The sequence below is a fragment of the Mitsuokella multacida DSM 20544 genome (assembly GCF_000155955.1).
Lineage (GTDB): Bacteria > Bacillota > Negativicutes > Selenomonadales > Selenomonadaceae > Mitsuokella > Mitsuokella multacida.
This window is the reverse complement of sequence record NZ_GG697141.2, coordinates 1,334,086-1,448,210: the sequence shown is the minus strand read 5'-3', so window position 1 is coordinate 1,448,210 and position 114,125 is coordinate 1,334,086. Positions and strand designations below refer to the sequence as shown.

Sequence of the window (114,125 nt, the reverse complement as noted above, 5' to 3'; positions counted from 1 at the left end):
TCGTAATGAGCAGGTCGTAGGTTCAAGTCCTATAATCAGCTCCATCTGGAACATCAGGCTTTCGAGAAATCGAAAGCCTTTTTTGTTGCCCATCTCTCTCCGACATCTGCTATAATGAAGGAAACAATGGCATCGAAACGATGAACAGGAGGAATTACCATGAAGATTGCAATGGCAAATGACCATGCGGGCACGAAGCTCAAGAACGAGATCAAGGCATACCTCGAGAGCGAGGGCCATGAGATCAAGGATTTCGGCACGTACGACGAGGAGTCGTGCGACCTCTCGGACTTCGTCTACCCGGCTGCCCTCGCCGTCGCCAAGGGCGAATGCGACCGCGGCATCTTCGTCGACGGCGTCGGCTACGGTAGCGCAATGATCGCCAACAAACTGCGCGGCATCTTCGCCGTCGTCTGCCAGGACCCGTTCTGCGCGGCCCTCGCCCGCCAGCACAATGACAGCAATGTGCTCTGCCTCGGCGGCAAGATCATCGGACCGGCAATCGCTATGGAAATCGTCAAGACCTGGATGCACACGGACCCGCTGACGGCCGAGAAGTACCGCCGCCGCGTCAAGAAAGTCCAGGAAATCGATGCCAAGCACTGCGTGGCCGTCAAATAATCACGAAACCATCATACCGAAACGGTAAAAGAGAAGTCCCGGGTAAAACTCGGGGCTTCTCTTTTTTTACATAATGATGTTATATATCGTCGCCCTTGTCGCGACAGTAATTGACGAGCGAGTCAATAAAGGCGCGCGCAGCATGCGACAGATACGATTTCTTGCGCCAGGCGACGAGCGCATGGCGGCGCGGGCGCGTCGGCAGTGCCGCATAGCACGGCCGCGTCTTCGGCTGGAAGGCGCGCAGGAGCGTCATCGGCAGCAGAGTCGCGCCAAGGCCCGCTGCTGCGAGCGTTAGCGCCGTCTCCATGCTGCGCGTCTGCAGATAGATCTTCGGCGTGAAGCCGGCCTCCTCGCAGAGCGAGAGCAGCTGCTGGTGGAGTTTCTGCTCGCTGTGCATCTGGATGAACGGCGTATCCTTCAGGAGGCCAATCGGCAGCAGAGGCAGTGTCCCGCGGCAGTCCTGCGGCAGGTGGTACTGTTTCGAGAGCTCATGCCCTGCCGGCAGGACAAGGACCATCTCTTCAGAGTAGAGCTCGGCAAACGAGAAGGCGTTGGCATCGACGGGCTGCGTCGCGATGATGAGGTCAGCGTCCCCCGAGAGCACGGCCTCTTCGAGCCGCTTCGACGTGTGCTCCGCGAGCTGCAAGCGGATACCCGGGTACTTCTCCTGGAACTCGGGCAGGAACGAGGCGAGGAAGTACGTGCTGCGGAACGGCGAGCTGCCGACGACGAGGTTGCCCTGCGCACAGCCGAGCTCATCCTCAACGTAGCGGTGGAACTCCGTGTCGAGTTCCATGATGCGCTGCGCCGTCTCGAGGTACTTCTGCCCGATCGTCGTTGGGCGCAGCGGCTGCGAACCGCGGTCGAAGAGCGGCGCGCCGACTTTCTTCTCGACGCTCTTCAGGAGCTGCGAGAGCGACGGCTGCGAGATGTAGAGCTTCTCCGCCGCGCGCGAGATGGAGCCCGTCTCATAGATGGTGCGGATGTAATGGAAGTGACGGATTTCCAAGTAAATTCCTCCCCCAACAAGAGTAATATAGGATTAATCCTATTGAATCTATAAGTTCTTATGTAAATCATGATAATTGTGATTTTCATAACATGATCACAGACACAGCAAGAATCCTTGATTTTCAATATTTTAATGCATAATATTCATGATTCTTTTTTATTTTACCATATAGTTATTATTATGTATTTAATAAAATATCTAGTATTATACTTATAGTAAATTCTGTACTATAATAAAGACATCAAAACGAGATAAAACAAAAGATAACAAGATGCAGAGTCCTGCAAGGAGGTCTTTACCATGTCGTTAACGTATTATTTCCTGCCAACCCGCAATGTCTTTGGTGAAGGTGCTGTCAACGAAGCCGGCAAGCTCATGAAGAGCCTCGACGGCACACATCCGATGATCGTCACAGATGCCTTCCTCGCAAAATCCGGCATGGCCGACCAAGTCAAGAAGATCCTCGAGGATGAGGGCCTGCCGACTTACATCTTCGGCGGTGCTGAGCCGAACCCGACGGACAAGAACGTCGTAGCTGGTGTCAAGGCCTTCAAGGAACAGGGCTGCGACAGCATCATCTCCCTCGGCGGTGGTTCCTCGCACGACTGCGCCAAGGCCATCGGCCTGATTGCGGCCAATGGCGGCGAAATCTACGACTACGAGGGCATCGACATCTCCAAGAACAAGATGGTCCCGCTGATGTCCATCAACACGACGGCCGGCACGGCTTCTGAGATCACGCGTTTCTGCATCATCACGGATACGCGCCGCAAGGTCAAGATGGCCATCCTCGACTGGCGCGTCACGCCGCAGATCGCAATCAACGACCCGGTCCTCATGAAGGGCATGCCGCCGCGCCTCACGGCCGCAACGGGCATGGATGCTCTGACGCATGCCATCGAGGCTTATGTCTCCTCCGCTGCGAACCCGCTGACGGATGCCGCTGCCCTGCAGGCCATCAACATGATCCAGAAGTACCTGCCGAAAGCCGTCGCCAATGGCGATTACCTCTACGCCCGCGACAAGATGGCCTATGGCCAGTACCTCGCCGGCATCGCGTTCAACAATGCTTCCCTCGGCTATGTCCATGCCATGGCCCATCAGCTCGGCGGTTTCTACAACCTGCCGCACGGCGTCTGCAACGCCATCCTGCTACCGTACGTCTGCGAGTTCAACCTCATCAGCAACCTCAACCGCTTCCGCGACATCGCTCGTGCGATGGGCGAAGTAATTGACGGCCTCAGCACGAATGAGGCCGCCGACAAAGGCATCAATGCCATCCGCCGCCTGAGCCGCGAGGTCGGCATCCCACAGACACTCAAGGAACTCGGCGTCCAGCCGGAAGACTTCGAGCTCATGGCTGGCAATGCGCTAAAGGATGCCTGCGCTCTGACGAGCCCTCGCAAGTACACGAAGGACGAGGTCGTCGAGCTCTACCGCCGCGCCTACGAAGGCGACTGGGTCGACTCCACGCTCTGATCCTTCATCGACCCCTAAAACTCACCCCCCACTGCACCAAAAGAGGCTGCCGTTCCGGCAGCCTCTTTTGGCATACAACTGTGTTTCTATTCAAAGCGCTTTTCGGTAGAGGGCCAGGACATCCGCTTTCGTGGTCGTCCGCGGATTGACGGCGATGTTGCCGCTCTTCATGGCATCATCAGCCATGGCTTCAAAGGACTCTGCCGTAACGCCGGCATCGTGTAGGGTGGCTGGAATGCCGAGTACGACATTGAGCTCGCGAAGGAGTGCCACTAGATCGATTGGCTCAAAGTCCTCTGGTACCTCGCAGTTGGCGATGTACGCATAGATCTTCCTGTACTTGCCCTGGTCGGCAAGCGCGTTGAATTCCATGATGGTCGGCAGCAGGATGGCATTGGCCACGCCGTGCGGCACGTTGAAGTAGGCGCTGACGGGATGGCTCATCGCGTGGACGTTGCCGAGGCGCGCCCACGAGAAGGCAATGCCAGCGAAGAGCGAGCCCGTCAGCATCGCCTCGGCCGCCTCGACGTCCGCGCGGTTGGCGACGTAGCGGCGGATGTTGCCGCCGATGAGCTCGAGCGCCTTCTCCGCCATCGCATCGGAGAACGGCGAGGCCGCGCGCGAGATGTAGGCTTCGATGGCGTGGACCATCGCGTCGATGCCGCATGCGGCGGCAACGCGGGCCGGCGCCGTCGTGAGGAAATCGGCATCGAGGATGGCGTATTTCGGAATGAGCTTGTAGCTGAAGACCGTCAGCTTGTAGTTGCGCGCATGGTCGGTGATGACCGAGAAGGCCGTGGCCTCCGAGCCCGTGCCGGCCGTCGTCGGGATGGCGATCAGCGGGATGATGTCGCCCGGCACCTTTCCTCCCCCCTCATAGTCCGTGATGCTGCCGCCGTACTTGGCGACGACAGCCACGGCCTTGGCTACGTCCATCGGCGAGCCGCCGCCAAAGGCGACGATGAAGTCGGCGCCGCTCTCCCTGTAGGCAGCGGCGGCCTTCGCGACCGTCTCGACAGATGGATTGCCCTCCGTCCCGCTGAAGATGTCTGCGGGGATGCCCGCAGCAGCCAAGAGGTCCGCGCAGTGCTTGACATGGCCCATCTTCGTCAGATGTGGCCCTGATATGATGAAGGCATGCGTGCCGCCAATCTTCTTGGCTGCCTCAGCAAGGCGCTCGGCCGTGCCGCGGCCGACGAGGATATCCTGTGGGATGGAAAACGCGAATTCATTCATGGACGTAACTCCCCTTCTATCTTGTTCCATTCAATTATAAGGCTTATGATGCTGGCGTCAGGTTGCGCTCGGCAAGGATCTTGTCGATGGCATCGTCGATGGCGCGGTCGAGTGCGACCGAGATCTCCTCGTCGCTCGACTGCAAGGCCACTGCATCCTCGTTCGAGATGATGTCGACGAGCAGGCCGAAGCGCTCTCTGTACTTGCGCTTGCAGGCGACGCCGAAGATGACGCCGAGCACAGCCCAGCCGCCGGCCATGAGCCACTCCTGCCAGACGAGCGTCGCGCCGGAATTCGGGATGACGTAGAGCGCGACGATGAAGCCCGACATGAGGACGGCGAGGCCGCCGACGATCTTGTAGTGCGCGACCTTGAACGGGCGCTCGAGGTCCGGTTCCTTCTTGCGCAGGATGAGGAAGGAGACGGCGACCATGCAGTAGGCCACGCAGCAGGCAAAGTTGCCGGCATCGACGATCCAGACGAGCATCTTGCGGCCGGCGAACGGCGCGAGGATGGAGAGGAAGCCGATGAGGTAGAGCGCGTTGACCGGCGTCTTGTACTGCGGGTGAAGCTTCGCAAAGAACTTCGGCACCATGTAAGACTCCGCCATGGAGTAGAGCGCACGGCTGCCGCCCATGAGGAAGGAGTTCCAGCTCGTGATGATGCCGCACATGCCGCCGATGATGATGACCTTCGCCATCGTCGCGGAGTTCATCGCCTTGGCCATGGCATCGGCCGTGACGAGTCCCGTGCCGTTCTCAGAGGCGAGGATCTCCGGTCCGGTCAGCACGAGGCCGACGGCGACGATGACGAGCGCGTAGAAGAGCACGGCGCAGACGACAGAGAGAATGAGGATGCTGCCGATCTTCTTGAGCGGCACCTTGATCTCTTCCGCGGCCTGCGGGATGACATCGAAACCGATGAAGTAGAATGGCGTCATGACGGCGACGGCGAGCACGGCCTTGATCGTCGTGCCCGTATCCTCACCGACGAAGGCCTGCGGCGCGAGCGTCGAGACGCTGCCCGTGATGGCCGAAGCGACGATGAGCAGGATACCGGCCGCGCCGATGATGACGGTCAGGATGGTCTGGAGTTTCGCCGCTGCCTTGACGCCGCGGATGTTGATCCAGGTCATGAGCAGGCTCATGCCGACGGCGACGGCAAGCCACGAGGCGTAGATCTTGAAGCCGGCAACCGTGTAGAGGTAGCCCTGCAGGAAGCCCGGGAAGATATAGGTAATGATGGTCGGCAGCGCGCAGGCCTCGAAGCAGACGACACTGGCGTAGCCGAGGACGATGGCCCAAGTGCAGATGAAGGAACCAATCGGCCCCATCGCGCGGTGGCTGAAGACATGCTCGCCGCCGCACTGTGGCATGGCGCTCGTGAGCTCGGCATACGTGAGACCGACAAAGAAAATCATGATACCGCCGATGAGGAAACCGATGGCTGCGCCCAGGATGCCGCCATCCTGGATCCACGTGCCGGTCGAGACGACCCAGCCCCAGCCGATCATCGCGCCAAAGGCGATGACGAGAATATCCCAGGCGCCGAGCACCCGGTCAAAGGATGATGTCTTCTGTTCCATGACGTTCACACTCCCATCTCAGCAGTAGCTACAGGCGGCTTGTCCGGCGCGGTGTCCGTCTCACCGATCGATGAAGCAGCGGCGGTCACCGCGTCCTTTGTGCCCTTGCGCACGAGAGCCCCTTCGATGTCCTGGCATCCCTCGATGCCAAACACCTCAGACGCGACTTCTTCAATGAGCTTCGCCGTGCGGTCGATTCCCAGAAGCGAGGAATCGATGAGCAGGTGGCGGTTGTGGCGGTCGCCGCGGTACGTGCCCGTCACCTGCTTGTAGCGCGCGTGCAGGTCTTCATCGCTCTTCTTGATGAGAAGCTTGGCATCCGTCTTATTGAGGCTGTGAGCCTTCATGACATTCTCGAGGCGCACGGCGCTCGGCGCGTAGATGAAGACGTTGAGGCACTTCTCCTGATGGCGCAGGATGTGGTCGGCACAGCGGCCAACGAAGACGCACGAGCCGCGCGCGGCGAGGCGCTTGACCGTCTCGCGCTGCAGGAAGACGACGCGGTCCGTCAGGTTGTGGTACTTGATCGCGCCGAGCTTGGCTGGATTGATGGTGACATCGCGGCCGCGGATTTCCTGCGCCTTCTCTGCCTTATCCAAGAGGTCCTTCGAGAAGCCCGCTTCCTCGATGATCGCATCGATGAGGTCGCGGTCGTAGCACGGGATGCCGTAGTCCGCGGCGATTTTCCGGGCAAGTGCCGGGCCGCCGCAGCCGTATTCGCAGCCCACCGTGATGATGACTTTCTTTTTCTCCTTCGTTTTCGGTGCATGCTCCATAGAGATTCATCTCCCTTTCCTGGAGGTATATCGAATTGGTATCCATGGATACAAGCAAGCAAGAGAGCTGTTGCAGAAGACTTGCTCCTGCAACAGCTCCCTTGCTGTACTTGCTGTATGATGGAATAATGGAATGGCTCTTTACTTGCTCAGACTCTCCACCGTCTCCTTGATGATGGCCACAGCCTTGTCGCAGTCGGCCTCCGTGATGATGAGAGGCGGGATCAGGCGGATGATGTGCTTGCCGATGGCCGTGATGAGCAGATGGCGGTCGAAGCAGCCGTGCTTGACCTCGACGCCGGAGATCGTATCGTCGAACTCGCAGCCGACGAGCAGGCCCTGGCCGCGGACTTCTTTGACATGCGGCAGTTCGGCGAGCTTCGCGCGCAGGTAAGCGCCGACTTTCTCAGCATTGCCGGCGAGGTCGCGGTCGAGGAGTTCATTGACCTCGGCGAGCGCCGCGGCGCAGCAGACCGGATGGCCGCCGAACGTCGTGCCGTGCGAGCCCATCGTGAAGGCCTTCGCGACTTCCTCACGCGCGCAGATGGCGCCAATTGGCATGCCGCCGCCGAGTGCCTTTGCCATCGAGACGATATCCGGCTTGATGCCGTAATGCATGTAGCTCATGACCTTACCCGTGCGGCACCAGCCCGTCTGGACCTCATCGATCAGCAGCAGCATGCCCTTCTCGTCGCAGAACTTGCGCAGGCCGACCATGAACTCCTTCGTGGCCGGATGGACACCGCCCTCGCCCTGGACCGGCTCGATCATGATGGCGATGGTGTTCTCCGTGCAGGCTGCCTTGAACGCCTCGAGATCATTGTACGGCGCGTAGGAAAAGCCGTACGCCATCGGGCCGAAGCCGACCTGGCAGGCATTGCCCGGCTGGCCCGTCGCCGACATCGCGCCGAACGTGCGTCCGTGGAAGCCCATCTTCGCCGTGACGATGTGGTAGCGGTTCGGGCCGTAGTGCTCGATGCCGTACTTGCGGGCCATCTTGATCATGGCCTCGTTGGCCTCGGTGCCCGTGCTCTGGAAGAAGATCTTGTCCATGCCAATCGTCGTGCAGACCTTCTCAGCCAGGAGAGCCTGTGGGATCGTGTACGGATAGTTGAACGTCTGCATGATCTCAGCGGCCTGTTCCTGGACAGCCTTGACGACCTTCTCATTGCAGTTGCCGGCACTGTTGACCGCAATGCCTGCGTAGAAGTCGAGATACGGCGTGCCGTTCTCATCGTACATGTACTGGTCCTTCGCCGTCTCGGCGAGGAAATCAAAACGCTCATACGTCTCAATCATGTATTTCTTCACTTTTGCCTTGATGTCTGCTGCCGTAAGACCCGTATCCTTGAGTTTCATGATGGATTCCTCCCTGTCAAGCTCCCATAGATTCTCTACGCGATAAGATTAGATGATAACAGTCAAGATAGATGCGTGAAATAAAAAAGGCGCCAGACATCATCCTCGCGGATATCTGTCTGGCGTCCTTGCCATCTGCATCTTTATCTTTAGCATGGGTACAATATATCACACAAAAATCGATACGTCAAGCATTATTTTGCAAAAAACGCTAATTTTGTCCATTATATTGCACTATGTATGCACTCGGCAGCTCAGCTGACTACAAAGAACGAAGCAAAGCTTATCTTCTCTTTGCCGTGATTGCGGTAGATGTGCTCCTCTTCCGACGAGAAGCGGAAGGACTGCCCCGCTTCGATCGTGTAGACCTTTTGGTTGGCGAGCTCAAGCGAGAGCTCCCCCTCCAATACGAACACGTACTCCTTCGTCCGCTCGCCATGCCCGCCACTGCGGTAAGTGCCGCCCGGCTCGACGTCGATGCGGTAGATCTCGACCACATGGTTGTCCGCGATTGGGAAACAGGTCCAGACGCGGTACTCGCCCGCGACGTCCTTCGTCGGCGTCAGCTTCTCGACGTCGACGAGGTAGGCATCCTGACGCGGCGACTGCGTGAGGTCCGTCAGCTCGATGCGCAGGCCGCTCATGATCTTACCGAGCACGCCGATGGACGGATTGGCCGCCCCCTTCTCGATGGCCGCAAGCATGCTCTTGCTCACGCCCGTCTGCTCCGCCACCACATCGAGGCTCATGCCCTTGGCCTTGCGGATGTGGTTGAGGTTGATGGCGATATTGTGTACGAGATAATCCATATCCTCACCCTCTCTCGTGTTTCTCGTCATTTGATTTTCCTTCAATATACTGCAAAACAAGCTCATGGTCAAAATATCTTCTTCCCCTACAGTGATTGCTATCAATCTCTATCGTTCTGCATCAGTTGCCATCATGACAGCAAGATTTTATAGTATCGTCTCCGCCATGCCCTGCCCCGCCCACAGGATTCCTGTATTTTTCAAAAAATTACACCAAAAAATTGAAGACGATACGGTAACTTCCATGCTATAATAAACATAAAGTTAATCAAGAAGAACAATATAGATGACAAAAAATTGTTCATTAGTAGTCAAGGGAAAGGCGGTTATCACAATGATTAAAGTTGGTATTATCGGCGCAGGCCGCATCGGCCATGTACATGGCGAGAGCATCTCGAAGTTCGTCAAGAACGCAACGGTCAAGACGATTGCCGATCCGTTCATGAACGAGAAGACGGAAGCTTGGGCTAAGTCCATCGGCATCGAGAACACGACGAAGGACTACCATGACATCTTCAACGACCCGGAAATCGAGGCTGTTCTCATCTGCGCTTCGACGGACCAGCATTCCCCGCTTTCGATCGAGGCACTGCGCGCCGGCAAACACGTCTTCTGCGAGAAGCCGATTGACCACGATGTCAACAAGATCAAGGAAGTCCTCGATGTCGTCAAAGAGACGGGCAAGAAATACCAGGTCGGCTTCAACCGCCGCTTCGACCACAACTTCAAGGCCATCCGCGATGCTGTCGTCGCTGGCAAAGTCGGCAAGCAGCAGATCATCAAGATCACGTCGCGTGACCCGGAGCCGCCTTCCATCGACTACGTAAAAATCTCCGGCGGTATCTTCCTCGACATGACGATTCATGATTTCGATATGGTCCGTTACCTCTCCGGCGCAGAAGTCGAAGAAGTCTATGCAGAGGGCTCTGTCACGGTCGATCCGGAAATCGGCAAGGCTGGCGACATCGATACGGCCATCATCACGCTGAAGCTCGACAACGGCGCTACGGCTGTCATCGATAACTGCCGCGCAGCTTGCTACGGCTACGACCAGCGCGCTGAAGTCTTCGGCACGAAGGGCTGCGTCGCCATCTCCAACGATTCTGACTCCAATGCTGTTTACAGCTGCAAGGATGGCGTCATCGCTGAGAAGCCGATGTTCTTCTTCCTCGAGCGCTACATGATGGCTTATGCAAACGAAGTCGATCAGTTCATCGAAGCCATCGTCAACGACACGCCGACGCCGGTCAATGCAAATGATGGTCTGCAGCCGGTCCTCATCGGCCTCGCTGCTAAGAAGTCCGTCGACGAGCATCGTCCGGTCAAGATCGCTGAGATCCGCGCTCAGTATGGTCTTTGATCTGGGGCTCTCCCAATCCATCTAATCTGTTTATTTCTTTGTTCCTTCGTTCCTCTCCATGCGGCACCCCCTGCCGCATGGTTCCATACCAGAAGAAAGGACCCTTCCCCGAGGGTCCTTTTTCGTGTACAGAACCGTTGTCGTAAAGCCAGCTGATATATGTTATCTATTGGTCTATTTATGATAATTTTTTGATAAATTGTTTGCACTCAACTGCACAATCTGTTAAAATAGAGACAGTATACGATACGGAACGATAATCTTATAATGTAATGCATTGTATGCATCCGATCTATCAGGAGGGAGTATTTTGCTGCAATATTTTCCAGATCATCGCTACCGCTCCACCTTCTGCAAGAATTCCTCGCCGCGCCTCGAATACGTCTGCCACGTCGGCACAGACGCCTCGCACATGCCCCGCAGCATGCATGAGCACGACCATCTCTGCGAGCTTCTGCTCGTCTCACAGGGAGCAGGAATCTACATGATCGATGGGCGGCGCTACACTGCACAGAAGGGCAACCTGATCATCTACAACAGCCGCACGGTCCACGATGAGTTCGGCGGCAGCGGCAGCAACCTCGTCACCTACTGCATCGCGATTGGCGGACTGCGCATCGACGGCCTGCCCGCTGACCACCTGCTGCCTGATGGTTACTGCCCGGTCCAGCCGCTGCGCCAGCACTTCGCGGAGGTCCAGAGCCTCTTTGACGCCATCGAGAAGGAGGCGAAGTCTCATGCTGAAATCGCCAACTATCTCACGATGGCACTCATCACCAAGCTCGCGGCCTTCCTGCGCGAGGAAGGCCTGCAAGAAGAGCAGCAGACACCGACACTCGCAGCCAGGGCCCGCGCCTTCATCGACAAAAACTACAAAGAGGCTATACGCCTTGGTGACATTGCGACTGCCACGCACACGAATGCCTACTACCTCTCCCACCTCTTCAAGGCAGAGATTGGTCTCTCGCCGATGAAATACGTCATCCTGCGCCGCATCGGCGAGGCACAGAACCTCCTGATCAACACCGATATGACGATCACGCAGATCGCTGCCCAGGTCGGCTACAACAACTCGAATTACTTCCAGAATGTCTTCAAGGGCGCGCTCGACATGACGCCGGGCGAATACCGCCGCAAATGGACCGTCTGACCGTCCTGACCATCGTTAGATAGCAAAAAAATCCCCACAGGCTTGGGATGCCTGCGGGGCAAAATTGGGATGGGTTGGATGCGCGTGCCATTCACACATGCATCCAGATTTATCTTAATCAGAGTTCGCCCTTCGCCTCACGTGCGACGAGGTCGCGCATGATCTGCGGATACTGCTTATCGAGCTTATAAGCCCAGAGAATCAGCAGCAGGACAACCCAGACAAAGATCGGACCGAATTCATAAAGATCAATGATCATCTGGATGGCGCTGTCCGGCTGAACAGCGGCAGCCGTCGTCGAGGAGACATAGCCTGCGTAGGAGAGCAGGCCCGTCAGGACTGCACTCGTGAGGCCAGAGCCGACTTTCGTGCCGACAGAGCCGCCCGAGAAGATCAGGCCTTCCTGACGGATGTGGAATTTCCACTGGCCGTACTCGACGACATCGCCGAGGAAGCCGAAGATAACGGAGTTCAGCGGGGCAAAGCCGATGCCGCGGATGACGCAGCTGAAGACAACCCAGTTGAAATCGAGCGGATTGAGCAGATAAATCAGATGACCGACAAAGCAGACACTGATGCCAATGAGGCTCATGTTGCGCTTGCCGAACTTGCGCAGCAGTGCTGGGCAGAAAACAATCGTAAAACCGATCGTCAGGCCAGTCTCCAGCAGGTACAGGATGGAATAGAGCGAGCTGTCCATGAAAATGTACTTGCAGTAATACGGCAGGACCGTGCCCGTGATGTAGAAGATGACGTTCTGCATCATCCAGATGGTCATCGCCATCCAGAAATACTTGTTGAGTGCCAGGCATTTGAGGGATTTGCCGACCGGGATCTTTGCGACTTTCTTGCGCGCTTCGATGACGACGGTCTCCTTGCACTGCGAGAAGCAGAAGAGCAACAACAGGAGTCCGAGGACAGCCCACATGCCCATGACTTCGACCCAGGCCATCTGGTTATCACCGAACATCTTGACGAGCGGCAACGTAGCCGATACCGAGAGAATCTTGCCGAGTGGCGAAAGCGTCATACGCGTGATGGAAAGCATGTCGCGCTCTTTCGAGATGCGCGTCATCATCGCAGACAGTGATCCATATGGCAGGTTAAGTGCCGTATAGCAGACGGTTGTGCAGAAGTTGTAGGTGACGAACAAATACGCGAACTGAAGGGCCGAGGAGCCTTGCGGTACAGTATAGATGAGGACGATTGATAATGCAAACGGTACGCTCGTCCAGAGGATCCAAGGTCTCGACTTACCCCATTTGGAATTCGTGCGCTCGACGATAAATCCCATGATGACATCTGAGAAGCCATCGAAGCAACGCGAGATCAAGAATACGAGACCGACCATAGCCGGATCAATGCCCGCATAATCGGTGTAGAAGAACGTCAGGATGCTCATGGCACCCCAGACGATGTTCTGTGCCGTATCGCCAAGGCCGTAGGCGATGCGTGTGAGCCATGACAATTTGCCGCTGTTTTCTGCGGCAGCATTTGCCGGATTACCCATTAATACCCCTCCTGAATCTGTAATCGCATGCGGATTTTTCCACAAGATAATAATATTCCGACTTCTTCTAGTGTACAGATAAGTACGGATTCACCAGCTGCAACACAAATCGCCGCAGCTGGAATCCATTTCTATTTAATTCAGATGACGATGGCAATCAGTAGTCAATGACCACTGGCTTCCCTTCCTTGTACGACTGCGTCGTTGCAAAGGCAATCTGTGTTGATTTCGTGCCATCGTAAACCTTGACTTCCGGCTTGCGGCCCGTCTGGACACAATCGATGAATTCCTGCATCTCGAGCAGGTAGGCCTGCGCGAAGCGCTCCGGGAAGCCGCTGACGCATTCCTTGACGGCGCCGTTCTTATCGTAGATCATGCAGAGATTCTTCTCCGGGACCGGGCTGATGCGCAACGTGCCCTCCGTGCCGACGATCTCTGTCTCAACGTGATAGCCATACGGTGCTGTGCGCCCGACATGGACAAAGCCAATCTTGCCGCTCTTGCACTTGTACATGGCCACGCCCGTCTCATCATCGCCAGCCGCCTTGAATTCTGGATGCTTGAATGTCGCACCTGATGCATAGACCTCGACCGGATCCTCGCCGAGGAACCAGCGCATGAGGTCGATATCGTGGATAGCCATGTCGATGAAGATGCCGCCCGACGTCGGTGCGAAGCGGATGGCGCCCTGCACGAGTGCTTCCGGGTCGATGCCCGTCGCCTTGACCATGTACGGCTCGCCAATCAAGCCAGCCTTGATCTTCTCCATCGCATAGGCGTAGGACGGGTCGAAGCGGCGCATGAAGCCGAGGAAGAACGAAAGCTCCGGATGGCGCTCTACTGCGACTTCCGCCTGCTTGCACTCCTCGACGTTAACGCCGAGCGGCTTCTCCGAGAAAACGTGCTTGCCCGCATCGAGCGCCTTTGCGATCTGGCTGCAGTGCAGGCCGCTCGTCGTGACGATGGCTACCGCATCGATATCGGCTTTCGCAAGCATCTCGTCAAAATCCGTGTAGACGTCCTTCACACCGAGTTCATTCTGCGCGTACTCCAGCTCTGCTGGCATGATGGAGCAGGCTGCCGTGAGCTCTGCATTCGGGATCTTATAGGCAATATTATTGGCATGGACTTTGCCGAGACGACCGAGACCAGCGATACCGACTTTAACCTTTTCCATGATAATCTCTCCTCATAAAAATATCACATTATGATTATTTCTTATGATTCGCGCGCGTTTCTTTCTGAACTGCTATTATAATATCATGGTCAGGTCTTGGTGTCATTATCACCACCTGCCGAAAAATGTTCATTTTTTGCTCTCATGGAGTCCCGATTTGTCAGACACCTGTCTGTCAGACCCCCCCTCTTGCTCGAACTTATAGCGGTTATGCGTGCCCGCCGCTGAGAAATACTGCCGGAAGGCCTTGGGCGTCATGTTCATCTCCCGATGGAACGCCCGGACAAAGTACGAGCTGCTCTGAAAGCCTGTCGCCTCCGCGATCGTGTCGATCTTGTCCCGCGTGTAGACAAGCATCTTCTTGGCCTCGGCCAGCCGATGATTCAACAGGTAGAGGTGCGGGGACGTCATCATGATGCGCTTGAAGAGCCGCGTGAAGTAATACGGACTCAGGCTCACGGATTCCGCGATATCCTGCACGGAGAGCGGTTCTGCATAGTGGCGGCGGATGTAGGCAACGGCCCGCCGGACGGATTCCTCGGCTGGTGCCTCCTTCTCCAACGACTGCTCTGCCAGCTGGCAGAGAATGCTGTAGAGATCGCGCGAGAACTGGAACTCGCTGCAATTCCCCGACTTGAGCCCCTGCAGGATATCATCGATCAACGGCTCGACACGAGCGCCGAAGAACGTGCTCATATGGCCCGAGCCATTCGTCTCGTAGATGCGTTCCAGCAAGGGGCCTACCTCGCGTCCGTTGAAGTGGAACCACTTGACCCGCGCAGTCCCCTCTGACCAGTAGTCATTCTTCTCCCTGCAGGCGAGCAGCACGAGCTCACCTTCTTTGGCCACAAAGTGATGACCGCGCAACTTGAAGTGAAGTGCACCGCGCGCGACGTACTGGATCATATAGGCATCCATGTAGTCGCGCCGGATGCGGTACGGGGAATCGAGCTCGTATGTCGCTCCCCACATCGGGTAAAAGAGATGCTGCTTGGCAAAATTGCTGGCGGCATAGAAATACACACCGTCACGCCAGAGCACCCCTGGTTCTTCAATCGCCATGAAATTTCCCTCCTCTTACAGACAACTACACTCTATTATGCCATGTCCTGCCGAGAAGGGAAGGTTTTCTCAGAAATTGCGTGCGATCACGGCTTCGCTCTTTGCCTTGCCGATGCGGTAGACGTCATCTGCCGGCATCGCGTAGTACTCCGGACGGAAGAGCTCGAGCGACAGGACGTCCTGTGCCCAACCGATCTTCCTGAGCGTCTGCAGGATGCCGTCGAGGTCGATGCAGCCATCGCCCGGCCAGACGCGGTCGTCATCGCGCAGAGCGCCGAACTGGAAGTCCTCCGTATCGTTGAGGTGGACGATGAAGATCTTCTTGCCGTCCGCCTGCGCAAGGTCCGCAAGGCTCGAATGCATGCCATGGAAGTGGAAGCAGTCGAGCGTCAGGCCGACATTCTCCATGTCGAGCTCGTGGATGATGTCGTACGCCTCGCCGAAGTCGTTGATGGACGCCTCCGGATGGCCGAGGAATTCAACTGAAAGGCGCATGCCGGCTTCACCACAGATCTCGCCCATCTCCTTGAGACAGGCCAGCGTTGACTTGCGGATGGCCTGGCGCGTGACTTTCTTGAGTCCGACAGTCGGCACCGTGATGACGGTCTTGCAGCCAATTTTCTTGCCCCACTCGCACATCTCGCGGAGCTTGCGCAGCGTCTCCTTGTAGTCGGCCTCTGGCAGATTGTTGAAGTACTCGAGCGTATTGAAAGCCCAGGGCTTGACCGGATGCGATTCAAAATACGCGGCCAGCTCGTCAATCGAATGCTTTGCCAGATAATCCTTGAGACAGTCCATCGTGCGGATCTCGATCATGTCATAGCCGTACTTCTCGCAGAGAGCCAGGTCCTGCTCGAGTGACGTGCCCTTGCATTTGAGTGCCGTCGCTTCATTCATGCTGAGTTTCATTGCAATTCCCCTTTTCTGATGCTTTGCCCCGTCTGCCCCAGATGGTCATCTCATGGTATAATAGAGATGACCTCTCGGCTGTATCGAGGTTTGTTCTTGTTTCTGTATATTATTATATCTTGATTCGACGTGTTATTCCTTTCGATTGTTGCCGTTTTCAGACAGCTGCGTTGCTCACGCCGATGCCCGACAGTGGGGACTTTCCCGTCCAGAAGGCCCTCCCCTGCCTGAAACCACTCTATTATCTTGCGCTTTTGAGAAGGTGATCCCTTGCTACAATACTTCATCCCGCGCAGGCAAGAAAAAACGGAGCCTGTCCCCACAGGGGGGAAGCTCCGCAGTGTCTGCGAAATCGATGCGCGCCATGGCAAACTGCCACGCACCATGCACCAACACGAGGACCGCGCTGAGATCATCCTCGTGACCGGCGGTCGCGGCAGCTTCAACATTGACACGGGCCATTACCTCGCTTCGCCGGGCGATGTGCTGTTCTTCGACAGCGGCATCCTGCACGACGAGACGACGATTGACGGAGACCTCGCCACCTCGTGCCTGGGCGTTTCCGATTTCCAGCTGCCGGGTCGGCGGGCAAATGAGATGGTAGGGCGGCTTTACGCCCCACAGCTCTCTCTCGACGCGCAGTTTGACGCTGTCCGCACGCTCTTTCACACCGCTGTGCAGTTGGCACTGGCCGGTGACGCTCCATGCGTACTCGACCAGCTCACCTGCGCCATCCTCTGCAAGCTCGACGAGGAACTCGCACGCCACGGCCAGCCGCCGCGCCCGCAGCAGGAATCCCTCGGGCTCACGGTCAAGGCCTATATCGACGCCCATTATCGCGAGAGCATCACCTTGCAGTCCATCGCTGCAGAACTGAACTTCAACCCCTACTACCTCGCCCATGCGTTCCGCGAGCACATCGGCTACTCGCCGATGCAGTATATCATCCGCCGCCGCATCGGCGAGGCCCAGAACCTCTTGATTGGCACGGACCGCAGCATAACGGAGATTGCCTTCTCCTGCGGCTACAACAATTCCAATTACTTCCAGAGCGTCTTCAAGCGCCTTGTCGGCATGACCCCCGGCCAATACCGACGCGATTGGGTCCAGAACGCCTTGCCGCAGACATGAAAAGAGCCCGCTCAAGAGCGGGCTCTTTTCATGCAGGCTGTCTCTTATGCGTGACAACGATGTAGATGCCGGCCATGATCATGATCATGCCGAAGAAGATGTGCAGCGTCATGGGCTCACCGAGGCAGAGGATGCCGCCGACGACGCCGACGACCGGCACAGCCAGCACGGCGACAGACGCCTTGCTGACCTCGATGTGCTGCAAGATCCAGCTCCAGAGGAAGAAGGCAAGTGCCGACGCCAGGACGCCGTTGTAGATCAGGCAGAGGACGGATTCCGCATTCCAGACGACCTCCCCCTGCGGCACGATGGCCGTGTAGACGAGCAGCGAGAGCGAGGCGCAGACCATTTGCCACGTCGTCAGAGAGATCGGGTTGACATCCGATAGCTTGAGTTTGACGAAGATACTCGCGAGGCCCCAGAAGACGGCACTCAGGAGGCCGATACAGATGGCCGTGGCATCGCCGCCCGCATGCACATCCATGAGGACAGCCATGCCGGCGATGGCCAGCACGATGCCCGCGCCCTTGCGCCAGGTCAGCCGCTCCCCGAGCAGGAAATGCGCCATGACCGCCGCAAAGACCGGCATGCTGTAGTTGAGCACCGAGACCATGCCAGCACCAAGCGTCAGCATGCTCGTCTGCGCCGCAATGTTGTTGAGCCCCATCTGCAGGATGCCCGTCAAGAAAATCCACGGCCAGTATTTCTTCTTCGGCAGCGGCAAGTGCAGCCAGAACCAGACCGACAGTAGCACGAGCGCACCGAACAGGAATCGGTATGCCACGAATGTGATTGGCGGAAAGAACGTGTTGGCCGTCTTCATGACGACCCAGTTCATGCCCCAGATCAGGTAAATCAAGCAAAGCGCCTTCGCCAAGGAAATCGCCTCCTATAGTCATGCCAAGATAATCAATATTTACTCCTTATGTTACCACGTCGCTCTAAAAATAAAATAACATTCTTGCTTTTTTCTACAACTATCCTGTCTTATCCAAAACTTGACAGCCCTCTATCGTCGTCGTATACTGAATTCATCAGATTGATGCGTATCAATATATCAAAACAAGGAGGTGTTCACAGATGGCTGCCAGTGAACCCGTCAAAGTCCTCAAAGCATTGGCCGATGCCAACCGGCTGCACATCCTCGAGCTCCTGGGGCGCGGGGAGCAGTGCGCCTGCGTGCTGCTCGAGGATCTGGCACTCTCCCAACCGACGCTCTCGCATCACATGAAGATTCTCTGCGATGCAGGGCTCGTCGCGAGCCGCAAGGAAGGCAAGTGGATCTACTACACGCGCCAGGCCAAAGCGCTCGATGAGATTGCCTCCTATCTCCAAGCACTCGGCCAGGATATCCCGACGAACAGTCCGACTGATGACTGCCGCTGCCGTTAATGACGGCAGTATTTTTTCGGTCTATATATTTACGAATTTCTATCTGTCTATTCATCCAGAGGTGTTTTCTATGCAACATGGACAAATGAGTGGCATCAACTTCTTTCAGCGCTATCTGACCGTCTGGGTGCTGCTCTGCATGGTCGTCGGCGTCGCCATCGGCCATTTCCTGCCCGCCGTACCTGCCTTTCTCGCGACATTGCAGGTCGACGGCATCTCCATCCCGATTGCCATCCTGATCTGGCTCATGATCTACCCGATGATGATGAAGGTCGACTTCGAGAGCGTCAAGGCCGTCGGCAAGGCGCCCAAAGGGCTCTTTGTGACCTGGATCGCCAACTGGCTCATCAAGCCGTTCACGATGTACGCACTCGCCTACGCTTTCTTCTTCATTGTCTTCCGCGCCCTGCTTCCCGATGACCTCGCAACCTCCTATCTCGCCGGTACTGTGCTTCTAGGCGCAGCGCCCTGCACGGCCATGGTCTTTGTCTGGAGCACGCTGACGCACGGCAATCCGGCCTACACAGTCATCCAGGTCGCGACGAACGACCTGATCATCCTCGTGGCCTTCGTGCCGATCGTCAAGTTCCTTCTCGGCGTCTCCCATGTCACCGTACCCTACGACGTGCTGTTTCTCAGCATCTTCCTCTTCGTCGTCATCCCGCTGATTGGCGGCATCCTCACGCGGCTCTCCGTCATCCGCCGCAAGGGGCAGGCGTACTTCGACCAGGTCTTCGTCCACCGCTTCGATGGCGTGACGACCTGGGGCCTGCTGCTGACGCTCGTCATCATCTTCAGCTCACAGGCACAGGTCATCCTCGAGAATCCACTGCACATCGTGCTGATTGCCGTGCCGCTGATCCTGCAGACCTTCCTGATCTTCGGCCTGGCCTACGGCACCTGCTATCTCTTGCACTTGCCATTTGCCATCGCCGCACCAGCCGGCTTCATCGGCGCCTCGAACTTCTTCGAACTCGCCGTCGCCGTGGCCATCGCGCTGTTCGGCGTGACGAGTCCGGCAGCACTTGCGACGACCGTCGGCGTGCTGACCGAAGTTCCCGTCATGCTGACTCTCGTACGCATCGCCAATGCGAGTCAGCAGTACTTCCGCAACTAAACATGGCAAAAAAATAAACCATCCGTATGGATGGTTTATTTTTTTGCAAGCGAATTGTCAAGCTAAGTGCAACACCTTTGAGAAATAGACCTCATATGGTGTTTTGTAGCCCAGGCACTTTCTGGGGCGCAAGTTCAGCTCATGGTACTTCCGTTGGATGTAATCCTCCGGCGTATCCGTGATGTCCTTGCCTTTCGGGAAGAACTCCCGTAGAAGCCCATTGGTGTTTTCATTGCTCCCGCGCTCCCACGGATGGTGTGGAGCAGGAAAGTAGAACGTCACACGTTTCAGCTCCTTTCTGAGCTGAGCATGTTTCGAGAATTCCTTTCCTCGATCCGGCGTGACCGACAAATGCGGCTGCCCCGAGAGCACCTCACACATCACCTTGTTGACTGCAGCAGCGGTCTTGCCCATGGCTTTTCCACCAAGCAAGTACCGGCTCTTCCGGTCCACCAATGTGACGAGGCATGCCTTTCCCTGCCTGCCCACTACGGTATCCGCTTCCCAGTGGCCTCGGACGGAACGGTTCGCCGCGCTGGCAGGACGATCTTCGATGGGGTGTGATATGACGAACTTACCACGACGCTCTTCCCTGCCTTTCTTGCGACGCCGTTTCCCGTGATGCCGTAGCTTCCGAAGTACAAACTTCGCTGAAGCCCCTGGCGGGTTCAGCAGGCCCGCGTGAATAGCACGGTAGATGGTTGGAACGCTGACAAGCCGACAGCCATGCTCCAGTTGGATTCGTCCAACAATCTCTTCTGGCGACCAGTGGTACTCCAAGATGCAGATCTGGATGTAGGAGTGTAGTGGTGCATGTTCAAGGCGCTTATGCGGACGACAGGCTTCCCTGCGCTGCTTGTAGAGTGCATGTGCAGTCAACGGGCAGTACGACATAGGTTGGCCAGCTGGAGCCGCATTGCGGCGAAGCTCACGCGAGATAGTCGACTTGCTCCGGTTCAGCAGATGGGCGATCTCCGTGATGGATCTGCCCTCAGCAAGAAAAAAGAGTATCTTTTCTCGCTCAAATGGTGTAAGATGTGTGTAGTGGCACATAGGCTCTCCTTTTGTTATAGGTAGTTCTTTTCAAACACCATTATAGCAAAGAAGTCTATGTGTCATTTTAATTTGGTTGTCTAGGAGCTGTTGCACTTAGATTGTAAATCCATCCATGAAAAACGTCATGCCTTGGCTGCGTTCTTCTGGCGCAGCTCGATGTAGGAGATAATCAGGTCAGCAGCGGCCTCGAGCGAGATCTTGCTCGTGTTGATCATAAGGTCGTAGTTCTGCGGGTCGCCCCAGGTGCGGCCCGTGTAATAGGCATAGTACTGCTCGCGATGCTTGTCCTCGGCGTCGAGGTCCTTGATCGTATGGCCGGCATAATGCGTCTTGGCGCGGGTCAGGCGGAACTCATCGTCGGCGTAGATGAAGAAGGAATACGTATTCGGATGATCCTTGAGGATGTAGTCGGCGCAGCGTCCGAGGAAGACAGCGCTGCCGTCCTCTTTCGCGACCTGAAGGATGACCTTGGCCTGCTCGATGTACATGCGGTTGTGCTGCGGCACGCGCTCGTAGGCGTAGTCGCCGAGGTTGCCGAGGCAGTTGTCCGGTGCATTGTAGGAGCGCTCGATGAGGTCGTGGAAGTTCGCCTCATCGCCGAGCTTCTCCGCTGCCATCGCCACGACCTTGCGGTCATAGCGGCGCACGCCCATTTTCTTCGCCACGAGATCAGCGACCTCGCGGCCGCCGCTGCCATACTGACGCGTGATCGTGACAAGAGTGTTCTTTTCCATAGTTCCCTCTCCTTCCAAATTTCAAAAACAAAGCCGGCCCATCCTTAGAACAAGCCGGCTGTACATATAGCAAATATCAGAGTTCGCCTTTTGCTTCACGAGCGACGAGGTCACGCATGATCTGCGGATAGACCTTGTCAAGCTTGTAGAAGAACAGGACGAGAAGCAGAACGGCCCAGACGAAGATCGGACCCCATTCGTAGATGGAGACGATCATGTTGATGACGTCCTGAGACTGAGCGACTGCACCCGAAGAAGAGGCAACATAGCCGACGTAGGAGAGCAGACCCGTGAGGGCTGCGCTCGTGAGGCCGGAACCGACCTTCGTGCCGACGGAGCCGCCGGAGAAGATCAGGCCTTCCTGGCGGATATGGGTCTTCCACTGGCCATATTCAACCGCATCGCCGAGGAAGCCGAAGATGACGGACTGGACTGGCGCAAAGCCGATACCACGGATCACGCAGCTGAAGACGACCCAATTGAAGTCTGTCGGATTCAGCAAGAAGATCACATGGCCGACGAAGCAGATGATGACACCATAAAGGCTCATGTTGCGCTTACCGAAACGCTTGAGGAGTCTCGGGCTGAAGACGGCCATGACGAAGATTGTGATGAGCGTCTCCAAGAGGTACAGGCCACTGTACAGAGAATCATCCATGAAGATGTATTTGCAATAATACGGCAGGATCGTACCGGTGATCGTGAAGATGACGTTCTGCATCATCCAGATGATCATGCCGGCCCAGAAGTATTTATTGACCGCAAGGCATTTGAGTGCTTTGCCGACCGGTACTTTCGCGACCTTCTTGCGCGCCTCGATGACGACGGTCTCTTTGCACTTCGAGAAGCAGAAGAGCAGGAGGAGCAGCGCGACGACAGCCCATACGCTCATGACCTCGACCCAGGCCATCTGGTTATCACCGAATACCTTGACGAGCGGCAGCGTGGCCGATACGGAAAGGATACGGCCCCAAGGGGACAGGCACATACGCGTGATGGAAAGCATGTCGCGTTCCTTCGAGGAGCGCGTCATCATCGCAGACAGCGAGCCGTACGGCAGATTGAGTGCCGTGTAGCAGACCGTCGTGCAGAGGTTGTAGGTTACGAACAGATATGCAAACTGCATCGCTGACGAACCTTGCGGTACCGTATAGATGAGGACGATAGAAATAGCGAATGGCACGCTCATCCAGAGAATCCACGGTCTTGATTTGCCCCACTTTGAATTCGTGCGCTCGACGATGAATCCCATGATGACATCAGAGAAACCATCGAAGCAACGGGAAATCAACATGACCAGACCGACCATAGCCGGATCGATGCCGGCGTAGTCGGTGTAGAAGAATGTCAGGATGCCCATTGCACCCCAGACAACGTTCTGTGCCGTATCGCCGAGGCCGTACGCAACACGCGTCAGCCAAGACAGATGCGCACCGGATTCAGCCGAAGCTGCTCCTGGATTACTCATTGTAAACCCCTCCCAATTGATTGAATGATACATGAACATATTCTTGTGGATGAGGTCGTGCCTCATCTCTATCTTTATCTATATACTATATTAATATTTTTCGAACTATTTAATCTATATTTTCTTGTTTTTATTGAGTATGTTATGATTTTCTTTTGCCTTATTCCTTAGTATTTTCAATACTTTCATGGCACTATTACCCCAACAGATAATTATCTTGCTATAAAATATTGTCTTTCCCTCTGCAAACAATAAAAAAGCGGTCAAAATCCTTCCATTTTGACCGCTTTTCTAGTAAATCTAAGCTCTCACCGCCAGTCAGCGAAGGCCGCTATGTGTCGTCAGATAGACGCCGGCGAATATAGCCGCTGCTCCGAGGAGCTCCTCGATGCCTATGATCTCGCCAAAGCAGAGGACTCCGCCAATCATGCCGACGACCGGCGTGATGTTCTGGAAGATTGAAGTAACGCTGGCCCCGGCGTTGTGCACACCGATGTTCCAGAACAACATGGCCATGATGCCGCCAAAGATGACAGTATAGAGAAAAGCAACCCAGAGCGAGGGCGTCAGCATGATGGGCGCAAACTGCCCCGTCGCCAATCCATAGCCCGTCACGATGAAGGCGCCGAAGAGCCCGGCCCAGCCCGTCGTCTGCAGCGCAGACATGCGCCGCATAATTTTCAGGGCAATCAGGGAATACGTCGTCCAAGCCACCTGCGCGAGCAAGAAGAGAATATCGCCCTCATTGAACGACGTCGTCTCGATGACGGCGAGTGAGCCGTGGCTGATGACGAGCAGAGCGCCGAGAAAAGACAGGACAATGCCACCCCAGGCCAGCAAGCTCAGCCGCTCGCGCACGAAGATGACCGCCATGAATGCCGTGATAGCTGGACTGGCCGCCGCAATCAGCGTGCAGTTCGTCACCGTCGAGATGGCCAGCCCCGTGAACTGCATGACATTGTTGAGGCCGATGCCTGTAGCCCCCATGAGGATGAGCCCGAGGACACAATCGCGCGGCGGCAGCAGATGCTCGCCGCGATAGACGGACAGTGCCAGGAGCGTCGTACCGATCAGGTAGTAGCGCATGGCCGTGATCGTCACAGGCGACCACACCCCCACGAGCCATTTGATGCAGAGCGGCTGGATGCCCCAGATGATGGTCGTCGCCGCCAACAGGAAATACGTCTTTCGTCTTGTCGCTTCATCCATTGAGACTCCCTCCTTCTGATATCTTCCGCCGATGGTTATTCAATGCCGGTCATTTATTCAATGCCGGTCATCAGGTAGACACCGAGGCAAGCAAAGACCACGAGCGTCTTCAAGAGCGTCAGGATCACGACGTCGTAATACGACTCGCGATGCGTCAGGCCGCAGACGGCCAGCAATGTGACGAGTGCGCCCGACTGCGGCACGGTATCGATGCATTCCGAGGCCATGCAGATGATGCGGTGCAGGACATCTGCGCTCATGCCAATCTGCTGCGCCCATGCCAGCCATTCCTGCCCGAGCATGCCGAGGGCAATCGTCATGCCGCCTGAAGAGGAACCTGTGACGCCCGTCATGATGCCCGTCGTCACGATGGCAGACATGAGCGGGCCATTGCCGAGGTGCAAGCTAAGCAGCGCGTCCTTGATGATTGCGAAGGCCGGCAGTGCCGCGATAACACAGCCATAGGCATAGCCTGAAGCCACGTTGAGGATGGCCGTCGTCGAGCCAATGGCACCCGTGTTGATGGGCTTCGCGAGACCGCCCTTGAGCTTCAAGCGTCTGCGGCCAATGACGGCTGCGGCGATGGAACTCACGATCAAGGCCGCATTGATGGACCAGATGGCCTGTACTTTATCGACACCGCCGGCGAGCAGGGACAGGTGCAGTGGGATGAAACTATCAAGGCTCTCAGGATCCCAGTGATACGCCCATTCCCAGTGGAATGGATTGCTGATCAGAAGATTCAGCACGATGACCAAGAGAAGTGGCAACGAGGACAGGCGCCAGTCCGGCAGGGCCTCCCGCGATTCCTCCGGCTCATTGAGCACGTGATGACCATAGCCTTCGCCCTTTTCCTTGAGTTTCTTGTGGCGATAACTGATCCAGCCCCAGGCCAGTCCGAAATAGAGCACGGCACCGATGAGGCCGAGCACCGGAGCCGACCAGGTCGATGTACCGAAGAACGACGTCGGGATGATGTTCTGGATCTGCGGCGTACCGGGGATGGCCACCATGCTGTAGGTGAAGATGCCCATCCACAAGAGGCCCGGCAGCAGCCGCTTCGGGATATCCGCCTGCTTGAAGAGGATGGCCGCGAACGGGTACATGACAAAGGCGACGACGAAGACAGACAGGCCGCCGTACGTCAAGACACCGCAGCCGAGCAGCACGGCCAGGATGGCCTTGTCGCGTCCCAGAGCGGAGACAATCTTGTCGGCCACAGCTGCCGCAAGTCCGCCCTGCTCCATGATCTTGGCAAAGACAGCGCCGAGCAGGAAGACGGGATAATACGTCTTGATGTACTCCGCGGCTTTCGTCATATAGATCTCACTGTAGACCGGCATGGAAGCGTGGCCGCTGCCGATGGCGGCGACGACGGCAAAAATCGGTGCGATGAAGATGATGGAATAGCCACGATACGCGAAGAACATCAAAAGTATCAGGCTGAAGACGATCATACTGATGCCCATAGGGATAATTCCTTTCTAGATGAATCCAAGGGAAGAGGTGAACCGGCAGAAAAAAAGGGCTCTCCTGCCCATGATGGACAGAAGAGCAGCTTTTTGAAAATCCAACGCCTTTTGGCAATCAGATATGTGCTTTTTCCTTGATGTACTTGCGAGCCTTGATCGCGTACTCGAGCGGGTTGGCTTTTGCCGGATCCTGCTCAGCTTCAACGATGAACCAGCCGTCATAGTCGCTGTCGTTGATGATGTCGAAGACCGGACCGAAGTCGAAGTCACCATCGCCCGGAACCGTGAACATGCCAGCGCGGACGCCTGCGAGGAAGCTCATGTTCTCTTCCTTGACCTTGTTGCGGATGTCCATGCGGATATCCTTGAGGTGCACGTGGCGGATGCGCGGCAGATACTTCTTGAGGATGTAGATCGGATCCTCACCGGAGCAGACGAGATGGCCCGTATCGTAGAGCAGGAAGACGAGATCCGGATCCGTCATCTCCATGAGGCGGTCGATCTCTTCCGTCGTCTGGACGCAGGTACCCATGTGATGATGGTACGTCATCGTCAGGCCGATCTTCTTGGCAACAGCGCCGAGCTTGTTGAGGCCTTCAGCGAGCGTCTTCCACTGCTCTTCCGTGTTATGCGGCTTATCGCGGAAAACAGCCTTGTCGAGCTTGCCCTGAACGCTCGTGCCCTGCTCTGCGACGTTGCAGAACTTCGCGCCCATGGCCTTGAGGAATTCGCAGTGCTTGATGAAATCCTTCTCCACCTGCTCATACGGCTGCGTGAGGAGGTAGGAGCTGAACCATGCGCTGGCGATCTGGAGTCCGCGCAGGTCGAGTGCCTTCTTGAGGACAGCTGGATCTTTCGGGTACTTGTTGCCGATCTCACAGCCCGTGAAGCCAGCCAGTGCCATCTCACTGACGCACTGTTCAAACGTGTTCTCTTTGCCGAGATCCGGCATGTCGTCGTTCGTCCAAGCAATCGGAGCGATACCAAGTTTGATATTAGCCATTTGATAAACCCCCAAAAATTATATTTATACAATAGGGCTGCCCTGCCGCCGAAGCGGCAGCTGCCCCTCATACACCAGGAAAAATCAATACTTACGAGCTGCGTCGTAATGCGGCTTCATGAGATTCTCGTAGCAGTCGTGGATTTTCTTGCTCTTCGAGACCTGTGCGATGCCGACACGCCACCAGTCACCGTAGCCATGAACCATCGTCTTCGGCATGACCTTGCAGTCGATGAGCGTCGAGACCTTCTGCTTCTTGGCATCCTCGATGGCGGCGATGAGCTCTTCCTCGGTATGTGCCGTGTAGCTCTTGCAGCCGTACGAAGCGGCATTCATCGCGAAGTCAACCGGTACATAGGCGCCGTCGAGCTGGCCCGTCTTCTCGTTGCGGAAGCGGAACTCCGTGCCGTAGCTGCCCTGGCCATGGCCGATCTCGAGGTTGTTGATGCAGCCGCCCTGCATGTTATCGAACACGATGACGTTGATCTTCTTGCCCTCAGCGATGGACGTCGGCAGTTCCGAATGGAGCATCATGTAAGCGTAGTCGCCGACGAGTGCATAGACCTCGCGCTCTGGCTCAGCGAGCTTGACGCCGAGTGCCGCATTGACTTCATAGCCCATGCAGGAGAAGCCGTACTCGACATGGTAGCTGCCGACCGTCTTCGGACGCCATACGCGCTGCAGATCGCCCGGCAGGGAGCCCGATGCACCGACGATGATGCCGTTCGGGTCCATGTGCTCTTCGAGCAGGCCGAGGACGCGCGTCTGCGGCAGCGTCTCGCCGACTGCTTCTTTGTATGCCTTTTCAGCTGCTTTGTAATCGAAGTCATCGTTGACTTCCGGCACGAAGTTGTCGCCGAACTGGATGTGGAAGACACGCTCGACTTCCTTCGTGTAAGCTGCCTTCGCTGCCTTGATGTCAGCGGCATACGCATCCGAGACATGGTAGCCCGTCTTGCCGAGCGCTTCGTCGAGCATCTCGAGAGCAGCACCAGCATCGCCGACGACCTGGATGCCATCGAGCTTGTAGGCATGGAAGCGGGAGACGTTGATGTTGACGTACTGGACGTTCGGGTTCTGGAAGATCCACTTGGAGGACGTCGTGAAGTCCGTGTAGCGCGTGCCGACGCCGATGACGACATCTGCATCTTTGGCGAGCGTGTTGGCTGCAAGGCCGCCCGTCTCACCGACGCCACCCATGTTGAGCTCATGCTCCCACGTGATCGTGCCCTTGCCGGCCTGCGTCTCGCCGAACGGGATGCCGTACTTCTCAGCGAACTTCTGGAAGACAGCCTCTGCCTCGGAGTACTTGACGCCGCCGCCGAAGATCATCAGCGGGCGCTCTGCCTTCGCGATGGCCTTGACGGCCTCTTCGATAGCGCGCTCGGACGGCTTGATGCGGTCGATGTGATGGACGCGCTTCTGGAAGAAGTAATCCGGATAATCCCAGGCCTCACCTTCGACATCCTGCGGCAGAGCGATGCAGACAGCACCCGTCTCGGCCGGGTCCGTCAGGACGCGCATCGCGTTGATGCAGGCCGTCATGAGGACTTCTGGACGCGTGACGCGATCCCAGTACTTGCAGACTGCGCGGAAGGCGTCGTTCGTCGTCGTCGTCAGGCTTACCGTCTGCTCCATCTGCTGGAGTACCGGGTCCGGCTGGCGGTCAGCGTACGTGTCGCCCGGCAGGAACAGGACAGGGATGCAGTTTGCCGTAGCCGTAGCAGCTGCCGTGACCATGTTGGCAGCGCCTGGGCCGACAGAGGACGTGCAAGCGTACATCTGCTTGCGGCGCTTCTGCTTCGCAAAGCCCATTGCTGCATGTGCCATGCCCTGCTCATTGCGGCCCATGCGCATGATCAGGTGGCCCGGGTCCTCTTCGAGGGCCTGGCCGATGCCGATGACATTGCCATGGCCGAAGATGCCGAAGATGCCTTCGAACATCGGCACTTCTTTGCCGTCAAACTCTACATACTGATTATTGAGGAACTTCACGAGAGCCTGTGCTACCGTGAGTCTGATTGTCTTAGCCATTGGAATACCCTCCACTATGCCACGTTTATGCACGTTGCGGATCTATCATTTCTTGTGCGGCTGCCAGATCTTCGAGTCAGCATCCGGCTCAAGCAGCCAGGTGTGCTCCGGCAGGTCGTTGCGCGTCTTCTTCCACGGATCACCGTCGAGATGGCGGATCATCCAGCTGTACCAGATGGCATAGCCCGGTGCAGCGCACTGCGGATGCATGTAGCCACCCGAGATCTCCGACCAGGTGTTGTCCTCGATCTTGAAGACGTTATCGCCGATGAAAGCACAGCCGAAGCCCTGCGGGCGATCGACTTTATAGGTGTAGACTTCCGGCTGCGGGTGATTGTGCGGCGTGTAGCCCGTCCAGCAACCCGGCGTCATGATGACTTCACCGTTGACCATGTTGGAGTACGGCGCATTGTCGTAGTCGAAGATCGTGCGGACCGTGCGCTCCGCCGTACCCTGCCAGACACCGCCGCCAAAGACATCCGCCTGGACATCCTTCGGGCGATAGAAGACCGGTGCGAAGTCGCGGTCGTTGATGGTCTTCTGGATCAGGAGCTCCGATTTCTTCAGCGCCTTGACGACGACCTTGACGCCGTGCGGCACGTGCAGGCAGTACGGGTTCTCATCGAGCAGCGACTCGCGGTGCATGATCTCTTTCTGACCATTCCACGCGATCTCTACATCGCCCGTCGTGATGACGAATGCCGTCTCCTGGAGCGGGTCTTCGAACTCGACGATCTCGTTCTCGTCCATCTCCTGATAACCGATATCCATGAGCATATCGCTCTCGCGCGTCGTCATTGCATTGTAGCCGTGCTTGAGCTGACCTAAGCGACCGAATCTCATAATGCTGCCTCCCAATCCAATTCCGTGATGACTTTCTCGTCTTTATGCTCCTGCATGAATGCATCAATCTGCTCGACCGTCTGCATTGCATCCGAGCAGCTGTGGCTGGCAACGACCATAGCGGCGTGTGCCGTGCCGTGCTGCAGGGCCTGCGGGACCGTCCAGCCTGCGAGCAGGCCATAGACGAAGGCGCTGCCGTAAGCATCGCCGCCGCCGAACGACTTCAGGAGCTTGATGTGGTACGACTCGACCTTGTAAGCCTTCTTGTCAGCCGTGTAAGCGATCGAGCCCTTCTTGCCGTGCTTGATGATGACGATCTTAGCGCCATGCTCGATGTACTTCTCAGCGATGACGTGATCGGCCGGCTCCGTTGCCTCCTCGTCGAGGCCTTCCGTGAGGTTGACCTCATCGCGGGAGCCGATGATGACATCCGCCATGCTCGCGAGCAGCGAGTAGTAGATCTGGATGTCTTTCTTGCTGCGCCAGCTGTACGGACGGTAGTCGATATCGAAGATGACGCGCGTGTTGTGCTTCTTTGCATACTGGACGGCCAGCAGGCAGGCCTCGCGCGACGGGCTCTTCGAGAGTGCCGTGCCAGAGACGATCAAGATCTTGCTGTCGGCGATGTACTGCTCATCGACATCTTCCGGCGCGATCTCGAGGTCAGCGACCTGGTCGCGGTACATCAGGATGCTCGACTCCGTCGGGCTCTTAATCTCCGTGAACGTCAGGCCCATGCGCTCGCCGTTCTTGGCGCGCGTCATCTGGGACGTGTCGATGCCGCGCTCATTGAAGTAATTGAGGACAAAGTCGCCGAACTGGTCGTCGGATACACATCCAATAAAGCCAACCTTTTTGCCCAATTTGTTGATACCGACGGCCATGTTGCCCGGCGAGCCGCCCAGGTACATGGAGAAGGTCTTGACCTTGTCCAAGGTGCGGTTCAGTTCATTCGGATTGAAATCCAGCGTGACGCGGCCGATCAGCACGACGTCGCGTTTCTTGTTTTCATCAAAGCTAATGAGTGCCATTTCTTTATCCTCCTCATGCCTTATGTTCGAGACCGAAGATATGCATGTGTTTCTTGACATTCTCGCGGGTTCCCTGTACGATGGCATCGCTGAAGTCGAAGTACTTGGCCTGCGGATTTGCTGCGGCGACTTCCTTGATCTTCGCTGCCGAAGCGTCGTACGATGCCGTGGCGATGTTGATCTTCTGGATGCCGTTGGCGAGGCAGTTGCGGAAGTCCGCTTCCGTCAGGCCCGTGCCGCCGTGCAGGACGAGCGGCGTCTTGACAGCTGCGTGGATCTCCTTGAGGCGGTCGATGCGGAGCTGCGGTTTCTCCTTGTAGTTGCCATGTGCCGTGCCGATGGCGACGGCCATCGCATCGATGCCGGACTCCTCGGCGAAGCGCTTGGCTTCCTCGACGCTCGTGACGAGGACGTCGACGCTCTTGTAGTCGCCCTCTGCACCGCCAACGCGCCCGATCTCACCCTCGACGTCAGCGCCATAGCTCTTGGCGAGCTTAACGACTTCCTTCGTGCGGGCGATGTTCTCATCGAGCGGGTATTTCGAACCGTCAAACATGACGGACGTAAAGCCGAGGTCGAGTGCGAGTTTGATGGTCTCCATCGTGCTGCCGTGGTCGAGATGAACGGCCGTCGGCATCTTGCACTTCTTGGCGGCCGCGATCATCACGGGGCCGAGCAGGTCGAGTGGCGAATAGCGCAGACGGCCTTCTGCGATCTGCAGGATCAGAGGAGCCTCGAGCTCTTCTGCCGCCTGGATGGCACCCATGGCCATTTCCATATCCGAGACATTGAACGCGCCGATCGCGTAGGTATTGTCCGGTTTACTTATGAGGTCTGTCAAATGTACGAGTGGCATGACCACCCCTCCTATTCTATCATGCGGATTCTTGCGAAATCAGAAGAGTTCCTTGTAGATCTCGATGAGCTGTTCCTTCGTCGGGATGCGCATCGTGTTCTGCGGGCTGCCGCTCTCGAGTGCATCGGAAGCCATCTTGTCGAGCTGTGCGAGGAAGTCTTCCTTCGTGAAGCCGCGCTGCTCGAGCAGGGACTCTGCCGACGGAATGCCGACTTTCTTGCAGAAGCGCGTGACCTCTGCAACGAATGCCTCTGCTGCATCATGGTCCGGCGTCGCATCATCCGCAACACCCATAGCGCGGGCAATCGTGGCGAAGCGTGCCGTGTTCTCCTCAATGGCGAACTTCATGCAGGCCGGCAGCAGGATGGCGTTCGAGACACCGTGCGCAATATGGAACAGAGCACCGATCGGACGGCTCATGCCATGGACAATCGTGACGGAGGCATTGTTGAAGGCAATGCCGGCTTCCGTCGCTGCGATGCTCATCTGCAGGCGAGCTTCGACGTTCTTGCCGTCCTTATAGCAGATCGGCAGGTTCTTGTGGATCTTCTTGATGGCCGAGAGTGCGAACGTATCGGTCAGCGGCTGTGCCTTGCGGCTCGTGTAAGCCTCGATCGAATGGCAAAGCGCATCGATGCCCGTAGCAGCCGTGACAGACGGAGGAGCCGTCATCGTGAAGGTCGGGTCGACAACAGCGAGTGCCGGAATGATGGACGGGCCGCCGAGCAACATCTTGACGTTGTTCTCCGTGTCAGCGATAATCGTGTTCTTCGTGACCTCAGAGCCCGTGCCGGCCGTCGTCGGGATAGCGACAAGATACGGGACCGGCATGTCGATGTTGACGTGCATGAACTCGTTGATCTTCTTGCCTTCCGGCTGCGTCGACATGAACATGATAGCCTTTGCCGTATCCATCGGGCTGCCGCCGCCGAGTGCGACGAGGAAGTCACAGCCTTCTTCACGGTATACCTTCAGGCCAGCATCGACGATCTTATCCGTCGGCTCCGAATTTGCACCAGCGAAGGTGACGTACGGGATATTTGCCTTAGCGAGTGCGTTCTCGACTTTCGCTGCATTGCCAAACTTCACCATGAACTGATCCGTGACGATCAGGGCTTTCGTGCCCTTGCCCTGGATGTGCTGGCCGAGTTCTTCGACGACATTCGTGCCCGAGATGATCTTTGCCGGAACCATAAACGTATAACCCATGTTGTCCACTCTCCTATTCTGATGATAGTATCAACGCTGTTGTTGATTACCTTTTGATTACCTTATGGCTCTAATTTAATACTTTCGGCTCAACTTGTCAATACTATTTTGGTCTTTTTGGCAAGATTTTGCGGAATTTTATTTTTTCTGATAATCATGAGTAATCATCACGATTCTATATGATAAATATGGGTAAAGGTTGCCAGCAAGCTGACATCAGTTCCTTGAATATAGTATGTTTTTTTCTGGTTTCTCTTGTTTCTATCAGGCAATTCGCTTATAATAAGTATAAACAAACATACCCATAAATTGGTTATTTCTTGAATGTCTGTTGGCACGTGTTGCGAGATGATTCGACGCGTCGTGTACCCCAGGCAGTAGAAACAGGTGATCTCTCATGAAAATCGATCGAATCAATCGTATCCATGAATTATTGAAGAATGTGCACAACATTTCCATCAATGATCTCTGTGATACCTTCCAGGTCTCCAAGAACACCATCCGGCGCGATATTGCGGAGCTCGAGCAGCAGGGCGTCATCAAGAAGGTCTACGGAGGCATCGTCCTCGCAGAGCCAGCAGGCAATCCTGAACCTTTCGCTTCGCGTGAGAACCGCAACACCGAGGCCAAGAAACAGATTGCCCGCATGGCAGCCGACTTCGTCCACGACGGCGATGTCGTCTACATCGACTCCGGCACGACCACGATGCACATGATTCCGTATCTCACGGAGAAACGCCGCCTGACCATCGTCACGGCGAGCGTCCACGTCATCAATGCAGCTTCCAACTACAGCAACCTCAATGTCCTCGCGACGGGCGGCTCTCTCTTCACCCCGTCCAAGGCATTCGTCGGGCCACAGGTCATCCAGGTCCTGCGCCGCTATAATATATCGAAGGTTTTCCTCGCGAGCACGGGCATCTCACTCGAGCATGGCGCGACAAACGCCTCACCGCTCGAGTGCGAGATCAAGCGCTGCCTCGTCGAGAAGGACTGCGAGCACTTCCTGCTCGTCGATGATTCCAAATTCGACGTCTCCTCCCTGATGAGCTATTGCACGCTCAAAGAGGTACAATACATCGTGACCAACAAGATGCCACCCGAGAAGTACGTCTCCTACTGCACGGCCAACCACATCGAGCTCGTTACGCCAGACACGATACGCAGGGAGGAAGTCGAGAAGATCGCGATGACACGCTGAGATTTATGGCGTGGCAGTATATAGATTATAAATAAACAGGAGGTATCCCCATGAAAAAACAGCCTTTGTACATCGGTGGTCAGGACGTCATGACCGAGAAGACCGTCCCCGTTTATAATAAAGAGACGAATGATGTCATCGCAGAGATTTCCGTCGCGGGTGAAGCAGAATGCCATGCTGCCGTCGACGCGGCCGAAAAGGCCTTCCGCGAGGTCAAGCTCTCCCCCTATGAGCGCTATACCATCATCCTCAAGGCAGCCAATCTCATGCGCGAGCGCACAGAAGAATTTGCCGCGACGCTGTCGGCCGAGGCCGGCAAACCGCTGCGCGACGCCCGTGGCGAGATTGGGCGCGCTTACCAGACGCTGATCCTCTCGGCCGAGGAAGCCAAGCGTCTCAAGGGCGAGACCATCCCGCTCGCCGGCGCACCAGGCTGCCAGCATAAACTCGCCTTCACCATCCGCCAGCCGCTCGGCGTCGTCTGCGCCATCACGCCGTTCAATTTCCCGGTGAACCTCGCCGCTCACAAGATCGGCCCGGCACTCGCAGCTGGCAACACCGTCATCTACAAGCCGGCCTCCGCGACGCCGCTGACGGCCGCGCTGCTCTGCGACGTCTTCCGCGAAGCGGGACTGCCAGCAGGCTGCCTCAACCTGCTGACCGGCCCGGGCGCGCTCGTCGGCAACTACCTGACGAAGGACGCGCGCATCCGCATGTTCTCCTTCACGGGCAGTGTTCCCGTCGGCAAGTCCCTGCAGGAAGCCGCGGGCTTCCGCCGCGTGGCCCTCGAGCTCGGCTCGAACTCGGCCAACGTCGTGCACGAGGACGTCAAGGACGTCAAGAAGGTCGCCGAACTCCTGGCGAAGTATGCCTTCCTCAACGCCGGCCAGGTCTGCATCTCCTGCCAGCGCGTCTACGTCTCGCGCAGCATCTATCAAGAGTTCTGCGATTACGCCGTCGCCTTCGCCAAGAACTTCAAGGGTGGCAAGCTCAGCGACGAGACGACATGCCTCGGCCCGATGATTGCCGAGAAAGAAGCCATCCGCATCGAAAGCTGGGTTGCGGACGCTGTCGCAGCCGGCGCCAAGCTGCTGACAGGCGGTCATCGCCACGGTGCCTTCTACGAGCCGACCATTCTCACGGATGTCACGCCGGACATGGATGTCGTCAAGAACGAGACGTTCGCACCAGTCTTCTCGATCATCCCCTACGATACGATTGAAGAGGCCGTCGCCGGCGTCAACAACTCTCGTTACGGCCTGCAGGCCGGCGTCTTCACGACGTCTCTCTACATCGCCCACTACGCAGCCGAGCACATTGAAGCAGGCGGCGTCGTCATCAACGACGGCTCGAGCTTCCGCATGGACAACATGCCATACGGCGGCGTCAAGGACAGCGGCATGGGCAAAGAAGGCCCCGAGTACGCCATCCGCGAGCTCACGGAGGAGAAGACCATTATCATGAATTTCGATTGAACTATCGCCAAGAAGGCGCCTGCATGGAGTTGCATGCAGGCGCCTTCTTTATTTGCGCACATCGAGTGTCAGGCGTGGGGACCTATTTCGGCTTCGGCGTTCCGTTGAATGCACCCCATGATGTAATGAGCATCAATGCAGCTTCGCCGCCTGCCGCGGCGTTCCGTCATCGCCAGCAAAGCCACTCCTCGTCGGGGCGCAGCCCTGCGGGCAGTCACTCCACGCCTCCAGGCGAAACAGGTCCCCGCACCAAAGATACAATCCAGTAAACAACCGGAATGATTCCCACCTCAAATCTTTTCTATCAACAAAAAACGAGGGCAGGAATCTATCAAGATCCTGTCCTCGTAGGAGAAGGTTGTCATCCGTGGATGACATCGGTGTATTCGGGGTAGTCGCGCAGACGGTCGACTGGTGGGAAACCGACGGCGCCGGTGAAGCAGCCGCGCTCCCAGTCTGGGCGCGTCGACCAGAACATGTCGGTGAAGTCGCGCTCATTCTCCGCCACGACCTGATACGAGAGGAGTTCCGGCACAAACGTGCCGTCCGGGCCGACTTCCGCCGCAAAGTCCGTCACGATGCGCAGGTACTGCGCCTCTGGCAGATTCGAGATATCCACATAATTCGTGCCGTCCTTCAGGACGATCTGGCGGCTGCCCTTGACCGTGGCCATGTCATCCGATACCTCCACGGTAGCCCGCAGGCTGGCCTGCAGAGGCAGGTGCGTCTTGGCCTTGAGCTGCTTGAAATGCCAGTACTTCTTCTGCGTCTTGAATGCTGGGTCGTAGATGGCCGGATGGCGCCACTCTGTCGTGTGCGTGCCGACCTTGAGGATGTTGCGAAAGTCAAGCCAGACTGCTAGTGCCTCATCCTCCGGGCCCTTTGCCTCGGGGTTGCGGTATATCGCTTCATTCTCTTCTGCCGTCAGGCCCTTCTTATAAAAGCGGACCTGGCCGATGCGGCCGGGCAGATGCGTGAAGTACTTCGGGCGGCCGATCTCGGGGATGACATGGCCGATGTAGGAATAACCGACAAAGATCGGCTGATCGTCCCACTGGCGGATCTCGCTGTCATCGGAGATGCCCGCTACATGAGCGAGCTGCTTGCCGTCGCAGTACGAATCGCCGCCCCTCTGCTTGTCAAAGGTCATCGTGTACTGCGCCCAGTCGCCGATTTTCGCCTCGCCGCCCTGCCACGAATACTCCGTGATGTCATGGCAGATGCCCCACTTGAGTCCGCCAGCACGCTCTACGACCATGCGCAGGCAGTACGTCGCGCCCCAGCCCACGGACTTGCCGCGGACCATCAGCGGATTATGTCCCATCTCGCTCGGCCGTGCCAGACGGTCGATTTCCGCCCAGACCATACCGGTGAAGCCCTGCGGCGCGCGAAGATCGCGGCTCGCAGGAATCTCGATGTAGTCCCCGTACTGCTCAAGTGCGACCTCCATACGGCCGTCAACTTCGCGGACTTTCGGTGAGCCGTGCAGCAGTGCCGTATGGCCGTGTCCCGACTTATCGAGGATGCGCGGGATGATGCGAATGCCGCCTTCAATCGAGACTTCTTTCGGCAGCTGGTCGGCGATGTTGACCTGATATTCGCCGCCCTGCTGGAACTTGTAGTGGAATTCGATGTAGCGCTTCTCGTGGCCGCGGAAGAACAGGCTCTTCGTCTCGGCGATGCGCTGGTTGATGTAAAGCGGGACTGAGATGAAGATCTCGTGATCGAGATTGTTCGTCGCCTCGATGCCCGCGATCATGCAGTCAGCCTCCTCGCCCTGTCCGGCGCGCACGCGCATGTGCGCAAAGGAAAGCTGTGTCGGCTCAAAGACGACAAGCTTCAGCTCCGCTTCGCCGACGCGCAGCGTGTGCTCACCGGGCTGCACAGCCTGATAGACGGCCGTGAGCTTGCGCTTCTCCCCCGGTTCGAGCACGGCGACCTGGCTGTTCTCTTCATTGCCGAAGAGATTGATAGCGTGTTCGCACTTGTTGTCGAGCAAGTGGATGACGGCTTCGGCCATGGACGTCCCCCGGTTCTCGGCCAGCGCCCGGACCTCGACATTGCCGTTGTTGTCCAAGCGGCGCAGTTCGATATCCGTGAACGTGATTTCAGGCTCATCATGCGTCAGATGGATTGTATCGACGAGCTCGGGGCTGCCATCCTGTCGGAAGCCATAGAGCCGGTAATCGATGGCCTTCTCCGTCACGTCTAGGATGCCGTAATTGCTGCGGCCCTTCGCCGTGACTTCGGGGAATTCGCTGAACAGGCGCTTTTCCTCTCTGGCCGGCGTGTACTCCGCTTCGGGGTCCTGCGCACTGCCCTCGCAGATGTAGACGGTGCGGGCGCCGACCTTCGGGTCGACCGACACCGACTTGATGTAGTAGTGCAGATGGCCGCCGAGGACGAGCTGTGCCTTGCACCGCTCGGCAATCGGCACGATGTAGCGGTTGTTGAACGGGTCTGTATACGGATGATGCATCATGAGGATGCGCCACTTCGCCTTCTTAGCAGCAGGACTCGTCAAATCTTCCTCAATCCACTTGAGCGTATCATCGATACGCTTGCGCGTCTCCCGGTCGAGCGGCATCTCCGAGTTGACGGCATTCATCTCAAACAGCCCCCAGGGGTTGCTGTCGATCAGCGTGAAATGTGCTGGGCCGTAATCAAACGAGAAGGTATTGCCGCCGTCAGGCGTATGGACGGTGCGCCCCTGCGTCGCCGTGAAGAACGCATCGTAAAAGGAACCATCGTCGTGGTTGCCGTGGATGTAATAAGCCGGCACGCGCGCAAGGAGTTCTGGTATCTTGTGGAACCAGTTGTCCTGGTATTGGTCATGCTGATAACCTGTGCCAAAGGAAATATCGCCGCCATGCAAGATGAATTCCGGGGCCTCCTGCGCTACGACCTTCTTGAAGAACGCACTGTTGTGAAAGAGATGCGAGTCCGAGAGCGTCAGCAGATGGAGGTGCCCAGGAGCTTCCGGCAGTGTCGTGAAGGATGCTGCCGCGACTTCACCATCGCCTGTAATCGTATAAGCGTATTCGGTCGCAGGTTCCAGCCCCTCGATGACAGCCGTGTAGACACAGGCGCCCTGCGGATACTCCTGACACTTCTCTTCTCGCTGATAAGCGACGGCCCCCGGATACTCCGTCCCGTCAGCCGCCCGTGCCGTCACCTTGAAAGCCTGCGGCACGATGGCTTCCCAAGCCACTGTAATCTGCGTAGCGCGCGGGTCCAGGAGATAGGGCCCGTTGATGATGTTCTTTGCCATATATTATCGTCCTCCGAAACCTGCCATGGTCCTCGCTTCAGCTGCAGCCAGAAAACGGTACACCTAGGAACTGAGGTCATTTCTACACATCAGGAAATCATTCTTCCCCCATCATAATGGGGAAAGAATGATTCTGCAAATTTTTCTTTTATTTCTCTTCTGCATCCTCGTGCTTCTTTGCCCAGAGGGTCGGCACGATGAGCAGTGTCATGATTGCGACAGATGCAATCCAGAAGTTCGTGATCGTCTCGAAGTGATACGTCGTGACACCGTCGACGACGACCTTCGCGGAATCCATCAGCAGGCCGTTGACGATATCCTGCAGAGCTGCACCGCCATAAGCGAGCAGGCCGATAACACCCATCGCCGCACCAGTCGCCTTGCGCGGGCAGAGATCAACAGCGAGCAGGCCGCCGACGAAGCAGAGGATGACGCCGAGGCCGAAGCCAAAGACGGCGACGCAGACTGCTGCGAGCGTCGGATCGCCAGCCGGTACATAGCAGACACCAGCAATGCCAATCAGCATGATGATGCCAAAGACGATCGTCGTGACCGAATGATGCGAATGGAAGATCTTATCGGAGATGATGCCGGAGAAGAAGGAACCGACACCGCCGAGGATTGGAGAGAGCGACATGACACTGCCGGCCGTCACGAGGTCAAAGCCCTTCGCTTCCTGCAGGAAGATGACGCCCCAGCTCGAGATGGAATAACGGGAGATGCCGAGGCAGATTGCCGCAGCGGCGAGCAGCCATACGTACGGATTCTTGATGACCATGAGCTGTGCTTCCTTCGTGGAAACCTGCTGCTCTTTCTTTTCCTGGGCGACTTCGCCCTCAAACTCATTGGCAGACGGCAGGCCGTACGTCTCTGGCCGGTCGCGCATGAAGCGGTACATGATGAATGCGAGCACGATGCAGGCAACGCCCGGTACGAAGAAGGCGGCATGCCAGCCGAGAGCGACGATGATCATCGAAGTGCCGAGATAGGTGGCACCTTCACCGACGTAATGTGCGATACTGAAAACGCCGTAATAAGTAGCTAACTGACTCTTGGCGAACCATTGTGACAGGGAGACGATACACGGTGCTGAGCCCATGCTCTGGAACACGCCGTTGACAGCCCAGAGCACGATGAAGACCCAGGTCGTATTGCTCATGCCGAGGATGGCATTGACGATGGCCGCGCCGAGCAGTCCGAGTGGTACGATCTTCTTGATATTGCAGTGGTCGGCAATAAAGCCGTTTGCGCATTTGCCGATGGCGATGGCGACGAGCATGCCCGCGCCCATCATGCCGAGTTCCGTCGGCGTGAAGCCGTCCTGGAGCATCGGCTTCTTGGCGACGCCGAGCGTCATGCGCATGACGTAATACATGCCATAGCCGAGGATCATGGCCGTGACAGCCTGAACACGTGCTGTATGATACATCTTCTTGACCACAGCCTTGTCTTGGATGCGAGGCTTATCCGGTCCAGTCAGGAACCATTTCAGCATTTTCTCCACCTTACCTTTCCTACGAAAAAGCAACTTTGATTATTCCTTTTTTCCAGACTCTCCGGAAAAGACTGGATTTTTTGTGATTTATCAGTATAATAATAGATATGAAGGTTGAGTCATCCAAGAGACAACCAACAAATCATCATCAACTGATCTTTCTGGAATTCATTATACCGAAATGTTGGCATGAAGTTCTCTGATTTCTTGGCCAGCATTGTGCGAAAACTTATAATTTTTGTTTTTAATTCGCATTTATCCGTATTCTGGCGCAGAAAGGTCGAAATCTATGTCTATCCTACCATTTGGCAGCCCGAAACAATCGCGATTCGAGATGGGCAGACGGCCCCACCTGGAATCCATTGAGAATCTCAACGGCGCAACATCGTTCGGCACGCTCAAATCGCACCATGAAATCGCCGAGATTCTCTTCATCGAGAAAGGGCACTGCCGCATGCACCTCAAAGAGGGCAGCCTGCAGCTGCACACCGATGACCTCATCCTGGTCAACAGCGATACGCTCCACGATTTCAAGACGAGCAGTTCCTTCACGGCCTTTACCATACACATCGGTGCACTCCACCTCTGCGGACTGGCGCCCGGGCATCTCACGAAGAGCGAGGCACCGCTCGTTCTGCCACTCGGCAAAGACGGGCGTCACATCTTCCTGCGCCAACTACTCAAAGAAGTGAAGCTCTTAGCAGCACTCAAGGGAGAGGACGATGAGCGCTGCGAGATTGGCGCTGCGCTCGCACAAGCTCTCGTCATCTCCGTCACGGCACTGGCCGAAGAAGATGCAGGCAACGAAGAGAATCCCTCTTTCACGATGGGAACGCGTATCAAGGAGTACATCGATGCGCACTACCTCGAGGACCTCAAGCTCGCTGACATAGCCGAGGCCTTGCACATCAACCTCTACTACCTTTCCCACACATTCAAGGACCTCACGGGCTCCTCCCCGATGCAGTATATCATCCGTCGGCGCATCGAGGAAGCACAGACCCTCCTGCTGACGACCAACATGACGATTACAGACATCGCCATGCAGTGCGGTTACAACAATTCCAACTATTTCCAATCCGTCTTCAGCAACATCGTCGGCATGCCACCCGGCAAGTATCGCAAGGCATGGGCGCAATAGAGACGCAATAGAAAGAGACGTCCGCAAGATTTCATGCGGACGTCTTTTTTATATGCTATACTATAACAAATAAATATTATTGATAAAGATTGGAGTACAATATGACGATTGAACATAGATTGCACATCGGCTGCCACCTCTCCTCGTCCAAGGGATTCCTGGCCATGGGTCATGAGGCGGTCAAGCTCGATGCAGACACATTTGCCTTTTTCACGCGCAATCCGCGCGGCGGCCGCGCGAAGGAGCTCGACCTCGCGGATGTCGAGGCCTTCCTGCACTACAAAGACGAGCACGATATCGGCACGCTTGTCGCGCATGCGCCCTACACGATGAACGCCTGTGCGGCCAAGGAGAACCTGCGCCGCTTTGCCCACGAGGCGATGGCCGACGACCTGCAGCGGCTCGAGCACCTGCCCGGCAACCTCTACAACTTCCACCCCGGCAGCCATGTCGGCCAGGGTGCCGAGCAGGGCATCGCTCTGATTGCCAAGCAACTCAACGATGTCCTCACGCCGGACCAACAGACGACAGTCCTCTTGGAAACGATGGCGGGCAAGGGCACGGAGGTCGGCCGCACATTCGAGGAACTGCGCGCCATCATCGACCGCGTCGAACAGGGTGACAAGCTCGGCGTCTGCCTCGACACCTGCCACGTCTGGGACGGCGGCTACGACATCCGCGAGCACCTCGACGAGGTGCTGACGGAGTTCGACCGCGTCATCGGCCTTTCGCGCCTCAAGGCCATCCATCTCAATGACAGCCAGAACGCGCGCGGCAGCCACAAGGACCGCCACGCCCGCATTGGCGAGGGCGAGATTGGCCTTGAAGCGCTCGTGCGCGTCATCCGCCACCCGGCCCTCAAGGATCTGCCCTTCATCCTCGAAACACCGAACGACGCTGCCGGCTACGCGCGTGAGATTGCCATGCTGCGCGAAGCGGCGGAATAATATTCCTACAAACGAAAAAACTGACCCCAGCATGGGTCAGTTTTTTTGCATCATGATATCATACTATCATGGATGGAAGCGGAAGGTGTAGCGTCCGTGCGTGTTGACGGGCTCATCGTAGTCGTTGCGCGCGGGTCTGTAGGTGAAGTTCACAATGGCCGCGAGCGCTGCGGCATCCATCTCAGGATACCCCGAGGACGCCTCGATCTGCGGGCTTTCGACGCCGCCAGACGCATTGATGATGTAATTGACCGTGACGCTGCCGACGGCCTTTTGGGCCTGCAGAGCAATCGGATACGCGGGCTGCGAGGTGCTGAGCTGCTGCGCGCGCACCTTGACGTGCTTGACATGGGCCGGATCGCGGGCCGGGCCGCCCTGCGGCTTGTCCAAACCGCCGTCCCTGCCGCCGGGGGCGCCGCTCGTCCCCTTCGCATCGCTGGCATTCGCTTTCGCATCAGCCGAAGGATTCTTGTCCGGCTTCTCCTTGTCTGGCTTCTCCGGCTTCTCCGCCTTCGTCTCCTTCTCGATCTCCGGGGCCTTGATGCTCTCGTCGATGACAATGGGGGCCATTGCCGGTGCTCCCATCTCAGCTGCCTCAGCTGCAGCGGTCTGCTCTTCGACTGCCTCGCTGCCATCTGTGGGCTGCTCATCCTCCGTCACATTGTCGTAGATCTCGACGTCGACGGGATGGCTCTCTGATGAGACGGCCTGGAAGAGGCCCGTCGCGGTGACGAGCAGCAGGATGAGGAGGTGGACGATAGCGGAGATGCCCCAGCTGGCCGCCTTCTCTTTATCTTCTCGAACCATCGGCGCCTCACTTCCCGCCCGCGTCGGCTGCGAGCCCGAACCGGCTGATGCCGGCGCTGCGGAAGTGGTCGAGCAGGTCGACGACCTTGCCGTAGTCGATGCCCTCATCGGCGCGCACGACGACGGCGAAGTGGCTGCTCGTGCGGTTCTCCTGCTGCGCCTGCTTGATGAGGGCCTTCTCCTCGATGGGCTGGTCCTCGAGGTACAGCGTGCCGTCCTTCTTGAGCGTGACGAGGTAGGTCACGTTCATCTGTGTCTGAGCACTCACGGCCTTCGGCACATTGACGTCAACCGTCTTGAGGTTGACCATGTAGAGCGTGCTGATCATGAAAAAGACGAGCAGGAAGAACATGATGTCGATCATCGGGATGATCATGACTTCCGGCTTCGTGAAGCTCCTTCTGTCCCGTAGTCTCATCAGGAGGCCTCCTCTTTGACGCCATGGATATCGCCTGCTTCAGCCGTCTCGACCATCGAGAAGCACTGCTCCATGTCCGTGACGATGTTCTCGATGCGCTGCGAGAAGTACGCGTGGACCGTCAGGGCGATGATGGCGACGCAGAGGCCCATGGCCGTCGCGATCAGGGCCTCGCCGACGCCGCCCGTGATGGCCGTGGCCTGGCCCGACTCCAGATTGAAGACGGAGAACGAGGTGATCATGCCGCTGATCGTGCCGAGCAGGCCGAGCAGCGGAGCCATCGTGACGATGACGCTGAGGTAGTAGAGGCGCTTGCGCAGCTTGGCGAGCGCGATGCCCGACTGGACTTCCATGTAAGTCGCGGGATTCTTGCGGGCTTCCGGCTTCTTCGTGATGACGGCGAACAGGATGTCGGCAAGAGCGCCGCGCGCATCGTCCGCGAGCTTCTCGGCCTGCTGGCGCTTGCCATTGGCCAGGGCCAGGTAGAAGTCGCGCGCAAAGGCGCGCCCCGAATCCATGCGGCGGAAGTAGAGGGCGCGCTCGATGCCGATTGAGAGCACGAAGAGCGAGCAGAGCAGCAGCACGTACATGACGATGCCGCCCTTCTGGAAAAACGTGATTCCTGTCGTCAAAAGTTCCATGATGATCTCCTTTTATTCTGATTCTCTTTCACTATTGCCAGAGCCAAGCCAGTCCACGAGGTCCTGGATGGCCATTTCTTTCGCGATGAGCCCGTGCGCATTCCAGATGATGGAATCGACGTCGAGCATGTGTCCTTCCCGCACAGCCGGCAGGGTCTGCCAGAGCGGGTCTTTCCGCAGTTCCTCGTAGCGCTTGGCGGCCGCTTCTTTGCTGCCGGCGCTGCTTGCGCCGTAGCCGCTCGAGATGACGAGGTAGTCGGCCTGAAGGTCCGGCAGGGACTCCATCGAGATGGCGAGGTTGTTCTTCGTCTTGTCGAGCGCGACGACCATCGGGTCCGGCCTGAGGTTCAAGAGCTCGTACATGAAGCGGTTCGTCGCATTGGCTGAATACGGGTAGAGGCGGATCTCCTTCTGCATGACGCGCAGGAATGCCACCGTAGCATCGCCGATATTGCCCTTGATGGCCATGCGCGCCTGCTTGACGCGACCGTAGTAAGCGTGCAGCCGCGCCTCGCCCTTCTGCGGCTGCCCGACGGCCCGCGCAGCCGCGAGTGCCGTGACCTCCTCTTTCTGCAGGTCGAGCGCGACGACCGGCGCGATCTTCGAGAGGGCATTGTAGGCGTTCTTGTCGTAGCTGTCGCGCATGAGGATGAGGTCAGGCTTTGCCTGCTGCACGGCTTCGAGGTTGATGGTCTTCGTCTCCGCATTGATGGGGATGTTGGCGATGCCCTTGTCCTTCATCAGCGGGTAGAGGTACGAGGATTTCGTCAGGTGCTCCGCCGCGATTGGAATGTCGAGCGAGACGGCCGTGTCCTCGAGGCCGATGACGGCGATGCGCTGCGGCTGCTCGGGCAGGATGGTCTTGCCGTACTTGTGGGCGATGACGAGATGACCCTCTTCTTCGGCAAACATCTTGTCCGCAGCCTTCTTCGTCTTCTCGAAGCGGGCCGCAAGCTCTGCGTCGATGGCCTCGGGCGTATCGGCGCGCACCACGGCGGGGTCAAAGAGCGCCGTGCTCTTGCTGCCAGAAGCAGCGTGACTGCCGCAGCCGCCAAGAGCGAGGCTCATCACGGTGAGCACGGCGAGAAGGCCCCAGGTCAAGAGACAGTTACGCATAGGACTTCTCCTCTTTCGTCAGGTCGCGCACATACGGGATGCAGTGCGGCCGGTCGGTGCGCGGGTCGCGCAGGAGCTCGGCGTCGATGCCGAAGACATCGGCGAGCATCTCCTTGGTGAAGACCTCGTCCGGCGTGCCCTCGTAGAGCAGCGTGCCGTGCTTCATCGCGAGCAGGTAGTCGGCAAAGCGCGCGGCCTCGTTGATCTCATGGATGACCATGACAATCGTCTTGCCGTAGGCCGTATTGAGATGGCGCACGAGCGTCAGCACATCCATCTGATGTGCGACGTCGAGAAAGCTCGTCGGCTCGTCGAGAAACAGGATCTCCGTGTCCTGCGCGATGGCCATCGCAATCCAGGCGCGCTGACGCTGTCCGCCTGAGAGCGCCTCGATGGGACGGTCGGCAAACGCCGTCATGTCCGTCTCCTGCAGCGCCCACTCGACCATGCGCCGGTCCTCCTGCGTCGTGCGCGCGAAGAAGCGCGCGCGATGCGGTGCGCGCCCGTAGTTGACGAGCTCCCGCACGGTGAGCCCCGCCGGGGCCTGCGGATTCTGCGGCAGAATGGCGAGTTTCTTGGCAAGCTGACGGCTGTCCTCTGCGAAGATGGATCGGCCGTCCAAGAGCACCTCGCCGCCGAGGGGCGGCTGGATGCGGCAGAGCGTCTTGAGGAGTGTCGATTTGCCGCAGCCATTGGCGCCTATGAGCGCCGTCACCTTGTGTGCCGGCACGGTCAGATTCATGTCCTCGATGATGACATTCTTGTCGTAGCCGGCCTTCAGATGCCTGGCTTTGAGTTCCATGGATTCCTTCCTTTCAAAATAGTAACGTGGATCAACCCTTGCTGCGCAAGAGGATGTAGAGGAAATACGGCGCGCCGATCAGCGAGACGACGAGGCCGACGAGCATCTCATCCGGCGCGATGATGATGCGCGCCGTGTAGTCCGCTGCCACGAGCAGGATGCCGCCTAAGAGCGCCGTCACCGGCAGATAGCGGCAGTGCGCCACGCCGACGAGGCGCCGGGCGATATGCGGGCAGATGAGGCCCACAAAGCCGATGCTGCCGCCGACAGCAACGCAGGATGAGGCGAGCACGACGGCCGCCATCAAGAGGACGAAGCGCGTGCGGCTCACGCGCAGGCCGAGCCCGAGCGCCGTCTCCTCGCGCAGGGCCAAAAGGTCGAGCGTCTCGTGGTTTGCGAGCAAGAAGAACAGAACGGCGAGCACGATGAAAAAGAGGATGTCGACATGCGTCCAGCTGTTGCCGAAGATGCTGCCGATGAGCCAGGTGTTGACCTGCTGGAAGCGCGTCGGATCGAGGCTGACGAGCAGCAGGATCTGTAGCGCGTGCAGGCCCGCTGTGACGGCGATGCCATTGAGGACCAGATTGTAGGTGCTCGTCATGCGGCCGCGCCGGTGCGAGAGGAAAAAGACGAGAGCTGCCGCTAGAGCCCCGCCGGCGACGGCCGCGAGCGGCTGCTGCCAGATGCCGAGGCCCGTCGCCGAAGAGCTGCCGTAGATCAGCAGCATGACCGCGAGCGCCGCGCCGGCATTGACGCCTAAGAGGCTCGGGCTCGCGAGCTCATTCTTGGAGATGGTTTGGAAGACCGCGCCAGAGACGGCGAGGCCCATGCCGATGAGCACGGCCAGGATGGACCGCACCATGCGGAAGTCAAAGACTGTCAGCCGCTCCTCCGGCGTGCCGCCGCAGAAGAGGCTGGCGAGCAGATGTTCCTTCGTGAAGTAGTGGAAGCCCGCCTGCAGGTGCAGGAAGAAGAGGCCGAGAAGCAGTGCCGCGAGTATGACAAATGTAGCGATGTAGTGCCTGTTTTTCATCAGCCCCGCACCTCCTTCCGGTTGGCCAGATAGAGGAAGAACGGCACGCCGACGAGCGCCGTCACGGCGCCGAGCGGGATCTCAAACGGCGGAGAGACGGTCCTCGCGACCATGTCCGCGACCAGCACGAGAAGTGCGCCCAAGAGGGCCGAGAACGGTACGACGAGGCGGTAATCGATGCCGACGATGCGCCGCGTGATGTGCGGCACGACGAGGCCGACAAAGCCGACAGGCCCCGCCACAGCCACAGCCGACCCCGCGAGAATCAGGACGGCAAGTCCCGCCCGCAGGCGGATGCGCGAGAGACTGCCGCCGAGGCCGATGGCCATGTCCTCACCGAAGGAGAGCAGTGTCACCGAGCGCGAGACGGACACGGCGAGGATGAGCCCCAGGATGGTCCAGGGCACGACGCCGAGGATTGCCGTCATACGGATGCCGCTGATGCCGCCGGCCGTCCAGTAGCTGAGCTCCTGCGCGACGTCGAAGAAGACGACGATCACCTGCGTGACCGCTAAGAATACAGCGCTGACCGCTGTGCCGGCCAGCGCGATGTAGACGGGTGTCAGGCCATGCTTGAGTGAGGCCAGCACGAGGATGAAGGCCGTCGCGAGCGCCGCGCCGAAGAAGGCGCTGACAATCGTCACCTGCAGCGAAGCCGCTGGCAGGAAGATCATCGCGAGTGCCAGGCCGAAGCTCGCCCCGGCATTGATGCCGAGGATGGACGGGCTGGCCAGCGGATTGTTCGTCACACCCTGCATGAGGGCGCCGGCCACGGCAAAGCTCATGCCGCAGACGAGCGCCGCCAAGAGGCGCGGCAGGCGCAGCGTCCAGACGACGAGGTCCGACGGCTCCTGACTGCCCGCAGACTGCAGGGCATTCAGCACGCCAGAGAGCGGGATGGCGCGCATGCCGACGGTCAGCGAGAAGAGCGCGAGCGCGCCGAGCACGGCAATCAGTACGACAGCCAGCAAGGCCACCCGTTTTGTGGATACCATTCTATCGCTCCCCTCGTCAGAAGTCCGCCGTCAGGGAGAGCAGGAAGGTGCGCGACTTGCCGAGGAAGACGCCGTTGTTCTGCAGGGCGCGCCAGTAGTTGCGGTTCGTGACGTTGTAGACGTCGCCGCGCAGCGTGAGCGGCACGCCACCCGCCTTGAACTTATAGCGCGCGCCGAGGTCCCAGGTCGCCCACGGCGAGACGCGGAAGCTATTGGCCTCGTTGGTGTAGGCCGAGCTGTTGTAGGTCAGATTCGTCGTCAGCGTCAGGCCCGGCACGGAGGCGATGTCCTGCTCGAGGCCCATAACGGCGTTCCAGCGCGAGGTCGCCGCGACGCGGTTGCCATCGTAGAGGCCGCCCGCCGTATTGCGGTACGTCGCATCGAGGAACATCAGTCCGCCCATGAGGCGCGTGCCCTTATGCGGCTCGCCGACGACATTCCACTCGATGCCGCGATGGCGCACTTCACCGCTCGGCGCATAACGGTTCGTCGCCGTGTCTTCGATGAGCGTCGGGGACTTGATAGCAAAGGCCGAGAGCGTCGTCGCCCACTTGCCGAAGTCGTACTTCGCACCGACCTCGTACTGCTTTGTCTTGAACGGTGCAAAGGCTTCGCCGTAGTTCGAGGCATCCGTATCCGTGACGAGAGAATCGCCGGCATCGAGGCCCTGCATGTAGTTGGCGTAGAGCGAGATGTTCTTCTGCGGCTTGTAGACGACGGCAAGGGCCGGCGTGAAGACCGACTCGTCGTAATGCGTCTTTTCCGCGCCCGTCTTCGTGTCGTAGGTGTCCACCTTGACGCGCTGCTCGCGGCCGCCGAGCACGAACTGCCACTTCTCATTCGGCGTCGTGATATTATCTGTCAGCGCGACGCCCGTGAACGTGTTCTCGTCGTTCTTCGGCTCCGACCAGCTGTAGGGATTCTCCGGCACTTGGAAGTCGATATCCCAGAGATTCGTCTTGAGGCCGGACTTGACCGTGCGATTGTTCATGTAGCGCGTGTAGTGGATGCGGTTCGCCCCCACCGTGAGCTCGTGCTTGAACCCGCCCGTGAAGAACTTGCCGCGCACGCCGACCTCTCCCGAGTCGGCCTTGTTGACCTGATTGTTGTACGAGTACTTCATCGTTGCATTGCCGAGGCGGTCCGAGAGCGAGAAGTTATTGTAGAAGTACTCCATCTTCGTGTTGCGCAGGCCGTACGAGAAGTAGCCCGTCCAGTCCTTGCTGAAGTCGTACTCGCCGTGCAGCATGCCGTACTGCTCATGGATGGAGCGGTAGCCGCCGTCAGCGCCGAACTTCGTGCCGCGCGGCACCTTGAACATGCTCGTCATCGTCGCAAGCGCCTTGCTGCCGATCGTCAGCTGGTACTGCTGGTCCGAGACCTTGTTGTAGACATAGCCGTAGTCGAAGCCGAGGCGGTAGCGGTCGCCCTTGTAGTCCGCACCGAGCGTGATGGAATCCGTGCGCATGTGCTCGTCGAACGACGTCTCGCCGTTGCGGTTCAGCACATTGATGCGCAGGCCGGCCTTCCCGTCATCCGTGCGGCGGCCGAAGTCGACCTGCTGCGTGAAGACGCTGTCGCTGCCGTACGAGATCTTGACGCGGTTCAAGGGCTCGCTGCCGGCGCGCTTCGTGATGTAGTTGATCGTGCCGCCAAGCGAGCCGTTCGGCGCGATGCCGGCAAGGATGGCGCTCGGTCCCTTGAGCACGTCGACGCGGTCCACGCCCTCGACGCCGCCGTAGAAGCGCGGCGCGATGCCGTAAAGGCCGTTGAGCTGGACATCCTGCTGCTGTGCTTTGAAACCGCGGATGTTCCAGGCGCTCGACACGCCCGACAGCGTCTGGTCGCTGACCGACGGGTCGTGGACGATGACGTCATCGACCGTCGCGACCTGATTGTCCTCCATCATCTTGTTCGTGTATCCCGTGATGTTGAACGGCACATCGAGCGTCGGGCGGTCGCCGAACACGCCGAGCTGAACAGACGTCGAGACCTGGCCGCCCGCATAGGCAGCCGGAGCCTCTTCTTCGTTTTCCGTCACCGGTTCCACAGGAGATTGCACAGGAGCCGGCTCTGCCTTCGTCTCTAGGGCTGGTTCCGCCGACTTCTCTGCATAGATGTCGCTCGAGCCGAAGTCGTAGACCTCGTCCTCCGCCGCTGCCATGGCCGGATGCATGGCCAGCGGTGAGACAATGGCCATGCTGGCCAAAGCCAGTGCAATCCTGCGGTACATGATACGTTCTCTCATACTACACCTCTTCTGATCCTTTGATGCTCTTATCCTCTGATTTTCGGCGGTATCTCTTGATATTCATTATCGTTGAATGAAAATCTTTTCTTATCTTATAGCCACTGATATCGATTGTCAATACAACTTGTTTAAATTAATTGAAATTAAATATCATTATAATGGCCATCCAAAAGGGTCCATGCAAAGATGATAATCACAAAAAAATAAAGAGCCGCAACTCCACTTTCGTGGAGCTGCGGCTCTTCATTCTATGTCGTAGAGAGAGTTATGAGGGAAAACTAGGTTCAAACGCCGATTCCCTGCCACGTTCAGCCGTTGATGCTGATCGTGTGCGAAGGCTCTGCCTTCTCAGTGAGTTTCGGCATGCAGACGGTCAGGACGCCGTCCTTGTACTCCGCCGTCGCTTTCGACTCATCGATGTTGTCGATGTAGAACGAACGGCTCATCGAAGTCGAGCGGCGCTCACGGCGTACGTAATTGCCCTTCTCGTCCTTCTTGTCGTTATCCTCTGCCGTCTTCGTGGCAATCGTCAGGTAATGGTCTTCATACGTCAGGGAGATATCCTCTTTCTTGAGGCCCGGCAGTTCAGCTGTGAGCTCATAGCTCGTGCCGTTATCCTTGACATCGACCTTGAAGTCCGGTGCCTTGAAATTCGTCAGGAACGGCTCGTCGAAGACATCAAACAGACGATCAAAAGCATTCTCTTCTTTCGCGAGATCTTTACGCGATGCAAATGGAACCAAACCAAACATAAAGCAAATCCCCTTTCTGCAACTTGCCGGAGTGGCACGCGGATGCGTGTTGCTGTCCGGGAACTCTTGAACTTCTTGATGAAGCCTCGGGCTCTCGTCCCTTTGGATCTCTCCTCCGGGGATCTCTCCCTCGCTTCAATTATCATTGTACCACAATTGGTCAAAATGTCAATAGGTCAAATGAACAAATTTTTTTTTGCGCGGCTGAACGCAAGACAGGGATACAAAGCAGAGAGCCGCAATCCTTTTGGATTGCGGCTCTTCTGCTGCCTGACAGCGCCCTTTTGAGCGCCGTCTCTCTATGCAAGTTTCCCGTCAGCGGGAATTATTTGTTCATTGCTTCCTGTACAGCAACAGCGACAGCGACCGTCATGCCGACCATCGGGTTGTTGCCTGCACCGATGAGGCCCATCATGTCGACGTGTGCCGGAACGGAGGAAGAACCTGCGAACTGAGCATCGCCGTGCATACGGCCCATCGTATCCGTCATACCATAGGAAGCCGGGCCGGCTGCCATGTTATCCGGATGGAGCGTACGGCCCGTGCCGCCGCCCGAAGCGACCGAGAAGTACTTCTTGCCCTTCTCGATGCAAGCCTTCTTGTAGCAGCCAGCGACCGGATGCTGGAAGCGCGTCGGGTTCGTGGAGTTACCCGTGATGGAGATATCGACATCTTCGTGCTCCATGATGGCAACGCCTTCCTGGACGGAGTCAGCGCCGTAGCACTTGACCTTTGCACGCTCCGGATCCGTGCCGTACTTGATCTCCTCGACGATGTTGAGCTTGCCCGTCTTGAAGTCGTAGTCCGTCACGACATACGTGAAGCCATTGATGCGGCTGATGATCTGAGCAGCATCCTTGCCGAGACCGTTGAGGATGACGCGCAGCGGGTTCTTGCGGACCTTGTTGGCCGTCTTAGCGATACCGATAGCGCCCTCAGCAGCTGCGAAGGACTCGTGGCCTGCGAGGAATGCGAAGCAGCCAGCATCCTCAGAGAGGAGCATAGCGCCGAGGTTGCCGTGGCCGAGACCGACCTTGCGGTGGTCAGCAACAGAACCCGGTACGCAGAAAGCCTGGAGGCCTTCGCCGATAGCCTTAGCGGCGTCAGCAGCCTTCGTGCAGCCCTTCTTGATGGCGATGGCAGCACCGAGCGTGTAAGCCCATTTTGCATTCTCGAATGCAATCGGCTGGAGATTTTCTACGATCTGATACGGGTTGATGCCCTTCTCGTCGCAGACTTTCTTAGCATCTTCAATGGAAGCCAGACCATACTGTTTGCAGACTTCGTTGATTTTATCAATACGGCGCTCATAGCCTTCGAATAATGACATTCTATTCATTCCTTCCTTTTACCTTGAAACTCGGAATCTCGTCACGCAGCGAGGATATTACTCTTCACGCGGATCGATGAACTTGACGCCGTCAGCGAAGCGGCCCTTCGTGCTCGTGTTGGCCTTGATTGCCTCATTGGCATCCTTGCCTGCACGGACAGCTTCCATGACTTTGCCGAGCTGTACGACTTCGTAGCCGATGATGCGGCCTTCGTTGTCGAGAGCGAGCTTCGTGACATAGCCTTCTGCGAGTTCGAGGTAACGCGGGCCCTTCTTGAGCGTGCCGTAGAGCGTACCGACCTGGCTGCGCAGGCCTTTGCCGAGGTCATCGAGACCAGCGCCGACCGGCAGGCCGTTGTCGGAGAATGCCGTCTGGCTGCGGCCGTAAGCGATCTGCAGGAAGAGCTCACGCATAGCCGTGTTGATGGCATCGCAGACGAGGTCCGTGTTGAGTGCTTCGAGGACCGTCAGGCCCGGAAGGATTTCAGCAGCCATGGCAGCGGAATGCGTCATGCCCGAGCAGCCTACCGTCTCAACGAGGGCTTCCTGGATGATGCCGTCTTTGACGTTGAGCGTCAGCTTGCAGGCACCCTGCTGCGGAGCGCACCAGCCAACACCGTGCGTCAGGCCGCTGATGTCCTGGACGTTCTTGGATTTTACCCATTTGCCTTCTTCAGGAATCGGGGCAGCACCGTGATGTACTTCCTGTGCTACGCATGCCATGTCTTCCACTTTCTGTGAATAAGCAATCATTGTTCGTATTCCTCTCTTTTCTAAAATATAATACTGAGGTGCATTCTCTCTGGGGCCAGCATTGAGGGCAGGGGCCCCTGCCCTTCCTTGCTCAAGGGAATGCTGCCTCTATCGCGCAATCAAAGCTCTACGAGGTTCTTGCCCGTCATCTCTTTCGGGATGTCGAGACCAGCGAGCGTCAAGAGCGTCGGTGCGATATCGCAGAGCGCGCCGTCCTTGACGGATTTGACGCGGTCCGAAACGACGATGAACGGCACAGCGTTCGTCGTGTGCTTCGTGAACGGCTGGTTGTTGACGTAGTCCATCATCTTATCGGCATTGCCGTGGTCCGCCGTGATGCAGACCTCGCCGCCGACTTCCTTGATGGCAGCGACGAAGCGGCCGACGCAGGAGTCAACCGTCTCGACAGCCTTGACGACTGCCGGGAAGACGCCCGTATGACCGACCATGTCGCAGTTCGCGTAGTTGAGGATGATGAAGTCGTACTTCTCGGAACGGATGGCCTCGCAGACCTTGTCCGTGACCTCGACGGCGCTCATCTCCGGCTTGAGGTCATACGTAGCGACCTTCGGGCTCGGGACGAGGATGCGGTCCTCGCCCTTGTACGGCTCCTCGACGCCGCCGTTGAAGAAGAACGTGACGTGCGCGTACTTCTCCGTCTCAGCGATGCGGAGCTGCGTGAGGCCGTTGTCCTGGATGATCTCGCCGAGCGTCTTGTCGATGTGCTCCGGCGGAAAAGCGACCGCTGCATTCATGCCGTCCTCGTACTGGGAGAACGTCGCGAACGGGATCTTGAGATCCTCATCGCGCTCGAAGCCGTCGAACGTCTCATCGACGAACGCATGCGTGAGCTGGCGGGCACGGTCCGGGCGGAAGTTGAAGAAGATGGCGCCGTCGCCGTTCTTCATGCCCTCATAACCCTTGACGACGAACGGCACGACGAACTCGTCGTTGACGCCGTTCTCGTAGCTTGCCTTGAGGCCGGCTACCGGGTCGTCTGCTACGACACCCTCTGCATGAGCGATGGCCTCATAGGCCTTCTGCTCGCGGTCCCAGCGATGGTCGCGGTCCATTGCGTAGTAGCGGCCGGCGACCGTCGCGATCTTGCCGACGCCGATCTCCTTGCACTTTGCCTCGAGCTCCTCGAGGTACGGCTGTGCGCTCTGCGGCGGCACATCGCGGCCGTCGAGGAAGGCGTGGACGTAGACGTCCTTGACGCCCTGCTGCTTTGCCATCTCGAGCAGTGCGTAGAGGTGGCCCTGATGGCTGTGTACGCCGCCCGGGGAAACGAGGCCGAGCAAATGGACAGCGCCGCCATTTGCCTTGGCATCCTGCATGATCTTGACGAGGACTTCGTTCTTGAAGAAGTCGCCGTTCTTGATGTCACGCGTGATGCGCGTGAGCTGCTGGTAGACGAGGCGGCCGGCACCGATGTTCGTGTGACCGACTTCCGAGTTGCCCATCTGGCCGTCCGGCAGGCCGACGAATTCGCCGGAAGCCTGCAGATGGCTCGTGTTGTAGTTTGCCATGAGGCCGTCGAGGACCGGAGTCTTCGCAGCTTCTACGGCATTGCTCTTGTCGAGCTTACCACCGAGACCGCAGCCATCCATGATGATGAGTGCGACCGGTGCGTGTTTGATCTTTGCCATTGTGGATTATTACTCCTTCTAAAAGGAACCGAATCAGTAGTTGACGATCTCGCTGAAGTCCTTAGCCTTGAGCGATGCACCGCCGACGAGGGCGCCATCGACGTTCGGCTGCTTCATGAGATCCTTGATCGTAGCCGGCTTGACGCTGCCGCCGTACTGGATGCGGATGCCGTCAGCTGCTTCCTGGCCGAATTCTGCTGCAACCGTCTTGCGGATGTGTGCGCAGACTTCCTCAGCCTGCTCGAACGAAGCCGTCTTGCCCGTGCCGATTGCCCAGATTGGCTCATAAGCGATGACAAGCTGAGCGACTTCTTCCGGCTTGAAGCCAGCGAGAGCAGCCTTGACCTGGCCTGCGACGAAGTCGAGATAGACACCGGCTTCGCGCTGCTCGAGGGACTCACCGCAGCAGATGATCGGCGTGATGCCAGCAGCGAAAGCAGCATGAGCGCGCTTGTTGACGCCCTCATCCGTCTCGCCGAAATAACCGCGGCGCTCGCTGTGGCCGAGGACGCAGTAGTCTACGCCGATCTCGTTGAGCATGCCCGTGGAGATCTCGCCCGTGAAGGCACCATGGCTTTCCCAATGGACGTTCTGTGCACCGACGTGGATGTTCGTGCCGAGTGCTGCGTCAGCGACAGCTGCGAGAGCCGTAGCCGTCGGGCAGACGACAACCGTGACCTTGGCGTCCTTGACGAGCGGAGCCAGACCGCGGACGAGGTTCTTGCCCTCGACGATCGTGTTGTTCATCTTCCAGTTGCCTGCAATGATCGGAGTTCTTGCCATTTTTGAAATACCCCCTAATGCTGTATCAGATGGTGCAGAGGCCCGCCCTGCGGGCCCCTCACCTAAACCTTGCGTATCTTATTTGTCAGCCAGTGCTGCGATGCCCGGCATCTCTTTGCCTTCGAGGAACTCGAGCGTAGCGCCGCCGCCCGTGGAGACGTGCGAGATCTTGTCCGTCAGGCCCGTCTTCTTGAGGGCTGCAACGGAGTCGCCGCCGCCGACGATGGAGATAGCGCCGTTTTCCGTAGCCTTGGCGACAGCCTTAGCAACAGCGAGCGTGCCTTTTGCAAAAGCATCAAACTCGAATACGCCCATCGGTCCGTTCCAGATGACCGTCTTAGCGCCTTCAAGAGCCTTCGTGTACTCTTCCGACGTCTTCTCGCCGGAATCGAGTGCCTGCCAGCCATCCGGTACTTTGTCGACGTCAACCGTCTTCGTGTTGGCATCGGCAGCGAACTTGTCGGCAATGACGAGGTCGACCGGCAGGACGACCTTGACGCCCTTGTCTTCTGCTTTCTTGAGCAGCTCACGAGCGAGATCGTACTTGTCCGGCTCGCAGAGGGAATCGCCAATCGGCAGGCCCTTGGCTGCATCAAACGTATGAGCCATGCCGCCGCCGATGATGATCGTGTCGACCTTGTCGATCATGTTGCTGATGACGCCAATCTTATCGGAGACCTTGGCACCGCCGATAATGGCGACGAACGGATGCTGCGGGTTCTCGAGCGTCTTGCCGATGTAGTTGATTTCCTTTTCCATCAGGAAGCCAGCGACCGTCTCGATGTACTTCGGAACGCCTGCGTTCGAAGCATGAGCGCGGTGGGAAACACCGAAAGCATCGTCGACTGCGAGGTCGCAGCCGGAAGCGAGCTGCTTCGCGAACTCAGGATCGTTCTTCTTCTCTTCCTTGTGGTAGCGGAGGTTCTCAAGCAGCAGGACTTCGCCCGGCTTCAGCGCAGCCTTTGCGGCGTCTGCCTCAGCGCCGACGCAGTCGGATGCCCACTTGACATCGCGGCCGAGCAGCTCGGAGAGGTGCTTGACGAGGTACTTCGTGGAGAACTTGTCCTCGCGAGCCTCGGTCGGGCGGCCGATGTGGCAGGCGATGACGAGAGCTGCACCGTGATCGAGCAGGTAGTTCAGGGTCGGCAGCGTGCGGACCATGCGCGTATCGTTCGTGATGTTCATCTTGTCATCGAACGGGACGTTGTAGTCGACGCGGACGAATACTTTCTTGCCGTTTACGTCAATGTCTTTGATGGTTTTCTTGTTCATCGTAAAACCTCCAAGGTCTTTTTCTCATAAAAAATGAGGTCCGGCCCAAACAAACGGCCGGACCTCAAGAGATCTTCTACTGTATTCAGTTGAGAACTCTTAATTCAATTACTTTACTTCCTCAGCGAAGTACTTGATCGTGCGAACCATCTGGCTCGTGTAGGAGTTCTCGTTGTCGTACCAGGAAACAACCTGTACGAGGGAGTTGCCGTCGCCCGTGTGGGAAACCATCGTCTGCGTAGCATCGAACAGGGAGCCATAACGCATGCCGACGATATCCTTCGAAACGATCTCGTCTTCGTTGTAGCCGAAGGACTCCGTAGCAGCAGCCTTCATAGCAGCGTTGATGCCCTCAACCGTGACTTCACCCTCAACAACAGCGTAGAGGAGCGTCGTGGAGCCCGTCGGGGTCGGAACGCGCTGTGCAGCACCGATGAGTTTGCCGTTCAGATCCGGCAGAACGAGGCCGATAGCTTTAGCAGCACCCGAGGAAGCCGGAACGATGTTCTCGGAAGCAGCACGGCTGCGGCGGAGGTTACCCTTGCGCTGCGGGCCATCGAGTACCATCTGGTCGCCCGTGAAAGCGTGGATCGTCTGCATGATGCCGCTCTTGATCGGAGCGAACTTGTTCAGAGCGTCAGCCATCGGAGCGAGGCAGTTCGTCGTGCAGGATGCAGCGGAGATAACTTTCGTGCCAGCCGGGATCGTCTTGTGGTTCGTGTTGAATACGATCGTCGGGAGGTCGTTACCAGCCGGAGCGGAGATAACAACTTTCTTAGCGCCTGCTGCGAGGTGAGCGGAAGCCTTCTCTTTGGACGTGTAGAAGCCCGTGCACTCGAGGACAACATCAACATCATGCTTAGCCCAAGGAATGTCTTTTGCATCGCGCTCAGCATAGATCTTGATCGTCTTGCCCTTGACCGTGATCGTGCCAGCTTCGTCATCAGCCGAAACCGTGTCAGCATACTCGTATCTGCCCTGGGAAGAATCGTACTTCAGCAGGTATGCGAGCATGGACGGCTTCGTGAGGTCGTTGATAGCGACGACTTCATAACCCTCAGCGTCGAACATCTGACGGAATGCGAGACGACCGATACGGCCAAAACCATTGATAGCAACTTTTACTGCCATTTGAAAATTACCCCCTAAATAGTCTTAGAAGTTTCAGTTCTTACAGGTCTAATGATACAATAAACGCAGTCCAAATGTCAATGGTTTTGGCATAAATTGAACCAATTACAGTCGCGCTAAAAATGTCTATTGCCAGAATTTTCCACTTTAAATTTATAACAAGAGATTTCCCCCGCGGAATGCCTTTGAACGCTGATAAACAATAGGAAGTCAACCGCTTCTATACAAAAAGCTGACAAGCATTTTTGCTTGTCAGCTCGCTTATCATACATAAATTGTATTAATACTTCTGCTCCTCTTTCTCCATCTTCTCAAGGGCCAGCAGGGCCTGCACGAGGATGGCGCACTCGAGGCGCTTTTTCTGGATCTCGCAGCCGACTTCGTAAGGCTCACGGATGTCGCCGTGGAAGAGGTCGGCATTGGCATGGCAGCCGCCCGAGCAGAAGAAGCGCGCCCAGCAGTCGCGGCACTTCGGCTTGTTGAGCACATGGCTCTCGCGGAAGTACTGAGGAAGCTCCGTGTTCGTGATGCCCTCGTAGATGTCGCCGAGCTTGTAGCCCTCGCGGCCGACGAACTGATGGCACGGATAGAGGTCGCCGTTCTCCGAGACGGCAACGTACTCATGGCCGGCACCACAGCCCGAAAGGCGCTTGGCGACGCACGGGCCGTTCGAGAGGTCCATGTTGAAGTGGAAGAACCAGAAGCCCCGGCCCTCGCGGTGGCGCTTCATGTAGGCCTCGGTCAGGCGGTCGTACTCCTCGCGGATGCGCGGCAGGTCTTCCTCCGTGAAGCCGAGCGGGCTGTCCTTCATGACGACGGGCTCGACCGAGAGGATATTGAAGCCCTCGTCGACCATCGAGAGGACGTCCTTCGTGAAGTCCATGTTGTTATGGGTGTAGGTGCCGCGCAGGTACGTGTAGACGCCGCGGTAGTCCCAGTCGCCGCCCTTGCGGCTCGCGATGCACTTCTTGAAGTTCTTGACGATGCGGTCGTACGTGCCGTGGCCGCCCGCATCCGGGCGCATGGCGTCGTTGACTTCCTTGCGGCCGTCGAGGGAGAGCACGAGCGAGAAGTCGTTGTCGTTGAGCCACTTGATGTTCTCGTCATTGAGGAGCATGCCGTTCGTCGTCATCGTGAGCTTGAACTTCTTGCCCGTCTCCTTCTCGCGCTGGCGGGCGTACTCCGTCACGGCCTTGACGGTCTTCATGTTCATGAGCGGCTCGCCGCCGAAGAAGTCGACCTCGCAGTGCTTGCGCGGGCCACAGCTCTCGATGAGGAAGTCGATGGCGCGCTTGCCGACTTCCGGCGTCATGACGGCGCGCTCCTGGCCGTAGCTGCCACCGTCGCCGAAGCAGTACTTGCAGCGCAGGTTGCAGTCCTGCGCAACCATGAGGCAGATGGACTTGATGAGGCCCTTCTGCTTGAACGTCGGCGGCACATCGATGTCCGGCGCGAAGAGCTCGCCCATCTCCATGAGTTCGTGGAGCTCCCCGAGCGCTTCGCGGAGGTCTGCTTCCGGATAGACGTCCTTGAGCGCCGCGACGACTGCCTCATCGTTCGCGCCGTCGAACGTGTCCATCATGTCGTAGATCATCTTGTCGATGACATGGACCGCACCGCTGTTGATGTCGAGCAGGATGTAATGGCCGCCCTGTTCGAATTTATGGATTTTCGCTTTCATCGTTACTCCTTTGATAGCAAAAAAGCCTTCCCAGATGGGAAGGCTCTTCACGAAACATTATTTCTCGCAAACCTGATTGCCTACCGTGCAGGAAGTCTTGCAAGCAGACTGGCAGGATGCCTGGCACTCGCCGCAGCCGCCCGTCTTGAGCGAAGCCTGCATCGAAGGTTTGTTGACCGTCTTGATGTGTTTCATCGTCAGCCCTCCTAACTAGATAAAATCATATCTCTCTTTATTTTATCTGTTTTCGCCTGTATTCGCAAGAATTTATTTTGTGCAGGCCACCATGCGGCGCTCCACAAACGTCACGATGGCGAGGTCCGCCATCGCTGCGAGTTTCTCGGCCGCGCCGAAGTTCGCGCCGATGGCAGAGGCCGTGTGCGCGTCGGAGCCGAGCGTCACATAGCGGCCGCCGAGCTCGCGGTAGCGCGTGTAGACGGGCATGAGCTCCTTGCAGGCCGTGCGGCTCCCAAGGCGGCGCGTGTTGAGCTCGAGGACGGTGTCCGTCTCGATGGCCGCGCGCAGAATGGCATCGATGTCCTCCTGGAAGGTGCCGTAGGAGACCTCGGGATTATCGTAAGGCGCATAGCGCGCGATGTAGTCGATATGGCCGAGCACGTCGATGTGCGCGCCGTAGCGGCGAACATTCTCCACCATAAGCGCGTAGTAGCGATGAAACGCTGCCTCTTTGCTCTTGCCCTCGTAGTAGGCCGGGTAGTAGATGTCCTGCCCGTCGACGATGTGCTGCGAGCCGATGACGATGTCAAACGGCGCCTGCTGGAGGAAGTTGCAATTGCCCTCAAGGATGGACTCGTTCATGCCGATCTCGATGCCGAGGTGCAGGCGCTCGCCGCGATAGGGCTCATAGGCCTGCCAGTAAGCCTGCGGATCGAAGGTGAAGTCCATCTCGCCCGGGTAGTCGAGGTCGAGGTGCTCGGTGAACGCGAGCCCGACGCCCGCCTCCCGCGCCTTCTCGATGGCATCGGCCGCCTGCATCTCAGAATCCGCCGAAAAGGCGGTGTGGCTGTGGCTGTCAAAGATCATCGTGCACCTCAGTCTTTCTCCGCGTCGATGACCGGGACTCTCGCCCGGATGATGACCATCGCGATGGCGAGGCAGATGATGCCCGTCAGGAGGCCGAGCCAGCCGTTCTCCGTCAGGCCGTCCACGATGTAGCCGAAGAAGCTGCAGGTAGCGACGACGCCGACGTACGGCAGCTGCGTGCTGACGTGGTCGATGTGGTGGCACTGGGCGCCGGCCGAGGCAAGGATGGTCGTATCAGAGATCGGCGAGGCGTGGTCGCCGCAGACGGCGCCTGAAAGGACGGCCGCCACGCAGACGACGAGCATGCTCGGGTCATTCATGCCGAGCACGGCGATCGCGATCGGGATCAGGATGCCGAACGTGCCCCACGACGTGCCCGTCGCAAAGGCGAGACCCGAGGCCACGAGGAAGAAGATCGGCGGCAGGAACATGATGATGGAGGCGTGCGTGCTGACGATTGCGCCGACGAAGCCGCCGAGGTTCAAGTACTCCTTGCTGCAGATGCCCGAGAGCGTCCAGGCCAGGCAGAGGATGAAGATGGCCGGCGTCATCGCCTTGAAGCCCCAACCGAAGCTGTCGCAGAACGCGTTGAAGGAGATGATGCGGCGCGGCAGGTAGAGGAAGCCCGTGAAGACGAAGGCGATGAAAGAGCCGAGCACGAGTGACTTGGCCGAATCGCAGTTCGCGAATGCCTCGGCGATCGTTTTGCCCTCGTGGATGCCGCCCGTGTAGAGCATGCCGTAAACACAGGCCGCGATAAGCACGATGAGCGGCAGGATGAGGTCGAGGATCTTGCCATGGCCGAGCTCCATGTCAGCCGACTTCTGCTCTGCGTCCGCATATTCCTTCGGGATGACGAACTTCTTGCTGTTCTCGCGGATGCTCTCGCCCATCGCCGCAAAGTCGCGGGCCGTCCAGATGATGAAGATCATGAAGAGGATCGTCAGCCAGGCGTAGAGGTTAAACGGGATGGTCTGCAGGAAGAGGCTGAAGCCGTCGATTGTGCTGTCCTCCGGCAGCGAGGAGCCGACGGCGGCCGCCCAGCTCGAGACCGGCGCGATGATGCAGACAGGCGCTGCCGTCGCATCGATGATGTAAGCGAGCTTCGTGCGCGCGACCTTGAGCTTGTCCGTGACCGGGCGCATGACGGTGCCGACCGTCAGGCAGTTGAAGTAATCATCGATGAAGATGACAATGCCGAGAAGGGCCGTCAAGAGGAGGGCGCTGCGCTGCCCCTTGATGGTCTTCGAGGCCCACTCGCCGTAGGCGCGCGTCGCGCCGGAGCGGCTGATGGCCGCGACGAGGATGCCGAGGATGACGAGGAAGACGAGGATGTTGACGTTGCTGCCGACCTTGTCGGACATGACCGTGAACATCGTGAGGATGGATTCGAGGATGTTGCCGCCCGTGAACAGCAGGGCACCGGAGAAGATGCCGATGATCAGGGACATGTAGACCTCTTTTGTCCAGAGCGCCAGCACGATCGTGATGACCGGCGGCAGGATGGACCAGGCTGTTGCTGCCATTATCATACCTACTTTCTTGTATATGTTTTGCGGATCGATACAGACATATTCTATAACAAGATTGTCATAGTAGCAAATACTTTATGCATTTTCCTCTGCGGCAAAGGCATCGGCGAGGCGGCCGAATTCCTCGAGCGTCAACGTCTCGCCGCGGCGCGTCGGGTCGATGCCCGACTGCTCGAGCGCATCGCGCACGGCTTCCTTCGAGAAGCCGCCGCCCTTCAGGGCGTTCATGAGCGTCTTGCGGCGCTGCCCGAAGGCGGCCTTGACGACGCGGAAGAAGAGCTTCTCGTCCTGCACGGCCACGGCCGGCTCCTTGCGCACGCGGCACGAGACAACGACGCTCATGACCTCCGGCGCCGGGATGAAGGAGCGCGGCGGCACGTCGAGCACGATCTGAGGCTCCGTGTAGTACTGGACCGCCACGGAGAGCGCGCCGTAGATGCGCGAGCCCGGCTTGGCCGTCATGCGCTCCGCCACTTCCCTCTGCACCATCGTGACCATGTGCGTGATGGGCAGGCGGCGCTCCAAGAGCGTCATGAGAATCGGCGTCGTGATGTAGTACGGCAGGTTGGCCGCAACCTTGAACGGCGCATCCCCCATGATCTCGGGGATGTTGACCTTGAGGATGTCGCCCGGCACGATGCGCACGTTGTCGTAGGCCTTGAGTGTCTCCTTGAGCACGGTCGGCAGCTTCTTGTCGAGCTCGACGGCCGTGACGTCGGCGCCGGCCTCTGCGAGGCCCTGCGTCAGCGTGCCGATGCCCGGCCCGATCTCGAGCACGCGGTCGCCCGGCTCAATCTCGGCCGCCTCGACGATGCCCTGCACGATGCGCGCATCGATGAGGAAGTTCTGACCGAGCTTCTTGCTCATGCGCAGGCCGAATGCCTTGAGGATGTGCAGCGTGACCTCGCGGCTCGCAATCTTCGGCTGCAGTACTTTCTCGTCTTCTTTATTCATGACTTTCCTCCTGCTCTCTGTCCTCGCGCTCTATCTCCTCGATGGCGCGGTCAAATTCCTCTCTCGTGACGCCGTAGTGATTGAGGCGCGTCAAGAACGTCTTGGCGTTGGCAAAGCCGAGCCCGAGCTTCTCGCCGAGGCGCGCGCGGCGCGCCGAAGCATCCACAGCGCCCGAGAGGCCGTGGAGGATGAGGTCGGCACCCGTGAAGATCTTCTTCGGCTCCCAGTCCAGCGTGCGGACTTTCGCGAGCGCCTTGCGGATGGCATCGGGCTTTGCCTGCTCGATACCAATGTCGTCGTTGGCCGTCGCCTCCTCGACGGGCACGAACGCGTGCTTGGCCTCGGGGAAGCGCCGCGAGAGGTACTTGCGGATGCGCTCGCCGGCCGAGTCCGGATCTGTCATGATGATGATGCCGCGCTTCTTGTAGGCCTGCTCGATGTTCTTGAGCGCCTGCGGCTTGAGGTTGAATCCCTCCGTGATGATGCAGTCGGCCTCGACTGCCTTGTCGATGGCGACGACGTCCATCTTGCCCTCGACCACCAAAACTTCCTTGATCATATCGTTCCCTTCTCAAAGCCCTGCTGGGGCTTCGCTTCTTTTCTGTCCTGTCCTTCCTGTCCTTTCGGCACGCCTTCGAGCAGCGGTCGGACGGCCGCGTAGACATCGGCATAGATGGCCGCGACGGAGCGCGGCTCGCCATTCTCGCTGCACGCGACGCGCGTCCAGCCGTACTTCGCGGCCAGTTCTTCGTAGGCCGCATGGCAGCGGTGCAGATATGCCCTGTCGCGCTCGTGGATGTCCTTCTCCTGCGCCGTTTCTTCGGCCCGCGCCGCAATCAGGCGGTCGGCCACCTCGGGGTCCATGTCGAGGAAGACGACCTTGTCGGGCACGGGCAGGCCGAGCTTGTGGAACTCAAAGTCCCAGAGCCAGTCGAGGAACGCCTCGCGCTCCTTCCGGTCGGTCAGCTTGACGGCCTGATGCACCATATTCGAGGTCGTGTAGCGGTCGGCGAGGATGATCGCGCCCGCCTCGTACGCCTTCTTCCACTTCATGCGGTACGAGGCGTAGCGGTCGACCGCGAAGAACGTCGAAGCTGCGTAGGCGTTGACGTCCTCTGCATGGCCGCCGAAGTCGCCGCGCAGGTACATGCGCACGAGCATCGAGGAGTCCGCCGCATAGTCGGGGAACTCGATGCGGTGCACGCGATAGCCCTCGCGGCAGAGGTGGTCGTAGAGCGCCTTCGTCTGCGTCGCCTTGCCCGAGCCGTCGCCCGCTTCGATGATGATGAGTTTTCCCTTTCGTTCCATCTACTTCACTGCTCCCCTCTTCCGACGACCTGCAGTTCCGTAAGCGATGCGTCGCGCGGACCGACGACCTTGAGGCCGAGCGACTGCATCGCGCGGATGTAGTGCAGGCTCGCCGCATCGATGATATCGCCGGGGCAGAGGATCGGGATGCCCGGCGGGTAGAACATGACCTGCTCGGCCGCGATACGCCCCTCCGCCTCGCCAAACGGCACGCTGCACTTCGGCGCGAAGAACGCCTCGCGCGGCGTCATGCCCTGCGCGGGCACGGCGGGCAGCTCTGCCGCCACAGCACTGGCCGCAACTGTCGCGCGACGGTGGTCACGCGCGAGTCCCTGCAGTGCCGCCAGCAGGTAGTCCGCCTGCTCTTTCCCATCCGCGTACGAGAGGATGAAGAGCAGGTTGCGCGCATCGGAGAGCTCGCACTGGACCTTGTACTCGTGGCGCAGGATGGATTCGGCCTCGACGCCGCTGAGGCCGAGGCCCGTGACCTGCACCGTGATCTTCGTCGTATCGAGCCCCGTCGCGCCGGGATAGTCCGTGTACTCCAGGCCAAACGACCAGAGCCCATCAATCTCGTTGATGGCGCAGCGCAGCTTCTCTGCAAGACGCACAGCGCTGCCGACCGTCTCGCGGCCATCCTCTGCCATCTGCAGCCGCGCGATATCGAGCGAGGCTAAGAGCAGCTGGTTCGGGCTCGTCGACTGCAGGAGGCTCGCGGCCTCGCGCACGCGCTCCCTGCTGACGCGCGGTCCGCTAGTAAGCAGCATCGAGGCCTGCGTCATCGCGCCGAGGATCTTATGCGTGCTCTGCGCGGCCATGTCGGCGCCGCAGTCGATGGCCTGCGGCGGCAGATCGTCCGAGAAGCGCAGGTGCGGGCCGTGCGCCTCGTCGACGAGCAGCAGCATGCCGTGCGCATGGACGAGCTTCGCGATTGCTTCCAAGCCGTACGTCACGCCGTAGTATGTCGGGTAGACGCAGACGAGCGCCTTCGCCTCGGGATGCAAAGCGATAGCACTGCGGACCGTCTCCTCAGTCAAGCCCATCGCGATGCCGAGGCGCTCGTCGATCTCTGGCTGCAGGAAGACGGGCCGCGCGCCCGCGAGGATGATGCCGCCGATGACCGAGCGGTGCGCATTGCGCGGCACGAGGACGGTGTCGCCGGGCGCTAAAGCGCCCATGAGCATCGTGTGGATGGCCCCCGTCGTGCCATTGATCATGAAGAAGGCCTGGTCCGCGCCGTAGAGCGCGGCCGCCATCTCCTGCGCCTCCTTGATGCACATCGTCGGCTCGTGCAGGTCATCGAGCTCCTCCATCAGGGAGACCTCCTCGCGCAGTCCCTCTTCCGTCACGAGCGCCTTCAAGAGCGGATGCGCGCCAAGCCCCTGCTTGTGCCCCGGCGTGTGGTAGGCCCTCGCGCCATCCGCCGCATACGCCTTCATGGCCTCGGCAATCGGCGCCCGAAGCGCCTCATCGTGTCGTTTCTCCACCTCATTCACCCTTCTTCTTTCTGCCAGTCCTGGCATTTATCCACCGTCCCTGTTAAAAATGTGCATAAAAATGTGGATAACTACGCCGAAAAACGCCAAGTTATCCACAGACTGCACGTCTATCTATCGTTTTTGCTGCCGCCGTGCAAAGAGGATGGCCAAAAAGAGAACCACTGCGCCGATGACGATAGCGATGTCGTTCTTGCCGAAGAGGGCCTCAGAGCCGCCTTCCTCTACCTTTGCGCAGAGTGCCAGTCCGACGAGCACGACGACGAGGAGATTCGAGATCTTCCTGAGCATTGACCGGTTCATTTCTTGCCCTTGCGCTCCTTCGCACGTTCCTTCGCAGCCTTCTCCTTCGCCTTGACCTTGTCATCAAGCTTCTTCTGCTGCTGATACTTCGCGTAGTCGACGCCCATGCTCGCCAGCTTGTGCTTGACGCTCATCATCGGATGGCGCAGGAACATGCGCTTGCTCGTCGAGTCCATGATCTTGAGGAACTCCTGCGTCTGCTTCGCGCCGAAGCACGGGCGCTCGCAGCGGTCGCAGATCGGCTTCGTGATGCCGTACGGGCAGCGGTCCATCTTCGTCATGACTGTCGCTAAAAGCGCCGTGCACTTCGGGCAGAGCTTATTGCCCGAAGTGCCATGATGGCTGTGGCAGTAGATGCCGAACCGCTTGCGGATATCGGCCTTTTCCTTCGGGATGTTATTCTTGATCTCTACCGGTTTCTTCTTCGGCAGGAAACGCGAGAAAATACTCATGTCAATCACCCTTCACTGTGGTTTCTAAAGATAAATACTACTCTATTGTAAGGTCAACGGCAAAGAAAAGCAAGCGCCGCGCTCACTTGAAAAACTCGAAGAGCTGCTTGCCGATGAGCACCGTCGTCATGATGATGAAGAGCGGGCGCACGTAGCCTGCGCCCTTCGAGAGCGCCACGTGCGCGCCGCACCAGGCACCGACAATCATCGCGAGGCCCATCGGGATGGCGTGCGCAAAGTCGACGATGCCGAAGTAGCTGAAGAGCACGGCCGCCGCGATGTTGCTCGCGAAGTTCAGCGCGCGCGCATTGGCCGCCGCGCCGAGGAAGTCGAAGCCGACCATCAGGAAGGCAAAGAGCAGGAAAGAGCCCGTACCCGGTCCGAAGAAGCCATCGTAGAAACCGAAGGTGAACGCCACAACCCCTGAGAGCACGAGCAGCCGCGTGCTCATGCCCTGATACGTCGACTCGCGGCCCCAGTCCTTCTTGCAGATGCTGTAGATCAGTACGAGGATCAGCATGACGACGACGAGCGGCCGCAGGAATTCCGACGGGATCTGGCGCACGGCCAGCACGCCGACGGCCGATCCCACGAGCGAAATCGGGAAGAGCCGGCGGATGAGCCAGCCGTCGACCTTGCCGGAGCGCACGAACGTCACGAAGCTCGTGAACGCGCCCATGACGGCCGCGACCTTGTTGGTGCCGAGCACCGTGAGGGGCGGCAGGCCCGTCCACATCAGCGCCGGGATCGCGATGAGCCCGCCGCCGCCGACGACCGAGTCGATGAAGGCCGCCATGAAGCCGAAGAACACGAGGAAGCCAAGCGTATTGATATCCAATAATTCCATAAAAATTTAACGCCCTTTCTTGATTGATATCTCTCATTATATCATAAATCAGGACCCAACCGGCAAAAAGAAAAGCCCTGCAGCTGGACTGCAGGACTTACCTTTCCGGTCATTATTCCTCGAACTCCGAGCCGATGGCGCGCAGGCGCGCAATCGAACGGCGCAGCGCCAATTCGGCGCGGTCGATATCGACATCCTTGCCTTCAGGCGTACCCTGATGGAAAGCGGCAATGCGGGCCTTGGCGCGGGCCATAGCTTCCTTCGCGCGGTTGATATCGATGTCGATCGGCTGCTCAGCAGCCGTCGCGAGCACCGTGATCTTCTCCGGCGTGACTTCCATGAAGCCACCCGCGACTGCGATGAGCTGTTCATCGCGGTCGGCACCGAGGCGGATGCGCATGGCATGCGGCACGAGGCCCGCGACGAGCGGTGCGTGGTGCGGCAGGATGCCGAGCTCGCCGCCCGTGGAGCGGACGATCAGCATGCTGATGTCATTCTCGTAGACCACTTTATCCGGTGAGACAATCTCTAGCTTGATAGTCGCCATCGATTATCCCTCCTCTTCTTTGATCTTCCGTGCTTTCTCGACTGCCTCATCGATCGTGCCGACCATGTAGAAGGCATTCTCCGGCAGGTCGTCATACTTGCCCTTGAGGATCTCCTTGAAGCCGCGCACCGTCTCCTTGAGCGGCACGTACTTGCCCGGCGAACCCGTGAACACCTCTGCGACGAAGAACGGCTGCGAGAGGAAACGCTGGATCTTGCGCGCACGCGAGACCGTCAGCTTATCCTCATCGGAGAGCTCTTCCATGCCGAGGATGGCGATGATATCCTGGAGCTCCTTGTACTTCTGCAGCACAGCCTGGACGCCGCGGGCGACCTTGTAGTGCTCCTCGCCGAGGACCTCGGCGTTGAGGATGCGGCTCGTCGAATCGAGCGGGTCGACAGCCGGGTAGATGCCGAGCTCGGCAATCTGGCGCGAGAGGACCGTCGTGGCATCGAGGTGCGTGAACGTACCAGCCGGTGCCGGGTCCGTCAGGTCATCGGCCGGGACATAGACGGCCTGGACCGACGTGATGGAACCATTCTTCGTCGAGGTGATGCGCTCCTGCAGGGCACCGATATCCGTGGACAGCGTCGGCTGATAGCCGACGGCCGATGGCATACGGCCGAGCAGTGCCGATACCTCAGAACCAGCCTGGATGAAGCGGAAAATGTTGTCGATGAAGAGCAGCACGTCCTGATGCTGGACATCGCGGAAGTACTCCGCCATCGTCAGGCCCGTCAGGGCAACGCGCATACGTGCTCCTGGCGGCTCGTTCATCTGGCCGTAGACGAGTGCCGTCTTGTCGATGACGCCCGACTCGGTCATCTCGCCCCAGAGGTCATTGCCCTCACGGGTGCGCTCGCCGACGCCGGCGAAGACGGAGTAACCGCCGTGCTCCGTCGCGATGTTGTGGATGAGCTCCATGATGAGGACCGTCTTGCCGACGCCTGCGCCGCCGAAGAGGCCCGTCTTGCCGCCCTTGGAGTACGGAGCGATGAGGTCAACGACCTTGATGCCCGTCTCGAGGACCTGTGCGCTCGTCTCCTGCTCGTCGAACTTCGGAGCCGGGCGATGGATTGGCCAGAACTCCTTGTTGCCGACAGGAGCCGGGTTGTGGTCAACCGTCTGACCGAGTACGTTGAAGACGCGGCCGAGGCACTCCGTGCCGACCGGGACCATGATCGGGTTGCCCGTGTCGACTGCTTCCATGCCGCGCGTCAGACCGTCCGTCGAGCTCATGGCGATGCAGCGCGTGACGCTGTCGCCAAGATGCTGCATGACCTCGACGACGAGGTCGATGTCAATGCTCGTCTTGCCCTTGATGGTGACGGCATTGAGGATTGCCGGCAGCTCGCCCGCCGGGAATTCAATATCTACGACAGGTCCGATGACCTGTACGACTTTACCTTTTGCCAATGGTAAACCTCCTTATATGCCCTCACTTAAGGGCTTCGGCGCCGCCGACAATCTCAGTGATCTCACGGGTAATGCCAGCCTGACGTACCTTGTTGTAATGCAGATTGAGTTTATCCATGAGGTCTTCTGCGTTGTCCGTCGCGTTGCTCATCGCGTTCATGCGCGAGGAGAGCTCGCTGGCAGCCGACTGCAGAAGCGCTGCGTAAACGACCGTGAAGAGATACTGCGGCAGCATGAAACCGAGCACCGTGGCGGCATCCGGTTCATAGATGTACTCGACGTTCAGATCGTCCTGATCCTCTGCCTTCAGCGGAGCAAACGGCAGCAGTGCCCCCGATTTCGGCTCGCAGCTAATGGCCGAGACAAACTTCGTGTAGACCATGACGATCTCGCGGTACTCGCCCGTCTTGTAGAGGCGGATGAGCTCGAGTGCGATGTCGCGCGCGTCCTCCGAAGAAGGATGCTCGCTGATGCCGATGAACTCCTTGACGACGTTGTGGCCGCGGGACTTGAAGTGTCCCACGCCCTTGCGGCCGACGATGACGAAATCCGTGTCATTCGCTTTCTCTATGAGGGCTTCTGCCGCCTTGCAGGCATTCGACGAATACGCACCTGCAAGTCCCTTGTCCGAGGTGATCAGGAAGACGAGCTTCTTGCCGTCCTCGTGTTTCTCAAGCAGCGGGTGCGAGAAGTCCGTACCGGCGTTCTTGGCGACGGCGTGGACGACCTCGCTGACCTTCTGCGCATAGGGACGGTTCTCGGTTGCAGCCTCTTTGGCATGGCGCAGACGGCTCGTGGCGACCATGTTCATGGCACTCGTGATCTGCTTGGTACTCTTTACGCTCTTGATGCGATGGCGAATATCCTGTAAACTAGCCAAAAAGAATCACCTCGCCTTACGCCATTTTATACGGTACAGTTTCCTTGAACTCCATGATCGCATTCTTGAGCTCCGTCTCCAGAGCGTCATCGAATTTCTTCTGCTCAATGATCTTCTGTGCGACTTCCGGATGCTGCGTGCGCATGAACTTCAGGAAGTCCGTCTGGAACTCGACGACCTTCTCGACCGGGATATCGACGAGATAGCCCTTGGCGGCCGTGTAGATGACCATGACCTGTTCCTGGACGAGCAGCGGGCTGTACTGCGGCTGCTTCAGCGTCTCGACCATGCGGATACCGCGGTCGAGCTGTGCCTTCGTCTCCTTGTCGAGGTCCGAGGCGAACTGCGAGAACGCTGCGAGCTCGCGGTACTGCGCGAGGTCGAGGCGCAGCGTACCTGCTACCTGCTTCATGGCCTTGATCTGAGCCGAGCCGCCGACACGCGATACGGAGAGGCCGACGTTGATGGCCGGACGGATACCAGAGTAGAAGGAATCCGTCTCGAGCATGATCTGGCCGTCCGTGATGGAGATGACGTTCGTCGGGATGTAGGCCGAGAGGTCACCGGCCTGCGTCTCGATGATTGGCAGGGCCGTAATGGAGCCGCCGCCGAGCTCATCGTTGAGCTTCGCTGCGCGCTCGAGCAGACGGGAATGGAGGTAGAAGACATCGCCCGGATATGCTTCACGTCCTGGCGGTCTACGGAGCAACAGGGACATGGCGCGGTAAGCCGCTGCATGCTTCGTGAGGTCATCGTAGACGCAGAGGCATGCCTTGCCTTGATACATGAAGTGCTCAGCCATCGCAACACCGGCATACGGTGCGAGATACTGCAGCGGTGAGCTGTCAGCAGCCGTAGCGGCTACGACGATCGTGTAGTCCATCGCGCCGCGCTCTTCGAGCGTCTTGACGACGCGCGCAACTGTCGAGGCCTTCTGGCCGATGGCGACATAGACGCAGATGCAGTTCTGGTCGTGCTGGTTGAGGATCGTGTCGATCGCAATGGCCGTCTTGCCGATGCCGCGGTCGCCGATGATGAGCTCACGCTGGCCACGGCCGATTGGTACGAGGGCGTCAATGGCCTTGATGCCTGTCTGCAGCGGCTCCTTGACCGGCTTGCGGTCTGCGATGCCCGGTGCCGGGTACTCGACCGGACGCGTCTCTGTCGTCTCGATCTTGCCCTTGCCGTCAATCGGACGGCCGAGAGCATCGACGACGCGGCCGATCATGGCCTCGCCGACAGGGACCTGCATGATGCGGCCCGTGCGCTTGACCTGCGAGCCCTCTTTGATTTTCGTCTCGCCGCCTAAGATAACGGCACCGACGTTGTCCTGCTCAAGGTTCAGGACCAGACCATAAATATCATTGCCGAAATCGAGCAGCTCGCCCGCCATAGCCTTGTCGAGGCCATGGATGTGCGCGATGCCGTCACCGATCTCGATAACGGAACCAACATCATCAACGTTGAGGTCCACATCATAGTTCTTGATCTGGTCCTTGATGATGGCCGTTATTTCTTCCGGATTCATTTTCATAACTTCGCTGTCACCCCAGTTTCATCACTCATTAGCCAGTAATTTTCTCTTCATCGTCTCGAGACGGCCAGCGACACTGCCATCGATGCGGCGGTCGCCGATCTTGACGACAACACCGCCGATAAGGGACTTGTCCTCGTGGAGGCGGAGCTCCACCTTCTTGCCCGTTATCTGTTCCAGTTTGTCTGCGATGGCCTTCTGCTGCTTCTTTGAAGCGGCAGTGGCAGTCGTCACGTCTGCAATCAGGATGCCTCTGGCTTCATTCGAGAGAGCGCGGTACTCGTCCACTATTGCCGGGAACAGCACGAAACGGTGCTTGTCGACCAGCAGCAACAGGAAGTGGTACACGTCCTTCGAGAGCTCCTTCTTGAAGCATTTCTGCAGGAGCTCCTTCTTGAGCTTCGGATCAACCTGCGGGTTGGAGAAGAACTCGATTGCCTGCGGCACTGACTCGATGCCCTCGCGCGCGGCCTTGAGCTCATCGCCATACTCCACGAGCTTGCCCTCTTCCTGCGCAATCTCGAAGATTGCCTTGGCGTATTTCCGTACAAGCTGTAAGTTTAGCATGGCAGATCACCAATCTTGTCCTTGTCGAGTTCTTTGACGAAATCCGTGATCAATGCTTCGTTCTCGGATTTATCCATGTTCTTAGCAACGATCTTACCGGCAGCTGCCATAGACAGCGTAATCATCTCAGCGCGCAGCTGCTGGACTGCATGCTCGCGCTCGCGCTCGATCTCTGCCTTCGCGGCCTTGCGCATCTGTTCGATCTCGCGCTTGACTTCTGCGCGTTTTGCCTCACGCTCTTCACTTGCACGCTTCTCGGCCATCAAGACGATGTTCTCGGCCTTGACGTTCGCCTCAGCAAGCTTCGCCTTGTACTCGGCCAAGAGCTTGTCGGCCTCCTCAGCATCCGCATCCGCCTTGTCGAGGCTCTCCTGGATGCGGTCCTGACGAGCCTTGAGCATCCGGACGACCGGCTTATAGGCAAATGCGCGAAGGATACCAGCCAAGATCAAGAAGTTCAAGATCTGAGCGATCAATGTGGCATTGATATCTATCAATTGCTATGCCCCCCTTTTACGTTCTTCATCAAAATGGAATTATTTGATGAGCGGGTTCGCATAGAGCATGATCAGAGCAACGACCGTTGCGATGATCGCCATGGACTCGATGAGGCCGACGGAAATCAGCGTGTTCGTGAAGAGCTTGCTCTGTGCTTCTGGCTGACGCGTGATACCCTCGATGAAGCGGCTCGTGACAAGACCATCACCGAGGCCAGCGCCGATGGCAGCCAAACCCATGCAAAGACCTGCACCGACGAGAGCTGCTGCGACCATGATTGCGTTTTCCATGAAAAGATCCTCCTTGAATTCAGAAACAGAATCAATAACGTTTTCCTAAAAGTTTTTCCTACACCATTGCGACAGTCATCACGACTCTTCTTCGTCTTCCTTGACCGCGTTGGCAAGATATGCCATCGACAGCATCGTGAAGATGAACGCCTGGACTCCGCCGACAAAGATACTGAATGCCAGCCAGAGAACTGACGGGATCGGCATCCAGATCGGCATCAGCTTGAGCAGGATGATGATCAGGATCTCACCTGCCAGGATGTTGCCGAATAGACGGAACGACAGCGTGATTGGCTTGGCGATTTCTTCGATCGCGTTGATGATGACAAATACCGGCGTCGGCTTGAAGAAATGCGCGATATAATGACCGCCTTTCATATGGACACCGAGTACATGTACCAGTACGACGACGAGCAGCGCCAGCCCTAAGGTGGTGTTCAAGTCATTCGTCGGTGAAGACAACGTAGGGATGAGTCCCAGCCAGTTCGACGTCAGCAGGAACATGAACAGCGACATGATGAACGGCGCAAGGAACAGTCCCCGCTTGCCCATCATGGAGCTCACCTGTGTATCGAGCCACGAGACGAGGATCTCCACCACATTCTGCCAGCCCGTCGGGATCATTTTGAGATTCCGCGTGGCCAACCATGAGATCAGGATGACGATCGCCATCGTGAGCCAAGTCATGCACAGGGTCTCCCAGTTGAATGTGAGACCGGCGAAATGCACTACTTCGCGAACACCAATTTCATGCATAACCTATACCTCCCTCCTAGGTAAAACCCCAATTATTTTTTACCGAGGTTCATGTGGATGAACAGAAACAGGGCCATCCCGTAGCAGACGAGGAAGCCGAGCGCCGTGACGAGGAATACCGGGACGGAGATCGTCACGGCGACGAGCAGTACGAGAAAGAGCACAAGCATCCGGAGAGCCATGCCCCAGAGCATCTGCCGCTTGCCGCCGTCCTGCACATACGTCAGGCGCCAGAGGCGCCAGGCCATGTTCCAGACAAACACCAGCGCCGCGAGATATCCCAAGAGCAGCGCGCCGATGAGCATCCCCTCTCCTCTCGCGAAGAGCAGGCTGCCGATCATCAGCGTCGCGAGCGCAAGGGCAATCGCAAGGCGCTTCATGAAGACCGATAAAATTTGTTTCATATTCCTCCTCTGACGACGGCGGGCGCCGTCTTTGATGAATATCATAGTGATGAACGGGAAGTCATAGCTTCCCACTTCTCTTAGTTCGACATCTGCCATGGGATTCCTGCTATTCCAGAGACCCAAACGGTAAAAACATCTATTTTCACTATCATGGCAAACGTTATCCATAAGAGAGATTTATACTGCGATAAATCATTTGTATTGTTTCCTATTGATTCATCGCAATGACTATTATATGCGATAGCAGATGAGATAGCAAGCTTTTTTTCATCAAACAAAAAAGTCGTATAATTGTGACGTGTCAGACGAGAAAACAGATCAGACAATCCCGTTGTGCTTGAGTTGCCGGAACAGCGTGTAGAACGCGCCGGGGAAACCGATGAGGATGCCTGTGAGCTTGCCGAAAGAGCCTCCTCCGAGCAGGTAGGTATCCGCCAGACTCCCGAGAAACAGGCAGATGCCGACGAATACAGCGAGGTAGATGCCGACGCCGCTGAGGACGGCAAAGGCCTTGACAGCCTGCCGCAGCCCCGTGCGCAGCATCTCATGCTGCGCATCTTTGTCCTTCTTCTGGTCCATTTGACTCCTCCTTTTATTTTATCCTGCACCTTGCAGATTCGATAAAAACCGACAAGAAACCATAAAATAATCACATTGTCTGCCTAAACAGGATTTATGATGTGCATGCACTAAAAAAGCTCTCCCATCTGGGAGAGCTTTTGATCTTAGCCTTCAAAGACGTCCGGACGCCCGTCGGCCAGGCCGTAGTGGTAGAGGATGGCCTGGATGATGCGTGCGGCGGCCTTGCCGTCGCCGTACGGGTTGACCGACTCGGCCATGCGGCTGTACTCCGCCTTGTCTGTCAGGAGCTTCTTCGCCTCTTCGTAGACGCGCTCGCGGTCCGTGCCGATGAGCTTGACCGTGCCGGCATCGACAGCCTCAGGGCGCTCCGTCGTGTCGCGCAGCACGAGGACCGGCTTGCCGAGCGCCGGCGCCTCTTCCTGGACGCCGCCCGAATCCGTGAGGATCAGGTAGGCCCGATGCATGAGGTTGGCAAACGGCTCGTAGTCGAGCGGGTCGATGAGGTGGACTTTCGCCAGTCCGCCGAGCTCTTCGTTGACGACCTCGCGGACCTTCGGATTCTTGTGGACCGGGAAGACGACCTCGACGTCGTCAAACTCCTCCGTCAGCTGCTTGAGCGCCTTGTAGACGTGGCGCATCGGCTCGCCGAGGTTCTCGCGACGGTGCGTCGTGACGAGGATGATGCGCTTATTGGCAAAATCAACGTCCTTGAGGGAATTCTCCTGGAAGTCGAAGTCATCGCGGACCGTGTGGTGCAGTGCATCGATGACCGTGTTGCCCGTGACGAAGATGGATTCCGGCGGGACGTTCTCCGCGAGCAGGTTGGCCTCCGATGTGCTCGTCGGCGCAAAGTTGAGGTCAGCGATGCAACCCGTCAGGCGGCGGTTCATCTCCTCGGGGAACGGCGAGTACTTGTTGTGCGTGCGCAGGCCCGCCTCGACGTGCCCGACGGCCGTCTGATGGTAATAGGCAGCCAGTGCGCCGGCAAACGTCGTCGTCGTGTCGCCATGGACGAGCACGATGTCCGGCTTCTCCTCCGTCAGGACCTTGTCGAGTCCCATCATGGCTCTCGTCGTGATGTCGAAGAGCGTCTGGCCGGCGGCCATGATGTTGAGATCATGATCCGGCTTGATATGGAAGAGATTGAGTACCTGATCGAGCATCTCGCGATGCTGTGCCGTAACGGCCACGACCGGCACGATCGTATCCGGATGCTTCTGGAGCTCGAGCACGATTGGTGCCATCTTGATTGCCTCCGGGCGCGTGCCGAAGACCGTCATGACCTTGATCTTCTTCTGTTCCACTGCAAGACCTCCTTAATGCTGGTGTGCAGAATCCTTCATATGGAAAATCCCGAGTTTCTTGGCGCCAAAGAGCACGACGGCCACGACGACGCAGACGATCGCGACGGCGATCTGGGTGCTGACTTCCGTCAGGGCCACGGCGCTGAGGCCGAGAAGCGCGCTGATGACGTACATCAGCAGCACGGCCTGGCGCTGCGAGAAACCGAGATCGAGCAGGCGGTGATGAAGATGTCCCTTATCCGGCTTGAAGATTGGCACGCCGCCGCGGTAGCGGCGCACGATGGCGAAGGTCGTGTCGAGGATTGGCAGGCCGAGTGCGAGGATCGGCACGATCAGCGCAATCGTCGCAGCGCTCTTGACGGCGCCGATGACCGAGATGCCCGCGAGCATGAAGCCGAGGAACTGGCTGCCCGAGTCGCCCATGAAGATCTTGGCCGGGTTGAAGTTGTAGTAGAGAAAGCCGAAGGCTGCGCCTGCGAGGGCAGCCGTCAGCACGGCGACGAGGATGATGCCCTGCTGCAGGGCCACGAGGAAGATCGTGATGGACGCGATCGTCGAGACGCCTGCGGCAAGGCCGTCAAGGCCGTCGATGAGGTTGACCGTGTTCGTCAGGCCGACGAGCCAGAAGATCGTCGCCGGAATGGCGAGGAACTCGAGGTAGATGTAGTCGCCGAACGGGTCCGTGATGAAGTCGATGCGGACATCAAAGGCAAAGACGAGCACACAGGCCGCGATGATCTGGCCCAGGAGTTTCACCTTGGCCGGCAGATTGACGTAGTCGTCGATGAGGCCGACGATGAAGATGATCGAGCCGCTGACCAAGAGGCCGATGATCTCGTAGAGGACCTCCGGCGAGACCTCGGTGAAGGCCAGGACGCTGAGGATTGCCACCATGAAAGCGAGATAGATGCCAATGCCGCCAATGCGCGGAATCGGCTTCTTGTGGACCTTTCTCGCATCCGGGGCATCCATTGCCCCCGTTTTCCCCGCAAGGCAGATGACACCAGGCGTCAACAGCAGTGCCACACCGGCAGCAATGATGAACGCCAACATATAGACTGGCATACAAGCGCACTCCTTTTTCTCGAATACACAGCTGCACTCCTGCAATGCGACAGGCATCCAGAGTGCAATCCATTATAACAAACCTATTTTAACGCAAGGGCCTGAGCCTGTCAATCATTTGTCAGTCGTGGATCTCGTCGGGGCGGCAGCTCACGATGCTGCCATCCGTCTCGTAGTAGACGACCTTGGCGAGCTTGGCATTGCGCAACATGCGGCGGCAGAGCAGGCACGGCTTGCCCGATGCGAGGCTGCCGTCAGCGTTGACGCCGACGATGTAGATCGTCGCGCCCTCCATCGCGGCGGAGTCGGCGTTGATGATGGCGTTCTGCTCGGCATGGACAGCCACGCAGAGCTCGTAATTCTGCCCCTTCGGCACGTGGAGGCGCTCGCGCTCACAGTTGCCCGTGTCGATGCAGTTGGCCTCGCCGCGCGGCGCGCCGTTGTAGCCCGTGCTGATGATGATCTTGTCCTTGACGATGATGGCACCGTAGCGGCGGCGCAGGCAGGTCGCGCGGCGGCCGACAGCCTTGGCGATGTCGAGGAAGTATTCCGTCCAGTCGGGACGATGCTGTTTTTCATTCATGATGGTTCTCCTTTATATAACGCGATGCGAGGATGACGGCGACAAAGTCGTCGACGGGCTCCGGCGGGACCTGCATGGTCACCGGCAGCAGGCGGCGCCAGCCGCGCGGCGGCTTTGCTTTCCAGTACGCCTTCTTGGCGAGGTCCGTCGTCCGATACTCGTCGACCACCTCGATGCATAGGTCCGGCAAAGCCTTTTGCAGGCGGGCACGCGCCTCGCGGCTCGTCGTGCCATTGCCCTCGACGAGCACAGCGAAACCGTGCTCCTCCCGTGCTGCTCGGACTTCCTGCTCAAGCTGCGCCGTCTCGATGACGCGCTGCATAAGCACCTTGCCGTCCTCTCTGAGCACGGCGAAGCCGCACTTCTCGCGGCCGGGATCGAGTGCAGCAATCCGTTCCATAACCATTTCCCTTCTCTTCTTCTAAAATCTAAAATCCTCCAGATGACGACAGCAAAAGGGCCCTGCTCAAGGCTGTTGGCCTGGCAGAGCCCTGCGTATCACGGCTGGTCTGGCAGCTGTTCTTCTTTGATGATCAGGCGTAGCGGTCCGAGCGCGTCCGTATCCCCCCTCGCATAGGCGGAGAGCACGACCGTGCCGTGTACGCCGTTGATGGCGTTGACTACTTCGTAGAACTGCGCGCCGTCCATGACGCCGATCGACCCGCGAATCGGGTCCGGCAGGATGCCCTTAGCCGATGCTGCCGCATTGACTTCCTTGAGGAAGCCCATGACAGCCTGCTCGGCTTCGCCATTGCCGACGCCCTTGAGCGCAATCGGGCGCGCGAGGATGAACTCGCGGTCCTTGTAAATGACGCGGTTCTTGTAGAGCTCGAGCGAGGCTCTGACTTCCTCACCGCGCACGAGGTTGCCGGCGGCCACGATGCGCACGACCATGTCCTGCGGGCTGCTCGCGATGGCCTGCACGGCCGAATTGTACTCGGGCTTGTAGATCCAGACGTCCTTATCCGAGACGTCCTGGCCGAGCCGCGTCGAGACGTTGCGGCTCGCGAGCTGTGCCAGCGACTGGAGGTCCTTATCGACCTCTGCCGCCGGACGATTGCCGCGGATGACGCCGCTCGCGATGACCTCACCGGCGCGGAAGACGATGTCGCCCTCGCGGATCGTCATGATGCCGTTGCGCAGATCCTGGTTGCGCTTCTCGAGGTCCTTGTTGTCCGAAGTCAGGCTCGCGTTCTTGCCCGTGAGCTCCGCGTTCTTGCCGGTCAGCAAGGAGTTCTGGCCCTGCAGCGAGGAGTTGGCCGAAGAAAGCTCGCTGTTCTGCGCCCCGAGCTGGTCGTTCTGCGCGACGAGCACATCGTTGCGCTGCATGAGCTCTGCTTTCGCGAGCTCTAAGAGGCGGTTGCCCTCCTGCAGGCGCTGCGACTCTGCCTCGAGCTCCTGCTGCTGTGCCTTGAGCGTCTCAACGTCCTTGCGCGACTGGTCGAGCGCATCATTGGCTTCCTGCTGCTGCTGCTGCGCTGTCTGCAGGTCGGCCGTGGCCTGATTGAGGTCCGCCTGCGTCGTCTTCATCTTCTGGTTGAGCTTCTCCATGCCGAAGAGCGCCGTGCGCACATTCTGCGAAGCCGCCGCCATGACGCCGAACGTCAGGGTCGTGATGCAGACGCCCGTGAAGATCGTCACGATGATAGATGTATGACGAGGGCGCAGGCCGAAGATGGAGAGCTTCTTCTTGCCCACCTTCGAGCCCAGGCGGTCGCCGATGAAGGCAATGGCTCCGCCCGTGATGATGAGTACGACGATTAGTAGGACACCATACATCCTGTATCTACCACCTTTCCTTCTTTCTTGATTCCTGTCCTTAGATTCTCGCTGCCATCAGCGCGAGGCCCTGCGTATGAGGATGAAGCCCGCGATGAGCCCGACAATGTTCGGGATCCAGACGGCAATGATCGGTGCGACAGCACCGCTGCGCGCCAGAGCGTTGCCCATCGTCATCAGCGCGTAGTAGAAGAAGATGATGATGACGCTCATCGCGAAGCCCGCTGAAGAGCTGTTGCGCGTCGGTTGCAGGCCGAGCGGCACGCCGATGAGCGCGAAGATCAGGCTGGCCATCGGCACGGTGATGCGCTGGTAGAGCTCCGCCTCGAGCTTGTTCGTATCGACGTACTGCGTCTTCATGATGTTGATCTGCGCGCGCAGTTCCTTCATCGTGAGCTCCTCTGGGTCCTTCTGCTCGCGCACGATCTGCTTCGGATTTGCCTTAATCGGCAGGACCTGCGTGTCAAAGCGCATGCTGTGCTCGCTCTGGCCCTCCGAGATGTCGTAGAGCATGCCGTTGTGCATGATCCACTTGTCCATGCTGTACTCGGCGTACTCCGCGTTCTCGACGTGGCTGACCTTGCCGTCCTGGTTGAAGTCCTGCATGGTCACGCCCTGCAGGGTCTGCGTGTCGCCGTCGTAGCGACGCGCGTAGACGAGGCGCTGGATCTTGCCGTCCTGGATGTCCTTGAGGATGATGTGCTCCTGCGACTTCATGCCGTTATTGCCCTGGATCTCGTAGTAGACCACATTGCGGTAGGCCGTATTGGCCCACGGCACGACGTACTCGTTGAAGGCGATTGCACCGATGCTGACGAGAAAGCCCATGATGACGGCCGGCGCGGCGATGCGGTAAAAACCGATGCCACACGACTTCATGGCCGTAATCTCGCTCGAGCTCGAGAGACGTCCGAACGTCAGGAGCGTCGCGAGCAGCATGGACATCGGGAACGTCCACATGATGACCGACGGCAGGCCGAAGACGAAGACCTTGATGACGGCCGAGAGCGATGCGCCGTAATCCGTGATGTACTTGGCAATCTTGAAGAGCGTACCCGAACCGATGAAGACAGCAGAGAATGCGCAGATGCCGAAGATGAAGGCCTTGAAGACCTCCCGGAATATGTATTTGTCTAAGATTCTGATATGCATTTGCTGAGTCTCCGTTACAGTGTGAAATTGTCGCCGAGGTAGAACTTCTTGGCGATCGGGCTGTTCGCGATGGTCTGGCTGTCGCCCTCGAGGAGGATCTTGCCGCTGTTGAGGATGTAGGCCCGATCGACGATCTGCAGCGTCTCGCGGACATTGTGATCGGTGATCAGGATGCCCATGCCGCGCTCCTTGAGGTACTGGACGATCTCCTGGATGTCGGCGACGGCCAGCGGGTCGACGCCGGCGAACGGCTCGTCGAGCAGGATGAACTGCGGCTCGAGCGCCAGGCAGCGCGCGATCTCCACGCGGCGGCGCTCGCCGCCCGAGAGCTCCGTACCCTTGCGCTCGCGCACGTGGCCGATGTGGAACTCCTCGAGCAGTTCCTCGAACTTGTCCTTCTGTTCGGCCTTCGAGAGTTTCGTCGTCTCGAGGATGGCCATGATGTTCTCCTCGACGGTGAGCTTGCGGAAGATCGAGGCCTCCTGCGTGAGGTAGCTGATGCCGAGCGCCGCCCGGTGGTACATCGGCTCGTCCGTGATGTTGACGTCCGAGAGGAACACCTCGCCGGACGTCGGGCGCTCGAGCCCCACGATCATGTAGAACGTCGTCGTCTTGCCCGCGCCATTCGGCCCGAGTAGTCCGACGATCTCTCCCTTGTCCACACGCAGAGAAACGCGGTCGACGACCGTGCGCTTCTTGAATGTCTTTACCAGATTCCTTGCCTCGATATGCAAAATCGTGCCCTCCAACATATCCTCTGCCGCAGCTGCGGCAGCCTCGCTCAACCTATCACTTTATTGTACCTTAGCGGACCCGTCATCGGCAAGATAAATCGTCATGCGGTTGCTGCGCATCGTGTTATTCTCCTGTACGGCCCAGGCATTGCCCGTGATGACGGCCTTGCCCTGTTCCTTGCCGTAGTAGTCCATCTGATCGCCGCCGGCTTCCATCGCGCGCGACGGGCTCACGACGTGTGCATTGCCCTCGCCGATGTAATGCTCATCCTTGAGCCAGCCGTAGATGCGGTCCGCCGTGAAGGTATCGTCGCCGCTCGTGAGCTGGCCGCCGCGGTCGATGACGATGTAGTCGTTCTGCTGCGGGAAGTAGTCGACCTGCTCACCCGAGAAGGTCTTGTCGTCGCGCGTCCCGTGGACGTTGCCCGTGGCCATCATGTGCTCCTGGCCGTCCGACATCAGGTAGTCGCAGGTCAGGCGCGTGCCCTGATAGACGGCGATGACATTGCCCTCAACCGTCGCGGCCTGCGTCTTCGAGTTGTAGGTCGCGCGGTTGCCGGTGACGTGCGAGTCGCCGCGCGTCAGGAGCACGTAGCCCGTGGCCGTAGCCTCGCCCGTGCGCATATCGTATTCGAGCGTATCAGCATCGAGCGATGCCGGCACGCTCTCTGCGGCGTAGATCGTGCCCATGTGCAGGGACAGGATGGCTGCAGCCGCTGCGAGCACGCCCTTCATCTTCTTGTTGTTCATTGTTGTTCTGCCCCCTCCATGAGTTTCTCGATATGTGCTTTGCCAGAAATCTTGACCTTGTTGAAGCCGTCGGTGCTGTCGATGCGCTCGCCCCAGGCGCGGATCGTGTCATTCGACACCTTGGCCTGGCCGATGGCAGAGAGCATGCCCTGCTCTGCTGTCCATAAGAGCTGGTCGCTCGTCAATGTCGCACCGTCGCTCGTCGTGATCTTGACGTTGCCGTCGATCTGGATGTCCTTCGTCTCATTGTCATACGAGCCGTGATCTGCCGTGACTTCGGCCGAGCGGCCGTCCTTCTGGTAGAAATGGCCCGTGATGCCTGTCATCTCCGCATTGCGGGAGTCGATGTCGACCTCGAGGTGGTCCGCCGTGAGATCCCAGATCTTGACGCCGTCCTTCTCCTCGCTGATCGTGTTGTTGTCGTACGACATGATGCGCGGCTGATCGTCATCTGAGTGGTCGATCTTCGGCGCCTCTGGCACCGTGCGCACCGCCCAGATGACCACACAGGCAAAGAACAGGATGCCGAGTGCGACTAATGTCTTCTGCTTGCCATTCATTTCTGCTGCTCCTGCCCCCTTACCGTGTGATGCTTGCCCGTCTTCTGCTGCTCCGGCTTCGTGTTCCAGCGCTTCTGGAACCAGAGCCACTGCGTCGGGTTGTCGCGGATGATCTGCTCGACGACCTTCGTCATGCGGGCCGTGAAGTCGAAGAGATCCTTGTCCGTGTCCCCCGTATCATGATAGCGCATGACCTCGCCGACGACAACCTTGTGCTTGCCGTTCGGCTGGCGCAGGATGAACGCAGGGATGACGGGCGAATTGAACTTGCGCGCAAAGACCGCCGGGCCCATCGGCGTCGCCGCAATGCGGCCGAGGAACGGCAGGAAGGCGCCGCCCGGGCCCGCATCCTGATCGACGAGGAAGCCGAGAATCTTGCCGCTCTTGAGTGCCCTTGCCGCCGCGATGAGCTCGCTCGTGCCGCGCGAGAAGATCTCGACGTGGATGGTCTTGCGCAGATCGTTGAGCGCGTACGTGTACTGCATGTTCGGCTGCGGCTTGGCGATGGCCGTGACGGGCAGGCCGTTCAAGGTGAAGGCGGCCGACAGCCACTCCCACGTGCCGATATGGCCCGTGACGATGGCAACGCCGTGGCCCTCTGCCAGCGCGTCCGTCAGGCGCTCGAGATGGTCGATCTCGATATACTCGCCGAAGTTCTTCTCATTGAGATGCGGCATGTAGAGGATTTCCAAGACATTGCGGGCAAGGTTGATGAAGGACAGCCGCACGAGGTGGCGGGCCTCCGGCTCCTCGATGCCGAGCGCCGGCATCATCTGCGATACGGCGCGTTCGCGCTCCTTCTTGATCAGGAGATAGTAGAGATTGCCGAGCACCCAGCCGACAGCCATCAGCAGCCGGTACGGCGTGTGGCAGGCCACTTTGCTCAAGAACATCACGAGTTTATACTGCATGAAAAAATGCCTCCAATGTCTTTCTGATTCTTACTGGGCAAGGCCTTCCATGCTCTTCTTCGCCTGGAAACCTGCAACTAAGTCTTCCCACTTGCCCTGCGCCTTGAGGATGAACTCGATGAGCTGGCGCACGGCACCGTGCCCGCCCGGATAGTCCGACTGCAGGACAGCCACCTCACGCACTTCCTGCACGGCGTCGGCGACGGCAGCGGGGAAGCCGACCTGCCCCATGATGGGCAGGTCGACGAGGTCGTCGCCGAAGTAGGCGATCTCCTCATCCGCGAGGCCGAGCTTTGCCTTGAGGTCCGCGTAGGCCGCGCGCTTGTCGAGATTGCCCTGGTAGACCTCCGTGATGTGGAGCTCCTTGGCGCGGTAGCGCAGGTGTTCCGACTCGCGCCCCGTGATGATGGCCGTCTTGAGCCCCGCGCGGTGCGCGAGTGTGATGCCGAGGCCGTCGCGGCAGAAGAACGGCTTGAAGAGCTCGCCGTCAGGACCGATGTAGATGCCGCCGTCTGTCAGGACGCCGTCAACATCAAAGATGATGAGCCGCACGCGCTCCGCGCGGCGGATTGCTTCTGCTGTGAATTCCATATCAGACCACTCCCTGGCGCAAGAGGTCGGTCAGATGGACGATGCCGACCGGGACGCCCTTCTCGTCGATGACTGGCAGGACCGTGACCGGGCGCGGCTTGTGCTTCTCCATGACGGAGAGCGCAGCCGCCGCCATCTGCTGCGGCGCAATCGTCAACGGCTCCGTGAACATGATCTTCTCCACGGCCTCGTCGAGGAACTTGTAGTCCTTCGCGAGCGCGCGGCGGATGATGCCATCGGTGATGAGCCCGACGAACTTGCCCTCGTCGTCGACGACGGAGACAGCGCCGAGGCCCTTGTCCGTCATGACGAACAACGCATCCTTGACCGTCTTGCCGCAGTGGATCAGCGGGTTGTCCTTGCCCGTGTGCATGACATTCTCGACCTTCAGCAGCAGGCGGCGGCCAAGCGCGCCGCCCGGATGGAACATCGCAAAGTCCTGGCTCGTGAAGTTGCGCTCCGACATCAAGGCCATGGCGATGGCATCGCCCATGGCGAGCGTCGCCGTCGTGCTGGCCGTCGGGGCGAGCCCTAGAGGGCACGCCTCGCGCTCCACGCTGATGTCGATGAAGTAGTCGCAGAACTTGCCGAGCTGCGACTCGCGGCGGCCGCTCATCGCGATGATCGTCGCGCCGATGCGGCGGATGATCGGCAGGATGTTGACGATCTCCGTCGACTCACCGCTGTTGGAGATAGCGATGACGACGTCGTTCTCCGTCACCATGCCGAGGTCGCCGTGGAACGCCTCAGCCGGATGCAGGAAAAAAGACGGCGTGCCGGTGCTCGCGAGCGTCGCCGCGATCTTGCGGCCGACGTGGCCGGACTTGCCCATGCCGGTGACGACGACGCGCGCCGGGCACTTCAGGATGCAGTTGACAGCCGCGACGAACTCGTCGCCGATGCGATCCTTGAGTGCGAGGACGGCCTTGCCCTCGATGTCCAGGGTCTCGATTGCTCTCTCTTTGATACTCACGCTAGTTCCTCCTCATGCCTGACGGTGGACGATCTTGTGGATGGCCAGGGCGTCCGTCAGCAGGCCCTCGAGCTTGTCGAGGTAGACCATGTTGGCGCCGTCCGACAGCGCTTCCTCCGGATTGTCGTGGACTTCGAGGAAGAGCGCGTCGATGCCGGCGCCGGCCGCTGCGCGCACGAGGTACTCGACGTACTCGCGGTTGCCCGAGGACGTCGTGCCGTTGCCGCCCGGCAGCTGCACGCTGTGCGTGCCGTCAAAGACAACCGGATAGCCGAGGCTGCGCATGATCGGCAGGCTGCGCATGTCGACGACGAGGTTGTGGTAGCCGAACGAAGCACCGCGCTCCGTCAGCAGCATCTGCTCGCAGCCGCACTCGTGCAGCTTGTCGACGACGTTGCGCATGTCCTCCGGCGCGAGGAACTGGCCCTTCTTGACGTTGACGACGCGGCCCGTCTGGGCAGCGGCGTGCAGGAGGTCCGTCTGGCGGCAGAGGAATGCCGGGATCTGCAGGATGTCGGCCACCTTGGCGACGGGCTCTGCCTGCGTCGTCTCGTGGATGTCCGTCACGATGGGCACATCGAGCGTCTCCTTGATCTCCTGCAGCATCTCGAGGCCTTTCTTGAGGCCTGGGCCACGGAAGCTATGATAGGACGAGCGGTTTGCTTTATCGAAAGAAGCCTTGAACACGTAGTTGATGCCGAGACGGCCGCAGATTTCCTTGATCGTGCGCCCGATCAGCAGGCAGCGGTCCATGCCCTCGAGGACACAGGGGCCTGCGAGCAACGTGAGGGGCTCTCCCTCACCGATCATGAAATTTCCAACCTTGACCTTATTCATGCGTTTCACCTTCCACTTTCTGTATCTATCACTATCCAACTGCCATCCATAAGGATTCGATACGAGCAGGGCTTATCCCTGCATCATCTGGCGGTAGATTGCGTTGACCTTCGCGAGGTCCTCTGCTGTGTCGACGCCGACGAAGCGGTACGGCGTCTTGATGACCCTGATGCGGTAGCCGTTCTCGAGCGCGCGCAGCTGTTCGAGGCTCTCGGCGTGCTCCAAGGGCGTCTCTGCCATCTTCGCGTAGGCGAGCAGGAAGTCGCGCTTGTAGGCGTAGATGCCGATGTGCTTGTAGACCGGCGTGCCCGGATGGCGCGGGTATGGCATCAGCGAGCGCGAGAAGTAGAGCGCATAGCCCTGCTTGTCCATGACGACCTTGACGTTGTTGGGATTCTGCTGCTCAGCCTCATCCGTGATCTCGGTGCAGACCGTCGCCATCTGCAGGTCCGCATCGCCATCGAAGGCAGCGGCCAGCTCGTCGATGAGCTTCGGCTCGATGAGCGGCTCATCCCCCTGGACATTGATGATGAGGTCGACATCGGGATACTTCTCGGCGACCTCGGCGAGGCGGTCCGTGCCCGTCGGGTGGTCCTTGCGCGTCATGACAGCCTCGCCGCCGTGCTGCAGGACGGCATCGTAGATGCGGCTGTCGTCCGTCGCGACGATGGCGGCCGCCACGCGCGAGGCCTTGGCCGCGCGCTCATAGACGCGGCAGATCATGGGTTTGCCGGCAATGTCCTTGAGCGGCTTGCCGGGCAGGCGCGTCGATGCGTAGCGCGCCGGGATGACACAGAGAACATTCATGGGTTTCCTGTCCTTCATGGGTTTCCTGTCCTTTCTCTATAACTAAGCAGGGATCAGTGGCCGAAGCGCTCAGCGAGGCGCTTCTGCAGCATCTCAGAAAGGCCTTCGCTGCCCTTCTGGAAGTTGACCTCCACGCAGATGACGTAAATCGGGATGGACCACTTCTCGCGAGCCACATCCGCCGGGATCTTGACGGCGTCCTTCTCCGTGATGACGATGGCCTCCGCGCCGGCGTTCTCCGCCTGCTGGAAGATATCCGTCATCTCGGACATCGCGTAGTCATGATGGTCCGGATAGCGCAGGCTCTCGATGATCACCGCGCCGATGTCCGAGATCGTCTGCTCGAACGAGGCCGGGTTGCCGATGGCCGAAACGGCCATGATGCGCTTGCCGCGCATCTTCGCGATATCGATGCCCTGGCTCGCGATGTTGACATACCACTCCGTCAGTGGGATGAAGCAGCGCGGCTGGTGGATGCTCTCGACGATGCGCGCATCCGGATTGTAGCGGTGCACCGTCTCGCGGATGTAGTCACAGGAGCCGGCCGCCGCCTGGTCGACCTTCGTCATCAGGCAGATGTCGGCGCGGCTGATATGCGAGATCGGCTCGCGCAGCGTGCCGCGCGGCAGGATGTAGCCGTTGCCGAAGACGTTCACCGCGTCGACGAGCAGGATGTCGAGGTCGCGCTCGAGCTGCCAGTGCTGGTAGCCGTCATCGAGGATGGCGACCTCCGCGCCGAAGTGCTCCATCGCGTAGCAGCCCGTCTTGGCGCGCTCCGCGCCGATGAGCACGGGGACCTCCGGCAGGTGCTTGGCGAGCATGTAGGCCTCGTCGCCGGCCTCCGCCGCATCCATGTGCAGGCGCTTGCCATCGGAGACAATGCCAACCTCGCCGTGCCACTTGGCGCGGTAGCCGCGGTTGAGGATGACGACGCGGTAGCCCATGTCGCGGATGTCGCGCGCGAGGCGCTGCGCCGTCGGCGTCTTACCCGTACCGCCAACCGTCACGTTGCCGAGGCTGATGACGAAGCAGTCGAGCTTCGCCTTCTTGAAGATGCCGCACCGGTAACCGGCCAGCTTGATGTTGACGAGCATTCCGTAGATCAGCGAGAAGACGTAGAGGATGCCCATGATGATGTTCGGGAAGAATCCATCCACTTCTTTACTATGGACAAGGTCGATGAAATAGGTCTGGAAGTTCGTGATCTTCTGGGTGGAGCGCACGTGGTGCCGGTTCTCCGGGCTGCTCTCGTAGGCGTCGAGCATCTGGTGGAGCAGGACGGCCGACTTGCGCGAAGCGCCCTTGTTCTCGCGCACGATGGCGCGCGTCTCCTCCTCCATGCGATGGCGGTGCTCCGGCTCGTCGAAGAGGCGCGTGACCTCCGTCGCCAGTTCCTCGCCGTTCTTCACCGTCAGGCAGGCGTCGCGGTTCTTGAAGAGCGCGTACGTGTCCTTGAAGTTGAACATGTGCGAGCCGACGATGATGGCCTTGCCGTGTGCAGCTGGCTCGAGGATGTTGTGACCGCCGTGCGGCACGAGGCTGCCGCCGACGAAGACGACGTCGCCGATGCTGTAGACTTTGCCGAGCTCGCCGATCGTATCGAGGATGACGATGTCCTCACCCTGCGGCGTCTCGTGCTGGAGCTTCGTGCGCGTCGTGACTGTGAAACCGGCCTTGCGGCAGAGGTGCACGACCTCCGTCGTGCGCAGGAGCTCGCGCGGTGCGATGACGAGGCGCGCGTGCGGATGCGTCTTGCGCACGGCCTTGAAGGCCTGCAGCACGGGCTCCTCCTCACCGCGGTGCGTCGAGCCCGCGAGGAAGATACCGTCGTTCTCGGTGAGCCCCATCTCCTCGATGATGCGCTGCTTCTCCTCGGGGCTAACGTCCGTGTACGTCTGGTCGAACTTCGTGTTGCCCGTGACCGTCACGAGCTCCTTCGGTGCGCCGAGGCGCATGATGTACTCCGCATCAATAGGCGACTGCATCGCGAAGAGCTTGACCGTCCCGATCATGTCGCGCAACAGGCTGTGCAAGTGCTTGTACTGCTTGACGCTCTTGTCGCTGATGCGGCCGTTGACCATCATGACCGGCACGTGGATCTTGCGCGCCGTGCGCAGGAAGTTCGGCCAGAGCTCTGTCTCGACCGGCAGGAAGACGCGCGGCCGGATGCGGCGCAGCACGTGGCCGGCAAGCCACGGCAGGTCGAGCGGGAAGTAGATGATGGCGTCGGCATCCTTGATGATGCGGTTGGCCATCTCGTAGCCGCTCGTCGTGACGACGGAGACGAGGATCGGGCTCTTCGGGAACTCCCTGCGGAACTCCTTGATCAGCGGACTCGTCGCGACGATCTCGCCGACGGAAGCCGCGTGCACCCAGATGCAGTCCTTCTTCTCCACCTTGTCGAGGGCGTGCTCGGGGAAGAAGCCCAGACTCTGCCGGATGCGTTCGACAAAGCCTTTCTCACGCACCGAGCGGACCATGAACATCGGGATGATCAGGACCACGATGATGATGCCCGCTATATTATACAGTAGTTGCATATCCTCTTCCCTTTCTAAGCGTTTTTCTTGTTGAACTGGATGTTGTAGAGATAGCTGTAGAGGCCGCCGAGCTTGAGCAGCTCTTCATGCGTGCCGTGCTCCTTGATGTGGCCGTTGTCGATGACGTAGATCTGGTCGGCGTTAAAGATGGTCGAGAGGCGGTGCGCGATGACGAACGATGTCCGGCCGACCATGAGCTTGTCGAGGGCCGCCTGCACGATCTTCTCGCTCTCCGTGTCGAGCGCGGAGGTCGCCTCATCGAGGATCAGGATCTGCGGGTTCTTGAGGATGGCGCGCGCAATGGCCATGCGCTGGCGCTGGCCGCCCGAGAGGTTGAGGCCGCGCTCACCGATCTTCGTGTCGTAGCCGTTCGGCAGCTCGCGGATGAAGCCGTCGGCGTTGGCGGCCTTGGCCGCCTGCTCGACTTCCTCGTCCGTCGCGTCGAGGCGGCCGTAACGGATGTTCTCGCGCACCGTCGTCGAGAAGAGCATCGTCTCCTGCGGCACGATGCCGATCTGCTCGCGCAGCGACGCGACCGTGACGTCGCGGATGTCGAAGCCATCGATGGAAATACTGCCCGAGGTGACTTCATAGAAGCGCGGGATCAGGTTGGCGATCGTCGACTTGCCGGCGCCGCTCGGGCCGACGAAGGCGATCATCTGGCCGGGCTTCACTTCGAGGCTGACGTCCGACAGAGCCGGCACGCCCTTCTTGTACTCGAAGGAAACATGGTCGAAGACGACGTGGCCCTTGACCTTCGGCAGTTCCTTGGCATCCGGCTTGTCCGCAATCGTCTCCTTGAGGTCGATGACGGCGAAGACGCGGTCGACGGCCGCCATCGCGCGCTGCAGGTTGCCGTAGACGCGCGAGAGGCGCTTGACCGGGTTGGCCAGGTTGACGGCGTACGTCAGGAAGGCGACAAGTGCGCCGGCCGTCAGCTGCTCGTTGACGACCTCGTAGCCGCCGAACCAGATGATGACCGTGACCGAGATGGCCGCAAGGAACTCGACCGAAGGCGTCAGGAGGCTCGTGAGCTGGACGTTCTTCATCGCCGCCTGGAAGTTGAGCTCGTTCTGGCGGCAGAAGCGCTTGATCTCGTAGTTCTCGCGCACGAAGGACTTGACGACGCGGATGGACGAGACGCTCTCCTGCAGAAGAGAAGTGATGTCAGCCATGCGCTCCTGGATGACCGTGCCGTTGCGCTTGATCTTGCGGCCGAAGATCTTCATGGCCTGGCCGACGAGCGGGATGATGACGAGCGTCAGGATGGAGAGCTTCCAGTCCAGCACGATCATCATGACGAGCGAACCGATGAGGATGGATCCCTCCGTGACCATCTCGATGAGCTGGTCGACGAGAGCCGACTGGATGGCCGCCACATCGTTCGTGATGTAGCTCATGACCTCGCCTGTCTGATGGCGGTCGAAGTAGGCCATCGGCATGCGCTGGAACTTGCGGAACATGACCTCGCGCACATCGATGATGACCTTCTGGCCGATGAAGGAGACGAGGTACGACTGCCCGTAGTAGAAGATGCCGCGCAAGAGGAAGACGACGACGATGCCGACGCAGATGAGGTTGAGCATCACCATGTCCTTCTCAGCCAGCACCTTATCGATCATGTCCTTGATGATCCATGGCAGGTAGAGGTTGGCCGCCGCCGCCATGATGATGCAGATGATGGCCAGTATGAGCTGCTTGACATATGGCCGCATGTATTGGAGCAGCCGCTTGTAATTCTTCATGTTATTCTCCTGAATGTCGTTTGTCGTGCGCCGCCTCTAGGATCTTGGCCGCCACGCGGCCCGCCGCGCCCGGTGGACCGAGTCGCTGGCAGGCTTCTTGGAGCTTGGCACGCGTCTTCTCGCGCGCCGCCTCGCCGCGGTAGAGGCGCGCGAGCGCATCGGCGATGCGATGGGGCTCGACCTCGTCCTGCAGGAGCTCCGGCTGGATGGTCTCACCGAGCAAGATGTTCGGCAGGGTGAAGTGCTCGACGTGGACGAGCGCGCGCCCGATCATGTAGTTGAGCGGAGCCAGGCGGTAGAGCGAGACGCACGGCAGCCCCATCAGGGCCGCTTCCATGACGACCGTCCCCGAAGCCGCCGCCGCCACATCGGCAAGGCCCATGAGCGCATAGCGGTTCTCGTGCGTGAGCTTTACCTCTACGCCATGCTCCGCCACGAGCTGCTCGATGAGCGGCTCGTACGAGGCGGCCGCCACGGGCAGGAAGAACTTCGTCCCGGGGCGCTTTGCCGCGAGCAGCTTCGCCGCCTCGAGCATGGCCGGCAGGAGCATCGTGATCTCCTGGCGACGGCTGCCCGGCATCAACAGCACGGCGTGGTCCTCCGGCGCGATGCCGAAGAACGCGCGCGCCTCTTTTTCCGGAAGCTCCGCCTTGACCGTGTCGACGAGCGGGTTCCCGAGGAATGAGATGTTGGCGCCAGCCGCCTCGTAGACGGGCAGCTCGTGCGGGAAGATCGCGACGAAGGTGTCGGCGAGAGCCGCGCACTTCTTCGCCCGTCCCTTGCGCCAGGCCCAGGCCGACGGTGGGATGTACGAGAATACCGGGATGCCGATCTTCTTGGCGCGCTTCGCGAGGCGCCAGTTGAAGTCCGGGTAGTCGATGAGCACCAGGAGGTCCGGCCGCTCCTTCTCCATGTAGGCCGTCAGGTCGTCGAGCAGCTTCAGGATGCGCCGGAGGTTCTTGATGACCTCCCAGACGCCCATGACATTGTAGTCTGCGAAATTGCGGAAGAGCCTGACGCCCGCGCGCTCCATGCGCGCTCCGCCGAAGCCGATGAGCTCGGTATCGGGCGCCTGCTCGCGTATGGCGCGCGCGAGGCGCTCCCCGTGCAGGTCGCCCGACACCTCGCCGGCTGACAGCATGATCTTCATCCACACACCTCCTCAGGATCGCATCTCATAAGAAAAGCCGAAAAGACGCGAGGGTACCAGCATTCTTGGTTCCGCCGCGTCTCACAATCACACGCTTACAGGGCTGCAATCGTTATGTTGTTGGCCTCTGCCAGGGCAAGCATCTCCTCGCGCTCGACGAGGAGCGTCTTATCTGCTTCGATGGCCAGAGCCGTCGCCCCGACATCCACCATGCTCTGGATCGTGGCCAGGCCTACGGTCGGCACGTCGAAGCGGTCATCCTGCTGCGGCTTGGCGACCTTGGCCACGACAGCGCCGCCGCGCGCGAGCTCGCCGCCGCGGTGGATGCAGGCATCTGTGCCCTCGATGGCCTCGAGCGCCATGACCGCCATGTTCTTGACGACGGCCGTCTGGCCGACATCGAGGCGGCCGATCTCCTTGGCCATGCGGAAGCCGAATTCCATGTCCTTGCGCTCCTCGGCCGTCGGCTCGCGCTTCGTGATGACGCCGCGGTGCGGCATCAGGCGGCGGATGAGTGCCGTCTGGTCAAAGGCCTGGATGCCGGCCTTGGCGAGTTCACGCACGAACATCATCATGATCGTGTCGTCCTTGCGGTCCGGCAGCTCCATGATGAGCTTCATCATGCGCGCATCCGGCTGGACCTTGCCCGAGAACAGCAGCTCCTTCGTGACCTTGCCGATCATCGTGACCTTGCTGACCTGATGTTCCTTGAGGTAGTTCAGCACATCATCAAGATGCGCAATGCTGATGAACTGGCAGTCCGCCGTGCATTCCTTGAGCTCTGCATCCGTCTCCGGCAGCAGGGCGACGGCATAGACCTCATAACCGAGGAGCTTTGCCGCTCTCGCACACTCGACTGGCAGTTTGCCGGCACCGGCCAGCAGTCCGATTCTTTCCATAACGATTCCCCCGATATTTCTCAAAGCTTCTGGCCGATTCCCGACCGTCTCAGTCGCGCTCTCTGCGCTCACGGCAGATGCCGCGCTCTGCATTGCGCAGGAAGCGCAGGAAGTGCTCGACCTCCTCGCAGGAATCGACTTCCTGCTCGATGACGGCAATCGCCTGCTGCAGGCTCAGGCCCGACCGATAGAGGAGCTTGTATGCTTTCTTGATATTGCGGCGCGCATCGAGCTTGATGCCGGCGCGCGAGATGCCGACGGCATTGAGGCCGACGACCTTGGCCGGCTGCCCGTCGACGATCGTGTACGGCACGACGTCCTGCGTGAGCTTCGACATGCCGCCGACCATCGCGTTGCGGCCGATCTTGACGAACTGATGAACGCCAGCCATGCCGCCGATGACCGCGCGGTCCTCGACGATGGCGTGGCCTGCGAGGCTCGCGAGGTTCGACATGATGACGTGGTTGCCGACGACGCAGTTATGCGCGACATGCGTCAGTGCCATGAGCAGGCAGTCGTTGCCGACGCGCGTCTCCTCGCCCTCACCCGTCGCGCGATGGATCGTAGCGCCCTCGCGGATCGTCGTGCGGTCACCGATGATCGTGTAGCTCTTCTCGCCCTTGAACTTGAGGTCCTGCGGCTCTTCGCCGATGGAAGCCCCCTGGAAGATGCGGCAGTCCTTGCCGATCTGGGTCCAGCCGTGGATGACGACATGCGGGCCGATCTTCGTGCCCTCGCCGATCTCGACGTTCTCGCCGATGACCGAGTAAGGCCCGATCTCGACGTTCTCCGCAATCTTCGCACCAGGTGCGACGACAGCTGTTTCATGTATATTTGCAGTGACCTTGTTGTCCGTATTCATCTGCTCCAACTCCTTAACCTTCCTCCAAAGCCGGTCTTTCCGGCCAGTTTGCTCTGTCCTTTTTTATATACTCCTGAATACCCTCATCATTCTTGTATCTCATTTGACTGCAAATCTGGGCGTTTTACGAGTTGAACAAAGACTACATGCGATTAGGCAATTGATACAGGCTGAAATCAAAGATCTTCGCCCTTTTTCAATGCAAACTTGAAGTCTGCCGAAGCGGCGAGTTCGCCGTCGACATAGCCATCGCAGTGGAGCAGGCCGAAGTCACCGCGCGTGCGGACGAGCTGTGCCTTCGTGACGAGCTGGTCGCCCGGCACGACCTGACGCTTGAACTTGACGTGTTCCATGCCGCCGAACAGCGCGATCTTGCCGCGGTGCTCCTCCGGATACAGCATGGCGACGCCGCCGACCTGTGCCATTGCCTCGAGGATCAGCACGCCCGGCATGATTGGATGGCCCGGGAAGTGGCCCAGGAAGTGCGGCTCATTCATCGTGACGTTCTTGATGCCCGTGGCCGACTTAAACGGCTCGAGCTCGATGATGCGGTCGACGAGCAGCATCGGCGGACGATGCGGTAAAATCTTCTGGATGTCGTTGATATCTAATACCATGATTTCTCCCTCTTCCTCTTAAACGTTGTCAGGATAGTTTCTTACGAGTTCTCATTGATGCACAAAGGCAGCGGCAATCTGCTTTGCCAGTTGCGTGTTGAGCGCGTGGCCGGAGGCCACGGCGATCACGTGGCCGCGGATGATGCCGGCAAGACGCAGGTCGCCGATGACGTCGAGGATCTTGTGGCGCACGAGTTCATCCTCAAAGTGGAGCGGATTGAGCCAGCCCTCGTCGTTGTAGACGATGACGTTCTCAAGTGAGCCGCCGAGGCCGAGTCCTATCTCGCGCAGCGCCTGGATCTCCTCCTCGTACGCGATCGTGCGAGCCGGAGCGATCTCCTTGTGGTAGACCGCCTCATCGACGTGGAAGTCCTCGTACTGGACGCCGATGAGCTTGTGCGGATTCAGGGACGTGAAGCTCACGCGGAAGCCGTCGTACGGCAGGACCATGACGAAGCGGCCCGTCTTCTCATCATCGATGCGGTAGACCTTGTCGATGACGATCTCTTTGCGGTCCTTCGCCTGCTCCACGATGCCGGCCTTCGCCATGAGCTCGAAGAAAACGAGCGAGGCTCCGTCCGCCACCGGCGGCTCTTCCGAATCGAGCTCGACGTAGGCATTGTCGATGCGGTGCGCGTGGAACGCGCTCATCAGGTGCTCGATCGTGAACACCTTGTTGCCGTTCTCCTCCACCGTCGTCGCGCGCAATGTCGACGTGACATTCTGGGCCTTCGCGTGGATCTGCGGCTCACCGGAGAGATCCTTGCGCACGAAGACGATGCCCGTGTCCTCTGGCGCCGGCTTCAGCGTTGCATGGACCTCACGGCCGGAATGCAGCCCGATGCCCGTATAAGAGACTTCTGTCTTCAATGTTCTCTGTTTCTGCAAAATCATACCCCCTGCCGTAATATGCCTTACTCTATTGTACAAAACAATGGTCCACGATGCAAGTCAGCCGATTATTCTTCCCGCATAGACTTCCAGCGGTCGTGCAGCCAGAACCATTCCTCGGGGTAGCGGCGCACGTGAACCTCGATGCACTTCGTCAGGATCTGCGTCGTCCTGCGGATGTCCTCGCGCTTGTCCTTTGTCTTCTCGACGAAAACAGGATCCTGCACGATCAGCGTGTGGAAGCCGTGCTCATCGCGATGCATGAACGCGGGGAAGATCGGCACGCCCTGGAAGCGCGCCATCGAGGCAGCGCCCGGCACGCAGTTCGTCGGCTTGCCGAAGAAGTCGAGCACGATGCCGCTGCGGCGGTTCGTGTCCTGATCCATGATGAGGCCGATGGCCCAGCCCTTCTGCAGCATGTCGAACATCTCGCGCACGCCGCTCTTGTAGGTGATGTGCATGCCGATGAGCGTGCGGTACTCGTTGATGAAGCGGTCGGCGCCCGTCGACTTCTGCTTCATCGCGACGCCGACGAGCGGGATGCCGGCCTGCGCGAAAGCGCCGCCCATGAGCTCCCAGTTGCCGCTGTGTGCCGCCGCGATGATGCAGCCCTTGCCGAGCGCGAGACCGCGCTCGAGCTTGTCGAGGCCCTCGATGCGCACGTAATCGCCGATGTGCTTGCGGATGATTGGGAAGCGCAGGACCTCCATGAGCATCGGGCCGAAGCGGACACTGCTGGCCTTCGCGAGGCGCTCGGCCTCCTTCTCGTCGACGCCGAGGCACATCATGATCTGGTCCTTCGCGAGCTTCTTGCGCCGCTTCGGCACGAGTGGCCAGGCGAGCGCTCCGAGGGCCCGGCCGATGACCTCACAGACGCCGCGCGGCAGCAGGCAGCAGATCTTGCTCAGCGCCTTCAACAGATAGTATGACAACATCGTTTTCCCCTCTTTCAGCAAGAAAGCCTTCCCTGTTCCGGAAGGCTTTCATCGCGCCATGCGCGTTATTTCGACTCGTACTTGGCCAGCTTCTTCTCGAGCTGGCGGAATTTCTTGTACATCTCCGGCAGGTGCTTCATCGAAGCCTGCATGCGCAGCCACTCCGCATGGCTCTGGACGGGGAAGCCCGCGCAGAAGACGCCTTCCGGCATGTCGCCGATGATGCCGGAGCGCGCAGCGTAGACAGAGTTGGCGCCAATCTTGATGTGGCCGACCGTGCCGACCTGGCCGCCGAACGTGACATTGTGGCCGACCGTCGTCGAGCCCGAGATGCCCGTCTGTGCGACGATCAGGCAGTTCGGCCCGATCTTGCAGTTGTGGCCGATGTGGACGAGGTTGTCGATCTTCGTGCCGTGGCCGATGACCGTCGAGCCCATGGCCGCACGGTCGATGCCGTCGTGTGCGCCGATCTCGACATCGTCCTCGAGGACGACGTTGCCGACCTGCGGCACCTTCGTGTGCACGCCCTCGTGCGTCGTGAAGCCGAAGCCGTCCGAACCGATGACAGCCGAGCAGTGGATGACGCAACGCTTGCCGACGTGGCAGTGCTCGCGGACTGTCGCACTCGAGTAGATGACCGTATCGTCCTCGATCTCGGCGTACTGGCCGATGTACGTGTGCGGGTAGAGCGTCACGCGGTCACCGATGACGGCATGGTCGTCGACGACGGCGAACGGCATGATGACGACATCCTTGCCGAGCTTGACGTCTTTGCCGATGTGGGCCTGCTCGCTGACGCCCTTGGGGAACTGGAGCTTCGGCGTGAAGAGCTCTAAGAGGCGTGCAAACGCCGCGCGCGGCTCCTCGACGTAGAGTGCCGTCTTCGGGAAGTCCGCGACGCCCTCCGGCAGCATGACGGCTGCCGCGCGGCATGCCTTGGCCTCTTCGATGTGCGGGTCCACGGCGAAGGTCAGGTCGTGCTCGCCAGCGCCCTCGATGTTGTCGAGGCCGCTGATGACGATCGAGGCATCCCCCTCGACGCGGCCGCCCACGTATTCTGCGATTTCCTGCAAGGTCTTTTTCATGTCACATCACATCCTTACTGCAGCTTGGCGATGACGTCATCCGTCACATCGACGCAGCCCATCAGTGCCGTCGGCTGTTCCTTCTCGCTATCCACGACGACATCGAGCTTCTTCTCCTTCGCGATGTCCTGCAGCGCAGCGCTGACCTTCTGCTGCAGCTGCATCTGGTACGACTGGTTGAGGCTGGCCATCTTGCGCTGTGCCTCGGCCTGCGTCTTCTGCGCGTCCTCCTGGCTCATGTCCGGGTTGTCCTGCAGCGACTTCTGCGCCTCTTCGCGCGCCTCATTGATCTTCTGGTTGCCCTCATCGACGAGGGATTTGACCTGCGGGGCCTCCTGCATGACGCGGGAGCCTTCGATATAACCGATCTTGACCTGACCGCAACCGCTCATGAGCATCGTTGCCGCAAAAGCAGCTGCCAGGAGTCCAACGGATTTCTTACGTAATTTCATGTTGATGATTCGCTTCTTTCTATGATTGGGTTAGGGATAAGATGGTATCATGAGTTCCCAGACAAGCCGTCCGCGCCGTCATCACCGAGCGTGCTGACTTCGCTGACGAGCTCATCCGTGACATCCTCCGTATCGCTGCCGATAACCGGCATGAAGCGCTCCGGCTTCATGCTCGCGGGCAGGTCCACGGGGAGCTTGAACGCGAGATCCTCGGCAGGATTTGCCAGGATCATCGTGAAGTGATGCAGGATGGCAATCTTGGCCGCCCTACCCGAGATGTCATTGCGGATGTGCGTGTCGAGGGCCTGGATTTCCTCGGCCTTCTGCGCCATCATCTCCTTGATCTGGGCGCGCTGCTGGAGCTTCTGCGCTGCCGTCATCTGCATCTGCTGCTGCATGGCCGCCGTGTCGCGCTGCTGCGCTTCAGACTGCTTGAGCACCGCTGCGGATTTCTGCTGAGAGAGCGAGTTCTTGGCCTGCTCGCGCCAGGCGGCGAGCTTCGGTCCCATGACCGACTGCACATAATCATTGACCTCGCGCTCCCACTCCTTCGCGAGTTGCTGTTGGCGCATGCCGCGCTCCTCCTGCAGGAGGGCGCGCTGGTTCTCCCAGCCCGCCCGCTCTTCATCGAGGTCCTGCTGCTTCGTCCAAGGATGGTGCATGGCCTTCTGGTTGTCGATCTTGATGTTGAGGTTGAGGATCGCGTTCTGGTAATCCTCATCGACAGCCTTGCGACGGCTCTCGTACTCGGCCTCATGGGCCTCGCGATACGCCTTCTCGACCTTCTTGGCCTCGCGCTCGAGCTCTGTGCGGCCGCCGATGACCGTCTGGGCATTCTTCTGCCAGACCGAATCGTCGAACGGCTTCGACTCGACCGCAGGCGGCTCCACCTGCATCTCGGGCAGCTTCTCCGTATCCTTCAAGGAGAGTTCCAGGCTCTTGTACTCCTTCTGGAGGGTCTGGAGCTTCTCGTAGTCGGGATGCGCCTCCATGACCTTCTGCATGTCGACGAGACCGATGCTCGCGGCAGCTGTCTCTTTGACGGCTTCATGCCCCGGCATCAGGGCGCGGATGCCCCATGCCCCGAGGAAGACGAGGCCGATGGCGATGGCACTGCCGAGCAGGATCTCCTTGCGCTTCGTCTTCCAGAGACTTGGCTTCTTCGGGGTGCCCGAGGGCGTTGTTTTATCTGGATTGTCCACGCGCTCTCGCCCCCTTACAAGTAGTACCGAGCGTAAAACCCGCTCGGTACTCGACGCTCCATATGACCCTCAGAGGATTACTTGCTGAGCTTGTTGATGACATCCTGCGTGATATCCTGGCCACCGTAGACCACCGAGCTCTTCTCGAGGACGACGGAGAGGCCCTTAGCCTCTGCTACGCTCTTGACGGAATTCTCGATGCTCTTCTGGAACGGCTCCATGAGTTCCTGATTCTTCTGAGCGAGGCGCTGCTGCGTCTGCTGATAGTAGTCGTTCTTCTCCTGGTCGCTCATGTTAGCGGATTTCTCCTCGAACTCCTTCTGAGCGTCCTGGACTTCTTTCTGCATCTGGGACTGGATGTCCTGGAGCTGCGAGCTCTGCTGTGCGATCTGGCGGTAATCGACGACGCCGACATTCGAGCTTGCGGCACTTGCGATGCCCGAGCCGGACTGCGTGAGAGCGAGTGCGACAACGGAGCCGACAAAGACGAGTGCGATGAGGACACTGATGATCTTGACCTGTTTTTTCTGCAATGTAACCATTTTATCTTCTCCTTCTTACGATTCCAAAGAAACACGTTTATTATAGCAGACTTCGCAGGGGTCTACAAGGATTTCCCCTGCGGAGCATTCAGAAATTCCCGATGAGGCGGAGCCAGCCCTGTGTCTTGTCGAGGACGTACTCCACACCGAGGAAGTCGTGAATCTGATAGAGGAGCCCGGCCTCGCCGAGGTGGTCGGTGAAGCGGTACTCATAGCGGAGCTGCCAGCGCGGTGCGAGCGCCTGCATGGCGCCGAGCACGAAGCGCTTCTCGCGCATGTCGTAGCGCAGCATCGGCGTTGTGCCCATGCCGATCCGGTGGCTGTAGCCCATCTCCCAGCCCCAGTCCACCTTCTGCGGCATGAAGTCGAGCTGCGTGAAGAGCTCATCTCGAGCGGTCACCATGCGCCCGGCGTGGAGGCGGAAGCGCAGGCTGTCCACCTCGCGCTCGTACTTGCTCTCCTTGCGCCCCATGTCGACCCACCCCGTCAGCCGCGCGCGGTAGCGCGAGGAGTCGGAGCGGCTCATGACTGCCATGCGCTCCTGCGGCGCAATCGTCACGACGGTCTTCATGCGCAAGGCCTGGAAGTCGCGCTGCACATCGAGGCGCTCGGCAAACAGCTGCTCGAAGTCATGCTGATGACGCGCGACAAAGGCGACGGGCACGCCGACGAGCATGTCGACCTGCTCCTGCATGAGCTCGCGGTGGTTGAGCAGCGTGAGGTTTGGGATCGTGTCTGACCGCATTGAGAGGTCCGCCGTGCGGATGACGGGCAGGCGCGGGTAGACCGTCAGGCGGACCTTCGCGCAGCTGCCCTCGGTGTCGATCTCGAAGTCGCCGCGGAACTCCGGCAGGTGGCTCGCGAGGTACGTTTCGAGGTGATGCTTGAGGACACCGTTCGTCCAGTCGGCCGCTGCGACTGGCAGGCCGTAGAGCGCGTCCGAGAAGACCGAGCCGACATCGGCGAGGTCCTGGCGGACGAGGCGCTCCACCTCAGGCGGCATGCCCTCGACACTCGTCTCGACCGAGATCGTGCGGATCTGGTCCGACCACGGCATCAGCTCGACTGTGACATCGGCCGTATCGCCGAGCCTCAGGCTGACGCCGCGCACCGTGTAGCCGACAAGCACCTTGTCGAAGACCTGGCGGATGACCTCACTCTGCGCGGCGGCATCTGCGTCGGACGAATCGGGGGACATGCCGAGCAATAGCTGCTCGGCGATGACCTGCACGCTCCGCTCCATGCGCTGCTGCACGAGAGGCGGCAGCCCCTCCGAGGCGGTGACGTGGGCCGCCACCGCCTCGACGCGCCCGGCTGCTTCAGCCTGAGGCTGCGGCAGCGCGAATGCGCATAGGAGCGCGAACAGGCACGCGAGCAGCCCGTTCCGCTCTCTCCCCATCATGGACGTCATCGTCAAGAGGCATCCCTTCTCTCAAGCCACTTTCGCGTCTGCGCGTCCATCAGAACGTGCTGCCGACGTTGAAGTGGACGCGTCCGCCGTCCTCGCCCCAGCCGTAGTCGAAGCGCAGCGGTCCGATTGGCGTCGTCAGCGAGATGCCGACACCGACACTCGCGTGCAGGTCGTCCGGCGTCAGGCCGCTGTCCCAAGCGCCGCCCCAGTCCGTGAACAGAGCACCCTGCACCTTCTTGACGACCGGGAAGCGGTACTCGACCGTGCCGAGGAACTCGCGGTCGCCGCGGAACTGGTCCTCGCGGTAGCCGCGCAGCGAGCCCTGGCCGCCGATGCGGTACTGGTTGAACTCCGAGATGTCGCCCGTGCCGACGCCATAACGGGCGCGCAGCGCGAAGACCTGGGAGCGGCCTGCACGGATGTAGCGCTGGCCGTCGACTGTGTACTTCTGGAAGTCGAAGTCGCCGCCGAAGCCCGCGAACTCGCCCGAGAGGCTCAGGCGGCTGCCGCTCATCGGGTTGTAGACGTTGTCGCGCGTATCCGTCACGTGCTCGAACGTTACGCTGCGCGTCGTGCCGAAGTTGTCCCTGCGCCAGCCCTCATACGCTGGGGTGCTGCGGTCGCCGAGGTTACCGTCATCGACGTGCTTTACATATGAGTCCTTGCGATTGCGCAGCGTCAGGTAGTTCGTCGAGTACTCGCTGACCGGACGGCCAAACGTCAGCTCGCCGCCGGAGTACTTGCGCATGTACGTCTCCTTGAGGTCGCCGCTCTCATCGTAATCATCGTACTCGTACGTGCGGTTGTAGATGCGGAACGTGCCGACCGTCTCCTTGCTGTCGAGCCACGGCCGGCGGTAGGAGAACGTGTAGCCGTGCGCATCCGTGTCATCGCCGCTCGTCTCGTACGAGAGGCTGATGGCATCGCCCGTGCCGCGGAAGTTCGTGTCGCCGATTGAGACCATGCCGACGACGCCGTCCTCGCTCGAGTAGCCAGCACCGATGCCGAACGATCCCGTGCGCTTCTCCGTGACGTCGAGCTCCATGACGACGGCATTCGGGTCGACACCCGGGTTCATCTTGATGTTGACATCCTCGAAGAAGCCGAGGTTGTAGACGCGCTGCATGCTGCGGCGCGCGAGCTTCGAGTTGAACGGCTCACCCGGCTTCTGGCGCATCTCGCGCAGGATGACGCGCTCCTTCGTCTTCGTATTGCCCTTGACCTTGTAGCCCTCGAGGATGCCCTCGTTGACCTTGAGGGTCAGGATGCCATTCTTGTCGATGTTCATGTCCGTGATCTTTGCGAGGATGTAGCCGTCGCGGCGGTACTGTTCCTGGATGGCCATGACGTCCTTGTTGAGCTCGCGGCTGTTGAGGATCTCGCCCGTCTTCATGGTGATGAGCCCCTGGAGCGTCTCCGTGCTCTCGACCGTGTTGCCGCTGAGGCTAATGCCCTTGAGGACCGGGTTCTCCAGCACGTGGTACGTGACGACGACACCTTCCGGCACCTTCTCAAAGCTCGGATAGATATCGTAGAAGTAGCCCGTGTTGTAGATCTTGTCGCGGTCGGCCTCGAGGCCCTTGACCGTGAACATGTCGCCGGCCTTCATCGAGATGGCGGCCTTCGCCGTGCCCTCCGTCAGGGCGGAAGTGCCGTCGAACACGGTCTCGACGACAGTCTGACCTTCGTACTGCTTCATGCTGTCCGCGATAGCCGTCTCCTGCGGGCGCGTCTTGCCCCAGTTCAGCGTGCGCTCGTCCACTGTGCTCGTCGCAACGGCATCCGCCTGCGCCGAAGCAGAAGTTTCGGCTGCGGCCTTTGTCTCAGGCGCAGCAGCTGTCTCAGCTGCTTTCGCCGCTGCCGGTGCAACGGCGGCCGCATCCTGCGCAGCCGTCTCAGCCGTTGCCGCGGGCTCTGTGCTCGCAGCTGGGGCCTCGGCTGCCCAAGATGTACCCGGCATAGCCGTGCAGCCAAGGGCAATTGCCACAGCGTAAGCGAGGGATCTGTAGTTCTGTTTCTTCAAAGGTCAAACCTCCTATGCAATACCTTCCTGATAGGGAGGGAGTAATCATCACCGCCGCAAGGTCTTGCCTGCGGTCTGCATCAATTTCTGCATCCCGTCATCCGGGACTTTCGGCGCGCTCTGCACTACCGCGTGCGGCTCTGCTGCCGCGGGGGCTGTCTCTTGGGGTGCAGCCTGCGGTGAAGCCGCTGCCGTCACCTTAGCGGGCGCCTCTGCCTCTGACATCTGCTGCGGCGGCGCAACTGCGGCGGGCTCCGCCTCTGGTGCGCTCGTGGCAGTCGTCACCTGCACCGCAGGAGCTTCCTGCGGCTCGGCGGCGTCCTCCACCGCATCCACGGCATCTACCTGTGCCCTCACAGGAGCCGGCGCTGCCGTGTAGACGGCCGTCCGGCTCTGCCAGAGCGCATAACCGCCGCCCGCGATGACGAGCGCCACAAGTGCTGGCATCAGGCGCATCGACCACCGCTTGACAAAGCGATGGCCCGGCGTGCCTTCCACCCGGGCCAGTTCTGCCTTGGCCAGCATGACTTTGAGCTCTCCGCGCACTCTGTGATTCTCCGCGAGCGAAGTCTCCGCCTCCCCGAGCCACTGCCTTGCCGCCCGGATGTGACGGCGCTGTTTCTGATTCCGGTCCTTCATGACACACCTCCTGCCCGATTCCACAGACTTATTCCTATAATCCGAGGTGTTCCCGTCATAATGACATGCCGTATCGCGCGATGAGAGCGGATGCCGTTCAAATGGCTTCTGTTTTCCACTATTTCCTTGCGCTTCCTACTCGATTTCTTTTCTTTCACCAGTAATGCATGAAGCGAGAGAGCATGCCGCGGACGCGGCGGATGCCGTTCTTCTGCAGGCGGTAGATGTGCGAGGCGCTGACGTGCAGGGCGTCGGCCATGCCCGCAGCGTCCTCGCTGCTCAGGTACATGCCCTCGAGCACGGCGCGCTCCTTGTCCGGCAGGCGCGCCATCGCCTGATGGAGGCGGTGCGCGAGCTCATGGCTCTCCGCCTGCTCCGGCACGGATGCCCCCGTGTCGACGAGATTCTCCTTGAGGTTTCCGCCCTCGAGATTCTCCTCCATGCAGGCGACATCGACCTGCCCCTCGCGCCGCAGGAAATCCATCATGCGGCCGCGGATGCGGTGCACGGCAAACAGGCTGAAGGCCACGCCGCGCGTATGGTCGTAGCGCTCCGCCGCCTCGATGAGGCCGACCGTGCCCTCTTGGATGAGGTCGAGAGCGCAGTCGAGCTGCGCAAAAGGTGCCGCTTGCTTGAAGACGAGCGGCTGATACGATTCGATGAGCCGCTGGCGCGCGCCTTCATCGCCGCGCTCCTTGAACGCGGCCCAAAGCGCCTGCTCCTCTTCAAGGTCCAGTGTCTTTACCTTGCGGAGCTCCTTCAGGTAATCTGCGAGCTGCATGCGGCTCACCTCCTCTCGAAACAAGATGATAAAACTCAGAAATGGACGCGGGCTTCGAGGCCCACGATGAACTTCTGCGACTCCTTATCGAGCGACAGGCCAAAGCGGTCGTTCATGTCGTACTGCACGCCGAAGCGGTGCGTATCATCGCCGCCGATCTGCTGCGTGTATTTGAGCATGACCTTGTCGGTGATGTACTTGCCCATCTCGACGTGGTAGACATCGATGTCCTTGCTCGACTCCTCGTCGTGCGTATCAAAGGCAGAGCCGCTGCCGCGCGCGATCGTGAAGCGGTCGAGCCAGAGCATGTTGCGCATGACGTCCTCGACCTCGGACAGGAAGCTCATCTGCAGGCCGACGATCAGGAGGTCGCCGGCATCGAGGTTGGCCTGTCCGGCCTTGTAGGCATCGCGCAGGGTCAGCAGCTGGATGATCTCCGACTGGCTCATCTCCGGCGTCGACCGCAGCGTGAACGTCATGTTGTCGAGCGGCCCCGTGATGGAAAGGTAGACCTTGGCCTGCGTCAAGCGCGTGTCCGCCAGGAACGTGATGCTCGGCAAGAACGAATCGACCTGGTTGAAGTAGGCCGTTCCCTCGCGGACGTTGAACTCCGTCTTGAGGTAGTTGATCGTGCCGCCGCGCTTGACGGACACCGAGCCCGACGTCTTCGGATGGCGCGTCGTACCGCCGAAGTGGACGTTGCCCGTCAGGTACATATCGTAGAGGTACGAGCTGTAGGCGTGGACCTTGTCGCCGACATTGACGTCGGCGTCGAGGATGATGTCCGGCAGCTCGCCGTCGCTGTCGGGGATGGCCGGCACCGAGATCGTGCAGTTTGCGAGGTCGACCTGCCCTGATATCTTCGGCAGTTCCATGCCGTAGAACTTGTCTTTGTTGACGCGCAGCTGTCCGCTCAGAGGCCCCTTGAAGAAGCTGCTCTGCACGTCGAGCTTGTCCGCTGTCAACGAAAAATCGTACTCAGAGGGTGTCAGGCCGTTCATCTTGAGCGTACCCTGCCCCGTATACATACCTTCGCCCATTTTACCAGAAAAATCGCGGACTGTCATCGTATCGCCATTAAAATCAATCTGGGCCGTCATCTCCGTGACTGGCACGGTGAGCGGCTTGAACTTGACGGCGCCGTCCGACAGGGAGATGCTGCCCGTGACGAGCGGGTGCGCGAGCGTGCCCGTAAACTCCAGCGTGCCCTTCGTCGGACCGAGCGCCCAGTCGATCTGGTCGGAGACGAACGGCAGGATGGAAAGGTCGGCCTGGTCGAGGCTGACATCGAGCTTGATGCGCTCGTAGTCGTTGAGGTCCTCATTGCGGTTGGCAAAAAGTGCCTTGATCGGCACGATGCCCTTGGCCGAGGCCGTGTAGTCCTTGCCGTTGATGGCCTTCGCGACCGAGAAGTCCTTGACATCGACGAGGCCGTTCTTGAGGTGGAACTCGCCGTTCATCGCATCGAACGTCGAGCCCTGGAAGCCGCCGTTGTTCGCGGCAATCGTGACATCGGCAGAGGGGTTATCCGTCGTGCCGCCGAACGTCGCCTCGATGTCAGCCGTACCGTGCACCTCGCGCGCGAGGCCGGCCGACTTCGTGAACATGCCGAGCGCGAGCTTCTGCGCCGAGAAATGCGCCTGGATCGGTCCGCCGATCGTCACATAGCCATCTGCCGTGAAGCTGCCGTCCGTGCCCTGCTGGCCCGCGAGCTTATCGATGTAGACGACGTGGTCGAGCAAGTGCAGATTGGCATCGACATCGTGGACGTCGTACCCAGAGATCTTGCCGTCCGCCAGCTGCCCGGTGATCGTGAGCTCCGGATTGTCGTAGGTGCCGCCGACCTGGACATCGCTGCTGACCTTGCCGGAGACAATCTCGTTCTTGAAATTGCAGATGGCCGCGATTGCATTGACATCGCCGTCCTGCACCTTGACGCTGCCGTCGGCATCGTGCGTATCGATATTGATGGAGAGCGACGCCTGATAGCTGCCACCGCCCTGGCGGAAGCCGAACTGGCTCAGGCTGACGACGCGGTCCTCATAGTCGACCATGCCACGGACATCCGTGAGCTCCTGGTCGTTGAGCGTGATGGAAGGTGCCGTGAGGATGCCGTGGAAAGTCGGGTCCATGAGCGTGCCGCCAATCTGGCCAGCGAACGTGCCCTTGCCGCTGACCGGATACGGGAACTTGTTCGCGAAGCGCTCCATGTTGATCTCGTGGACGCTCGCGATCATGTCGAGGTTCCAGTTGCGGTCGACTGTGCCGTTGAGGTCCATGTCGACCATCGGCGAGAAGACGTGGAAGTCCTGCAGGCGCGTGAAGCCATCCTCCATGAAGTAGTCGCCGTCCATGCCGGAAAGCAGGATGCCGTTGTAGCTGCCGCGGTAGAAGTGGATGTAGCCGACGGCATTGGGATGGTCGAGCGTGCCCGTGATCTTGATGGTGTTGTCGACATTACCCGTGATGGGCTGGTCGGGGAAGGCGAGCGCCGCGATATCCTCCATGCGGGCACCGACCGTGTCGATGCGCATGTCGATGCGCCGCTCCCCTGTGAGGCCGACCGAGCCGTCTACGTACCAGGTCTGCTTGCCGTCCTTGACGAGCGAGAACTCGTCGATCGTGACGCCGTCGAGGCTGCCGCCAGCGTTGAATTTCAGGCTGTCGTACGGCTGCTTGAAGAGCGTGCCGTTCGTCGCGGTGAACTTGAAGTTCACCACAGGATCAGCGATATCGCCCTGTGCCGTGCCCTCAAAGTCGCCGAGCCCCGTGACATCGGCCTCGGGGATCAGCGTCCGCGCGAGCGAGAGGTCGACATGGCCGCCGTAGAAGGCGAGGTCGATCTTGCGGCCGCCCTTGACCTTGCCCTCGATGCCAAGGCTCGAGCGATGCGGCAGGTTGAGGCTCGCGTAGTCGATCGTGACATCCGTGCCCTGCGCGAAGAACGAGGCCGTGAGGCTCTCGATCGGCAGGCCCTTGTACGAACCAGCCTGCAGGGCGGCGCTGCCGTACGCCTGCAGATCGCTCGTATCTGTGCCCGTGCCGGAAAGGCCCATGTTGAAGGAGACACGGCCCGTGAGGTCCGCAAGCTCCGGGATGTACGAAGCCGCCTGCTGCGTGTCGATATCGCTGCCGACGAGATGAGCTGCATACGTCAGGCTGCTCGGCGAGAACGTACCCTCGCCGCGCACTGTGCCGCCGAAAGCGCTGACCGAGACATCCTGAACAGAGACGCGCCCGCCTTCATAGCGGACGTGTGCGCTCGCATTCGTGAACGGGATGCCATTGGCCGCGCCGGAAGCGACGCGGACATCACCGTCGATGACGGGGTCCTTCACCGGGCCTGTGATATGTGCCTTGAGCGAAGCCGCACCTTCATAGGGGATGTCCTTGAGCACCTTTGCGGGGTCAAGCGAATCGGATGAGATCGTGAGGTCGAGGTACGGGGTATCCGTGTCGTAGCGGACCTTGCCCTCGGCATGTGCCTGCTGGCCGGCCGCCTCTGCGTCCGTAAAGAGCAGCACCTCTGCATCTGTGAACGAGGCAAAGCCGTGGATGTCGTCGACCTGCGTGTCCTTGACCTTGACCGAGCCGTTCTCGTACTGAGCCTGTCCTGCAAAGGAGAGCTGGCTGCCCATGTACTGGCCCGAGACCTTGGCCTCCGTGACCGTGCCGCCGAGGACTTCGACGCCGTCAGGGATCGTGCCATCCGGCAGCAAGGGCAGGACGTTCATGAGGTCGAGGCCCGAGACCTTCAGGTTGAAGATCTGGCGCTCCTTGCGGTAGGTGCCCGAGAAATCGACGGCCGAATCGAGACAGTTTGCCTTGGCCGCGAGCTTCAGCACGGGATAGTCCGAGAAATCAGCCGAGCCCTCGATGTCCTGCGCCGTGACCTCATGGCCCTGCGCCGACACCGTGACCGTGCCGTTCTCCACCGTGACCGTGCCGAAGAACGAGCTAGAGCCCGAGCTCTGCGTCTTGATGTCCTCGACGTTCCAGCTGCCGTCCTCGCGTTGGATGAGGTTTGCCTTGACATTCGAGAGCGTGACTTCCTTGACGACGTAGGCCGGGTCGCGGTATGCAGAAAGCAGGCGGAGCTCCACCCGGGCCGTATCGGCCTGGGCGATGCATTCCGCCTGCTTATCATAGATGGCAAGATCATGAATCTCAAGGTCATGAAGCGAATTCACCTTGATGGCGCCGACGGAGACCGGCACACCGAGCGTCTCACTGGCTACAGTGGACGCCGTGCTCTCTACTTTGTCCATGAACGCGCTGGTCTGTATGTAGTACCAGATGCCGCCCAGTACCAGCAGCAGCACGCCAAAAAGCGCGCCGATGCCTATCCCGATGGTTTTCCGTTTCATGACGATCTCCCCAAAATTCACTCTTGCTGTATCGGATTATGAAATTTGCTGTATCTTGTGTCTTGCAGGAAGTCTCAGTTTGCCATATCCGAGGCGACCGCCTCGCTCGTGACCGTAGCAGCCGAAGGATTCTCTGCCGCGGCTGCGCTTGCTGCATCAGCTGACTTCTGAGCAGTCTGAGCCGTCTCCTGCACTGTAGCGGCCTCAGCGGCTGCGTTGGCCTTCTCGAGCTTCTGCAGCTGCTCCATCTCGAAGATGGCATCGTCCTTGAGCTTGGCCGCATCGCGCGCCTTCGGTGCCGTATCGCCAGCCTGCTCGGCCTCCGTGTACTTGACGACATCGAGGTCGACAGGGATGCCCATCGCCTTGTCGAGCGAGGCCTTGCTCGTGTTGTAGTTGTAGAGGGCCGTGTAGTAGTTCGTGCGGGCCGTCGTGAGCTTCTCGTTGGCATCCATGACATCGAGGTTCGTGCCGACGCCGGCGCTGTAGCGGACCTGCGCAATCTTGTAGTCTTCCTCGGCGCGCGTCACGGCGACGGAAGTCGTCTGGATGTTCTTCTCGGCAGCCTGCAGGCCGAGGTAGGCCGTGCGCACGTCGAGGCGGATCTGGTCATCCGTCTGGGCAGCGGCTTCCTTCGCCTTGGCGAGCGCCATGTTGGCCGAGTTGACGCTGGCCTGCGTCTGGCCGTTATCGAAGACGTTCCATGAGGCATTGACACCAGCCGACCAGCTATCACTATTCGTATGGTCATGACGGAACGGTTTCTCGCCGCCGATGGACTTGTTGACGACAGCATTGACCGTCGGCTGATAGCCAGCCTTGGCCGTCTCGACAGCTGCCTCAGCCGCCTTGACGGCATAGCGCTTTGCCGCACCGTCCGCGCGGTTGTCGAGCGCGTAATTCGTGCAGTCATCCTGCGTCAGGTCGTACTTCGTGTACTTGAGCTGGTCGCGGATGTCGAGCACCGTGTCCGTCGGCAGGCCGATGACGTTGTTGAGCGTCGAGACCGCGATGTCGTAGTTGTTCTGTGCCGTCACGAGCGCCTGCTGTGCATTGGCGAGCTGGACCTGCGAGGCGAGCACGTCGGACTTCGCGACCGTGCCGACACGGTACTGCGCATTGACGTTGTCGAGGTGCTCCTGCAGCGTGTTGACCGACTCCTGCTCGACATCGATGAGATTGCGGCACTGCAGGATGTTGTAATAGTCCGACGTCGCCTGCAGGCGGATGGCCTGCTTCGTCTCCTCGAGCGCAAGGTCCTGCGCATTGAGGCCATAGCGCGCCTGCTTGATCTGGCCCTTGACCGAGCCATTGTAGAGCGGCATCACGCCCTGTGCCGTATTCGTCCAAGAATAATCATAAGCCGGTCCCATGCCAAGCGCATGTGCGTTATGAGCCGAATCCAGAGAATCACCGCCGATGCGGTTTGCACCAGAAGTCCACGTCACCGTCGGGCCCATCGTACGGCGCGCCTTAGACAGCGTCCACTTGGCCGTGTCGACATCCGTCAGCGCCTGGCGGATCGTGCGGTTGTTCTCGAGTGCCATCTGCACGCTGTCGTGCAGGTCGAGCTGAACGGTGTCAGCGGCAAAGGCCGTGCCTGAGACAGCGGCCGTCAGCAGCCCCGTGGCGATGAGGGCAGTCAGTTTCTTATAGAAGCGATTGTTCTTATTCAAGGTCAGTTCCTCCTCAGAGAAAATGTAACATGTCTTTCTTAAATCTTCATTCGAGCACCATTACAAAGAATGGTACCCAAAATCTGCATTGTATCAGAACGACTGGCGCAGGCCGACGTAGGCGGCGCGCTTGTCACTGTCGTTGACATCATCCCACTGGCCCATGAGCCAGGTGCCGGCGTCATTGAGTTGGTACTGGGCGCCGAGCCTCAGGGCAGGGTCGTTCGGGTCCATGGCGTCAACCGAGAAGACGAAGCGCTTGCCGGCGTAGGCGTCGAGGCCCAGGCCGACATCGCCGTTGATGACGCCGCCGCGCACGGCGTAGTGTTCCGTGCGGCGGCCGACTTCGAGGTTGCCGCGGTTGCCGTCCCCGATGTCATCGAGTCCGGCCCGCAGAAAATTTCCCGTCTCAGGCCCCAAGTCGACGTTGAAGTTTGCCTTCCAGTCGTCTTTCGCTCCGCTGTAGAGCAGGTCAGCAGATGGCTTGACCTTGATATCTTCGAGCTTGCCCATCATATTTCCTGCTTTTTCGGACATCTGGCGCGCATTGCGGATCGTCGTCTTGATGTCCTCCGCCGTCTGCGGGTCGCCGACGGCGCCATCCATGTTCTCGGCAATGTGCGCGATGCGGTCACTCGTGTCCTTGATGTTCGCGAGCGTCAGGCGCAGGTTCTCCGCCGTCTGCGGGTCCGCGCCGACCGTGGCGAGATTCGTCATCATCGCCTCGACCTGGTTCATCGTGCGGTTGAGGCCGGCAGAAGCCGCGTTGAGATTCGAGAGCATGCCCGTGATGTTGCCCTGGTTCTCGCGCATCGTCTGCTCCATCGCCGCGACGAGGCCGTCCATATGCGCCGTCATGTCGCGGATGTTGACGGCCATCTGCAGGAAATTCTTCTGGAAGTCCGGATTGCCCATGACCTGATTCATCGAGTCGAGCAATGCCTGGACCTGGTCCATCACATTGCCTGCCTTCGCCATCAGCGAATCCATACCCTCCTCTTCCTGGCCAATAAGGTAATCGCCATCGCCGAGGTAGATGCCCTGATCCTTGCCCGGCAGGATGTTGATGAATTTCTCACCCATGACGCCGGCCGAGGCGACGGTCACGGAAGACCCCTTCGGGATCTTGGCCTTGCCGTCGATGTCTAAGGCGACGGTCACGCCGCCGCCATCGTTGCGGACGCTCTTGACCTTGCCGACGGGAACGCCTGAGAGGCGCACGACCGACTCCGGCTCGACGCCGATGACCTGTTTGAATCCCGCGTAAAGTGTATATCCCTTATGCCCCGACAGAGAGACGCCGGAGAGCAGCATGGCGACTGCCACGAAGAGCACGACACCGACGACGGTGAACGCCCCTACTTTTGCCTCTGTTGTCATCGCTCATCCTCCTTTTCGGACTTGACGGTGCGCAGCGTGCGGAAGAAGGCCTGCACGCGCGCATCCTGTATCTTCTTGAAGCGCTCGACCGTATCGACCGCAATGAGTTCTCCATCGTAGATCATAGCAATGCGGTCCGAGATGCGGCAAGCGCTGGCCATATCGTGTGTGACGACGATGCTCGTCACCGAGAGAGCCTTCTGCGTGTTGACGATGAGCTCGTCGATTTTCTCGGTCATCAAGGGGTCGAGGCCCGAACTCGGCTCATCGTAACAGATGATAGACGGCTCGACGGCGATAGCCCTCGCGAGGCTCACACGCTTCTTCATGCCGCCCGAGAGCTCATTCGGCATCATGTCCTCGACGCCGTCGAGCCCGACGAGGTGCAGCTTGTCGTGGACGATTTCCTTGATGTCCGCATCGCTGAGCTTCGTATGCTCGCGCAGGCCGAAGGCGACGTTCTCGCCGACGGTCATCGAGTCAAACAGCGCCGAGTACTGGAAGACCATGCCCATCTTGAGGCGGACCTTGTTGAGCTCCGCCTCGCTCATCGGCACGATGTCCTGCCCGTCGATGAGGATCTGGCCGCTCGTCGGCTTGATGAGGCCGATGAGCAGGCGCAGGAACGTGCTCTTGCCAGAGCCCGAGCCGCCGATGATGGCGAGCGTCTCTCCGTCGCGTATCGTCAGACTGATGTGCTTGAGCGCATCCTTGTCGTCAAAGCGCATGCAGACGTCTTTGAATTCAATCATAGTCCATCCCCCTCATCAGTACAGCAGGAACGTCAGCACGGCGTTCAGCAGGAAGATGACGATGATCGAGGCGACGACCGTCTTCGTCGTCGCCCGGCCGACGCCCTCCGCCCCATCTGGGCAGTGCAGGCCGTAGTAGCAACCGAGTACTGCGATGACATTGCCGAAGAAGATGGCCTTGATGACGCCGCCCGTCATGTCGAACAAATCCGCAAAGATGTGGATGGAGTTCATGTAGCTGTACGTCGTCAGCCCCTTGTAGAAGACGGCGATGAGCCAGCCGCCGAAGACGCCGATGACGTCGCCGAAGACCGTGAGAATCGGCACGACGATCATGCAGGCGAGCATGCGCGGCACGAGCAGGTAGTCGACAGGGCTCACGGCCATGACGCGCAGCGCGTCGATCTGTTCCGTGACCTTCATCGTCGCGATCTCCGCCGTGATAGCCGAGCCGACGCGGCCGGCACAGACGACAGCGACGAGCACCGGGCCGAGTTCACGGCCAATCGCAATCGTGACGATGCCGCCAAGCGTGCCTTGCGCGCCGAAGCGGATGAGCACATCGGCCGTCTGCAGCGAGATGACGACGCCCGTGAACAGCAGCGTCAAGCTGACGATCATCAGGGAATCGACGCCGAGATGCGACATCTGCGCGAGGATATGGCGCAGGCGCGGCTTGTGGCGCAGTGCGCGCAGCGTCTCGCCGTAGAGCAGCACGATCGTGCCAAGCTCTTCGAAGCGTCGCAGCACGAATGCGCCGATGGTGCTGAGTATCCGAAGCAGCATCCAGCTCCCCCTTCCTTTCTGTCTTTCTATTTCCTTAATTTTCTAGTGAAGCGCTTATGTATAAAGCTCCATAGTTACGATTGTAGCAAGCAATTCCGAAATAGTAAAGAAAAGTTTACTATCTTGAACACAAAAATTTGATTCTTTTCTGCCCCCAAATCCCTTATAATAAGAAAAAACAGGTATCTTGGAGGAAATTATGCCAAAAAAAGTATATGCCGTGCGCGTCGGGCGCAGCTGCGGGCTCTTCACGAGCTGGGCAGACTGCGAGAAGCAGGTCGCGGGCTTCCCCGGCGCCCGCTACAAGAGCTTCGCGACGGCGCAGGAAGCGCTCGCCTGGCTCGCGGGCAGCGATACGCCGCACGCGGAGCGCCGGCCCGCGCG

General features: G+C 59.3%; 107 protein-coding genes and 1 tRNA gene (1 of these 108 running past the window's edge). 13 read left to right on the top strand and 95 right to left on the bottom strand.

Going from position 1 to position 114,125, the window contains the following annotated elements; all coding sequences use genetic code 11:
- Together MITSMUL_RS06660 and MITSMUL_RS06655 are read left to right on the top strand one after the other, a co-directional pair.
- Positions 1 to 44: transfer RNA gene (locus MITSMUL_RS06660), tRNA-Thr, on the top strand; it begins 32 nt to the left of the window's first position.
- Between the two features lie 115 nt (positions 45 to 159).
- On the top strand, positions 160 to 621 hold the full coding sequence (locus MITSMUL_RS06655) for an RpiB/LacA/LacB family sugar-phosphate isomerase (RefSeq protein WP_005841143.1): 462 nt from the start codon (positions 160 to 162) through the stop codon (positions 619 to 621).
- A gap of 79 nt (positions 622 to 700) precedes the next feature.
- Here the strand turns inward: MITSMUL_RS06655 and MITSMUL_RS06650 are convergent, their stop codons facing one another.
- Positions 701 to 1,633 carry a LysR family transcriptional regulator gene (locus MITSMUL_RS06650; RefSeq protein WP_005841141.1) on the bottom strand — a complete coding sequence of 311 codons (933 nt, stop codon included), beginning with the start codon at positions 1,631 to 1,633 and terminating at the stop codon, positions 701 to 703.
- A gap of 303 nt (positions 1,634 to 1,936) precedes the next feature.
- Here MITSMUL_RS06650 and MITSMUL_RS06645 point away from each other — a divergent pair, with 303 nt between their 5' ends.
- On the top strand, positions 1,937 to 3,115 hold the full coding sequence (locus tag MITSMUL_RS06645; protein WP_005841140.1) for an iron-containing alcohol dehydrogenase: 1,179 nt from the start codon (positions 1,937 to 1,939) through the stop codon (positions 3,113 to 3,115).
- Positions 3,116 to 3,205: 90 nt separating this feature from the next.
- Here the strand turns inward: MITSMUL_RS06645 and MITSMUL_RS06640 are convergent, their stop codons facing one another.
- The 5 genes from MITSMUL_RS06640 to MITSMUL_RS06620 form a co-directional block, all read right to left on the bottom strand.
- Positions 3,206 to 4,351 (bottom strand): iron-containing alcohol dehydrogenase, encoded by a 1,146-nt coding sequence (locus tag MITSMUL_RS06640; protein WP_005841138.1) that lies wholly within the window; start codon positions 4,349 to 4,351, stop codon positions 3,206 to 3,208.
- A gap of 43 nt (positions 4,352 to 4,394) precedes the next feature.
- Positions 4,395 to 5,936, bottom strand: a complete 1,542-nt coding sequence (locus MITSMUL_RS06635) for an APC family permease (protein ID WP_005841135.1) — start codon at positions 5,934 to 5,936, stop codon at positions 4,395 to 4,397.
- Between the two features lie 5 nt (positions 5,937 to 5,941).
- Positions 5,942 to 6,712 carry a cytidylate kinase-like family protein gene (locus MITSMUL_RS06630; protein WP_005841133.1) on the bottom strand — a complete coding sequence of 257 codons (771 nt, stop codon included), beginning with the start codon at positions 6,710 to 6,712 and terminating at the stop codon, positions 5,942 to 5,944.
- A gap of 141 nt (positions 6,713 to 6,853) precedes the next feature.
- Positions 6,854 to 8,071: an aspartate aminotransferase family protein gene (locus MITSMUL_RS06625; protein WP_005841132.1), complete on the bottom strand. Its 1,218-nt coding sequence runs from the start codon at positions 8,069 to 8,071 to the stop codon at positions 6,854 to 6,856.
- A 254-nt stretch (positions 8,072 to 8,325) separates the two neighbouring features.
- Complete coding sequence (locus MITSMUL_RS06620; RefSeq protein WP_040635646.1) at positions 8,326 to 8,880, bottom strand: helix-turn-helix domain-containing protein; 555 nt, start codon at positions 8,878 to 8,880, stop codon at positions 8,326 to 8,328.
- Positions 8,881 to 9,214: 334 nt separating this feature from the next.
- Here MITSMUL_RS06620 and iolG (MITSMUL_RS06615) point away from each other — a divergent pair, with 334 nt between their 5' ends.
- A complete protein-coding gene (iolG, locus tag MITSMUL_RS06615) occupies positions 9,215 to 10,240 on the top strand; it encodes an inositol 2-dehydrogenase (RefSeq protein ID WP_005841128.1) in 1,026 nt (341 codons plus the stop codon).
- Positions 10,241 to 10,550: 310 nt separating this feature from the next.
- Positions 10,551 to 11,390 (top strand): helix-turn-helix domain-containing protein, encoded by an 840-nt coding sequence (locus MITSMUL_RS06610; RefSeq protein WP_040635644.1) that lies wholly within the window; start codon positions 10,551 to 10,553, stop codon positions 11,388 to 11,390.
- 118 nt (positions 11,391 to 11,508) lie between these two features.
- Here MITSMUL_RS06610 and MITSMUL_RS06605 read toward each other — a convergent pair whose 3' ends face one another.
- The 4 genes from MITSMUL_RS06605 to MITSMUL_RS06590 all read right to left on the bottom strand — a co-directional run bounded on the left by MITSMUL_RS06605 (position 11,509) and on the right by MITSMUL_RS06590 (position 16,048).
- Positions 11,509 to 12,900 carry an MFS transporter gene (locus tag MITSMUL_RS06605; RefSeq protein WP_005841126.1) on the bottom strand — a complete coding sequence of 464 codons (1,392 nt, stop codon included), beginning with the start codon at positions 12,898 to 12,900 and terminating at the stop codon, positions 11,509 to 11,511.
- 157 nt (positions 12,901 to 13,057) lie between these two features.
- A complete protein-coding gene (iolG, locus tag MITSMUL_RS06600) occupies positions 13,058 to 14,077 on the bottom strand; it encodes an inositol 2-dehydrogenase (RefSeq protein ID WP_005841124.1) in 1,020 nt (339 codons plus the stop codon).
- A 129-nt stretch (positions 14,078 to 14,206) separates the two neighbouring features.
- Positions 14,207 to 15,139, bottom strand: a complete 933-nt coding sequence (locus MITSMUL_RS12130; protein ID WP_005841123.1) for an AraC family transcriptional regulator — start codon at positions 15,137 to 15,139, stop codon at positions 14,207 to 14,209.
- A gap of 69 nt (positions 15,140 to 15,208) precedes the next feature.
- Positions 15,209 to 16,048 carry a sugar phosphate isomerase/epimerase family protein gene (locus MITSMUL_RS06590; protein ID WP_005841122.1) on the bottom strand — a complete coding sequence of 280 codons (840 nt, stop codon included), beginning with the start codon at positions 16,046 to 16,048 and terminating at the stop codon, positions 15,209 to 15,211.
- A 384-nt stretch (positions 16,049 to 16,432) separates the two neighbouring features.
- On the opposite strand from MITSMUL_RS06590, the gene MITSMUL_RS06585 reads away from it, so the two are divergent.
- On the top strand, positions 16,433 to 17,179 hold the full coding sequence (locus tag MITSMUL_RS06585; protein ID WP_005841121.1) for a helix-turn-helix transcriptional regulator: 747 nt from the start codon (positions 16,433 to 16,435) through the stop codon (positions 17,177 to 17,179).
- A 28-nt stretch (positions 17,180 to 17,207) separates the two neighbouring features.
- On the opposite strand, the gene MITSMUL_RS06580 is transcribed toward MITSMUL_RS06585, so the two are convergent.
- The gene (locus MITSMUL_RS06580; RefSeq protein ID WP_005841119.1) at positions 17,208 to 18,056 is read right to left on the bottom strand and encodes a DMT family transporter; all 849 of its coding nucleotides are present in this window, start codon (positions 18,054 to 18,056) and stop codon (positions 17,208 to 17,210) included.
- A gap of 203 nt (positions 18,057 to 18,259) precedes the next feature.
- Between MITSMUL_RS06580 and MITSMUL_RS06575 the strand changes: the two genes are divergently transcribed.
- Positions 18,260 to 18,571 carry an ArsR/SmtB family transcription factor gene (locus tag MITSMUL_RS06575; protein ID WP_005841118.1) on the top strand — a complete coding sequence of 104 codons (312 nt, stop codon included), beginning with the start codon at positions 18,260 to 18,262 and terminating at the stop codon, positions 18,569 to 18,571.
- Between the two features lie 85 nt (positions 18,572 to 18,656).
- Complete coding sequence (arsB, locus tag MITSMUL_RS06570; protein ID WP_282676547.1) at positions 18,657 to 19,688, top strand: ACR3 family arsenite efflux transporter; 1,032 nt, start codon at positions 18,657 to 18,659, stop codon at positions 19,686 to 19,688.
- Between the two features lie 57 nt (positions 19,689 to 19,745).
- On the opposite strand, the gene MITSMUL_RS06565 is transcribed toward arsB, so the two are convergent.
- The 11 genes from MITSMUL_RS06565 to MITSMUL_RS06515 all read right to left on the bottom strand — a co-directional run bounded on the left by MITSMUL_RS06565 (position 19,746) and on the right by MITSMUL_RS06515 (position 32,603).
- Positions 19,746 to 20,741 (bottom strand): IS30 family transposase, encoded by a 996-nt coding sequence (locus tag MITSMUL_RS06565; protein WP_005841114.1) that lies wholly within the window; start codon positions 20,739 to 20,741, stop codon positions 19,746 to 19,748.
- A gap of 125 nt (positions 20,742 to 20,866) precedes the next feature.
- Positions 20,867 to 21,478 (bottom strand): cytidylate kinase-like family protein, encoded by a 612-nt coding sequence (locus tag MITSMUL_RS06560; RefSeq protein ID WP_005841112.1) that lies wholly within the window; start codon positions 21,476 to 21,478, stop codon positions 20,867 to 20,869.
- A 76-nt stretch (positions 21,479 to 21,554) separates the two neighbouring features.
- A complete protein-coding gene (locus MITSMUL_RS06555; RefSeq protein ID WP_040635639.1) occupies positions 21,555 to 22,946 on the bottom strand; it encodes an MFS transporter in 1,392 nt (463 codons plus the stop codon).
- A gap of 318 nt (positions 22,947 to 23,264) precedes the next feature.
- Positions 23,265 to 24,155 carry a DMT family transporter gene (locus MITSMUL_RS06550; RefSeq protein ID WP_005841107.1) on the bottom strand — a complete coding sequence of 297 codons (891 nt, stop codon included), beginning with the start codon at positions 24,153 to 24,155 and terminating at the stop codon, positions 23,265 to 23,267.
- Positions 24,156 to 24,208: 53 nt separating this feature from the next.
- Positions 24,209 to 25,624, bottom strand: coding sequence for a GntP family permease (locus MITSMUL_RS06545; RefSeq protein WP_005841105.1), 1,416 nt, complete (start codon positions 25,622 to 25,624; stop codon positions 24,209 to 24,211).
- A 118-nt stretch (positions 25,625 to 25,742) separates the two neighbouring features.
- Positions 25,743 to 26,630 (bottom strand): myo-inosose-2 dehydratase, encoded by an 888-nt coding sequence (gene iolE / locus MITSMUL_RS06540; protein WP_005841104.1) that lies wholly within the window; start codon positions 26,628 to 26,630, stop codon positions 25,743 to 25,745.
- A gap of 84 nt (positions 26,631 to 26,714) precedes the next feature.
- Positions 26,715 to 28,664: a 3D-(3,5/4)-trihydroxycyclohexane-1,2-dione acylhydrolase (decyclizing) gene (gene iolD / locus MITSMUL_RS06535; protein ID WP_005841103.1), complete on the bottom strand. Its 1,950-nt coding sequence runs from the start codon at positions 28,662 to 28,664 to the stop codon at positions 26,715 to 26,717.
- 45 nt (positions 28,665 to 28,709) lie between these two features.
- Positions 28,710 to 29,507 (bottom strand): 5-deoxy-glucuronate isomerase, encoded by a 798-nt coding sequence (locus MITSMUL_RS06530; protein ID WP_005841102.1) that lies wholly within the window; start codon positions 29,505 to 29,507, stop codon positions 28,710 to 28,712.
- Complete coding sequence (iolC, locus tag MITSMUL_RS06525; protein WP_005841101.1) at positions 29,504 to 30,538, bottom strand: 5-dehydro-2-deoxygluconokinase; 1,035 nt, start codon at positions 30,536 to 30,538, stop codon at positions 29,504 to 29,506. The genes MITSMUL_RS06530 and iolC overlap by 4 nt, the downstream gene beginning before the upstream one ends.
- Before the next feature lie 13 nt (positions 30,539 to 30,551).
- Positions 30,552 to 31,394 (bottom strand): class II fructose-bisphosphate aldolase, encoded by an 843-nt coding sequence (locus MITSMUL_RS06520; RefSeq protein ID WP_005841100.1) that lies wholly within the window; start codon positions 31,392 to 31,394, stop codon positions 30,552 to 30,554.
- 39 nt (positions 31,395 to 31,433) lie between these two features.
- Positions 31,434 to 32,603, bottom strand: a complete 1,170-nt coding sequence (locus tag MITSMUL_RS06515) for an iron-containing alcohol dehydrogenase (RefSeq protein WP_005841099.1) — start codon at positions 32,601 to 32,603, stop codon at positions 31,434 to 31,436.
- A 397-nt stretch (positions 32,604 to 33,000) separates the two neighbouring features.
- On the opposite strand from MITSMUL_RS06515, the gene MITSMUL_RS06510 reads away from it, so the two are divergent.
- Positions 33,001 to 33,804 (top strand): DeoR/GlpR family DNA-binding transcription regulator, encoded by an 804-nt coding sequence (locus tag MITSMUL_RS06510; RefSeq protein WP_005841097.1) that lies wholly within the window; start codon positions 33,001 to 33,003, stop codon positions 33,802 to 33,804.
- Positions 33,805 to 33,854: 50 nt separating this feature from the next.
- Positions 33,855 to 35,279 (top strand): aldehyde dehydrogenase family protein, encoded by a 1,425-nt coding sequence (locus tag MITSMUL_RS06505; RefSeq protein ID WP_005841096.1) that lies wholly within the window; start codon positions 33,855 to 33,857, stop codon positions 35,277 to 35,279.
- Positions 35,280 to 35,640: 361 nt separating this feature from the next.
- On the opposite strand, the gene MITSMUL_RS06500 is transcribed toward MITSMUL_RS06505, so the two are convergent.
- Both MITSMUL_RS06500 and MITSMUL_RS06495 read right to left on the bottom strand, forming a co-directional pair.
- Positions 35,641 to 38,550, bottom strand: coding sequence for a metallophosphoesterase (locus MITSMUL_RS06500; protein ID WP_005841094.1), 2,910 nt, complete (start codon positions 38,548 to 38,550; stop codon positions 35,641 to 35,643).
- A 148-nt stretch (positions 38,551 to 38,698) separates the two neighbouring features.
- Entirely contained in the window at positions 38,699 to 40,045 is a 1,347-nt protein-coding gene (locus MITSMUL_RS06495) for an MFS transporter (protein ID WP_005841093.1), read from the bottom strand.
- Between the two features lie 334 nt (positions 40,046 to 40,379).
- Between MITSMUL_RS06495 and MITSMUL_RS12125 the strand changes: the two genes are divergently transcribed.
- A complete protein-coding gene (locus MITSMUL_RS12125; protein WP_050751646.1) occupies positions 40,380 to 41,186 on the top strand; it encodes a helix-turn-helix transcriptional regulator in 807 nt (268 codons plus the stop codon).
- A gap of 101 nt (positions 41,187 to 41,287) precedes the next feature.
- Positions 41,288 to 42,133 (top strand): deoxyribonuclease IV, encoded by an 846-nt coding sequence (locus MITSMUL_RS06485; protein WP_005841091.1) that lies wholly within the window; start codon positions 41,288 to 41,290, stop codon positions 42,131 to 42,133.
- Between the two features lie 66 nt (positions 42,134 to 42,199).
- Here MITSMUL_RS06485 and MITSMUL_RS06480 read toward each other — a convergent pair whose 3' ends face one another.
- The 71 genes from MITSMUL_RS06480 to MITSMUL_RS06140 all read right to left on the bottom strand — a co-directional run bounded on the left by MITSMUL_RS06480 (position 42,200) and on the right by MITSMUL_RS06140 (position 113,738).
- The gene (locus tag MITSMUL_RS06480; RefSeq protein WP_005841090.1) at positions 42,200 to 42,940 is read right to left on the bottom strand and encodes an energy transducer TonB; all 741 of its coding nucleotides are present in this window, start codon (positions 42,938 to 42,940) and stop codon (positions 42,200 to 42,202) included.
- 7 nt (positions 42,941 to 42,947) lie between these two features.
- Entirely contained in the window at positions 42,948 to 43,358 is a 411-nt protein-coding gene (locus tag MITSMUL_RS06475; protein ID WP_005841088.1) for an ExbD/TolR family protein, read from the bottom strand.
- On the bottom strand, positions 43,358 to 43,999 hold the full coding sequence (locus MITSMUL_RS06470; RefSeq protein WP_005841086.1) for a MotA/TolQ/ExbB proton channel family protein: 642 nt from the start codon (positions 43,997 to 43,999) through the stop codon (positions 43,358 to 43,360). The genes MITSMUL_RS06475 and MITSMUL_RS06470 overlap by 1 nt, the downstream gene beginning before the upstream one ends.
- Positions 44,000 to 44,011: 12 nt before the next feature.
- Positions 44,012 to 45,115, bottom strand: coding sequence for an ABC transporter substrate-binding protein (locus tag MITSMUL_RS06465; RefSeq protein WP_005841084.1), 1,104 nt, complete (start codon positions 45,113 to 45,115; stop codon positions 44,012 to 44,014).
- Positions 45,108 to 45,917 (bottom strand): ABC transporter ATP-binding protein, encoded by an 810-nt coding sequence (locus MITSMUL_RS06460; protein ID WP_005841082.1) that lies wholly within the window; start codon positions 45,915 to 45,917, stop codon positions 45,108 to 45,110. The genes MITSMUL_RS06465 and MITSMUL_RS06460 overlap by 8 nt, the downstream gene beginning before the upstream one ends.
- A 31-nt stretch (positions 45,918 to 45,948) precedes the next feature.
- Positions 45,949 to 46,950 carry a FecCD family ABC transporter permease gene (locus MITSMUL_RS06455; RefSeq protein WP_005841080.1) on the bottom strand — a complete coding sequence of 334 codons (1,002 nt, stop codon included), beginning with the start codon at positions 46,948 to 46,950 and terminating at the stop codon, positions 45,949 to 45,951.
- Complete coding sequence (locus MITSMUL_RS06450) at positions 46,950 to 47,945, bottom strand: FecCD family ABC transporter permease (protein WP_005841078.1); 996 nt, start codon at positions 47,943 to 47,945, stop codon at positions 46,950 to 46,952. Before MITSMUL_RS06450 ends, MITSMUL_RS06455 begins: the two co-directional genes overlap by 1 nt.
- 16 nt (positions 47,946 to 47,961) lie before the next feature.
- Positions 47,962 to 50,193 (bottom strand): TonB-dependent receptor, encoded by a 2,232-nt coding sequence (locus tag MITSMUL_RS06445; RefSeq protein ID WP_005841076.1) that lies wholly within the window; start codon positions 50,191 to 50,193, stop codon positions 47,962 to 47,964.
- A 311-nt stretch (positions 50,194 to 50,504) separates the two neighbouring features.
- On the bottom strand, positions 50,505 to 50,948 hold the full coding sequence (locus MITSMUL_RS06440) for an Hsp20/alpha crystallin family protein (RefSeq protein ID WP_005841072.1): 444 nt from the start codon (positions 50,946 to 50,948) through the stop codon (positions 50,505 to 50,507).
- A gap of 325 nt (positions 50,949 to 51,273) precedes the next feature.
- A complete protein-coding gene (locus MITSMUL_RS06435; RefSeq protein WP_040635636.1) occupies positions 51,274 to 52,278 on the bottom strand; it encodes a GGGtGRT protein in 1,005 nt (334 codons plus the stop codon).
- A gap of 57 nt (positions 52,279 to 52,335) precedes the next feature.
- A complete protein-coding gene (locus tag MITSMUL_RS06430; protein WP_005841066.1) occupies positions 52,336 to 53,031 on the bottom strand; it encodes an iron-sulfur cluster assembly scaffold protein in 696 nt (231 codons plus the stop codon).
- Between the two features lie 119 nt (positions 53,032 to 53,150).
- On the bottom strand, positions 53,151 to 54,680 hold the full coding sequence (gene gpmI / locus MITSMUL_RS06425; protein ID WP_005841065.1) for a 2,3-bisphosphoglycerate-independent phosphoglycerate mutase: 1,530 nt from the start codon (positions 54,678 to 54,680) through the stop codon (positions 53,151 to 53,153).
- Between the two features lie 33 nt (positions 54,681 to 54,713).
- On the bottom strand, positions 54,714 to 55,463 hold the full coding sequence (gene tpiA, locus MITSMUL_RS06420) for a triose-phosphate isomerase (RefSeq protein ID WP_005841063.1): 750 nt from the start codon (positions 55,461 to 55,463) through the stop codon (positions 54,714 to 54,716).
- 78 nt (positions 55,464 to 55,541) lie between these two features.
- Positions 55,542 to 56,735 (bottom strand): phosphoglycerate kinase, encoded by a 1,194-nt coding sequence (locus MITSMUL_RS06415; protein WP_005841061.1) that lies wholly within the window; start codon positions 56,733 to 56,735, stop codon positions 55,542 to 55,544.
- A 108-nt stretch (positions 56,736 to 56,843) separates the two neighbouring features.
- Positions 56,844 to 57,866, bottom strand: a complete 1,023-nt coding sequence (gene gap, locus MITSMUL_RS06410) for a type I glyceraldehyde-3-phosphate dehydrogenase (RefSeq protein ID WP_005841058.1) — start codon at positions 57,864 to 57,866, stop codon at positions 56,844 to 56,846.
- A 280-nt stretch (positions 57,867 to 58,146) separates the two neighbouring features.
- The gene (gene scfB, locus MITSMUL_RS06405; RefSeq protein ID WP_040635634.1) at positions 58,147 to 59,547 is read right to left on the bottom strand and encodes a thioether cross-link-forming SCIFF peptide maturase; all 1,401 of its coding nucleotides are present in this window, start codon (positions 59,545 to 59,547) and stop codon (positions 58,147 to 58,149) included.
- A 57-nt stretch (positions 59,548 to 59,604) separates the two neighbouring features.
- Positions 59,605 to 59,742: a six-cysteine ranthipeptide SCIFF gene (scfA, locus tag MITSMUL_RS12345; protein WP_005841055.1), complete on the bottom strand. Its 138-nt coding sequence runs from the start codon at positions 59,740 to 59,742 to the stop codon at positions 59,605 to 59,607.
- Positions 59,743 to 59,814: 72 nt separating this feature from the next.
- The gene (locus tag MITSMUL_RS06400) at positions 59,815 to 60,591 is read right to left on the bottom strand and encodes a histidinol-phosphatase HisJ family protein (protein ID WP_005841053.1); all 777 of its coding nucleotides are present in this window, start codon (positions 60,589 to 60,591) and stop codon (positions 59,815 to 59,817) included.
- 8 nt (positions 60,592 to 60,599) lie between these two features.
- Positions 60,600 to 62,117 carry a Na+/H+ antiporter NhaC family protein gene (locus tag MITSMUL_RS06395; RefSeq protein WP_040635633.1) on the bottom strand — a complete coding sequence of 506 codons (1,518 nt, stop codon included), beginning with the start codon at positions 62,115 to 62,117 and terminating at the stop codon, positions 60,600 to 60,602.
- A gap of 81 nt (positions 62,118 to 62,198) precedes the next feature.
- The gene (rsmA, locus tag MITSMUL_RS06390; protein WP_005841049.1) at positions 62,199 to 63,077 is read right to left on the bottom strand and encodes a 16S rRNA (adenine(1518)-N(6)/adenine(1519)-N(6))-dimethyltransferase RsmA; all 879 of its coding nucleotides are present in this window, start codon (positions 63,075 to 63,077) and stop codon (positions 62,199 to 62,201) included.
- Entirely contained in the window at positions 63,070 to 63,636 is a 567-nt protein-coding gene (gene rnmV / locus MITSMUL_RS06385; protein WP_005841047.1) for a ribonuclease M5, read from the bottom strand. The genes rsmA and rnmV overlap by 8 nt, the downstream gene beginning before the upstream one ends.
- On the bottom strand, positions 63,633 to 64,385 hold the full coding sequence (locus MITSMUL_RS06380; protein WP_005841045.1) for a dTMP kinase: 753 nt from the start codon (positions 64,383 to 64,385) through the stop codon (positions 63,633 to 63,635). The genes rnmV and MITSMUL_RS06380 overlap by 4 nt, the downstream gene beginning before the upstream one ends.
- A gap of 5 nt (positions 64,386 to 64,390) precedes the next feature.
- Positions 64,391 to 65,908 carry an aminotransferase class I/II-fold pyridoxal phosphate-dependent enzyme gene (locus tag MITSMUL_RS06375; protein ID WP_005841043.1) on the bottom strand — a complete coding sequence of 506 codons (1,518 nt, stop codon included), beginning with the start codon at positions 65,906 to 65,908 and terminating at the stop codon, positions 64,391 to 64,393.
- 87 nt (positions 65,909 to 65,995) lie between these two features.
- A complete protein-coding gene (locus MITSMUL_RS12740; RefSeq protein WP_005841041.1) occupies positions 65,996 to 66,184 on the bottom strand; it encodes a hypothetical protein in 189 nt (62 codons plus the stop codon).
- Entirely contained in the window at positions 66,181 to 66,636 is a 456-nt protein-coding gene (locus MITSMUL_RS06370; protein ID WP_005841039.1) for a nitrous oxide-stimulated promoter family protein, read from the bottom strand. The genes MITSMUL_RS12740 and MITSMUL_RS06370 overlap by 4 nt, the downstream gene beginning before the upstream one ends.
- An 82-nt stretch (positions 66,637 to 66,718) precedes the next feature.
- Positions 66,719 to 67,483 carry a TSUP family transporter gene (locus tag MITSMUL_RS06365; protein ID WP_005841038.1) on the bottom strand — a complete coding sequence of 255 codons (765 nt, stop codon included), beginning with the start codon at positions 67,481 to 67,483 and terminating at the stop codon, positions 66,719 to 66,721.
- 112 nt (positions 67,484 to 67,595) lie between these two features.
- The gene (gene atpC / locus MITSMUL_RS06360) at positions 67,596 to 68,030 is read right to left on the bottom strand and encodes an ATP synthase F1 subunit epsilon (protein WP_005841036.1); all 435 of its coding nucleotides are present in this window, start codon (positions 68,028 to 68,030) and stop codon (positions 67,596 to 67,598) included.
- Between the two features lie 3 nt (positions 68,031 to 68,033).
- Positions 68,034 to 69,446, bottom strand: a complete 1,413-nt coding sequence (gene atpD / locus MITSMUL_RS06355) for a F0F1 ATP synthase subunit beta (protein ID WP_005841034.1) — start codon at positions 69,444 to 69,446, stop codon at positions 68,034 to 68,036.
- Between the two features lie 22 nt (positions 69,447 to 69,468).
- The gene (gene atpG, locus MITSMUL_RS06350; RefSeq protein ID WP_005841032.1) at positions 69,469 to 70,326 is read right to left on the bottom strand and encodes an ATP synthase F1 subunit gamma; all 858 of its coding nucleotides are present in this window, start codon (positions 70,324 to 70,326) and stop codon (positions 69,469 to 69,471) included.
- Positions 70,327 to 70,342: 16 nt separating this feature from the next.
- Entirely contained in the window at positions 70,343 to 71,860 is a 1,518-nt protein-coding gene (atpA, locus tag MITSMUL_RS06345; protein ID WP_005841031.1) for a F0F1 ATP synthase subunit alpha, read from the bottom strand.
- 24 nt (positions 71,861 to 71,884) lie between these two features.
- Positions 71,885 to 72,427, bottom strand: coding sequence for an ATP synthase F1 subunit delta (gene atpH, locus MITSMUL_RS06340; RefSeq protein WP_005841029.1), 543 nt, complete (start codon positions 72,425 to 72,427; stop codon positions 71,885 to 71,887).
- Positions 72,421 to 72,924, bottom strand: coding sequence for a F0F1 ATP synthase subunit B (gene atpF / locus MITSMUL_RS06335; protein ID WP_005841028.1), 504 nt, complete (start codon positions 72,922 to 72,924; stop codon positions 72,421 to 72,423). The genes atpH and atpF overlap by 7 nt, the downstream gene beginning before the upstream one ends.
- Positions 72,925 to 72,963: 39 nt before the next feature.
- Positions 72,964 to 73,215, bottom strand: a complete 252-nt coding sequence (atpE, locus tag MITSMUL_RS06330) for a F0F1 ATP synthase subunit C (protein WP_005841026.1) — start codon at positions 73,213 to 73,215, stop codon at positions 72,964 to 72,966.
- 78 nt (positions 73,216 to 73,293) lie between these two features.
- Positions 73,294 to 73,971 (bottom strand): F0F1 ATP synthase subunit A, encoded by a 678-nt coding sequence (atpB, locus tag MITSMUL_RS06325; RefSeq protein ID WP_005841024.1) that lies wholly within the window; start codon positions 73,969 to 73,971, stop codon positions 73,294 to 73,296.
- 32 nt (positions 73,972 to 74,003) lie between these two features.
- Positions 74,004 to 74,375: a hypothetical protein gene (locus tag MITSMUL_RS06320; RefSeq protein WP_040635632.1), complete on the bottom strand. Its 372-nt coding sequence runs from the start codon at positions 74,373 to 74,375 to the stop codon at positions 74,004 to 74,006.
- A 321-nt stretch (positions 74,376 to 74,696) separates the two neighbouring features.
- Complete coding sequence (locus MITSMUL_RS06315) at positions 74,697 to 74,957, bottom strand: AtpZ/AtpI family protein (RefSeq protein ID WP_005841018.1); 261 nt, start codon at positions 74,955 to 74,957, stop codon at positions 74,697 to 74,699.
- 146 nt (positions 74,958 to 75,103) lie between these two features.
- Entirely contained in the window at positions 75,104 to 76,240 is a 1,137-nt protein-coding gene (wecB, locus tag MITSMUL_RS06310; protein WP_040635952.1) for a non-hydrolyzing UDP-N-acetylglucosamine 2-epimerase, read from the bottom strand.
- A 36-nt stretch (positions 76,241 to 76,276) separates the two neighbouring features.
- Positions 76,277 to 77,329 (bottom strand): MraY family glycosyltransferase, encoded by a 1,053-nt coding sequence (locus tag MITSMUL_RS06305; RefSeq protein ID WP_040635631.1) that lies wholly within the window; start codon positions 77,327 to 77,329, stop codon positions 76,277 to 76,279.
- A gap of 121 nt (positions 77,330 to 77,450) precedes the next feature.
- Positions 77,451 to 77,912 (bottom strand): deoxycytidylate deaminase, encoded by a 462-nt coding sequence (locus MITSMUL_RS06300; protein WP_005841012.1) that lies wholly within the window; start codon positions 77,910 to 77,912, stop codon positions 77,451 to 77,453.
- Positions 77,905 to 78,318 carry a RuvC family protein gene (locus MITSMUL_RS06295; RefSeq protein WP_005841011.1) on the bottom strand — a complete coding sequence of 138 codons (414 nt, stop codon included), beginning with the start codon at positions 78,316 to 78,318 and terminating at the stop codon, positions 77,905 to 77,907. Before MITSMUL_RS06295 ends, MITSMUL_RS06300 begins: the two co-directional genes overlap by 8 nt.
- A gap of 92 nt (positions 78,319 to 78,410) precedes the next feature.
- The gene (locus MITSMUL_RS06290; protein WP_005841009.1) at positions 78,411 to 79,691 is read right to left on the bottom strand and encodes a DUF3084 domain-containing protein; all 1,281 of its coding nucleotides are present in this window, start codon (positions 79,689 to 79,691) and stop codon (positions 78,411 to 78,413) included.
- 57 nt (positions 79,692 to 79,748) lie between these two features.
- Entirely contained in the window at positions 79,749 to 80,843 is a 1,095-nt protein-coding gene (locus tag MITSMUL_RS06285) for an LptF/LptG family permease (protein ID WP_005841008.1), read from the bottom strand.
- Positions 80,844 to 80,857: 14 nt separating this feature from the next.
- On the bottom strand, positions 80,858 to 81,577 hold the full coding sequence (lptB, locus tag MITSMUL_RS06280; RefSeq protein ID WP_040635951.1) for an LPS export ABC transporter ATP-binding protein: 720 nt from the start codon (positions 81,575 to 81,577) through the stop codon (positions 80,858 to 80,860).
- A gap of 60 nt (positions 81,578 to 81,637) precedes the next feature.
- On the bottom strand, positions 81,638 to 82,327 hold the full coding sequence (locus tag MITSMUL_RS06275; RefSeq protein WP_005841004.1) for an LptA/OstA family protein: 690 nt from the start codon (positions 82,325 to 82,327) through the stop codon (positions 81,638 to 81,640).
- Entirely contained in the window at positions 82,324 to 82,887 is a 564-nt protein-coding gene (lptC, locus tag MITSMUL_RS06270) for an LPS export ABC transporter periplasmic protein LptC (RefSeq protein WP_005841002.1), read from the bottom strand. The genes MITSMUL_RS06275 and lptC overlap by 4 nt, the downstream gene beginning before the upstream one ends.
- Positions 82,884 to 83,798, bottom strand: a complete 915-nt coding sequence (locus tag MITSMUL_RS06265; RefSeq protein ID WP_005841001.1) for a lysophospholipid acyltransferase family protein — start codon at positions 83,796 to 83,798, stop codon at positions 82,884 to 82,886. Before MITSMUL_RS06265 ends, lptC begins: the two co-directional genes overlap by 4 nt.
- Before the next feature lie 30 nt (positions 83,799 to 83,828).
- The gene (locus tag MITSMUL_RS06260) at positions 83,829 to 84,389 is read right to left on the bottom strand and encodes a KdsC family phosphatase (protein WP_005840999.1); all 561 of its coding nucleotides are present in this window, start codon (positions 84,387 to 84,389) and stop codon (positions 83,829 to 83,831) included.
- A gap of 1 nt (position 84,390) precedes the next feature.
- The gene (locus MITSMUL_RS06255; protein ID WP_005840996.1) at positions 84,391 to 85,362 is read right to left on the bottom strand and encodes a KpsF/GutQ family sugar-phosphate isomerase; all 972 of its coding nucleotides are present in this window, start codon (positions 85,360 to 85,362) and stop codon (positions 84,391 to 84,393) included.
- Between the two features lie 12 nt (positions 85,363 to 85,374).
- Positions 85,375 to 86,199, bottom strand: coding sequence for a 3-deoxy-8-phosphooctulonate synthase (gene kdsA / locus MITSMUL_RS06250; RefSeq protein ID WP_005840994.1), 825 nt, complete (start codon positions 86,197 to 86,199; stop codon positions 85,375 to 85,377).
- Between the two features lie 72 nt (positions 86,200 to 86,271).
- Positions 86,272 to 87,006 carry a 3-deoxy-manno-octulosonate cytidylyltransferase gene (gene kdsB / locus MITSMUL_RS06245; protein WP_040635630.1) on the bottom strand — a complete coding sequence of 245 codons (735 nt, stop codon included), beginning with the start codon at positions 87,004 to 87,006 and terminating at the stop codon, positions 86,272 to 86,274.
- Positions 87,007 to 87,059: 53 nt separating this feature from the next.
- Positions 87,060 to 89,546, bottom strand: coding sequence for a tetraacyldisaccharide 4'-kinase (gene lpxK, locus MITSMUL_RS06240; RefSeq protein WP_005840990.1), 2,487 nt, complete (start codon positions 89,544 to 89,546; stop codon positions 87,060 to 87,062).
- A 14-nt stretch (positions 89,547 to 89,560) separates the two neighbouring features.
- Entirely contained in the window at positions 89,561 to 91,291 is a 1,731-nt protein-coding gene (gene msbA, locus MITSMUL_RS06235) for a lipid A export permease/ATP-binding protein MsbA (RefSeq protein ID WP_005840989.1), read from the bottom strand.
- Between the two features lies 1 nt (position 91,292).
- The gene (gene lpxB / locus MITSMUL_RS06230; RefSeq protein ID WP_005840988.1) at positions 91,293 to 92,441 is read right to left on the bottom strand and encodes a lipid-A-disaccharide synthase; all 1,149 of its coding nucleotides are present in this window, start codon (positions 92,439 to 92,441) and stop codon (positions 91,293 to 91,295) included.
- 95 nt (positions 92,442 to 92,536) lie between these two features.
- Positions 92,537 to 93,340 (bottom strand): LpxI family protein, encoded by an 804-nt coding sequence (locus tag MITSMUL_RS06225; protein WP_040635628.1) that lies wholly within the window; start codon positions 93,338 to 93,340, stop codon positions 92,537 to 92,539.
- Between the two features lie 49 nt (positions 93,341 to 93,389).
- Positions 93,390 to 94,202 (bottom strand): acyl-ACP--UDP-N-acetylglucosamine O-acyltransferase, encoded by an 813-nt coding sequence (gene lpxA, locus MITSMUL_RS06220; RefSeq protein ID WP_005840983.1) that lies wholly within the window; start codon positions 94,200 to 94,202, stop codon positions 93,390 to 93,392.
- 176 nt (positions 94,203 to 94,378) lie between these two features.
- Positions 94,379 to 94,819, bottom strand: coding sequence for a 3-hydroxyacyl-ACP dehydratase FabZ (gene fabZ / locus MITSMUL_RS06215; RefSeq protein ID WP_005840981.1), 441 nt, complete (start codon positions 94,817 to 94,819; stop codon positions 94,379 to 94,381).
- A gap of 51 nt (positions 94,820 to 94,870) precedes the next feature.
- On the bottom strand, positions 94,871 to 95,707 hold the full coding sequence (gene lpxC, locus MITSMUL_RS06210; RefSeq protein ID WP_040635626.1) for a UDP-3-O-acyl-N-acetylglucosamine deacetylase: 837 nt from the start codon (positions 95,705 to 95,707) through the stop codon (positions 94,871 to 94,873).
- 71 nt (positions 95,708 to 95,778) lie between these two features.
- The gene (locus MITSMUL_RS06205) at positions 95,779 to 96,645 is read right to left on the bottom strand and encodes a lysophospholipid acyltransferase family protein (protein ID WP_005840977.1); all 867 of its coding nucleotides are present in this window, start codon (positions 96,643 to 96,645) and stop codon (positions 95,779 to 95,781) included.
- 65 nt (positions 96,646 to 96,710) lie between these two features.
- On the bottom strand, positions 96,711 to 97,730 hold the full coding sequence (gene lpxD, locus MITSMUL_RS06200) for a UDP-3-O-(3-hydroxymyristoyl)glucosamine N-acyltransferase (RefSeq protein ID WP_005840976.1): 1,020 nt from the start codon (positions 97,728 to 97,730) through the stop codon (positions 96,711 to 96,713).
- A gap of 14 nt (positions 97,731 to 97,744) precedes the next feature.
- Positions 97,745 to 98,182: an OmpH/Skp family outer membrane protein gene (locus MITSMUL_RS06195; RefSeq protein ID WP_005840975.1), complete on the bottom strand. Its 438-nt coding sequence runs from the start codon at positions 98,180 to 98,182 to the stop codon at positions 97,745 to 97,747.
- A 47-nt stretch (positions 98,183 to 98,229) separates the two neighbouring features.
- On the bottom strand, positions 98,230 to 99,384 hold the full coding sequence (locus MITSMUL_RS06190; protein ID WP_005840973.1) for a hypothetical protein: 1,155 nt from the start codon (positions 99,382 to 99,384) through the stop codon (positions 98,230 to 98,232).
- 77 nt (positions 99,385 to 99,461) lie between these two features.
- Entirely contained in the window at positions 99,462 to 99,926 is a 465-nt protein-coding gene (locus MITSMUL_RS06185) for an OmpH/Skp family outer membrane protein (protein WP_005840971.1), read from the bottom strand.
- Between the two features lie 88 nt (positions 99,927 to 100,014).
- Entirely contained in the window at positions 100,015 to 101,328 is a 1,314-nt protein-coding gene (locus tag MITSMUL_RS06180) for a hypothetical protein (RefSeq protein ID WP_040635949.1), read from the bottom strand.
- A gap of 58 nt (positions 101,329 to 101,386) precedes the next feature.
- On the bottom strand, positions 101,387 to 103,360 hold the full coding sequence (locus MITSMUL_RS06175; RefSeq protein ID WP_005840968.1) for a BamA/OMP85 family outer membrane protein: 1,974 nt from the start codon (positions 103,358 to 103,360) through the stop codon (positions 101,387 to 101,389).
- A 48-nt stretch (positions 103,361 to 103,408) separates the two neighbouring features.
- A complete protein-coding gene (locus MITSMUL_RS06170; protein ID WP_005840966.1) occupies positions 103,409 to 103,999 on the bottom strand; it encodes a hypothetical protein in 591 nt (196 codons plus the stop codon).
- A 154-nt stretch (positions 104,000 to 104,153) separates the two neighbouring features.
- Positions 104,154 to 104,780, bottom strand: a complete 627-nt coding sequence (locus MITSMUL_RS06165; RefSeq protein WP_005840962.1) for a sigma-70 family RNA polymerase sigma factor — start codon at positions 104,778 to 104,780, stop codon at positions 104,154 to 104,156.
- A gap of 35 nt (positions 104,781 to 104,815) precedes the next feature.
- Entirely contained in the window at positions 104,816 to 109,147 is a 4,332-nt protein-coding gene (locus MITSMUL_RS06160; RefSeq protein WP_040635623.1) for a translocation/assembly module TamB domain-containing protein, read from the bottom strand.
- 74 nt (positions 109,148 to 109,221) lie between these two features.
- Positions 109,222 to 110,823, bottom strand: coding sequence for a TolC family protein (locus MITSMUL_RS06155; protein ID WP_005840957.1), 1,602 nt, complete (start codon positions 110,821 to 110,823; stop codon positions 109,222 to 109,224).
- Between the two features lie 93 nt (positions 110,824 to 110,916).
- The gene (locus MITSMUL_RS06150; protein WP_005840955.1) at positions 110,917 to 112,203 is read right to left on the bottom strand and encodes an MlaD family protein; all 1,287 of its coding nucleotides are present in this window, start codon (positions 112,201 to 112,203) and stop codon (positions 110,917 to 110,919) included.
- A complete protein-coding gene (locus MITSMUL_RS06145) occupies positions 112,200 to 112,955 on the bottom strand; it encodes an ABC transporter ATP-binding protein (RefSeq protein ID WP_005840953.1) in 756 nt (251 codons plus the stop codon). Before MITSMUL_RS06145 ends, MITSMUL_RS06150 begins: the two co-directional genes overlap by 4 nt.
- 15 nt (positions 112,956 to 112,970) lie before the next feature.
- Positions 112,971 to 113,738 (bottom strand): MlaE family ABC transporter permease, encoded by a 768-nt coding sequence (locus MITSMUL_RS06140; RefSeq protein ID WP_147653187.1) that lies wholly within the window; start codon positions 113,736 to 113,738, stop codon positions 112,971 to 112,973.
- A gap of 202 nt (positions 113,739 to 113,940) precedes the next feature.
- Here MITSMUL_RS06140 and MITSMUL_RS12735 point away from each other — a divergent pair.
- Positions 113,941 to 114,125, top strand: a 185-nt coding sequence (locus MITSMUL_RS12735; RefSeq protein ID WP_005840949.1) for an RNase H1/viroplasmin domain-containing protein, incomplete at its 3' end; no start/stop codon positions are given.

Bases quoted from the DNA above. Each gene is read 5' to 3' on its own strand.
- MITSMUL_RS06655 (WP_005841143.1), top strand. From the start codon at position 160: ATGAAGATTGCAATGGCAAATGACCATGCGGGCACGAAGCTCAAGAAC.
- MITSMUL_RS06645 (WP_005841140.1), top strand. From the start codon at position 1,937: ATGTCGTTAACGTATTATTTCCTGCCAACCCGCAATGTCTTTGGTGAA.
- MITSMUL_RS06640 (WP_005841138.1), bottom strand. From the start codon at position 4,351: ATGAATGAATTCGCGTTTTCCATCCCACAGGATATCCTCGTCGGCCGC.
- MITSMUL_RS06635 (WP_005841135.1), bottom strand. From the start codon at position 5,936: ATGGAACAGAAGACATCATCCTTTGACCGGGTGCTCGGCGCCTGGGAT.
- MITSMUL_RS06630 (WP_005841133.1), bottom strand. From the start codon at position 6,712: ATGGAGCATGCACCGAAAACGAAGGAGAAAAAGAAAGTCATCATCACG.
- MITSMUL_RS06625 (WP_005841132.1), bottom strand. From the start codon at position 8,071: ATGAAACTCAAGGATACGGGTCTTACGGCAGCAGACATCAAGGCAAAA.
- MITSMUL_RS06620 (WP_040635646.1), bottom strand. From the start codon at position 8,880: ATGGATTATCTCGTACACAATATCGCCATCAACCTCAACCACATCCGC.
- iolG (WP_005841128.1), top strand. From the start codon at position 9,215: ATGATTAAAGTTGGTATTATCGGCGCAGGCCGCATCGGCCATGTACAT.
- MITSMUL_RS06605 (WP_005841126.1), bottom strand. From the start codon at position 12,900: ATGGGTAATCCGGCAAATGCTGCCGCAGAAAACAGCGGCAAATTGTCA.
- iolG (WP_005841124.1), bottom strand. From the start codon at position 14,077: ATGGAAAAGGTTAAAGTCGGTATCGCTGGTCTCGGTCGTCTCGGCAAA.
- MITSMUL_RS12130 (WP_005841123.1), bottom strand. From the start codon at position 15,139: ATGGCGATTGAAGAACCAGGGGTGCTCTGGCGTGACGGTGTGTATTTC.
- MITSMUL_RS06590 (WP_005841122.1), bottom strand. From the start codon at position 16,048: ATGAAACTCAGCATGAATGAAGCGACGGCACTCAAATGCAAGGGCACG.
- MITSMUL_RS06585 (WP_005841121.1), top strand. From the start codon at position 16,433: ATGCACCAACACGAGGACCGCGCTGAGATCATCCTCGTGACCGGCGGT.
- MITSMUL_RS06575 (WP_005841118.1), top strand. From the start codon at position 18,260: ATGGCTGCCAGTGAACCCGTCAAAGTCCTCAAAGCATTGGCCGATGCC.
- arsB (WP_282676547.1), top strand. From the start codon at position 18,657: ATGAGTGGCATCAACTTCTTTCAGCGCTATCTGACCGTCTGGGTGCTG.
- MITSMUL_RS06565 (WP_005841114.1), bottom strand. From the start codon at position 20,741: ATGTGCCACTACACACATCTTACACCATTTGAGCGAGAAAAGATACTC.
- MITSMUL_RS06560 (WP_005841112.1), bottom strand. From the start codon at position 21,478: ATGGAAAAGAACACTCTTGTCACGATCACGCGTCAGTATGGCAGCGGC.
- MITSMUL_RS06555 (WP_040635639.1), bottom strand. From the start codon at position 22,946: ATGAGTAATCCAGGAGCAGCTTCGGCTGAATCCGGTGCGCATCTGTCT.
- MITSMUL_RS06550 (WP_005841107.1), bottom strand. From the start codon at position 24,155: ATGGATGAAGCGACAAGACGAAAGACGTATTTCCTGTTGGCGGCGACG.
- MITSMUL_RS06545 (WP_005841105.1), bottom strand. From the start codon at position 25,624: ATGGGCATCAGTATGATCGTCTTCAGCCTGATACTTTTGATGTTCTTC.
- iolE (WP_005841104.1), bottom strand. From the start codon at position 26,630: ATGGCTAATATCAAACTTGGTATCGCTCCGATTGCTTGGACGAACGAC.
- iolD (WP_005841103.1), bottom strand. From the start codon at position 28,664: ATGGCTAAGACAATCAGACTCACGGTAGCACAGGCTCTCGTGAAGTTC.
- MITSMUL_RS06530 (WP_005841102.1), bottom strand. From the start codon at position 29,507: ATGAGATTCGGTCGCTTAGGTCAGCTCAAGCACGGCTACAATGCAATG.
- iolC (WP_005841101.1), bottom strand. From the start codon at position 30,538: ATGGCACTCATTAGCTTTGATGAAAACAAGAAACGCGACGTCGTGCTG.
- MITSMUL_RS06520 (WP_005841100.1), bottom strand. From the start codon at position 31,394: ATGCCACTCGTACATTTGACAGACCTCATAAGTAAACCGGACAATACC.
- MITSMUL_RS06515 (WP_005841099.1), bottom strand. From the start codon at position 32,603: ATGGGTTATACGTTTATGGTTCCGGCAAAGATCATCTCGGGCACGAAT.
- MITSMUL_RS06510 (WP_005841097.1), top strand. From the start codon at position 33,001: ATGAAAATCGATCGAATCAATCGTATCCATGAATTATTGAAGAATGTG.
- MITSMUL_RS06505 (WP_005841096.1), top strand. From the start codon at position 33,855: ATGAAAAAACAGCCTTTGTACATCGGTGGTCAGGACGTCATGACCGAG.
- MITSMUL_RS06500 (WP_005841094.1), bottom strand. From the start codon at position 38,550: ATGGCAAAGAACATCATCAACGGGCCCTATCTCCTGGACCCGCGCGCT.
- MITSMUL_RS06495 (WP_005841093.1), bottom strand. From the start codon at position 40,045: ATGCTGAAATGGTTCCTGACTGGACCGGATAAGCCTCGCATCCAAGAC.
- MITSMUL_RS12125 (WP_050751646.1), top strand. From the start codon at position 40,380: ATGGGCAGACGGCCCCACCTGGAATCCATTGAGAATCTCAACGGCGCA.
- MITSMUL_RS06485 (WP_005841091.1), top strand. From the start codon at position 41,288: ATGACGATTGAACATAGATTGCACATCGGCTGCCACCTCTCCTCGTCC.
- MITSMUL_RS06480 (WP_005841090.1), bottom strand. From the start codon at position 42,940: ATGGTTCGAGAAGATAAAGAGAAGGCGGCCAGCTGGGGCATCTCCGCT.
- MITSMUL_RS06475 (WP_005841088.1), bottom strand. From the start codon at position 43,358: ATGAGACTACGGGACAGAAGGAGCTTCACGAAGCCGGAAGTCATGATC.
- MITSMUL_RS06470 (WP_005841086.1), bottom strand. From the start codon at position 43,999: ATGGAACTTTTGACGACAGGAATCACGTTTTTCCAGAAGGGCGGCATC.
- MITSMUL_RS06465 (WP_005841084.1), bottom strand. From the start codon at position 45,115: ATGCGTAACTGTCTCTTGACCTGGGGCCTTCTCGCCGTGCTCACCGTG.
- MITSMUL_RS06460 (WP_005841082.1), bottom strand. From the start codon at position 45,917: ATGGAACTCAAAGCCAGGCATCTGAAGGCCGGCTACGACAAGAATGTC.
- MITSMUL_RS06455 (WP_005841080.1), bottom strand. From the start codon at position 46,950: ATGAAAAACAGGCACTACATCGCTACATTTGTCATACTCGCGGCACTG.
- MITSMUL_RS06450 (WP_005841078.1), bottom strand. From the start codon at position 47,945: ATGGTATCCACAAAACGGGTGGCCTTGCTGGCTGTCGTACTGATTGCC.
- MITSMUL_RS06445 (WP_005841076.1), bottom strand. From the start codon at position 50,193: ATGAGAGAACGTATCATGTACCGCAGGATTGCACTGGCTTTGGCCAGC.
- MITSMUL_RS06440 (WP_005841072.1), bottom strand. From the start codon at position 50,948: ATGTTTGGTTTGGTTCCATTTGCATCGCGTAAAGATCTCGCGAAAGAA.
- MITSMUL_RS06435 (WP_040635636.1), bottom strand. From the start codon at position 52,278: ATGTCATTATTCGAAGGCTATGAGCGCCGTATTGATAAAATCAACGAA.
- MITSMUL_RS06430 (WP_005841066.1), bottom strand. From the start codon at position 53,031: ATGATTGCTTATTCACAGAAAGTGGAAGACATGGCATGCGTAGCACAG.
- gpmI (WP_005841065.1), bottom strand. From the start codon at position 54,680: ATGGCAAAGATCAAACACGCACCGGTCGCACTCATCATCATGGATGGC.
- tpiA (WP_005841063.1), bottom strand. From the start codon at position 55,463: ATGGCAAGAACTCCGATCATTGCAGGCAACTGGAAGATGAACAACACG.
- MITSMUL_RS06415 (WP_005841061.1), bottom strand. From the start codon at position 56,735: ATGAACAAGAAAACCATCAAAGACATTGACGTAAACGGCAAGAAAGTA.
- gap (WP_005841058.1), bottom strand. From the start codon at position 57,866: ATGGCAGTAAAAGTTGCTATCAATGGTTTTGGCCGTATCGGTCGTCTC.
- scfB (WP_040635634.1), bottom strand. From the start codon at position 59,547: ATGAAAGCGAAAATCCATAAATTCGAACAGGGCGGCCATTACATCCTG.
- scfA (WP_005841055.1), bottom strand. From the start codon at position 59,742: ATGAAACACATCAAGACGGTCAACAAACCTTCGATGCAGGCTTCGCTC.
- MITSMUL_RS06400 (WP_005841053.1), bottom strand. From the start codon at position 60,591: ATGATCTTTGACAGCCACAGCCACACCGCCTTTTCGGCGGATTCTGAG.
- MITSMUL_RS06395 (WP_040635633.1), bottom strand. From the start codon at position 62,117: ATGGCAGCAACAGCCTGGTCCATCCTGCCGCCGGTCATCACGATCGTG.
- rsmA (WP_005841049.1), bottom strand. From the start codon at position 63,077: ATGAATAAAGAAGACGAGAAAGTACTGCAGCCGAAGATTGCGAGCCGC.
- rnmV (WP_005841047.1), bottom strand. From the start codon at position 63,636: ATGATCAAGGAAGTTTTGGTGGTCGAGGGCAAGATGGACGTCGTCGCC.
- MITSMUL_RS06380 (WP_005841045.1), bottom strand. From the start codon at position 64,385: ATGGAACGAAAGGGAAAACTCATCATCATCGAAGCGGGCGACGGCTCG.
- MITSMUL_RS06375 (WP_005841043.1), bottom strand. From the start codon at position 65,908: ATGCCAGGACTGGCAGAAAGAAGAAGGGTGAATGAGGTGGAGAAACGA.
- MITSMUL_RS12740 (WP_005841041.1), bottom strand. From the start codon at position 66,184: ATGAACCGGTCAATGCTCAGGAAGATCTCGAATCTCCTCGTCGTCGTG.
- MITSMUL_RS06370 (WP_005841039.1), bottom strand. From the start codon at position 66,636: ATGAGTATTTTCTCGCGTTTCCTGCCGAAGAAGAAACCGGTAGAGATC.
- MITSMUL_RS06365 (WP_005841038.1), bottom strand. From the start codon at position 67,483: ATGGAATTATTGGATATCAATACGCTTGGCTTCCTCGTGTTCTTCGGC.
- atpC (WP_005841036.1), bottom strand. From the start codon at position 68,030: ATGGCGACTATCAAGCTAGAGATTGTCTCACCGGATAAAGTGGTCTAC.
- atpA (WP_005841031.1), bottom strand. From the start codon at position 71,860: ATGAAAATGAATCCGGAAGAAATAACGGCCATCATCAAGGACCAGATC.
- atpH (WP_005841029.1), bottom strand. From the start codon at position 72,427: ATGCTAAACTTACAGCTTGTACGGAAATACGCCAAGGCAATCTTCGAG.
- atpE (WP_005841026.1), bottom strand. From the start codon at position 73,215: ATGGAAAACGCAATCATGGTCGCAGCAGCTCTCGTCGGTGCAGGTCTT.
- atpB (WP_005841024.1), bottom strand. From the start codon at position 73,971: ATGCATGAAATTGGTGTTCGCGAAGTAGTGCATTTCGCCGGTCTCACA.
- MITSMUL_RS06320 (WP_040635632.1), bottom strand. From the start codon at position 74,375: ATGAAACAAATTTTATCGGTCTTCATGAAGCGCCTTGCGATTGCCCTT.
- MITSMUL_RS06315 (WP_005841018.1), bottom strand. From the start codon at position 74,957: ATGGACCAGAAGAAGGACAAAGATGCGCAGCATGAGATGCTGCGCACG.
- wecB (WP_040635952.1), bottom strand. From the start codon at position 76,240: ATGACGGTCTTCGGCACGCGCCCGGAGGCAATCAAGATGGCACCAATC.
- MITSMUL_RS06305 (WP_040635631.1), bottom strand. From the start codon at position 77,329: ATGCCAGTCTATATGTTGGCGTTCATCATTGCTGCCGGTGTGGCACTG.
- MITSMUL_RS06300 (WP_005841012.1), bottom strand. From the start codon at position 77,912: ATGAATGAAAAACAGCATCGTCCCGACTGGACGGAATACTTCCTCGAC.
- MITSMUL_RS06295 (WP_005841011.1), bottom strand. From the start codon at position 78,318: ATGGTTATGGAACGGATTGCTGCACTCGATCCCGGCCGCGAGAAGTGC.
- MITSMUL_RS06290 (WP_005841009.1), bottom strand. From the start codon at position 79,691: ATGTATGGTGTCCTACTAATCGTCGTACTCATCATCACGGGCGGAGCC.
- MITSMUL_RS06285 (WP_005841008.1), bottom strand. From the start codon at position 80,843: ATGCATATCAGAATCTTAGACAAATACATATTCCGGGAGGTCTTCAAG.
- MITSMUL_RS06275 (WP_005841004.1), bottom strand. From the start codon at position 82,327: ATGAACAACAAGAAGATGAAGGGCGTGCTCGCAGCGGCTGCAGCCATC.
- lptC (WP_005841002.1), bottom strand. From the start codon at position 82,887: ATGAATGGCAAGCAGAAGACATTAGTCGCACTCGGCATCCTGTTCTTT.
- MITSMUL_RS06265 (WP_005841001.1), bottom strand. From the start codon at position 83,798: ATGCAGTATAAACTCGTGATGTTCTTGAGCAAAGTGGCCTGCCACACG.
- MITSMUL_RS06260 (WP_005840999.1), bottom strand. From the start codon at position 84,389: ATGGAATTCACAGCAGAAGCAATCCGCCGCGCGGAGCGCGTGCGGCTC.
- kdsA (WP_005840994.1), bottom strand. From the start codon at position 86,199: ATGAATAAGGTCAAGGTTGGAAATTTCATGATCGGTGAGGGAGAGCCC.
- kdsB (WP_040635630.1), bottom strand. From the start codon at position 87,006: ATGAATGTTCTCTGTGTCATCCCGGCGCGCTACGCATCGACGCGCCTG.
- lpxK (WP_005840990.1), bottom strand. From the start codon at position 89,546: ATGCAACTACTGTATAATATAGCGGGCATCATCATCGTGGTCCTGATC.
- msbA (WP_005840989.1), bottom strand. From the start codon at position 91,291: ATGAAGAATTACAAGCGGCTGCTCCAATACATGCGGCCATATGTCAAG.
- lpxB (WP_005840988.1), bottom strand. From the start codon at position 92,441: ATGAAGATCATGCTGTCAGCCGGCGAGGTGTCGGGCGACCTGCACGGG.
- MITSMUL_RS06225 (WP_040635628.1), bottom strand. From the start codon at position 93,340: ATGGAAAGAATCGGACTGCTGGCCGGTGCCGGCAAACTGCCAGTCGAG.
- lpxA (WP_005840983.1), bottom strand. From the start codon at position 94,202: ATGAATACGGACAACAAGGTCACTGCAAATATACATGAAACAGCTGTC.
- fabZ (WP_005840981.1), bottom strand. From the start codon at position 94,819: ATGGTATTAGATATCAACGACATCCAGAAGATTTTACCGCATCGTCCG.
- MITSMUL_RS06205 (WP_005840977.1), bottom strand. From the start codon at position 96,645: ATGTTGTCATACTATCTGTTGAAGGCGCTGAGCAAGATCTGCTGCCTG.
- lpxD (WP_005840976.1), bottom strand. From the start codon at position 97,730: ATGAAAAAGACCTTGCAGGAAATCGCAGAATACGTGGGCGGCCGCGTC.
- MITSMUL_RS06195 (WP_005840975.1), bottom strand. From the start codon at position 98,182: ATGAAATTACGTAAGAAATCCGTTGGACTCCTGGCAGCTGCTTTTGCG.
- MITSMUL_RS06185 (WP_005840971.1), bottom strand. From the start codon at position 99,926: ATGGTTACATTGCAGAAAAAACAGGTCAAGATCATCAGTGTCCTCATC.
- MITSMUL_RS06180 (WP_040635949.1), bottom strand. From the start codon at position 101,328: ATGATGGGGAGAGAGCGGAACGGGCTGCTCGCGTGCCTGTTCGCGCTC.
- MITSMUL_RS06170 (WP_005840966.1), bottom strand. From the start codon at position 103,999: ATGAAGGACCGGAATCAGAAACAGCGCCGTCACATCCGGGCGGCAAGG.
- MITSMUL_RS06165 (WP_005840962.1), bottom strand. From the start codon at position 104,780: ATGCAGCTCGCAGATTACCTGAAGGAGCTCCGCAAGGTAAAGACACTG.
- MITSMUL_RS06160 (WP_040635623.1), bottom strand. From the start codon at position 109,147: ATGAAACGGAAAACCATCGGGATAGGCATCGGCGCGCTTTTTGGCGTG.
- MITSMUL_RS06150 (WP_005840955.1), bottom strand. From the start codon at position 112,203: ATGACAACAGAGGCAAAAGTAGGGGCGTTCACCGTCGTCGGTGTCGTG.
- MITSMUL_RS06145 (WP_005840953.1), bottom strand. From the start codon at position 112,955: ATGATTGAATTCAAAGACGTCTGCATGCGCTTTGACGACAAGGATGCG.